The sequence below is a fragment of the Croceitalea sp. MTPC6 genome (genome assembly GCF_036985525.1).
Taxonomy (GTDB): Bacteria; Bacteroidota; Bacteroidia; order Flavobacteriales; family Flavobacteriaceae; genus Croceitalea.
This window is the reverse complement of record NZ_BTGR01000003.1, coordinates 57,672-172,652: the sequence shown is the minus strand read 5'-3', so window position 1 is coordinate 172,652 and position 114,981 is coordinate 57,672. Positions and strand designations below refer to the sequence as shown.

Genomic DNA, 114,981 nt, shown 5'->3' with positions numbered 1-114,981 from the left:
CTTCTCTACTAAATGCAGTATTCAACGTAGTCAAAGATTCATCTTTTGAGGCTACTTTGTTAAAGTATACATCGATGATTTGTTTGTACATAGGCTTTGTCAACGCAGAACTCATTAGACAAATATCTACGCCATCATGCGTTGTTTCAGATAAAAAAGAACTGTAAATACCATCTATAAAAACAATCTTGTAGGTGTCTATCTCATGTAAAAAATAGCGCTTAACATCTTTATATTCCAGAGCATTTTCTTGCTTTGGAAAAATGCTAAAGTCAATCTTTTGAAGATTGTTTAAAGAAGTATATTTCCAAGCCTCTTCTTTTTTACTAGGAAAGCCTTTTGTTTCAAAATTCTTTATTGCTTCTGTACGAATATCATGAACGGGGTGTTCCACGTCCACGTTATCCTCAAAGGCCATAAAAGAAGAAATCAATTTATCTTTTAAATCCATTTTAAACTACAGCTTCGTTCTTAATCCAATCATATCCTTTTTCTTCAAGCTCCATCGCCAATTCCTTTCCTCCCGACTTTACTATTTTACCATTATGTAAAACATGTACAAAATCTGGAACTATATAATCTAAAAGTCTCTGGTAGTGTGTGATTACAATTACCGCATTGTCATTACTTTTTAATTTGTTAACCCCATTGGCAACAATGCGTAAAGCATCAATATCCAAACCAGAATCGGTTTCGTCCAAAATAGCGACTTTTGGCTCTAACATTGCCATTTGAAAAATCTCATTACGCTTTTTCTCCCCTCCTGAAAAACCTTCGTTTAGAGAACGGGATAAAAACTTTCTATCTATTTCCAATAGCTCAGATTTTTCACGAATCATCTTCAACATATCCTTTGCTGGCATATCTTCTAAGCCTCTTGCTTTTCTAGATTCGTTAATTGCCGTTTTCATGAAGTTGGTTACCGAAACACCTGGAATCTCCACAGGATATTGAAACGAAAGAAAGACCCCTTTGTGCGCTCTTTCTTCTGGAGCTACTTCTTCTAAATCTTCTCCATTTAATTCAACAGAACCCTTAGTAACTTCAAATTCTTCTTTACCAGCTATTACAGATGCCAATGTACTTTTACCAGAACCATTTGGTCCCATTATAGCATGCACTTCACCTGCTTTTACTTCTAAGTTTATCCCTCTTAGTATTTCCTTATCCTCTACTTGGGCGTGTAGATTATTAATTTTCAACATCGTCTCTTAATTTAAATATTTTGGTGCCTTTGGCATTTTATCGAAATCCTCTTTTTGGTGCTGTAAATACACTTTAGCATTTTTTTCTTCTGCAAAAGCTTCAAAAGCATCCATACTTTTTAGTGTTTGTTCCACATCAAAATTGAAAATAGGAACTCGTTTGTGTTCTCTATTTTCGTATAAATGATATAAGTCTCCTGTTAACAGGGTTGGACCATTTTCTGCTAAATCTAAATACAAAACTTGATGCCCTGGTGTATGGCCTGGCATTGCTTTTATTAAAACACTACCATCACCAAAAACATCATAATCTCCATCTAATCTTTTAACATTGGTAAGCTCTTTTATTGCTTCATATAATCCGGCATTTTCACCATTCTTTATTTCATCACTGGTAATCATATCATATTCTGCTCCTTGAACTAACCATATAGCATTCTTAAGCATATTGGCATGACCACTGTGATCAAAATGACTATGCGATAATGCGATATAGTCAATGTCTTCAACAGTCATTCCAATACTTTCTAGTTGATTTACAACGGAATCTTTTCTTGAAATAGTAAAAGCTCCACCTGGAGGTGTAATTGGTTCCGGAGATGCAATAAGACCTTCTGGAAGTCCCGCATCCCACATTAAATTTCCTTTTGGATGACTTACCACATAAAAGGGATCTGCAAATTCTTTACTTTGCCCTTGATAAGTAGTATCTTGAGAGAACAGCTCTAAATTATTTACCATTACCGTACCACCACTAAAAGTATATAGCTTTACAGCTGGCTTTTCTGATTTTACAATAGCTTCCTCAGCCTCCTTTTTTATCTCCTTACAGGAAACAAAAGTGATTGCGAGTGCTAAAGTGAATAGTAGTTTCTTCATTTTCTAAATTTTTGTTCTCAATTACACTTCGACAAGCTCAGTGTGACATTTACAATTATCCTACGGAACCTTCTAAGCTTATTTCCAATAGCTTTTGAGCTTCTACAGCAAACTCCATGGGCAACTTGTTTAATACCTCTTTGCTAAAACCATTTACAATTAATGCTATTGCTTTCTCGGTATCAATACCCCTTTGGTTACAATAAAAAATTTGGTCTTCCCCAATTTTACTGGTGGTTGCCTCATGCTCTATTTGAGCCGATTTATTTTTGGCCTCTATGTATGGAAAAGTGTGCGCTCCACATTCGTTCCCCATTAACAAAGAATCACATTGCGAGAAGTTACGGGCATTCTCTGCTCTAGAACCAATTTGAACCAAACCTCTATAGCTATTCTGTGATTTTCCTGCGGAAATACCTTTTGAGATAATGGTACTCTTAGTGTTTTTCCCTAAATGAATCATTTTAGTTCCAGTATCCGCTTGTTGGAAGTTGTTGGTTACCGCAATGGAATAAAACTCTCCAACAGAATTATTTCCTTTCAAAATACAAGAAGGATATTTCCAAGTAACTGCAGAGCCTGTTTCAACCTGTGTCCAAGAAATTTTAGAATTCTTTTCACAAATACCTCTTTTGGTTACGAAATTATAAACTCCTCCTTTACCTTCAGCATTTCCTGGAAACCAATTTTGTACAGTGGAATATTTTATCTCTGCGTCATCCAAAGCAATCAATTCTACCACTGCTGCATGTAATTGATTTTCATCTCGCGATGGTGCCGTGCAACCCTCTAGATAACTTACATAACTACTTTCATCTGCAATTACCAAGGTACGCTCAAACTGCCCCGTGCCTCCTTCGTTAATTCTAAAATAAGTGGACAATTCCATGGGGCATTTTATCCCTTTTGGAATATAGCAGAAAGAACCGTCCGTAAACACAGCTGAATTTAATGCAGCATAAAAATTATCCGTCTTAGGCACAACAGTTCCCATATATTTCTTAACCAATTCTGGATGTTCTTGAATTGCTTCGGAAATAGGCATAAAAATTATTCCCTTTTCAGCTAATGTCTTTTGAAAAGTAGTTGCTACAGAAACGGAATCCACCACAATATCCACGGCAACGTTTTGCAAGCGTTTTTGCTCATCAACCGAAATACCTAGTTTTTTATACATTTCTAACAACTCTGGATCTACATCATCCAAAGTCTTATTTGGGTCTGCTTTTTTTGGAGCTGAATAATAACTTATGGCCTGAAAATCTGGTTTTTCATAACGCACATTTGCCCATTCTGGCTCTTCCATCTTTTCCCAAATACGAAAGGCCTCTAAACGCCACTCCGTCATCCATTCCGGTTCGTTCTTCTTTTTAGAGATAGCCCGAACGATGTCCGCGTTCAATCCTTTGGGGAAAGTATCAGACTCAATATTGGTATAGAAACCATATTCGTACTCTTTGGTCTCTAATTCTTTTTTTAATTCTTCTTCAGTATATGCCATCTTTTAATGTCTCTTTATAATGAAAAACTCTCGCCACAACCACAAGTTCTTTGGGCATTGGGATTATTGAATACAAAGCCTTTTCCGTTTAATCCGCCTGAATATTCCAAAGTAGTACCTACTAGGTATAAGAAGCTTTTTTTATCTACAATAATGCGTACATCGTTGTCTTCAAAAACCTTATCGGTTTCTTCCATTTTATTATCAAAATCCAATTCGTAAGAAAGACCACTACATCCGCCACTTTTTACCCCTACTCGAACATAATCTGTAGTAGCATCAAAACCCTCTTCTGTCATTAGATTAATGACTTTTTGTTTTGCTGTTTCTGATACTTGAATCATAATTAACTAGATTTAATCTAAATAGCATACAAATATAGGCTATAAGTAGGGTTTTTACCTATTTCCTAACATTATAATAACGAATAATTTGATAAGGGTTTTCTATAAGAAAGTGGTCCTGGCTAATTGATTTTAAGAACGACCAAGTCCATGCCTCCATTATGGCCTATTTTGGGAAAGTTACTGCTGGCTGTTTCCCCAACTAATACTATACCACCGTCATTTGCCTCTACAGCATCATAAGCAAAGTCCAAGTCTGTTCCACCAATAGAAAATTCATTTAAAATTTTTCCGTTTTGATCTGTAGTCAGCATCCAAAAATCATTCTCACCTTGGTTTACTGTGGCATCTTTGTCCGAACTTCTGGAATTACCGGAAATTATAAATCCTCCATTGGAAGTTAGACTTACAGAATGTGCTGCATCAAAACTACTACCGCCATAACTATGTTGCCAAATAAGTTCTCCGTCATCATTGATTTTTATAAGCCAAATGTCCGACTCCCCATTATTCTTGGTAACCTGGGTGTCTGAGCTAAACGTATTACCCACCAATACATAATTCCCATCAGCAGTTCTTGTGATGTCATAAGACTGGTCTATTCCAGAACCACCAAAAGAATTTTCCCATTCAAAATTGCCATTCTTATCCACTTTTACTACCCAAAAATCGTAACTCCCTTTGGGGTTGGAAATATCAAAATCATCACTTTCCGAAGCCCCTGAAAGAATGAAACCTCCATCATTTGCATTTATAACTCCAAATGAACGGTCGTTGTTAGACCCGCCAAAAAATTTCCGCCAAAGAATATTACCATCAGCATCTAGTCTAGTTCCCCAAAATTCCCCAACGCCATGTCTTGTCAATCCTGAAGATTTATCGGTACTTCCCTCTCCATTCGAAGAAGTAACATCCAAAAACCCCGAAAAGAACAAACCTCCATCCGGGGTTTCCACAATATCATAGGAGTGGTCATGACCAGAAAAACCAAAGCTTTTCTCCCATAAAATCTCACCAAAAGTATCTAGTCTTAATACCCAATTATCATGAAATCCTTGGTTATTACTGCCATCACCATCATCACTCATGGCATAACCAGTTATAGCGTAACCTCCATCCGCGGTCTGTATTACCTGCTGACCACGATCATCATTACTTCCACCGTAGGTTTTTTGCCATTGGATATTTCCATCCATATCTAGTTTTAGCAACCAATAATCATTTACGCCAAGTGTTTTATTTGATAAATCGCCATCTGTACTGTTGGTAAAACCAAAAACAGCAAACCCTCCATCTGAAGTTTGGATTATCGCCCTTGGGGAATCATCCCCTGAACCACCAAAATTTTTGACCCAGGCAATTTGTTTTACACTTTCTAAGTCTTCTAAGCGATATTTACCTTTTTCACATGCAAAAAATGTGAATAAAATCAGTATGTAAAGAATCTTCTTCATAGCCAAGAGACACTTTTAGTTTGATTTTTTAATAATGAACAAGCCAGTATTAATATCATTCACTAAAATCTTACCGCTTTCTAAGTATGGATAAACACTCCATACTCCATCAAAACTTGTAGCATCATTGGAAGGGAATGTGTCAAAAAAAGCTTTTTCAGTGATTACTTCGTTTCCTATTTGGGATATGTCCAGAACTCTTAGTCCAGCAGTATAGTTAGCAAGGAAAAATTCATCTCCAAGTACATATCCATTATGATCTATTGCAGGTGTTGGTCCAGTGTATGTTGTATGCAAAACTGGATTGTCCAAATCTTGCAAGTCAAACACAAGCGTTCTTGAGCGGAAACCAAAATCGCGTTCATCCAATTCGTCCCCTAAAAGAAAATAGCGCTGGTCCTCCGTAAACCATCCTTGATGGGTATATCCTAACTGACTATAATTTAAAGTAGAAATTTCGGTTGGATTAGCTTTATCTGTAATATCAACAATAGCAATTTGATCTTCATTAGATCCAATAAAAATTTCACTTCCTATATAATCTGAATCTGGGCCGGCATAAGAGACAACTTGGGCATCGTGGCTATATCCATTAGTTCCATAACCCCCGGCCCCAACAGGATTCAACGGGTCTTGGATATCTATAAAATGAACTCCACCGTTAAATGCATCGTTTCTAGCTGTTCCCACGGGATAAGCAAAACCCATAGATTCATTAATAACTACGTTGTGAGCATTTCCAATACCTGTGAATCGTTGGTCAGCAGCAAAGGTCTGCGGTGGATTGGTCACATTGCGAAGTTTGGTTAAATCAAATATTTGCATTCCATGTCCTGAAGCTTCAGCTACAATAAATGCATAATCTTGGTAAACCTTGACATCACGCCATGGACTGGGCCCACTTGCCGAAGGGAGCTTTCCCAAATAAATTGGGTTTTCATCGTCCGTAATATCAACAAAGGCGGTTCCGTTGTTTAAGCCAACCAAAGCATATTCTTTATCAGTACTACTATCTGTCCATCCCCAAATATCGTTTGCTGAAGCAGCTGAAAGTTGTGTCAAGGTAACCCTAGCCAACAAATCATAACCATTACAAGCAAAGTCTCCGGCCATCCCGTTTTCACAGGGAATGATGCCAGATTGAGGTTCAACCGGGTTTTCAGTGTCAGGGTTTGGATTTAAAATATCTATGGCTGTTGAATCATCACCATTAGATGAACAAGCAAATAAAATGGAAAATAGTGCAAGTAGGCATATCTGTTTCATAGCAGTGAAACTTTAAGTATTCTATCAAAGATAGTAAATGCAAAATTCGTTCCTTAAAATTTAGGAAATCCATTTTTTGAAAGTCAAATAATTGAATTAACTTGAAACCTTGATTTAAACTCATAAAAATAGTATTGACCCATGCCCAATAAAAAGAAAAAATTCCACAAAAGCTCTCGAAGAAAATTTCTAAAAAATACAGGAATAGCAGCCACTGGTTTTATGATTGTCCCCAGACATGTTTTAGGAGGTCAAGGATATATTGCGCCCAGCGACAAACTTAATGTTGCAGGCATTGGAGCAGGGGGTAAAGGGCATAGCGATCTTACTTCTTTTGCTGAAAGCCCAAACGTAAATATAGTTTCGCTATGTGATGTTGATGATAGACAAGCGGTTCGGTCTAGAGAAGCTTTTCCTAAAGCAAGCTATTTTCATGATTTTAGGGAAATGTTGGAAAAAGAGGGAAGTAATATTGATGCCGTCTCTGTTTCTACCCCAGACCATAACCATGCTGTCGCCGCTTACCAAGCTATGGCAATGGGGAAACACGTATATGTTCAAAAACCACTTACACACGATATCTGGGAAGCTAGAATGTTGACAGAGGCAGCCAAAAAATTTAAGGTCGTAACCCAAATGGGTAATCAAGGTGGCTCTGGTGACGGCGTACGTAAAATGAAGGAGATTTATGATACGGGCATTATTGGCGATGTTCATACGGTCAAGTGTTGGACAAACCGTGCCATCTGGCCACAAGCTTTACAAACCCCTACAAAAAAAGACAGAATACCAAAAGAGTTAAATTGGGATCTTTGGTTGGGTACCGCTGAAATGCGAGATTATAACGATGCTTATCTTCCTTTTGATTGGAGAGGATGGTCAGATTTTGGAACAGGTGCTTTAGGTGATATGGCTTGCCATATTATGGACCCTGTATATCGAATTTTGCCTATTTTATATCCCAACCAAGTAGAATGCAGTGTTTCAGATTCTTTTAGTGGTAATTTCCAATATGCAGAATACCCTAAAAGTTTTCCAAACTCCAGTAAGATACATTTAAAATATCCAAGAACAGATGGGAAAGGTTCTATAAAAGTTACTTGGATGGATGGGGGTCTTCTTCCAGAAAGACCAGATGAATTGGGTGATAATGAGGCTTTAGGAAACTGGGATGGTGGAGTGCTGTTCATTGGAACCAAGGGAAAATTAATGGCGGATTGTTATGGTGCGAACCCTAGGTTACTGCCTTTGACATTAAATGAACAATTTGAAGTTGAAGAAACCATAGCTCGTGTGCCCGAAGGCCACTATTTGCAATGGGTAAATGCATGTATGGCAGGTTATGGCAATGCAGAGACAAGCTCATCATTTGATTATGCGGGGCCTTTTACAGAAAGTATTCTCATTGGAAACCTTGCCCTAAAAGCTTATTTTGAAGTAGACCCAAGCGTTGAAAACCAAAGTTTCTGGGGAGGTGGAAAACAATATTATGGTAGAAAGCGTTTGTTGTGGGATGCAGCAAACATGAAAGTGACCAATTTTGAAGCTGCAAACAAATATGTAAAGCGTACCTACAGAGATGGGTATTCCATAGGATAATTTGTCAACTACATTAATTTGATTAAACTAAAAACTGGAGCTATTAACTCCAGTTTTTTTATGCATTTAAGTCCCGCTAACTCCTTACTTTTGCAAAATGTTAGAAGATAAAAACCAACAACGGACATCCATAGAAGAATTAGGTGAGTTTGGACTTATTAAGCACTTGACCAAAGATTTTCAGCTAACTCAAAAAACAACCTTAAAAGGTATTGGGGACGACGCTGCGGTGCTGGACTTTTCAAATAAAAAAACAATCATTTCTACTGATTTATTGGTTGAGGGAGTTCACTTTGATTTGAGTTATATGCCTTTAAAACACTTGGGCTATAAGTCTGTTATCGTAAACCTTTCAGACATCTATGCGATGAATGCCACAGCGACTCAAATTACAGTTTCAATTGCAGTATCAAACCGCTTCCCATTAGAAGCTTTGGAGGAATTCTATGCTGGAGTTGCAACTGCTTGTAAGGTTTACGGCGTTGATTTAGTGGGTGGCGACACTACCTCATCAACCAAAGGTATGTTGATTAGCATTACTGCTTTGGGAGTAGCTGACGAAGAAAAAATAGTTTACCGCTCTGGTGCAAAGGAGAATGATTTATTAGTGGTGACCGGAGATTTGGGAGGTGCCTATTTAGGCTTGCAAATATTGGAGCGTGAAAAAGAGGTCTTTAAAGTTAATCCGAAAAACCAACCTGATCTTGAGCCCTATTCCTATTTAATTGAACGACAGTTAAAACCTGAAGCTCGGAAAGATATTGTTGAAATACTAGAAAAGTTAGAAGTACTACCTACAGCTATGATTGATATTAGTGACGGATTGTCCTCAGAAATTTTGCATTTATGTGAGCAAAGTAATATTGGTTGTAATTTGTATGAAGAAAAAATTCCGTTAGACCCAACAGTAATTTCAGCTTCGGAAGAATTTAAAATGGACAGTACAATGATTACTTTAAGTGGAGGCGAAGATTACGAACTGCTTTTCACGATTGCACAAAAGGATTTTGACAAAATTAAGGGAAATCCAAACCTAACAGTCATTGGTCACATGGCCCAGCTAAGTGAGGGCGCACATTTAGTTGCACGTAACAATACCAAGATACCTATTACAGCACAGGGTTGGAGCAGTTTTAATGCTTCTTAAGCTACTTGTCTACGTACAGACCTGCGATTACGCTTTTGGTACATTTCTTCCAAGGTCTTGTTAATCTCTTGCATTATTGGAGTTAATGCAGAAAGTTTTCCGCGTTCATCCGTAGTAACTTGTTTTTGACAGTGAAGGCACTTGTACTCTTTGATATGTTGTGTGACTCTTTTTGAGACCGTATAATGGTGCCCAAAAATGTTGCAAAAAATACCGGTTAATTTATTGCCTTCGGGGGTAGTAGTTTTTTTCATAAGCCGGGGTCAGCGTAATTTGGCATATCGATTTGGGGACCGAAAATGCATGGTTATTATTTGATTTTTTGTTGCTTTTGGACAAGATAGATTAACCACCTTGTATATATCGAACGAAACGATATCACTTTTTAGTATATGTATTAGGTTGACAATTAGACTTTTCGATGAAATGCATCGATTAAGTGTTAAAAATCATCGATAATCAACACGAAAAACAATATACAATTTTGACTTATCTTGACCAATAAATTAGACACATGAATCAGAAAAAAGTCACTATTGTAGTAGCTTTCGCACTTTTCTCTTTGTTTTTTGGCGCAGGCAATCTTATTCTACCACCTCAACTTGGTTTTAAAGCTGGGGAAGCATGGTGGTTAGTGGCTCTTGGTTTTTGTGTTTCTGCAGTTTTAATTCCAATTTTAGGAATCTTGGCCCATGCAAAATTGCAAGGAACTATGTTCGATTTTGCCAAAAAAGTATCTCCATCTTTTAGCTTGATTTATTGCTACATTGTTTATGCTATATCCATAAGTTTACCCTCTCCCAGAACAGCATCGGTAACACACGAAATGGGCATACAGCCTTTCTTTGATTCTCCTTCACTTTTGACCAGTATTATATATTTTGTTTTGGTCTTTTTGTTCGTTATAAATCGTTCTAAGATTTTAAATATTATTGGTAAGCTGTTGACTCCGGCTATTATTATAATTCTACTGGCCATTGTGGGAACTGCGCTTTTTGGTTTTGATTTCAATTTTGGGGAAAACCAATTCCCCAGTCCTTTTTCCAATGGAATTCTTGAAGGTTATCAAACTTTTGATGCCATTGGTGCCGTAGTGGTGGGTGGTGTTATCATAATCTCCATTAATTTAAAGCAAACTAAAGCTAATTATGAAGCTAAAAAAGCATTGATTGCCAAAGCTGGATGGATGGCTGGGTTAGGGTTGTTTTTAATCTACACAGGTCTCATTATCACGGGAGCATTAATGCACCAACAATTTGATATAAATACTGGCCGTACAGCATTGTTAAGCGGGATAAGTTTAAAAACATTGGGCAGTACTGCCAACCTATTCTTAAGTATTCTTGTAAGTCTTGCCTGTTTTACAACAGCTGTGGGCATTGTTACTGGGACAGCGGATTTTGTTAAAGGGCAGTTTACAACTTCTAAAAATGCCTACCTGATCACGGCTATCATTGGCTGTCTGCTTGGTGTTCTAATGGGCCAGTTTGATGTGCACTACATTATTGCAGTTGCGGTACCTGCATTAATGTTTATTTATCCAATTACCATTATATTGATTCTCCTTAACGTGGTCCCAAAAAAGTATGCTTCTGAAGCTGTTTTCCGTTGGGTAGTTCTAACAACCATACTTTTTAGCGTTCCCGATTTTTTAGGCAGTATAGGATTGGGGGAGTATATTTCGGGAATCTCCAAATGGATTCCTTTAAGTAAATTTCAAATGGGCTGGGTGTTGCCTGCTTTGGTGGCTTTTCTAGTTGTTAATCTCACAAAGAAAGCTGCGGAAAAAGAAAGCTAGGGTTTTAGATTTCTCATCTACATTCGACCGCTTATTTCTACAAACTGATTACTATCAATTCATCAACTCCTCTATCTCACCTGCTTCAATAGGAATATTTGCCATTAAATTAAAAGGTTCTCCTTTTTCTTGGATAACAACATCATCCTCAATACGAATACCAAAACCTTCATCGGGAATGTAAATTCCTGGTTCTACGGTAAAGACCATATTGGCTTTCATGGGGGTTTTTAGCTCACCATAATCATGGGTGTTCAATCCAATGTGGTGGCTAGTACCATGCATAAAGTAGTTTTTATAGGCAGGCCATTCTGGGTTTTCATTTTTCACATCAGCTTTGTCCAATAACCCTAAGCCTAGCAATTCTGAAGTCATAAGTTTACCGCACTCCTTATGATATTCCGCCCAAAGTGTTCCAGGCACCAATAGTTTTGTGGCTTCACTTTTTACGCGAAGAACTGCATTATAAACTTCTTTTTGGCGCTTAGTAAATCTTCCGCTTACAGGAACCGTTCTAGACAAATCACTCGAGTAATTCGCGTACTCTGCAGCTACATCCATTAGAATTAGGTCACCATCTTTACATTGCTGGTTGTTCTCAATATAATGAAGCACATTCGCATTGTTCCCAGAAGCAATAATAGGTGTGTAGGCAAATCCTTTGGACCGGTTTCGAATAAATTCGTGCAAAAGCTCTGCCTCAATCTCATACTCCCAAACACCTGGCTTAATAAAGCCTAATAACCTACGAAAGCCCTTTTCCGTAATATTACAAGCTGTTTGCATCAACTCTATTTCTTCTGGCTCTTTTACTCCCCTAATTTGCTGTAAGATTGTGAAGCTTTTTGCCCATTGATGCGCAGGGAAATCTTGCTTACATTTTTTAATAAAACGGTCTTCCCTTGTTTGTGTTTCTACCGCTTGGCGGTAATGCTCATTGGTATTAAAATAGATGGTATCTACTTCGGTCATTAAGTCAAAAAAGACTTTGTCAAAATCTGAAAGCCAGTAAATAGTCTGTATTCCTGATACCTCCGTTGCTCTCTCCTTAGTTAGTTTTTCACCTTCCCAAATTGCGATATGTTCATTTGTTTCACGAACAAAAAGTACTTCGCGGTGTTTTTTATCCATCGCATCTGGGAACAAAACCAAAATTGTTTCCTCTTGATCAGCACCACTTAAGTAAAAAATATCGCGATGCTGCTCAAAAGGCATAGTGGAATCTGCACTAATGGGATAAACATCATTAGAATTAAAAACAGCTATACTCTTTGGCTTCATTTGTGCCATGAACTTTTTGCGATTTTTTACAAATAAAGAATTTGGAATTTGCTCGTACTTCATTTAAATATCTATTTCCCCAAATGTAGCAATTACAATATAGGGCACAAAAAAAGGGCCCTAAGGCCCCCAAGTTTAAGTTGGTAGTTATCTAGTTATTTTGACATGGCTCCTTTAATGGCTCCAACGATAGCCATGATGACTCCGCCACCAACGCCTCCACCAGCGACACTTCCTAAAATTCCTGCAACATCCATTCCTCCATCACCAGCCAAGCCGAGCATCCCCAAAAGGTAGCCACCTAATCCCCCACCTAAAATTCCAGAAATAGAATTTCCAAGGGTACCCAAATTCAATTTTGGTAATAATTTACCTGCTAAGTTTCCGCCAACTGCTCCGGAAACGAGCTGAATAATTAACGGTAAATACTCTTCCATATTTATAGTTTTAATGGTTACTTGACATTAAATAAACAGTATTTTAACGATAATCGCAAAAAATTATATCAATAATTATCAAATTATAAATTTAAATGGCGTTTTATTATAGGAATTACTGTTTGATGTAACGAACAGTTATTCATACCTTCCACATGAAATTAAACCCAACCCAAAATGAGACAATTTGTATTTCTTTTTTCTTTTCTTATAGTTCAATTCGGTTTTTCACAAAAAACCGCTACATCGGAAGCTGAGGTCGAAAAAGCACTGAACCAAAAAGCAGAGATGGCCAAAAATTCTTTGGTCAAAAATATTCCACTACAAAATATTGGTCCATCTGTAATGAGTGGCCGTGTGGTAGATTTGGAGGTAAATCCTAACAACCCAACTGAGTTTTATGTAGCTTATGCCTCTGGAGGGCTATGGCACACTACTTCTAACGGAATTTCTTTTGAACCTATATTGGACAACTCAGACACTCAGAACATTGGTGAAATTGCAATAGATTGGAAAAATAATATTATCTGGGTGGGTACTGGTGAAAACAATTCTTCTCGCTCATCGTATGCCGGGATTGGTATTTTAAAATCAACCAATAAGGGAAAATCCTGGGAGAACATGGGTCTCAAAGATTCACATCATATTGGTAGAATTATCTTAAATCCTAATAATCCTGATGAAGTTGTAGTTGGCGTAACCGGTCATCTCTACTCCAAAAATCAAGAACGTGGGGTTTACAAAACCACTGATGGTGGAAAGTCTTGGAACAAAACATTATTTGTCAATGATGAAACTGGAATAATCGATGTGGCTTGTTCCCCAACCAATTTCAATGTTCAATATGCAGCTGCTTGGCAAAAAGACAGAAAAGCATGGAATTTTACAGGCAACGGTCCCAGTTCTGGTATTTATAAAAGTATAGATGGCGGCAATACTTGGAAATTGGCAACCACTGCAGAAAGTGGATTTCCCACGGGTGAAGGAGTTGGCCGAATTGGGCTTGCAGTATTTGATGACAATACAGTTTATGCTGTTCATGACAGTCAGTTCAGACGAGTAGCTGATGAAAAAAAGAAAAAGTCTTCTGATGAATTGGAAAAAGATGATTTTAAAACTATGACCAAAGAAGCGCTGTTGGCTTTGGACAACAAAAAGTTAAATACCTATTTAAAGACAAATGGCTTTCAAGAGAAATACCGTGCAGAAAATGTAAAAAACATGGTTCGCGATGGGGCCGTACAACCTGCCGATTTGGCTAAGTATTTGGAAAATGCAAATTCCGCTTTATTTGATACGCCCGTGATTGGCGCAGAAGTATATAGAAGTGATGATGCTGGAAAGACTTGGAAAAAAATGAACGATGATTATATAGATGACCTCTTTTATAGTTACGGCTATTACTTTGCACAAGTGCGCGTAGACCCATCCAACAAAGACAAGATCTATTTGGCTGGCGTGCCCCTAATTATGTCTGAAGATGGAGGAAACACCTTTACTTCCATAGGTAAGGAAAACGTTCATGCTGACCACCATGCACTTTGGGTAAATCCTGAAAGACCAGGGCATTTAATCAATGGAAATGATGGCGGTGTAAATATTACTTACGACGATGGAGGTACTTGGATGAAGAACAACTCTCCCACTGTTGGTCAATTTTATGCCATTAATGTTGACCATGAAAAACCCTATAATGTTTATGGTGGTTTACAGGATAATGGTGTTTGGAAAGGTGCTCATAACAACGAAGAAAATAACCGATGGCAGCAATCCGGTAAAAATCCATGGCAGATGATATTGGGTGGCGACGGTATGCAGGTACAGATTGATAATCGAAATTCAAACATCGTTTATACGGGATTTCAGTTTGGGAACTACTACCGATTAGATTTAGAAAACGATAAACAAAAACGAATTCAACCAAAGCATGAATTAGGGGAAGCCCCTTATCGTTTCAATTGGCAGACGCCAATTTTATTGTCATCCCACAACCAAGATATTTTATATTTAGGTGGAAACAAATTGCACCGTTCTTTAAACCAAGGTGATGATTGGGAAACCATTTCTGAGGACTTGACCCAAGGCAGTAAAAAGGGCAATGTGGCCTATGGAACATTAACTACAATTTCAGAATCTCCATTTAAGTTTGGATTGTTGTATACAGGGAGTGATGACGGATTGGTACATGTATCCCAAAATGCAGGAGGTAGTTGGGAGAATGTTTCCTCGCCTTTTCCAAAAAATTTATGGATAAGTGAAGTTGCTGCTTCCAAGCATAAAAAAGAACGTGTTTATGCCACGTTAAACGGCTATCGCTTTGATGATTTTACTCCTTATGTATACATGAGTAATGACTATGGAAATACTTGGAAAAATATCTCAGGCAATATTCCAACTTCACCAGTTAATGCATTAGTAGAGGATACGGAAAATGAAAACCTAATTTTTGCAGGTACGGATAATGGGCTCTATGTTTCCTTTAATCAAGGAGATTCTTGGGAATTGTTTCAAAACGGAATGCCCAATGTTGCGGTTCACGATTTGGTAATACAATCAGAGGCAAAACATTTGTTGGTGGGCACCCATGGACGTAGTATTTATAAGGCAGATATTTCTAAGCTTCAAAAAATGAATGCTGAAATCATGGCTGATGATTTACATGTTTTTGGGATTGATAACATTAAACATTCCAAAAGATGGGGAAGCAGTTGGAGCAGTTGGGCCAAACCACAAACCCCAGGATTGGATGTTACTTTCTATTGCTCAAAACCTGGAACATCTACAGCGACGGTTAAGACTGCAAACGGAACTGAAGTAAGTACTACCCAAATGGAAGCTGTAAAAGGACTCAATATTTTATCATATGATGTGGCCTTTACCAAAGAAGGAAAACGAAACTTCCTTAAAAAAAATAAAATGAAATTAACCGAAGCTAAAGATGGTAAGACCTATTTGCCAAAAGGAAAATATATTGTCGAAATTTCTGGGAATGGAGCAGAAGAAAACGTTGAATTTGAGATTGAATAAATGCAACTAACTCTAAGTATTCCCGCGCTACTTTTCCCAGCGATTTCTTTAACGATGCTGGCCTATAATGCCCGTTATTTGGCGATTGCAGCACTTATCCGTCAATTGCATGGTCAATATTCAAATGATGCAACGGCTCCACTCAAAAAGCAAATAGAACAATTAAGAAAGCGATTGGATATTATTAAAAATATGCAAGCCACAGCAATCGTAAGTTTTCTTTTAGCAGCTGTTACCATGTTTTTGGTTTATGTAGAACTTACTATTTGGGCAAACGTCATTTTTGGAATTAGTTTGGTCTTTTTAATGGTTTCATTAATTCTTTCCTTGATAGAAGTGCAATTGTCAACTAAAGCCTTGGGGATTCAGTTAAAGAATATGGAGAATTAAGTTATTTTCCTATATGAAATAGAGCATCTCCTTGGTTTACCACTGCTTGATGATTTACGCAGAATAAGTGTCCATCTATAGGTGACTTAATCTTGTTACTTTTTTTGGCGACAGTGTCTGTGACCAATCCTAATATTTGCCCTTTGGTAATTGCCTCTCCGTTATTGACCTTTGGGATAAACATTCCAGCCCTGGTAGCCCTCACCCATCTTGTCTTTTCTAAATAAATTGTTGGGTTTTTGTTAGTCTGGGTATCTTCTTGGAGCATCCCATAGCCAGCAAGCACATTTTTAATTCCAGCAATTGCGGTATCCATGGCAAACTCATCAAAACGCATGCTCTCCCCTGCCTCGTAAACAATAATAGGTTTCTGTAATTTAAAGGCAGTTTTTCTAAATGACCCAGAGATTAATCGTGAAGGAAAATAAATTGGAGCATTAAAAATTTTAGCTAAATCTTTACTGATTTCATCATCACCAGTATACCGTACTTGTGGATAATTATGACGCTGCCCTCCCCCAGTATGTAAGTCGATACCAAAATCAATTTGAGGTAATATTTCATTTGTATAATGATAGGCTATTCTGCTAGCAAGTGACCCTGTTTTCCTTCCAGGGAAACTTCTGTTTACATCTTTTCCATCTGGTACATCTCTTGAAAAATGAATAAAACCAAAAATATTTAAGATAGGGACAACAATTACAGCTCCTCTTTCAATCTTAAAATCGTTGTTTTCGAGCATCCTTCGCAGTGTCTCTACTCCATTTATTTCGTCACCATGCAAACCTGCCTGTAGCAAAATCGTAGGGCCTGGCTTTTTAGCATTAAAAACATGGATTGGAATATCTATCAAAGTACCGGTTGGCAATCTGGAAATATTGATTTTTACCAGTTTATGTTGCCCTGGTCTTATTTCATCCCCATTGATTTTTATAACCTTATTTTCGTCTTCTGAAAGCATTCTTTTCTACAAATTGAATAATGTGCTTGGCAACATTTATGCCTGTCGCTCCTTCTATACCTTTTAATCCTGGTGAAGCATTAACTTCTAATAACACAGGCCCATTTTTGGATCGCATTAAATCTACTCCGGAGACTCCTAAGCCTAAATATTTTGTCGCGTTTAAGGCAATGTATTTTTCCCGTTGGGTAATGTCAACGGCTTCTGTATTTCCACCCCTATGTACGTTAGATCTAAATTCATCTATTTCGCTGGTACGTTTCATGCTGGCCACCACCTTATTACCAACAACAATAATTCGAATATCTTCGCCATTTGCCTCTTCAACATAACGCTGCAACAGGATACTGGTATCCATTTTATAAAAGGTGTCTATAATGGACTTAGCAGACTTTTTGCTTTCAGCTAATATCACACCCATTCCCTGAGTGCCTTCTTGAATTTTAATGATTACCGGAGCTCCTCCCAAAATGCGAATTTGTTCACCAATATTATTGGGGTTTATGGAAAACAAGGTTTCGGGGATCGGAATTCCTTTTCGAGCCATTATTTGCATTGTACGCACCTTGTTTCTTGCCCTTGTAATCCCTAAAGAACGTGCTGTACTAAAGACACCGTTCATTTCAAATTGCTTAACTATGGCAGCACCATGTCTAGTAACTTTTGTACCAATTCTAGGAATTATAGCATCAAACTCATTGGTTACATCTTCTTCGCCTAAAAAGATTTTAGGCTTTCCATCACCAAGCTTTACCGAGCATTTGGTATGGTCAATAAGTTCTACATAATGCCCCAGCTTCTCAGCTTCTTCTGCAATCCTTCTGGTTGAATGAACATTTAAACTTACCGACAGCAGAGCAATATCCATAGTTAGTTATAGAAAATTAAATATAACGATTTCAATATCGGGCAAAAAAATAGAATTTTTACTATTGCTGAGTAATTTTAAAATTAAGCCAAAGCTATTTTGTTAAACTTTTTTGGACATAAACCCAAATTTTAAAGCTCTAAATCAAACGTTTTCGCTTTTAGCTTATAACGCTTCTAAATAAGAAGGGTTAAGCTTTTGAAAACTTGTTAAAAACTTGGCTGTGCCGTAAATTTGTAGTTAAAACCAACACTGATGAGTGGATTGATAAAATCTTCGTTGGCCAGAAAAGTGGTGATGGCACTTTCCGGTCTCTTTCTTGTGTTTTTCTTAGCACAACATTTTACCATCAATATCACCTCTGTTATTGACCCCGAAACTTTTAATACTTGGTCCCATTTTATGGGGTATAACCCGCTAGTACAATTCATATTACAGCCCATTTTAATTGCTGGGGTCATCATTCATTTTATAATGGGGTTTGTTTTGGAGTTACAAAACCGTAAAGCCAGAGGTATAGGTTATGTAAAGTATAAAGGAAGTGCCAATGCGCCATGGGTTTCTAGAAATATGATTTATTCTGGTCTTGTGGTCTTAGCTTTTCTTGGTTTACACATGTATGATTTTTGGGTTCATGAAATGAGTTATAAGTATGTTGATGTATTGCCTGAGAACCCAACTCGTTATTATGAAGAAACTGTTGAGAAATTTGCCCCATTCTGGAGAACAGTGCTATATGTAATTTCTTTTGTACTCTTAAGTCTTCACTTATGGCATGGTTTTGCATCCTCATTTCAAAGCATGGGGTTAAACAACAAATACACTCCTGCCATAAAAAAATTCGCTAAAATATTTGCGGTGGCCATTCCTTTGGGCTTTGCTTTTATTGCCCTTTACCACCACCTTAACCCAATAACACATTAATTATGGGAGTATTGGATTCTAAAGTTCCTCAAGGCCCATTGGCCGAAAAATGGACCAAACATAAAAATGAAATAAACCTTGTTAACCCTGCTAACAAAAGAAACATTGATGTTATCGTTGTAGGGACTGGTTTAGCAGGAGGCTCTGCTGCTGCAACACTTGCCGAACTTGGCTACAACGTAAAAACATTTTGTTACCAAGATTCTCCAAGGCGCGCTCACTCTATCGCCGCTCAAGGAGGTATTAATGCAGCAAAAAACTATCAAGGTGATGGCGATAGTCCATACCGATTATTTTACGATACAATTAAAGGTGGCGATTACCGCTCTAGAGAAGCCAACGTATATCGTTTGGCGCAAGAATCCGTTAATATTATCGATCAATGTGTAGCGCAAGGTGTTCCTTTTGCCCGAGAATATGGAGGGCTATTGGACAACCGTTCTTTTGGTGGAGTTTTGGTTTCAAGAACATTTTACGCAAAAGGACAGACGGGACAACAACTTTTATTGGGTGCTTACTCAGCCATGAACCGTCAAATCAATAGAGGAAAAATAAAGCCGTACAATCGTCATGAAATGATGGATCTGGTTTTGGTTGATGGCAAAGCCCGTGGTATCATAGCTCGTGATTTAGTTACAGGTGAAATTCAGAGGCATTCGGCACATGCAGTGGTATTGGCAACCGGTGGTTACGGGAACGTTTTCTTTTTATCTACCAATGCAATGGGCAGTAATGTGATGGCCGCATGGCGGGCACACCGCAGAGGGGCCTTTATGGCGAATCCTTGCTTTACGCAAATTCACCCTACCTGTATCCCTGTTTCAGGGGACCATCAATCCAAATTAACATTGATGTCAGAGTCGTTACGTAACGATGGTCGTATCTGGGTGCCAAAACGAAAAGAGGATGCTGTTGCAATTAGAGAGGGTAAATTAAAACCTACACAGCTTTCTGAAGAAGAACGCGACTACTATTTGGAACGGAGATATCCTGCTTTTGGAAATCTTGTGCCTCGTGATGTTGCTTCGCGTGCCGCAAAAGAACGTTGCGATGCCGGTTTTGGTGTTAATAAAACTGGTGAAGCAGTGTATTTGGATTTCTCAGCGGCAATCAAACGTTACGGAAAAGAGAAAGCACTTACCTCTGGTATGAAAAATGCCAATGAAGCTACCATAATTAAATTGGGAGAGGAAATTATTGAAGCTAAATACGGAAACCTTTTTCAGATGTACGAGAAAATCGTAGATGAAAATCCGTATAAAACGCCAATGATGATTTATCCTGCAGTACACTATACTATGGGAGGACTTTGGGTTGATTATAACTTACAGACAACCATTCCAGGATGTTATGCAGCAGGTGAAGCTAATTTTAGTGATCACGGTGCGAACAGATTAGGAGCTTCTGCTTTAATGCAAGGTTTAGCCGATGGATATTTTGTACTTCCTTATACTATTGGAGATTACCTATCTGATGATATTAGAACCGGCCCCATTTCTACCGACTCTCCTGAGTTTGAAGCTGCTGAAAAAGATGTTCGGGATAGAATGGAAAAATTAATGTCCGGTAAAGGCGAGCATTCTGTTGATTATTACCATAAGAAATTAGGTAAAATCATGTGGAACAAATGTGGAATGTCCCGTAATGAAAAAGAATTAAAGGAAGCAATCGCAGAGATTTCTGAACTTCGTAAAGATTTCTGGGAAAACGTAAAAATCCCCGGAGAGACCAACGCCAAGAATCAAGAGCTAGAAAAAGCTGGCCGCGTAGCAGATTTTCTAGAATTAGGTGAGTTGTTTGCAAAAGATGCCTTAACCAGAAACGAATCTTGTGGAGGTCACTTTAGGGAAGAATACCAAACTCCTGAAGGGGAAGCTTTACGCGACGATAAAAATTTCAAATTTGTTTCTGCTTGGGAATACAAGGGAGAACCAAAAGATGCCAAGCTTCATAAAGAGAACCTGAAGTACGAAAATATTGAATTAAAAACACGCTCCTATAAATAATAGCTATGAAGTTAAACTTAAAAATTTGGAGACAAAAAGATGCCAACTCAAAAGGTAAAATGGCCGAGTACACTCTTGATGGTGTGGAAGGCGATATGTCTTTTTTAGAAATGTTGGACATCTTAAACGAAGACTTAATCGCTAAAGGTGAGGAACCTGTAGAGTTTGATCACGATTGTCGTGAAGGTATCTGCGGTTCTTGTTCGTTACAGATAAATGGAGAGCCTCATGGTCCAGACCGTTTGGTTACCACTTGCCAGTTACACATGCGTAAGTTCAATGATGGTGATACCATTGTAATTGAACCGTTTAGAGCTAAAGCTTTTCCTGTCATCAAAGATTTGATTGTGGATCGCAGTGCTTTTGACCGTATTCAACAAGCTGGTGGTTACGTTTCTGTAAATACTTCAGGTAACACAATAGATGCAAATGCAATACCTATAGAAAAGGCAAACGCGGACGATGCGTTTTATGCTGCAGCCTGTATTGGTTGTGGAGCTTGTGTAGCGGCATGCAAAAATGCGAGTGCCATGCTGTTTACTTCGGCAAAAGTATCTCAGTTCGCTTTACTTCCTCAAGGACAGGTTGAAGCCACTGACCGTGTTCAAAACATGGTTCGCCAAATGGATTTAGAAGGTTTTGGTAACTGTACCAATACTGGCGCTTGTGAGGTAGAATGTCCAAAAGGAATCTCTTTAGAGAATATTGCACGTATGAATCGTGAATATTTAGCTGCAAGTGTGAAGGGATAAATTCCTTTTAAACTGAAATAAGAACTTTCAAATCCCAAATTCCAACTAGGAGTTTGGGATTTTTGTTATATTGAGATATGCCCAAAAAGTATTCGGAAGAACGTATTAAAGTACCTCGATTCAATGAAGAGTCTGGGTTTTATACCACACCACAGCGTTCTAAGATAATGAGTAAGATTCGGGGTAAAAACACAAAGCCCGAACTTGCTTTTAGAAGAGCACTTTGGGCAGCTGGCTTTCGCTATAGAATCGATTATAAAAAACTCATCGGTAAACCGGACATTCTTTTAAAAAAATATAAAACGGCCATTTTCATTGATGGTGAATTTTGGCATGGGTATAACTGGGAAGAGCGAAAAACAAAAATAAAGACCAACCGGGAATTCTGGATACCGAAAATTGAACGTAACATACAACGTGACCAAGAAGTTAATACTGAATTAGAAAGACTTGGATATAAAGTATTCCGTTTTTGGGAGAGAGAAGTCAATAAGAACCTTGAGGAATGTTTAAATTCGGTCTTAAAGCATTTGATAAAATATGATTCTGCATAATTCCAAATTGACAAATATTGGCAATACAATTTTTACTGTCATAGGCAAATTGGCCAATGAACATAAGGCAGTAAACCTATCGCAAGGCTTCCCAAATTTTGGCACAGACCCAATGCTCTTACAATTAGTTGGTGAGGCCATGAATAATGGTCTTAATCAATATGCCCCAATGCAAGGTATTTATTCACTTAGGGAAATTATCGCTGAAAAGATTGAATCCCTTTATGGAAAAGCTTACCATCCAGAATATGAAATTACTATAACCGCTGGTGCTACGCAAGCAATTTTTACTGCGATAGCAGCTTTTGTTAAACCAGATGACGAAGTGGTTGTGCTAAAACCAGCTTATGATTGTTATGAGCCAGCTATTGAACTTGCAGGGGGTAAAGTAGTACCGCTACAATTATCAGGAAAGAATTTTAAAGTGAATTGGGATGATTTTAAATCTAAACTCACTGATAAAACCAAAATGGTTATTATCAATACGCCTCACAATCCTAGCGGAACCATTTTTTCTAAGTCAGATATGCTTCAACTTTCAGATACTTTAAAGGACACCAATAGTATTCTTTTGAGTGATGAAGTTTATGAGCATATTGTATTTGACAATCATTCTCATGAAAGTGTGGCAAAATATCCAGATTTGACCAATCGTAGTTTATTATGTGCTTCTTTTGGGAAAACCTTTCACGTTACAGGATGGAAACTGGGTTATATTGCTGGTCCCAAAGACTTGATGGAAGAGTTCCAAAAAGTACACCAGTATAATGTGTTTTGTGTAAACCACCCCATGCAAAAAGGGATTGCTAACTATTTAAAAAATGAAGATACCTATTTGGGGCTTAGTGATTTTTATCAAAAAAAACGGGACTATTTTCTAAAAGCAATAGCAACTTCCCGATTTCAGTTTACTCCAGCTGCTGGTACTTATTTTCAGGTAGTTGACTATTCCAAAATCACGGAAGAAAGCGATGTGGAATTTTCAAAACTACTAATTACAGAACATAAAATTGCCAGTATTCCTCTATCAGTTTTTAACTTAAACAATGCAGACCATAACCAATTACGGTTCTGCTTTGCAAAAACCGAAGAAACTTTAGATAAAGCTGCAGAAATAATTAATAGAATCTAATTTAAGGAAGCATTTACCATGGTCACAAATTCACCTATTTTTCTTGGCTCTAGCCAACGGGTGACCACCACCAAATTGTTCTCTTTATCAATTACTATAAAATTACCTCCAAAGCCCGCTGCATAGAAGATGTTCTCTGAAAGTCCTTCCCAATGCCGATTTCCTTTCTTGTTCAACCACCACATGTAGCCATAATTTACATTTGTTTTTGAGGGTTCAATTGCTTTCTTAATCCATTCTTTACTGATTAATTGCTCTGTTTTCCATTTACCATTATTTAAAAACAACAGCCCAAAACGAGCCATATCTTCAGTAGAAATAAATAGTCCAGCACCAGAATGTCCCCCACCAGTTACAGATTTCATTTTTATACCATCAATTTCTGTCCAAGCATGGTCATACCCATGCCAACGCCAAGTTGTGGAAGCATCTATTTTATCCATTAAATTTTCTTTTAAAACCTTTGGTGCTGGCTGGCGCCAAATATGGGTTAAAGAATACGCCAAAACATTTACGCGAACGTCATTATATTCCATAACTATTCCAGGTTCTTTTGGTTTTTCAAGCTTCCAATCATCAATACCGCCTTCTCTTGGTGGTCTATCTGCCCAATCTTTTCCTCCCCATAGCTCTCCAGACCAAGCGGAATTTTGCTGTAACAAATGCTCCCAAGTAATTTTGGAATTATGCTCCCCACCAAAAGTACCATCCCAGATATAGCTTCCAACTTTATCGTTAGTGTCCGCAATCAAATTTTGGTCGACCGCCAAACCTGCCACTGTGGAAAGGAAGCTTTTGGTCACACTAAAAGTCATATCCACTCTTTTGGTATCTCCCCATGAGGCAACAACATAACCATTCTTTAAAATCATCCCAGCTGGGCCTCCACGCTTTTTGGTAGGACCTAAAATCTCATGAAAAGGCTCTCTTTCAAAGCCTTTTAAAATGGCAATACGCAAATCTCTAGAACCAGAGTATTCATTGTCCATGGCAAACTCAACGGCATCATCCAGTTTTGTCTGGTTGATTTTAAGCTTATTGGCAGGCTCTTGCTTCCAAACTTCATTGCGTTCAGGAAAGTAGTATTCTTGCGCCCTAATTACATTTAAGGCTAAAAAAGCCATTAAAAAACTTATAGTAATTGCTCTCATATTACAGTTCTTTTCGCATTAACCAATCGGTTTGTTTATCCTTTCCTATGTAGTATGGGTGTTTATCAAACTTTATAAAACCATGTTTTTGGTAAAAACGGATGGCGTTCAAGTTATGTTCCCATACCCCAAGCCAAATATATTGTTTCTCTTTTTGTCTCGCGATTTTTAAAATCTCTAATAAGGTTTGTGTACCTATGCTTTTTCCTTGATGTTTCTTGATGATATAAATTCGTTCCAATTCAATTCCTTGGGCTTCTTTTAGTTCGCTTTGCGCATCAAACTCATTCAGCTTAAAATAACCAATCAATTTTTGATTGCTATAAACAAAGAAAAATTGCGAATTTAAATTGTTAAGTTCTTTATTTAAGGTGGAAATTGAAAATGCTTTATTTATGTAATCTTGAAAATCATCTGGATTATTTTGGTCTTCAAAAGCATCGATGAAAGTTTCTTTAGAAATCTTTGTAAGTACGTTTAAGTCTTTCTCGTTACATTTTTGAAAGCGTAGCTTCATGAAACTAATGTAACGAAAAAGGGCAACATTAATAATGCTGCCCTTTTACTGTTTTTGTAGGTAAATCTTTATAGCATAAAAAGCTTTTTGGTAAGAACAACTAATGCTTTATAAAAGTGACCATTGTTCTTATTGCCTTTTTTACTTGTAGATTCTTCATTGATTTGGGGTATCATAATTTTTAGATTTAATTGGGATTAAAATTAAGGTGTAGGTTGGTTCGGGGCTTATTGATAGTAATTCGAAAATGTAGGTTACTATTGCCATAATTGAAAAATTTGGGATTTTTTAATGTTCTATTTTCTTAGTCGTTAAATATATCTTCTGGATATTTTTCTCTTTCAGCAACTACATTTCCTTCTACTGTTCTTAAGATTGTGTCTTCCATTCTAAAAGTAATTGCGTCTAGTTCACCTGCATTATAGGTTAAAGTATAAACTCCATTATCATTACTCCAATTGTAGTCCATCTCATAAACTACTTCTCCATTTCTATAACCATGAAAGCGACCTTTGTATAGGTCATTAAAAATCCACTCTTGCTCGGTTACGGTCTCTCCTTCAATTAGTAGTTCGCTCTGAAGTTCATTCATCCAAATTCCCAAGATGGGGTCTTCTGCTGTTTCAACTTCAGAGCAACTAAATATTAAAAATGACAATACTATCATAAATGTAGGTTTCATAATGTAGGTTTTAATTGCGATTTGGGACTCGCAAGATTTGTTGATACAAACCTACATCTGAATAAGCCTAAATAATAATATATGTTGTGAATCAGTCAAATTTGTAGTCTTATTCCTACATTTTTGATATTTAATATCGACAAAATGTCTAATTTTATCGATTTAATGCAATATGAGCTAGACAACTATTTCGTTTTACTCCATAAAAAAAGCCCGACAATGTCGGGCTTTTTTTAAACGTTTAAATGAGTCTTATAACATAAAAAGCTTTCGTACTAAAAGAACAAAGCCAGCATAAAAGTCATTACGATATACCTTGATTTCTTCTTCTACAGGCATATGGTTAAATTCTGATGTCATGGGGTTAAATTTTAAGTTGTTGAATTTGGGTAAAATATTTATGAAAACAAAACTAATGAAGTACTAAAAAAAGTTAAAATTTATGTTGTGAATTTTGTTTAACCTGTTGTAAATAGAACAACTGGTTTCATTTCGTCGATAAAATTGGATTTTAAATTATCATTTCCGGGATATCTCCTTCAACGATTAATTTACCTTCAGTCGCGTTTTGGATATCTTCTACAGAAACCCCTGGGGCTCTCTCTACTAATTTAAACCCAGCTTTAGTAACTTCAAGAACAGCTAGATTTGTAACAATCTTATTAACACAACCAACACCGGTTAAAGGTAAAGAGCATTTTTTAAGCAATTTTGAGGCTCCTGCCCTATTGGTATGCATCATGGCAACAATAATATTTTCAGCAGATGCAACCAAATCCATCGCGCCACCCATACCCTTGACCATCTTGCCAGGAATTTTCCAATTGGCAATATCCCCATTCTCTGCAACTTCCATAGCTCCCAAAATAGTAAGATCTACATGCTGTCCTCTAATCATGGAAAAACTTGTGGCCGAATCAAAAAAAGAAGCTCCTGGAAGTGTTGTGATGGTTTGTTTACCTGCGTTAATGATATCTGCATCTTCTTCCCCTTCAAACGGAAAAGGGCCCATTCCAAGTACTCCATTCTCACTTTGAAATTCTACGCTAATATCATCTCGTACAAAATTGGCAACCAAAGTTGGAATACCAATCCCAAGATTCACATAATAGCCATCTTGTACTTCTTTGGCGATTCGCTTTGCTATTCCGTTTTTATCAAGCATCTGCCTTTTGTCTTACAGTTCGTTGTTCTATTCTCTTTTCATAGTGTTCCCCTTGGAAAATTCGTTGTACAAATATTCCAGGAATATGAATCTCATTGGGGTCTAACTTACCTGCAGGAACCAGTTCTTCGACCTCAGCAACAGTAATGGTTGCTGCACCACACATACATGGATTAAAATTTCTAGCAGTTCCCTTAAAAATTAGATTGCCTGCCTCGTCTCCTTTCCAAGCTTTTACAAAAGAAAAGTCGGCTTTAAATGCAGGCTCAAGTACATACATTTTACCATCAAACTCTCTTGTCTCTTTTCCTTCAGCTACTTCTGTTCCAAAACCCGCTGGGGTATAGAAAGCTGGAAAACCAGCCTGAGCAGCACGGCATTTTTCCGCAAGTGTGCCTTGCGGTGTTAGTTCCACTTCTAATTCTCCGCTTAACATTTGGCGTTCAAATTCGTCATTCTCGCCAACATAGGAAGAAATCATTTTTTTGATTTGATGATTTTGAAGCAGCAATCCCAATCCAAAATCATCCACCCCTGCATTGTTTGAGATACAGGTGATATCTTTTACACTTATTTGTACCAATTCTGCAATGGCATTTTCAGGAATTCCACAAAGACCAAATCCTCCTAACATAAAAGTCATCCCATCTTGGACTCCGTGCAATGCTTCAGAAACATTGGAAACTACTTTCTTTATCATCCTTTTGTATTAAAAATCCAAATCATCCTCCGTATCCAAATCATCTTTCATTTCTGCGATAATTTTGGTACAATCTACATTGATGGATAAGTTATCTGGCTTTTCAAAAGCTTCTTTTGAAACACCTATCTCTTCATTGGCATAATTTGCTTTCATGTAAAGTCCCCATATAGGCAGTGCCATGGATGCTCCTTGTCCATACGCCAATCTATTAAAATGAGTAGCTCTTTCCTCACCTCCAACCCAAACACCTGTAACCAAATTTGGAACCATACCCATAAACCATCCATCACTTTGGTTTTGCGTAGTTCCCGTTTTACCAGCAATAGGATTAGTTAATTCATAGGGATAACCTGTAACTACCTCTTTATAAACTGTATTTTCTTTGTTAAAAGTATGTCGCAATCTGCCCCCAGATCCATATTGCGTGACCCCTTCCATGAGATTTATCATTGCATAAGCAACATCTTTACTCAAAACGTCTTTAGTTTCTGGAACATACTCATAAAGCACAGTCCCATATTTATCTTCTATTCTTGTAACCACTACTGGTTTTACATACACTCCTTGATTGGCAAACGTCCCGTAGGCCCCAACCATTTCAAACACATTCATTTCTGGCACCCCTAAGGCAATAGCAGGCACTTCTAATATTTCACGAGTAATACCCATGCTCTTTGCAATTCTAGCAACGGAACCAGGGCCTACTTTGTCTATTAATTGAGCTGTTACCGTATTTACCGAATTTGCCAAGGCTTTTTTTAGTGTTTTCTTTTCCAAAGAATATTGTCCATCTGAGTTTTTGGGGCACCATTTTTCCATATTCCCATGTTTTCCAGCCTCAATACAATATTGTGTGTCTGGCAGAGAATCACATGGCGAATAGCGCAACTGATCTATAGCTGCTGCATATACAAAAGGCTTAAACGTAGACCCTGCTTGTCTCGCTCCCTGGATTACATTGTCATATTGAAAATGCTTGTAATCTGTTCCACCTACCCATGCTTTTACATGACCGGTTTGGGGTTCCATTGACATCATTGCCGTTCGTAAAAAAGTTTTGTAATAGCGAATGGAATCCATAGGAGTCATCACCGTATCTTTTTCATAGGAATCGCTATTCCAGTCAAAAACAGTCATATCAACCTTTTCTTTGAAAGAAGCTCTTATCTCATTTTCTGATTTACCTTGGGCTTTTAATGCCTTCCAACGGGAAGACGTTTTTATAGCCCTTTCCATAATGTTATCTATTTCAAACTTTTCTAAATCTAGAAATGGAGTTGTAGGATTTCGTTCTTTGGTATTCTGTACAAAAAATTCAGCTTGCAACTTTTTCATATGTGCTACAACCGCATCCTCTGCGTTCTTTTGCATTCTAGAGTCGATGGTAGTATAAATTTTTAAGCCATCTAGATACATATTGTAATCTTCCCCGTTAGGCTTTTTGTTTTCTTTGATCCATTTTTTAAGCCAACTCCGTTGAAGATACATTCTCAAATATGTAGCCAATCCTTCCTTATGGGATTCTGGGCTAAAGTTTAAGTCCATCTTTAACTCTTGCAAAGAATCCTTTTCTTTTTCTGTTATATACCCATATTTAGCCATTTGTCCCAAAACAGTATTTCTACGATTGAAGACCATTTCCTCTCTCCTTAATGGGTTGAATAAAGATGAGTTTTTGAGCATTCCCACCAGCATGGCAGATTCTTCAATCTTCAATTCATTTGGTTCTTTACCAAAATAAATTCTAGCTGCAGATCTAATCCCATCTGCGGCGTACCCAAAATCATAAATATTAAGATACATCGCTATGATTTCTTCCTTGGTATAATTACGTTCTAAGCGTGTAGCAATTACCCATTCTTTTATTTTTTGGGTATACTTGGTCCAGTCTTTAGCTCTAATCCCAACAAAAAGTTGCCGTGCCAATTGTTGAGAAATAGTACTTGCTCCACCTTTTTTGCCCAGATAGGCAAAAGCCCTTAGTGTACCTCTGGCATCTATTCCTGCATGATCGTAATAACGAGCATCTTCTGTGGCCACCAAAGCATCCACTAAATTCTTTGGGAGCTGATCAAAAGAGACCGGTGTTCTATTATCATCTAAATAGAGTTTTCCAAGGGTTTCCCCATCTGAAGAAATAAATTCTGTAGCCAGATTGGTCTGTGGGTTTTCTAATTTTTCAAAAGTTGGCATTTCACCAAAAGCTTCCCAAGAAGCCAAAAGAAATACTAAAACTACAGCTAGTAATCCCGCACCAAATAAAATCCAGAACCATTTTATGTATTTGAAGAAACCCGTACTTTTCTTTTTAGCAGCTTTTGCCATGGCTATTTTATTCTTTTAGTAATTTCTACACCTATATCCGTAATGCCTTGAAGGTTTGAGATTCCCTCTACATTACCATTTTTTCGCATAGCATGCGAAATCTTTAAATTATATACGCCAGAATCTGGAAAAACGATGTTTTCGCGATACCAAAGTTTACTTTCTTTAATACTTCCGAATCCTTTCCCCAACCAACTACCATCGGGCAATGCCATTTCATATTCTAAGGTGTCAGAAACGGTTTCTCCACCTGGATAGTTTAACTCCGTAATCAAAAACAAATTGCTAAAGGCAAAGTCATTATCATTACGGACATTCAAAAACATATCATATTTTTCCAAAGAATCAAGCTCCGAAAAGCTAAATTGAATGGTATCCTCCACTTTCCATACCCCATTGTCCAATTGTTGGTAATCTGAATACACAGTCTGCGTTTCACAAGAAACCAACAGAACAAACATGGTGAAAAAGAGGAGTGCTTTAAGTGCTCTTAGGTGCATTTTGTTTATTTCTTCTATGCTTTTTATTATTTCTTTTTTTCTTTTTCTTTTTAGGCCTATCAAACCGGTTAAGGCTATCTTGCCCGACCACATTTTCGAAAACCATTTTTTCTTCTGAAATAGCTTCGACCACATACTGCTCTAGACTTGCCACAGATTCTTTTTTCTTATTTTTTTCTATTATCTGTTGAACTCTTTCCTTACTTAGGGCATGCCAATTGGATGGGTCATTTTTATAAGAGAACCAAAGTGTTTCCTTAAAAATATCTGATTTTTGACAAAAGGCCACTCCTTTCTCTGTATGCAATTTGGTATCCTGACCAGGAAAATCCTTTAAGGCGTCCAAATACATATCTAACTCATAATTCAAACAACACTTGAGCTTTCCACATTGTCCCGCCAACTTTTGTGGATTTAATGCTAACTGTTGATATCTAGCGGAGGAGGTGCTTACCGATCTAAAATCATGAAGCCAAGTGGAGCAACAGAGTTCACGACCACAAGAGCCAATTCCTCCCAAACGTTGTGCTTCTTGCCGATATCCTATTTGGCGCATTTCTATACGAATGGAAAAAGCCCTTGCCATATCTTTTATCAATTGACGAAAATCAACCCGCTCTTCTGCAGTGTAGTAAAAAGTTGCCTTGGAACCATCTCCTTGAAACTCTACATCACTGAGCTTCATCTGTAAATTGAGAGAAATAGCAATTTCTCTGGAACGTTTTTGAATTTCTGCTTCTTTGTTTCTGCATTTTTGCCAGATATCTATATCTCTTTGAGAAGCTTTTCGATATATTTTTGGAAGGTTTGGGTCTTCAATAGCTACTTTTTTTCGCTTCATTTGAACCTTTACAAGTTCTCCTGTCAAAGTAACAATTCCAACATCATGACCTGATTTTGCCTGCGTAGCAACAACATCTCCTATGACAAGTGGTAAGCCATCTACGTTTCTATAAAAATCTTTTCTGCTGTTTTTAAAACGGACCTCTACACAGTCAAAAGGTTTTTGCCCATTGGGCAAAGACATATTGGAAAGCCAATCAAATACCGTGAGTTTATTACAACCATCAGTGCCACAAGTGCCATTATTCTTGCATCCCCGCGGCTGCCCATCCTTGCCGGTTGAACAACTGCTACATCCCATATCGTATATATTGAATTAAGGAAATAGTAAATCAATTTCCTTAATAAGGGTTCATAAATTAACTAGAAGTAAATATACTATAAATAGTTGCAGGAGGGAAATGTTACTTTTTAAACTTTAGTACCTCTGAACGTCCTTTTTTAAAGATTTTATTACTGGCGTGTTTTCCTTTTCGGAGCTTTTTCTGCTCTTCATAGGGTAATGAATGGATTTCTTTACAACTATTTGAACAACAATTGTCCATGGCTGTAGCACATGTTTCACATTGAATAAACAAAAGGTGACAAGCTTCATTGGCGCAATTCACGTGGGTGTCGCAAGGCTTACCACATTGATGGCAGTTAGCAATCACATCCTCAGAAATACGTTCTCCTCGTCTATGGTCAAATACAAAATTTTTGCCCATAAACTTATTCTCGAGATTTTTCTTTTCTACTTGTCGCGTATATTCAATAATTCCTCCTTCTAATTGAAAAACATTTTTAAAACCCTTGTGTTTATAATAGGCACTTGCTTTTTCACAACGAATTCCACCGGTACAGTACATGACCAATTTTTTATCCTCTTTGTGATCAGCTAAATCTTTTTCAATACTATCCAATGAGTCCCTGAATGTATCCACATCTGGGGTAATAGCATTCTTAAAATGACCTATTTCACTTTCATAGTGGTTTCTCATATCCACAAGAACGGTATCTGGGTCTTCAATTAGTTCGTTAAACTTTTCGGCATTAACATGAACACCTTTATCAGTTACATCAAAAGTGCTATCATTAAGTCCGTCGGCAACTATTTTTGAACGTACTTTGACCTTCAATTTTAAAAAGGATTTATTGTCTTGTTCAATAGCGATATTCAAACGGACATTTTTCAAGAACACAATACTGTCCAAGTGTGCTTTAAAAGCTTCAAAGTTTTCTGCCGGTAAAGAAAGTTGGGCATTGATACCTTCATGAGCTACATAAATACGCCCCAATACTTCTAAGGCATCCCAATTAATAAAAAGATGGTTTCTAAAGATTTCGGTATTACCGATATGTGCATATTTATAGAAAGAGATGGTAAGCCGATCTTTGCCCGCTTCCTCAATCAATTTTTCCCTTTCTCTTGCACTTAATGTATTGTACAGTTGCATGCTATACCAATAATTTTAAGTTATAAGAATGGTGCAAAAATAAGGATTAAATAAAAAAGGCGCACCTCACTTTCGGATGCGCCTTTGACCACTAAATTTCTTTTTCATAGATAAAAAATACGATACAGCGGTCTCATAAAGTGCCTGCGAACTGCAGTTATATAATTGAATTAGCCACCCAAAAGATGTAAACAGTTTAAAAAGGTTGCGTTGCTATTTTTAAATGCAAAAGAAATGGTATTTTAGTCGTCTAATTTTTTTAACATGGCTAACGAGAACGAGGCAAAATTAAAAGCATTAAAATTAACGCTCGATAAATTGGACAAAACATACGGCAAAGGTGCCGTTATGAAAATGGGAGACACCGTAATTGAAGATGTTGAAGTAATTTCTTCCGGTTCTTTAGGTCTGGATTTAGCCTTGGGAGTTGGTGGTTATCCTAGAGGCAGGGTAATTGAAATTTATGGGCCAGAATCTTCTGGTAAAACTACTTTAACGCTCCATGCCATTGCAGAAGCACAAAAAGCAGGCGGTATTGCTGCTTTTATTGATGCTGAGCATGCTTTTGACCGTTTTTATGCCAAAAACTTGGGGGTAGATATCGATAACCTCATCATATCGCAACCAGACCATGGTGAGCAAGCTTTGGAGATTACGGAAAACCTTATTCGCTCAGGTGCCATTGATATTGTTATCATTGATTCTGTTGCAGCCTTAACTCCTAAAAGTGAGATTGAAGGTGAAATGGGGGACTCAAAAATGGGGCTTCATGCAAGATTAATGTCCCAAGCCTTGCGTAAATTAACTTCAACTATCAGTAAAACCCATTGTACCGTAATATTTATCAACCAATTACGTGAAAAGATTGGTGTTATGTTTGGAAACCCAGAAACCACAACAGGTGGTAATGCACTTAAATTCTATGCTTCGGTTAGATTGGATATAAGACGTTCTACACAAATAAAAAGTACGGACGGGGAAGTCCTAGGAAATAAGACCCGTGTTAAGGTGGTTAAAAATAAAGTAGCGCCTCCTTTTAAAACTACCGAGTTTGACATCATGTATGGCGAAGGTATTTCCAAAGTTGGTGAAATATTGGATTTAGGTGTTGCCTATGAAATAGTAAAGAAAAGTGGTTCTTGGTTTAGTTACGGCGACACTAAATTGGGGCAAGGGCGGGATGCCGTTAAGTCACTGTTAGAGGACAATCCTGAACTGGCAGAAGAGTTAGAGACCAAGATTAAAGAGGCTATTACCGCACTAAAAGAATAGTTTTTTACCCACAAGTCTATTTTTACGCAACCTTTCTGGGCAAAACTCATCTTTATTATCGAAATTGAAGCCTATGAAGAAAGTAATGATGATGCTTTGTTGTATCTCTCTTTTAAGCCTATTCAGCTGTTCGTTAGATACAAGTGATGCGAATTTTCAGTTTACTACTTTGCAAATAGTGAGTGCTGATTTTCCAGAATCATTTGAGCATAACCAAACCTATGACATAGATGTGGTCCTTATAAGACCAAATAGTTGTTCATTTTTTGAGGGTTTTGAGGTAGACGCTCCAGAGATTACTACTCGTGTCGTATCTGCCGTTGGCTCTGTTTTAACAAATCAAGCCTGTACTCAGGCAATTGAAGAAGTTACTGCAACATTTACTTTTCGTGTTGATTATACAGATACGTATATATTCCGCTTTTATTCGGGAGTTGATGAATCCGATAATGCAGCTTATGTGGAATATGAAGTGCCTGTAAATCAATAACAGAAGCGAATTTTTTAAATTTTAAACCTAACCAACAAATTGAGTCTTGAAAAACTCATAAATAACTGTAAAAAGGGCAATAGAAAGGCTCAAGAAGAACTTTACCGAAAATACTCGGGAGTGCTTTTTGGAATGTGCCTTAAGTATTCTCGTAATAAAACGGAAGCTGAAGATAATCTTCATGACAGTTTTATGACGATTTTCGATAAAATTGGCCAGTTTACATACAAAGGTTCTTTTGAGGGGTGGATGAAAAGAATAACTGTAAATACGGTGCTACAAAAATATCGTAAGGACCAGTATTTGGATGTCGTATCAGAAAATATGGGCGATGAAGTGGATATTGAAACGGACCATACTGATGACATTAAACTATCTACACTATTGGGGTATATTCAAGAACTGCCCAATAAATACCGTCTAACATTTAATTTGTACGTGTTGGATGGTTATACCCACAAAGAAATTAGTGAGTTGTTAGGAACATCAACAGGAACCTCTAAATCGAATTTAGCAAGGGCCAAAATGATTTTGAAAGAAAAAATTGAAAAAGAAAATATAAACATTGCTTAATAAAATTAAGTATGAAAAAGAATAATTTAGAAAATCTCTACCAAGAGAAGTTTAAGGACTTCCGTGAGATTCCAGACGAGCAAGTTTGGGAATCAATAACGGCATCTTTGGATAAAAAGGATAAGAAAAGGGTAATTCCTATATGGTGGAAACTAGGAGGTGTGGCTGCATTGCTAGCTTTGCTATTTTATGTTATAAATCCATTTGAAGACCGCAATATTCCTGTAAACCAAACTACAGAAGTAGAGGAAAATATTACTGATGACAAATCGAATAAAAATCAGAAGCTTTCGAACGATGCCATTATCAATCCTGACAAAAACAACGATACCGATAATCTAGTGGAGATTGATAAAAGCGAATCAGAACGGGAAAAAATTGATTCTCATTTAACTGATTCAGAATTAAAAGAGAAAGGCAAGGAAATTACTCCTGTAAGCAATTCTAAAGGTGTAGTGACAACTAATATTCAAAATGACGGTCAGAACAAAAATGACAAAAATAAAGGTCGAATTGCTGTGGCTGAAAACCATGAATCAAACAATAATCAAGACACTGAAAAACTGAAAAACCAAATCAATTTCAAAGAACTTGTTGATGAACCAGAAAAAACCAAAGTAGCCGCTTCACAAACTGACGTTAATGAAGAAAAAGCAAGACTGAACGGTGATAAAAAACAAAATTTAGAAAAAGAACTGTCCAAAAAAGAAGAAGCCGTTGTAAACACTGAAATAAAAGAAGAGAAAAAGTCCATTTTTGACGCTATTGTAGAACAAAAAGAGGAAGAAGTTGCCATTGCTGAAAGTAAAGAAAATAAATGGTCGGTTGGACCATCTATCGCTCCAGTCTATTTTGATGCTGTTGGACAGGGTTCCCCAATCCATTCCAATTTTGTAGAAAATTCAAAATCTGGAAATATCAATTTAAGCTATGGATTAACCGTTGCTTACAAACTAGGCAAACGTTTAAAGTTACGTTCTGGGGTACACAAGGTAGATTATGGATATGATACCAATGAAGTTGTATTTTCCTCGTCTGTTGCATCTAGCAGTGACGGATCTATAGAAAATATCAATTTTTCTCGCGCTTCAAGGACTATAGTCGTGGAAAGTAGAAAAACCAATTCCAATAGCCTTTCTGACCCAAGCGCTAACGATTTTTCTGCCCAAAGTCCTGAAAGAGATGGCCGCATGTCTCAACAACTAGGCTATTTGGAAGTACCATTGGAATTAAATTACACATTAGTGGATAAAAAGGTTGGTGTAAATCTTATTGGGGGTGTTAGTTCCCTATTCTTGGTGGACAACTCTGTTGCCTTGGAATCAGAAGGTTTGGTTACCCAAATTGGAGAAGCAAACAATGTAAATTCTATAAATTTTAGCACCAATGTTGGTGTTGGATTTAGTTATGATTTTTCACCTAAAGTTCAAATAAACTTGGAACCTGTTTTTAAATACCAATTAAATACATTTTCAGACACAGCTGGTAGTTTTAACCCTTATTCTGTTGGTGTGTACAGTGGTGTTCGATTCAATTTTTAATTAAGAAATCAACAAAGTTGGTTAGGTTGTGCCGCACTCGCGGCATCCGAAAAGCACCTTGCGGGCGTTGCAAGGTGCTTTTTTAATATGCTTTTGGAGTTTATTAGATGACTACTCCATCATTAAATCTAGAGTACGAAGGTGCTATTAAAATTAGATTTAGGTTTAAGAGTGCTCTTTCAGTTCTTGTAGCAAAGTATCTCGCACTTCTTCCCTTAACGTTGAAGTATCTTCTGAACCTAACAATTGCGTGTTTACGAATTGGTGCACCTTAACCCTAAGCTTTCCTGGACCACCACTAAAAAAAGTCCATGAAAAGCGCTTCTTACAATCTAAAAACGTAATTGGAACAATTGGTATATTATGCCTAATTGCCATACGAAATGCCCCATCTTTAAAACTATCTAAAAGAACATTTTCATCTGGAACTCCTCCTTCGGGGAAAATACAGATACTCAATCCTTGGTTTAGCCTTCGTTGTACTCTACGGTATACCGCTGTTCTACTTTTAGGATTATCCCTATCTACCAAAATACATACTCTCTTGTAAAAAAAACCAAAAACAGGCAGTTTTACGAGTTCCTGTTTTCCAACAAAAACAAAAGGGTTTTTGCTCACATATAGCATAAGCATAATATCCAACATACTAGTGTGGTTTGCAATTAACATGTAGTTCTCTCCTTTCTTTATCCCTTCTTCGCTTTTAATTTTAGGAATACAAAACATACCGAAAAGTATAGTTTTTGCCCAAAGGTTTCGGGCCAACCAAAAAAATTGTGGATAAGTCCTTTCAGATAGTGTGGTCAATAATAAAAATGGAAAGAAAATCAGTATTGGTAGAGCTACCAATACATAAAACCAAAATCGATATAGGGTATAACCTATATTTCTAACAAATTTAGACACTGTCAAAAATATAATTTTTGGCTATCTTTAAGCTACTAACCTTAAAAAACAAAAAAATGGGTCTCTTGTATGCTTTATTAACTGGTGCGCTAGCAGGATGGATGGCAGGAAAAATTATGAAAGGTGGCGGTTTTGGGGTGCTTGTCAATATAATTTTAGGAATTGTTGGTGGTGTAGTGGGAAATTGGTTGTTTGGAACTCTTGGAATCCATGTTGGTTCCGGGGTTATTGGCGATTTAATTACTGGGGTAATAGGTGCAGTTGTAGTTTTATTTGTTGCTGGTCTCTTTAAAAAATAGCTTTCTTGTACAAAATTGTTTAGCGGCTTATAGCCGCTTTTTTTATACCCTTTGGATTGTTACTTTTACGACTTCAAAATATGATATGGCAAGAATTTTAACGGGAATCCAAAGTACTGGTGTTCCGCATTTAGGAAACATTTTAGGTGCAATTATTCCTGCAATACAAATGGCACAAAACCCAGAGAATGAGTCCTATTTGTTTATTGCGGACATGCATTCATTGACCCAAATAAAAGATGGAGTAGAACTTAGAAATAATACCTATGCCACTGCTGCAACATGGCTTGCATTTGGGTTAGATATTGATAAAACTGTTTTTTATTGCCAAAGTGATGTGCCCCAAGTAACAGAATTAGCGTGGTACTTGAGCTGTTTTTTTCCTTATCAACGATTGACACTTGCACATTCTTTTAAAGATAAGGCAGACCGATTAGAAGATGTAAATGCTGGATTATTCAGCTATCCAATGCTGATGGCCGCTGATATACTACTTTATGATGCTAATATAGTTCCTGTAGGTAAAGATCAGTCCCAACATTTGGAAATGACAAGGGACGTGGCTTCCCGGTTTCATAATCTATTTGGTGAGACCTTTGTATTGCCAGAAACTAAACTCCAAGAAAGCACTATGTATGTTCCAGGTACAGATGGGCAGAAAATGAGCAAAAGCAAGGGGAACATCATTAATCTATTTCAGCCTGATAAAAAGTTGCGTAAACAACTAATGGGAATCCAGACAGATAGCACTTCCATGGAAGACCCTAAGGACCCAACTAATGATAATGTCTTTGCTTTATATAAATTACTGGCTTCACAAGTGCAAATTGAGGAAATGAGTGCCAATTATTTAGCTGGAAATTATGGTTATGGTCATGCTAAACAAGCACTATACGAAGTAATCTTACAGAAATTTGAAGAACCCCGTGAAAAGTTTGAGTATTACATGAACAACTTAAAAGAGGTTGATGAAGCACTTGCCATTGGTGCAGAAAAGGCAAAAAAAGTGGCAAACGAAGTTTTGGGACGGGTCAGAAATAAGATTGGATACTAAAAATTTATAATTCGGCGTTAAAGTCGCTTCAAATCTATCTCAAATATTTTATCTTAAAGCTTGTCATTAAATTAGTTTATATGGTAAAATATATATCTCCTATTATAACTATTTGTTCACTATTTTTTAGCAACCAAAATCTTGGGCAAAAAAACGTGGTTTTTGAGAATATCCTTGGAAAACTTGCCATTTACAACAACACCAGTGATTTTGAAAAAACCTACATAACTACTGACAAAGACTTTTACATTAATGGAGAAACCATTTGGTATAAAGTATTTCTTCTAAATGGCTTTTCACTTACGGCAACTGATGAGAGCAATGTAATTTATACCGAACTTGTTAATTCTAAAGACAGTGTTTTAGTCAGACAAAAACTTTTTAACCAAGGTCTTGGAGCTCAAGGAAGTATAGAATTACCAGAAAAAATAGAGAAAGGTGATTACAGGCTGATTGCTTACACAAAATACATGTTAAATGAAAGTAGTCCCTTACCCTACATCAAAAAAATTACTATCCAAATTCCTAAATCTAAAGAAATTAATCATGATATAGCCCACAAAGAAATTTTCAAAAAGAAGCAAAATAAAAAAAGCCAAATAATACCCATTATATCCTTTTTCCCAGAAGGTGGAAGCATCGTTTCTGGTATACCTTGTGTTTTAGGAATAAAAGCAGCTGATCGCAATGGAAACGGAATTGCTTTAAGAGGAAAGATATTTGATGAAGAGGATAATCTTATTACAGTTTTTGAAAGTCACGAATTTGGTCTTGGAAAAACAACATTTATACCTGAGTTCAATAAAAAATATTACGCCAAAGTTATTGTGAATGGAAAAATAGAAACATATCCATTACCTAATAGCAAACAAAAAGGATATGTTTTGGGAGTACAAAATTTTGGAGAATTTTTGAGGCTTAAAGTTTTAACCAATACTATAAGTGGCCTTAAAGGTACCATACTAGTAGGACATATTAATGGGCGTACCATTTTTAAACATCAGGAAAAAACAGCGGATTCAAGCTATTCAATAAAACTACTTACAAAAAAAATAGAGGACGGTGTTGCTCATTTTACTCTATTTACAGCCGAAGGAGAGCCTGTCTGCGAAAGACTGGTATTTGTAGATAATATGGATAATGATGTTGTGCTAACGGCTAATTTGGATTCCGAAAATTATGGCCCTAGAGAAAAAGTGTCTTTTGAACTAGGTATAAGGAACTCTCAAGGAAGGACACTCAAAGGAAATTTATCCGCCAGCGTAATTACAAGTACAAATACATCAGGTTATAATGGAGATGGAATAAAAAGCTGGTTGTTACTTAATTCTGATTTGGGCGGAACAGTTCCCAACGCTGACTTCTTTTTTGAGAAAAATGACATGAAAAGAAAGTATCTTTTAGATGCACTGATGCTTACTCACGGATGGCGTAGATTTGTTTGGAAAGATTTACTCAACGATGAAGTAAGTAAAGCCCAAAAATTTGTTCCTGAAAAGGGAATCATGGTTGAGGGTAAAATTACAAGTTTTAGTAACGAGTATAAGCCCGAGGAGGCTCTTGTGAGTCTGAGTATTATAGACAAAGATCTTTTTCAGACAGAGAAATCAACTGATGTTCAAGGCAAGTTCAGTTTCGGTCCTTTTACTTTTCAAGACAGTTTAAAAGTATTGCTACAAGCCAAACCCATAGATAAATCTAAAAAAGGGAAAAACAGTGACCTCGCAATTTATGTTGAAAATTCTTTTCCGAAACATTCTTTGGAACTTAAAACAGAATCTAAAAATGTTACTAAAAAGTTGATTTTCCCTGAGAAATATATAGAACAGGCCTACAAAAGGAAAATAGAAGAATTTAAATATGACCCTAAAGTAACTCTCCTAGAAGGGGTGACAGTAAAAAGCAAGAAAAAGAAAACTCGTGAACAATTAGTAAATGATGAGATTCAAAAGTTTACACTTCATGGAGAACCTGATACAAGGCTTTTTACCGACTCCATTTCCGGAGCTAAGGCATTTAGTGCTTTTGATCTATTGCTGCACGCTGTTGGTGTTCAAGTTGTTGGAACATTCCCCTTTCAAAATGTCATTATAAGAGGTGGTAATACCAGTCTTTTAGGCTCCTCTGCTCCTCTTCTACTTATAGATGGTATGCCTACTGACCCTCAATTTATAGGAGGAATGATGGCAAATGAAATTATGTTCGTAGATGTTCTTAAAGGATCATCAGCTGCAATATATGGTTTAAGAGGTGGTAATGGAGTAATAGCGTTCTATACCCATAAACCGTTGGATATAGAAGGCCAAGTTCAAAAAAGGTATCCAGGTATAGTTAATTATAAAGCCAACGGATTTACCAAAGTGCGGGAGTTTTATAGTCCAAACTATTCTGTTCCCAAACCTGAGCATAACAAGATGGATTACAGAACAACATTGCACTGGGAGCCAAACATAACTATTACTGATGCTGAAAGTGCAAATTTTAGTTTTTTTACTGGTGACCTGCCAGGTAAATATTTAATCAAAGTAGAAGGAATTACTATGGATGGAAGGCCTGTTAGTACTATTAAAAGTTTTAGCGTTCAGGAAAGGTAGATTACTTTCTATGATCTAACCTGTTGATGAAACTTTAAGTGTCTAATCCAAAACCAGAAAGAGAGATTTGTGAGGTTTATCAAAGGTTCAAAATAAGATTGTGTATTAAATTTACCTTTTATCACTCACTTTTTGCATGTCATCTTTTAGATTGATACCCCTATAATTTATTACAAAAGGTGTTTTATCGGGATATTTAACTGACCTTGTTTTTAGTCGAAAATGACCTTCAATTTTATATCCTAATATTTTTTTGATTTATAGAATAAAGCATCAAAACCATGTAAAATTAGGATTATCAATAGTATTTATTAGTTTAAAAGAGACTTAAACTAGAATGCCCTTTCTGTCTTTAAAAAGTCGATAAACAGTGATTGGACAGCACATGAAACTTATATCGCTTCGAACAATTTACCAGGTAACGGACGTATTGCGCCTTTCATCTCCATGTTCAATAAAGTGGCCGAAACTTTAAAAATTGGAAGGTTGCACTCCAAAGCAACGGTATCCAGTAGTTGTTTGCCGTTTAATTGTAGGTATGAGTAGATTGACTGTTCTGTTTCATCAAGTGCTACAAACAGCTGTTTTTGGACAGGCGCTTTTTGCCTTTCCTCGACCTCCCAACCCATTAAATACACTAATTCTGCAGCAGAAGTCAGTAATTGTGCCTTTTGTTGTCGAATCAAATTATTGCAACCTACACTATATTTATCAGTAGCTCTTCCAGGAACCGCAAAAATATCCCTATTGTAGCTATGTGCAATATCTGCAGTAACCAAACTTCCTCCTTTTTCAGCAGATTCCACCACAATAGTGGCTTCGCTCATGCCAGCAATAATGCGATTCCGCTTAAGAAAGTTTTCCCTATCTGGATTACTGCTACTCCAGAATTCAGTTAAAAATCCGCCATTTTTCTCCACTTCAGCTACATACTTTTTATGCGTTTTAGGGTAAACTTGGTTTAATCCATGTGCCAAACAGCCTATGGTCTGCAGTCCATGTTGCATGGCGGCCCGCTGTATGCTAATATCCACTCCATAGGCAAAACCACTAACGATTACGGGGTCTAAGGGAGCAATAGCCCCTATGAATTCTTCACAAAAGGCTTGCCCATAGCTTGTTATGTTTCTAGTTCCAACTACACTAATGATTTTACGGTTTTCTAAATCAATTTTTCCAGATTTAAACAATAAAATAGGACTGTCTATGCAATGTTTTAAGTGTTTTGGATAATCTGAATCTGAGAAATAGGTGTACTCTATGTCATTTTTCCTAATAAACTCGTGTTCTTTCTCCGCAGCCTCAAGGTGTTCGGTATCATAAATATTCTGAATTGTATAAGTTCCAATACCATCAATTTTAAGAAGACTTTGTTTCTTTTCTTGAAAAATTGCTTCAGCATTACCACATCTATCCAATAATTTTTTGGCATTTATATCTCCTATATTAGGAATCCGCTGTAATCTAAGTAAGGCTATTAGCTCATTATTGGACATTGTTTCAGGTAATCGAGTTTTCAACAAAGTTCAACAAATAGAATGTTAATAAAAAGTTATGGGGGCTATTTTGCAACTGTACAAATTTTGTAATATTTGCTCCAATGCGAACCGAACACTATATAAAGGAATTACTTTACAGGTATAACTGCGTCGTAGTACCAGAGTTTGGGGCTTTTTTGGCGCATACAGCTTCTGCAAGAATAGATTCGGTCTCAAACACTTTACATCCACCGACCAAAGTTATTTCGTTTAACGAGCAACTTTCCAAGAATGATGGTCTATTGGTTTCATACATTTCTAAAGCCAAAAAGCTCTCTTATGAGGATTTATTGGAAGAAGTGACCAGCACTTCTAAAGGTTGGAAAGAACGCCTACAAAATGGCGAAACTATTGATTTGCATGGTGTTGGGGAATTAACAATGAATTCTGAGCACAAAGTTCAGTTTAAACCCGAAGAAAAAGTCAATTATTTAGCCTCTTCTTTTGGTCTATCTGCATTTACTGCCGCCCCAATAGTTAGGGAAGAATTAAAAAAAGAAGTGGAAGTATTGGAAGAAAGTGTTCCTTTTATCATTACACCTGAAAAACGAAACGAATCTTCTTTTAGGCCTTGGCTTAAATATGCAGCAGTATTTCTCTTGTTTTGTGCTGCTGGAGTGTCTGGATACCAATTATATAACCAGAATCTAGAAAAACAACAACTGGTAAGGCAAGATGCCCAACAGCAAGTGTCCAAATACATCCAAGAAGCCACTTTTTTTGATACTACACCCTTGGAATTGCCTCCTATTAATCTCAAGATTGATAAAAAAGAAGTTCTTACTGGTCCACAACACCACATTATTGCTGGTGCATTCAGAATAAAGCAAAATGCGGACAAAAAAGTAAAGCAACTGGAAAGGTTAGGCTATGAAGCCAAGTACATTGGGGCCAATAAATTTGGATTGCACCAAGTAGCGTATTCCAGTTTTAGTGATTCCCGAGAAGCACTTCGCTTTTTAAGAAAAATCAAGAATACCGTTTCCCGAGATGCTTGGATGCTCTCAGAGAAATAGTTCTGCTTTTCTTTATTACCACCCCATACTTCAATATCTTTGCGCAAAATTCGAGCTATGCGTGCTAAAAACCCTAGTGAATCACGTACCATAATGACGGATATGGTCTTACCCAGTGAAACCAACCCCTTAAACAATCTTTTTGGAGGTGAACTCCTTGCCCGTATGGATAGGGCTGCCAGTATTGCTGCGAGAAGACATAGCCGTAGAATAACGGTTACCGCTTCTGTGAATCACGTTGCTTTTAACCGCTCAGTCCCATTAGGTAGTGTAGTAACGGTAGAAGCTGCTGTTTCAAGGGCTTTTAGAACCTCTATGGAGATTTATATTGATGTTTGGATGGAAGACCGCTTTACGGGTGAGAAAGCCAAAGCCAATGAGGCTATTTACACTTTTGTTGCTGTCGATGAAACCGGAACTCCAACCGAAGTTCCACCACTAGAACCGGAATCTGATTTAGAAAAGGAACGTTTTGCAGCAGCACTTAGAAGAAAACAATTAAGTTTGGTGCTTGCTGGGAAGTTAGAACCAAATGAAGCTACTGAATTAAGAGCACTTTTTATGGGTTAAAGAATGTAAAATTTAACGCCTAGAGATGGCATAAAAAAAGAGGTCTTGCCAAAAATATCATCAAGTTCTGATGGTCGCTCAATTGACCAAAAATCCCAATTGTTCTGTACGCTCAAATAAAATCCAAGCCAATAATTTAAGCGATAGGAAAAATTTACATTTGCCATGATCGCAAAACCATTGTCATTAAAACGGCGAAAACCATTTTCATTCCTTAACGTGACACCACCAAAACCAACATTCCCCTCTATCTGAAAATTATTTCTTTTTTCTAGCAGAGCATAGCCAAATGTTGCAAAAAAATGAGTGATTCCGCTGGCATCAATTGGTCCTACCAATTCTTGATCTGTAACCCGCCCTTTAAAGGCCTGGTACTGTAATCCCAGCAATAAACGTTCTCTTAGTTTTATTTGTGCATCTATATGCACCCCATTCCAAGTATCATATCCTTCAGAAATAAAATTATTCCCATAAGCACTGGGGACTAAAAAACCTATCTTAACCTGTCCCAAAACATCATAATAATAATCAGGTTTTTGGTTTTCCTGATCATTTTTTTGTGTGTAAAGCGCTAGGGGCAATAAAAACAAAAATACCGCGCCAAATTTCTTAAAATTCAAATTCAAAAGAGCCAGATTGTTCATTTACAATAATTTCTAATTGTCCTGTTTCTACAATACCATTGTTTATAATGTTGTATTCAAATAGGACAGTATCACTTTCTATAGTATTAAAAGTGTGCGTGTTTATTTGTTCAGATGGTAAAAGTTCGTCAAAGCCATTTTCTCTTACATCACCTCCATAAAAATAAGGGTCTGTATCTCCCAAAATCTTAACTCCAGCATTATAAGACCAACTGTATTGTAATGTATCTGTTTGATTGGTATTTCTAATAGTATTTAATTGGAATGGTTCAATTCTATCCAAAACAATACTTTCAATGTCATATGTATTATCCTTTAAATCAATTTCATTAATAAAATTAAAAGCTAATGGTGCTGTCCCAGGTTTAAATCCGTTAAAGCCGCTATCGTAAAAATTGATTAATGCATATACATTTGAGGCATTTAAAGGCTTTAAAGCTGTAATCGCAATATTTCCTTGAGCGTCGCTAACTCCGCTTCCAATGAGCTCTCCAAAATCGCTTCTTATGGCTGCTTCTAGATCAAACCCATACTGTTTAGTCGCATAAACTTTTACGGGAACATTACCAAATGGATTACTTTCAGAATCAATGAGTTTTGCCTTTAAAAGAAGTCTTTGATTGTCTTCAAATTCTATGTCATTTTCACATTTAAAAGCCAGCAATGTCAAAAGACAGAAACCAAAAAGTGCTTTTTTCATATTTATAAGTTGCTTTTTTTACAAAAGGTTGCTCATTTAGCCTATAAAATGCTACGAATATTAGAATATGGGTAAGTTACAGCTGATAGATCCAATGCTCTGGATTTAACTTTTTAGTATCTTGATACAGGTAGAATTTAAGGTTGGTAACTCCACTAAACCGATTGGTATAAATCTCTCCCAGTGCTTCTTTAGCAGCTACTTTATCGCCTTTCTGTACATATGTCTTGGAAAGGTTGTAATACATACTGATGTAGTTTCCGTGCCTTAAATAAATTCCTTTTACACCCATTTTATTAGTAAAAATAGTAATTACCTCTCCCTCAAAAATGGCTCTTGCCTGTCCTCCTTTATCAGTGGTAATTGTTACACCATTGTTCTGATGTTTTATCCCTGGATATACTTTATCTGCGTAAACTCCAAATCCTTGACTTTTAATACCTTTTTCAACCGGCCAAATCAATTTTCCTTTGTTGGAAGAAAAGTTATTTGCTATCAATTTTGCTTCAGGGGTTAAAGCAAATGAGGTTGTATTGCTACTTCCAGATTTTTTATTGGAACTAGCAATCGCCGAGCGAATCAGTTTTTCTATTTCACGGTCTATTCTTCTAGATTCCTTCTTCTTTTTGTCTATCGCTTGAGTATACTTGGATTCATTTTGTTTAATTGATTGTAACAATGTCCTTTGTGAACCAATTTCTTTAGATAAATCGTTCTTGGCCCTTCTATTTTCAACCAATAATTGATCTTTTATTTTTCGCTGCTCCACCAAGTCCTTATTTAGGGTTGATAATTCTTCGGTTTTGGCTTCAATACTTTCTCCTTGTTGCTTTCGATGTTTGGTATATTGTTTTATATACTGCAATCGCTTAAAAGCTTGAAAAAAGTTATCTGAGGAAAGTAAAAACATCAAGCGGTTGTTCTGCGTTTTGTTTTGATACGATTTTTGAATCAATTGAGCGTAATCGTCTTTCAAAAGCTCCAAATCTTCACGAAGCTTTCCTATGCTTCTAACATTGGCATTAATCTGTCTATTTAAAAGATTGGATTGTTGGTTTGTAACCCTTATTAATTCTTGTCTTACATTTATTTTTCGGTCAAGAGCTTCCATTTGCTCTAAAACATTGCCTTTTTCTTGTTTTTGGGCAGAAAGCAAGCGATTCATTTCTCGAATCTCTTTTTGAAGTTTGGCACGTTTAGCCTCCAATGCTTTTTGTTGACTTGTTTGAGCGCTCAAGCCTCCTGAAAAAAGGATTGCTAACCCTAAAAGTATAATATGGCGATAGAAGGATTTTTGCATATCACTCTAAAACAATTTCTTCAAAACCATTCGGTATTTTATAGGGGAAGTTTAACTGTCTCCCAAACTCCATATTTCTATATTCAAGACCTATAGCTGTTTTATCCTCTTTATTCAAAGCCTCTATAGCAATGGTTGCAGGTAAAACTTTTGAATCTAAGTCTTGGTATTGATAGTCCATTTTAAGGAAGCGATTTTCCCATGGTTGGGAAAGTTCCTGCTTGGCAATTTTAAAGTTTTTAGGTTCTATGGAAAAAATAATTTTAAACAAATCATTTGCCCTTTTTGGTTCTAAACCATAATTACCATCAACTATGGTAGAGGCATACTTTTGGTCTCTTAAATCTAAAACTGCATTGCCCAGTAATAAATTCTGTACTTTTTTAAAATCCAAATCAGTTCCTAAAAGGTTGCTTAAATATGAAAAATCCCCGTCAAAATATTCGTTTTGTAATTTGTTATAGAATGAAACCCTTTTAGGTGTAATTATAGCTTTTACTACGCCAAAAGGAGCGCTGATCCAAATGGTTTCATCTTTTTTCATTCTAAAACTAACACCTATTCCCTGTGCGTTTTTACCATCATCATAGTCAATCTTAATTTTACCGCTTAAAGTTTCAAAATCAATTTCATTCTGGTAGTGATTGGAAATAATTCGCTTAGTAGTCAAGGAAACATCTACCTCGCCAGACGCAATTGTTTTGGTAGACTTGCAGGATGTCAAAAAAATAATCAGCATCAAAACACTTAACTTTTGCGCCAACATGAGGTGCTTATTCATCTAAAATCCAGGTTTTATCTTACTAAGGTACAAGTTTGCTTTTGAAAAGTTACTTGTCTTTGTGTACGCATCGGCAAGGGTTTTATAAACCTTGTTTGCTAAAGCAATATCATCAAATAAATAATCTAGAGAAGTTTCCAATACTTCTATGGCCTGGCTGTTTTTGTTGTTTTTATGTAGTGCTAAACCATAAGCATAATAGAAATAGGGCTGTAAAGGATAAGCTTCAACAGCATCTTTAGCTGTTTTTTCTACTATCCGATATTGTTCAAGTTTAATTTGATTTTTTATGGCCATCTCCAGCCCTTTTGTAGTGGGCTCATTATCCTCAACTGTAAGGGTTACTGATTTAACAGTAGGCTGTTCCAAAGGTTTGTTTAAAGAATCGTTGATTTTAGAAGTAAGTTCTTCTTTAAAACTGGAATTGGATACACGGTTGAGTGTTTTTAATGCTTCATGGTATTGCTTCCTCTTGTAATAAATCAGTGCCAAATTCTCTTGTAATTTTCTATCGTCAAATGGTATGGTGGACTCAACAGCTTTAATCGTACTAGACTGTTTGGATAAGATGGCGACCAAAGTATTCAAATACCAGTAATTTTTTGGCTCGGCAATAAGGGCTTCTATCGCATATTGCTGGCCAGAAATATATTTTTTATCCAAAAGATAGGTTTTTGCCAACTCATGGTCAATCACATGATTGTCTGGCTCTAACCGCTTACATTCTAGGAATAAATTGATAGCACGGTCATAGTTTTGTATGCCCTTTTGTTTTAAGGCTTCAAAGAAACTTTCCTGAAACTCATCGGTATATTCTTCTAAAAATACTTCAGAACTTTCTTCAACTTGAAGCTTTTCTTCTTGGGCATAGCTTAGACTAGCTGGGATTAAAAAACCCAAGCTCAAACTCAAATACAAAAGTGCCTTACTTCTTTTCAACCCAATTCTCGTTAAAAAATTCACTAATCAATTTAAGTTCCAAAACGTTTTTATTAAGGCGACTAATTTCATAAGTACATGAATATAGTAGTTCATCTTCCTCATCATAAAATATCCGTTCTAGCCTGTTTAAAGGTTTGACAATTGTCCACTTTTCTGAACCGTGTGAAAAATTAGATGAAGGATAACAATAAATGACATCTGAATACTTTATTTCCGATAGAACTCCTTTATTACTTTCTTTAAATGAAAAAATATGTTCCGAAAACCTTTTATCAAAATGATTAGATTCTTTTGAATGAAAAATCAAAAGACTATCGGTAGACTTTTTAGTTGACAATTCCCAATCCCCATAAATAAGTTCCACTTTTTTTGATTCTTGGGCAATCATCTTGATAGACGGCATTAGCAATACCAAAATAAAAATCTTTGTTAATTTTTTGCTTTCAATTTTCATGATAAGTTTTAGCCAATTTATCAAAGTTGCAATTTTTTCTACTTAGCAATAGATTTAGTAGGGACTAGGGTCATCCTTTCATAATCCAAATTCAACATGTAGAAGGTGTTTTTATTTGTCAAACTATAATTCTTTCCTTTTTCAGCTTCATAATACGACAATATCAATATAGGTTTGTTCATTTTAGAATCTAATGACCAAATTCCTTTATTCCAGCTAGCTATCCTATTTTTACGTGTATCGTTTCCACATCTTCGATAAACCTTACCATTATCATAACTCAACATAAAAACATTAGAATCTTTTTTAAAAGACAATGCTGGTTTCACGCTAGAGTTATATGCTTGTTTAAAATGATGATTATACTTCTTATATACTAATTTATCATTACTCGATTCAGATTTGGAAAAATACCAAGAGCCATATAAAAATTCAAGGGTTTGGTTTGATTGTGCTATAGAATTAGCAAAGCCAAATAAAATTAAAAATAATATCCCAAGGTGATGTTTCATAAAACTTCTTTATAATAGGGATACTGTAATCAACTATCATTCCAAAACCGAATAGTCACCGATGCTGATGGTTTCAAAATTACCATCATATTTTACATAGTTCCCTATCATAGCGTTATCCAAAATAGCATTTTTAATAGTACTCTCACTTTGGATTATGCTATTTTTAACGGTTGAGTTCTCAATAGTTGTTCCAGAACTAATTGACACGAATGGTCCTACGGTAGTGTTTTTTAAGACCACATTTTCACCAATGTAACAAGGTTCTATAATATTGGCGTTCTCTTTTTTTACGGAATCTGAAATCATATGCTCCCCATCCTTCTCCAAAAAGCCCAGCATACGCTGATTGGTTTCTACGGTAACATTTTTATTTCCACAATCCATCCACTCATCCACTTGACCAGGAACAAACTTCATGCCTTTTTCCATCATACGTTTTATACCATCATTTATCTGGTATTCCCCACCATTTATGATGTTATTGTCCAAAACATACTGTAATTCATCTTTAAGCACACCAACATCCTTAAAATAATAGATTCCGATCACCGCTAAATCTGAAACAAACTCCTCTGGTTTTTCCACTAGCTCTACAATCTCATTATCACCGTTTAATTTTACAACTCCAAATGCTTCTGGCTGGTCAACTTGCTTCACCCAAATAACACTATCGGCATTCTTGTCCAAATCGAACTCAGCGCGAATTAATGTGTCTGCATAAGCAATTACCGCAGGTCCACTTAAAGAAGGTTTGGCACTCATAATAGCATGACCAGTTCCCAAAGGCTCATCTTGACGATAGATTGAAGCTTTTGCCCCTAAACCTTCTGCTAAGCTTTTTAAACTCTCAACCACATCATCTCCAAAAAAAGCTGGGTCACCTAGAATAAAGGCAATTTCGTCCACTGGCTCTCCTAAAACTTTTGCAATATCGGTCACCAAACGATGAACTATGGGTTTGCCGGCTACTGGAATTAAAGGTTTTGGCACTGTTAGCGTATGTGGGCGTAATCTTGAGCCTCTACCGGCCATTGGTACTATTATTTTCATACTATGTAAGTTCTAAGCTTTCAGCTATAAGTTTTAAGTTGCTTTTATTTAATAAGATTCCTGCCTTCGAAGGAATTTGTTACTTCACCCCAGTGCTTCCAAATCCGCCAGTTCCTCTGGAAGTATCTGATAATTCGCTTACCTGCATCCAATCAGCACGTTCATGTTTGGCAATAACCAATTGTGCTACACGCTCTCCATCTTCTATGGTAAAGTCTTCATTAGAAAGATTGACTAATATCACCCCTATCTCTCCCCTATAATCGGCATCTATGGTACCTGGTGCATTTAAAACAGTGATTCCCTTTTTTGCAGCCAAACCACTTCGCGGACGCACTTGTGCTTCAAAACCAACAGGCAACTCTATAAAAAGACCTGTTTTAACAATGGTTCTTTCTAATGGTTGTAACGTTATGGAATCTGAAATATTGGCTCTTAAATCCATCCCTGCAGAAGCATTGGTTTCATAATGCGGTAAAGGATGTTTTGATTTGTTTATGATATTAATTTGCACGCTTAAAGAATATGGTTTTTAATTTGTCTCCTTCTAGTTTATAAATCAAGCCCAAAAATACTAAAAGTAGGATGCTCCCAATGATTAAGTTTCGGTTAAAAGCATAGAACGAAAGGGTAGAAAAAACTATGGACAACCCACCATAAAAGAAGATTTTACGCATGTTGTACGGAATAGGATAATGCTTTCTCCCAAAATAATAGGAAAGACCCATCATTGTTCCATAAGCTACTAAAGTTGCTATTGCCGAAGCCATATAGCCTATCTTAGGAATAAAGATAAAGTTGATTAGTAAAGTTAAAACAGCTCCTGTAGAAGAAATATATGCGCCATATTTGGTTCTGTCAGTTATTTTGTACCAAACCGAGAGGTTGTGGTAAATTCCTAGACATAAGCTTGCCAATAATATAATAGGAACAATTTCAATGGCTTCTCTTAAAGCTTCGTTTCTGATCAGAATTGGAGAAATCACATCTATAAAAACAACAACTGCCAACAAAATACAGCTTCCTAAAATCACAAAATAATTGGTGATTTGCGCATAAGTCTTTTGTGGGTTTTCTGTATTAGAATGACTAAAGAAAAATGGTTCTACACCCATTCTAAAAGCCGTTCCAAATAATGTCATAAACAATGCTAGTTTATAACAAGCACCATACTTACCAGCCTCACTATCTGAAACCAATTCCGTCAATAGTATTTTATCTACCACCTCATTAATTGTGAAAGCAATACCGGCAATCATAACCGGGCCTGCATATTTTAGCATTTGCTTTAATAAGCCAAAATCAAAGGAATAGTTCCGCCTTAAATACGTTGGGAGTAGTATTAAAAGGGTTACAGCACTTGCAATAACATTAGATATAAATATGTAATTAATTTCATTGCTCTCCTTATAAACAGAACTAAATATACTTTCAGAATTCTCACTGACGAGCTTGGGCAATACCAATAAAAAGAAAATGTTTAGTCCTAAATTGATAGCTACATTTACTGTCTTTAGTACTGCATACTTCATTGGTTTTTCATTTGCCCGTAAAAGGGCAAATGGAATAATCACCAAGGCATCCAATACTAAAATATAGGAAGTGAATTTGATGTATTCTACATTGATGTTGGTTACCTCCGATAATACATTCTTAAAAACTAATGCAACTAGTAAGAATAGAACAGAAGTACATACTAATGAAATCAACGAAGTAGAAACCACCCTGTTTTTATCATCTATCTTATGATAAAATCTAAAAAAGGCTGTTTCCATGCCATAGGCCAGAAAAACATTGAAAATAGCTATCCAAGCATATATATTTATATATTCTCCATAACCAGAGGCTTGCTCAAAAACAGAGGTGTACAATGGAAGCAAGAATACAGAAAGCATTCTTGGCAATACTGTGGCCAAACCATAGACTGCTGTCTGTTTAAAAAGCTTTTTAAGCGGATTCAATAGAAAAGTGCTTTTAAAAGAAACCCCGAAGTTAAACTTCAGGGCTTATGTTGTTATAAAAGTAGTCATAAACAGCCTTTGTTCAAAGGCTTGTGTTTTTGCTATTTGTAAATCAGAGGTTTTTTCTCTTTTACACCTTCTATCTTAAAGTACTTTATTTTGTCCCCATCTAAATAGCTCACCACACATTGGTCAGGAGAAAGTTCAAAAGGAAACTCTTCCTTTAATTTTGGTGGTTGATTCCCAACTTCTTCCCTAGAATCTGAATGCATTACCATATCTGGTTTTTCAGAACTTTTGTTCATGAAATTGGCTGTGGCAACTTTACCATCTTCTCTGTCTTCTAGTTTTATATCAGCCACTTTACCTCTAAAATAGGCCTGTTGCATCATATTTGCCTCTGATGGCAAATTTGAGATGGGTAGTTCCAATTTTATTCCTGAACCACTCTCTGGTCTCCCTCCCGTCCAAGATTGGCAAGTTGCTTGCCCCATTTCAAAAGGTGGGTTTTCAACTAATTTCTTCTGTGAAGAACATCCTGATAAAGAAAAAGTCATAACTAAAATGGTGCCTATTAAGATTTTCATACGTTCCAATTTTTCAATATTGTAAAGATATAAAACCAAAAGTAGTGCCAAATATGTTCTTAACTATTAATCTGAATCTTTTAAAAATCGTAAATCAGCTAATTCATTCTTAAGTTGTCTTCCTATAAAAAACCCAAAAACAACCAACAGAACAATAGAAGAAATTAAAATATAAGTATAAAATCCAGCGCTTAGATTAGCTTTAAAAAGTGGTAATAATATTATAAAGCCAATAGCATAAAGCAATACAATTAATGGGGTTATTACTATATGTACTATTCTCCTTTGGTTATAATACTTTGTAAGTTCTTGCTTGAACAAGGTGTTTTCTTTACTTCTATTTATACGTTGTAACTTTTTAATGCTTAAGAGCTCGATAATAATTCGAACAATTAGGCTTCCTATCATAAGCGACAATCCCAGAATGACTTGGCGATTGTTATATCCAGAGATGTAAAAGAAAAAGCCCACTAAAACCAGTACTGTGGCAAATAACACAACATTAGTGATTTTTTGCTTATTCTTGATTTTTTCTATTTCCTTCATTAAGGATTCAAAACCGTCCTTAGGGGGTCTTATTTTTGCCTGCTCATTCCATTTTGATTGTATTTCTTCAAAACTATTCATTGTTTACACATTTAGTAAGTTCATTTTTTATGCGATGTATTCTTGTTCTTATTGCCTCATGTTTTATCCCTATAACTACAGCAATTTCTTTTTGTGGCAATCCCTCTAGTTCCAATAAAATAATTGCCCTATTAGTTTCTGAAAGTTTGTTTATACAGCCATATAAACCTTCATACATTTTCTCTTTATCTACTTTTAAATCTTCTTGAGGCACATTAGCTACAGATTCTACATCGTAATTTTTTACTTTCTTTTTTAATTTTCTCAGTCTCGTTAAACATGTATTTACGGTAATTCTATAAATCCAGGTAGAAATCTTACTGTCATTTCTAAACTCATCTAGGTTATCCCAAACTTTTATAAAGACTTCTTGCGTTAAGTCGCTTGCTTCGTCATTATTCCCCTCAACATAACCTAAGCAAATACGCATTACTTTATCGTAATTTGAATGATAGGTGTCTTTAAATATTTCTTCTTTTTCCTTCATTAGTTTTTTAACTCAGCAGCTATCTTTTCTAAAAACCATTCTGGTTTGTCATACATAATAAAATGGGCAGAACCTTCTGCAAATTCTATGTCGTATGTTTCTAGATTTTTATATTGATTTTCATAGGTTGTTTTAGCCATTTCAAGACCATATGGGTGTGTTGCTCCAAGAACTTTTACCGGTATGTCTATTTTGGCAATATCCTCTCTTAAATCTAACTTTAATAAATCTGTATAGCCGTAAACATAGGTTTCGCGGTCCGCCTTTAGTATCCAATCCGTTAGCTGTTTATGTTTTTCGGATTTCAAGCTCATTCCAGAGGCCATTTGGCTGGCCATTTTCTCAAAAGAAACCTCGTCCATCTCCAATATTTGTGTATTCCAAGGGCTCTCGTATGCAATATTTTCACTATTGAAATTTGGCATCATTAAAGCTCCTGTTGAAGGTAGCGCATCTACAACAATTAATTTTGAATAAGAATGATTTTCATCTGTTGCCAACCACAAGCCTAAAGCACCTCCTAAACTATGCCCAATGATTATAGTGTTTTTAAGTGCTTGCTTTTCAACGTATTTGTTTATTGCATCTTTAATCTTTGGAAGCCAAGGTTTCTCAATAGGTGTTACTCCACCAAAACCTGCGAAGGTAAAAACATGACATTCATTTGTTTTGGAAATTTCATTGACCAAATCCTCCCATACCTCTCCCGTACATGTAAATCCAGGAAATAACAAAACTGGGCTTCCTTTACCAACTACATCTACTTTAAATTCAGCATATTGTGCTTTTACAGAAATCCCTAAAAAAAGAATTGATAACATAATGGTTTTTTGAATTGTGTTCATTTTTCTAAATTTTAAATTAAATTTTCCCTTTAGATTCAATTCTTAGAAAATGTTACATCCAAAAACAAAAAAACCTCACATTTCTGTGAGGTTTTATATTATTATGTTTGACAATTATGGTTACTACAAAGCTTAGAGATTCCTGCGTAGGCAGGAATGACAAAATCTAATTGTTCAACGCTTCTTTATTTTGAAGAATTTGGCTTAGCTAAGACTACGCCTAATTGTTCAATGCTTCCGCTCCGCCAACAATTTCCAATATTTCATTGGTAATAGCTGCTTGTCTCGCTTTGTTGTACGTTAACTTTAATTGGTCACGTAGTTCCGTAGCATTATCTGTTGCTTTATGCATTGCTGTCATACGAGCCCCGTGCTCGCTAGCAAAAGAATCACGAATAGCTTTATACAATTGTGTCTTCAATGACTTTGGAATCAATTGCTCTACAATCTCAGGCTTTGACGGCTCAAATATATAATCCGCAGCTCCAGAAGTATCCCCTTCCATGGGAACGATTGGCAAAAACTGCTCAGACATTACAATTTGGGTAGCTGCATTTTTGAATTTGTTATACACTAATTCAATCTTATCGTACTCGCCTTCAGTAAAACGTTGCATTAAGTTTTCAGCTATCTCTGCAACATTATCAAAGGTTAAGTCATCATAAACAGCACTATGGTTAGAAAGAACCGTATTGTTTTTTCCTAGAACGTCATTTGCTTTTTTACCAACAGTAATAAAATCTACTTGTTTTCCAGCATAAGTATCTAGTAAAGCAGAACACTGTTTAATGATATTTGTATTGAACGCTCCACAAAGACCACGATTAGATGTAATCGCAACAACAAGAACTTTACTTACTTCTCTGTTATCTGCATACTTGCTACCTGCATCTCCATCTAAACTAGCACTTAAACTTTGTAAAAGTTCTGTCAGTTTATCAGAATAAGGGCGCATTGCAGTAATAGCGTCTTGTGCTTTCTTCAATTTTGCAGCAGATACCATTTTCATGGCACTGGTAATCTGCATCGTTGAAGAAACGGATGCTATTCTATTTCGTATTTCTTTAAGATTTGCCATAAATCAATTTAAAGAATGATTATGCTCTATATTTTCCTGATAAATCCTTACAAACCGCTGTTAAGGTATCTGTAACCTCATCTGTCAATTTACCTGATTTTAAAGTATCCAAAACATCTCTATGCTTTGCATTTAGGAACTCGATAAAATCTCTTTCAAATTCTTTTACTTTATCAACCGGTACGTCACGCAACAAGTTTTTAGAACCTGCAAAAATGATAGCAACTTGGTCTTCTACTGTAAAAGGATCATTCTGAGCTTGTTTTAATATCTCTACGTTTCTACGTCCTTTTTCAATTACGTTCAATGTAGCAGCATCCAAATCTGAACCGAACTTAGCAAATGCTTCCAATTCACGGAACTGTGCTTGATCCAGTTTAAGTGTACCTGCTACTTTCTTCATTGATTTAATTTGCGCCGAACCACCCACACGAGATACCGAAATACCTACGTTAATCGCTGGACGAACACCTTGGTTAAATAAATCTTGTTCCAAGAAAATTTGACCATCCGTAATCGAAATTACGTTGGTTGGAATATATGCAGAAACATCACCCGCTTGTGTCTCAATAATTGGTAGCGCCGTTAAAGAACCTCCACCTTTTACTAGTGGCTTTAATGAATCTGGAAGATCGTTCATGTTCTTCGCAATTTCATCATCAGCAATAACCTTAGCAGAACGCTCCAATAATCTTGAGTGAAGGTAGAAAACGTCACCTGGGTATGCCTCACGTCCCGGTGGTCTTCTTAATAATAGAGAAACCTCACGATAAGCAACCGCTTGTTTGGATAAATCATCATAAATAATTAATGCTGGTCTACCGGTATCTCTAAAATACTCTCCAACAGCTGCACCAGCAAACGGAGCATATACCTGCATTGGAGCAGGATCAGATGCATTTGCTGCAACTATTGTTGTATAAGCTAATGCGCCTTTATCTTCTAATGTTTTTGCAATGGCAGCAACAGTAGATGCTTTTTGACCAATTGCGACATATATACAATATACTGGCTCACCAGCATCGTAAAATTCCTTTTGATTAAGAATGGTATCAATACAAACTGTAGTCTTACCAGTCTGACGGTCACCAATTACCAACTCACGCTGACCTCTACCAACAGGAATCATAGCATCAATTGCTTTGATTCCAGTTTGTAATGGCTCGTTTACTGGCTGACGGTAAATAACACCAGGAGCTTTACGTTCCAACGGCATTTCATAAGTCTTACCAGAGATAGGACCTTTACCATCGATTGGAGTTCCTAGAGTGTCCACAACACGCCCAACAATACCTTCACCTACATTAATAGATGCAATACGTTGTGTACGTTTTACCGTAGCACCTTCTACAACCTCTTTAGATGGACCTAATAGTACCACACCAACATTGTCTTCTTCCAAGTTCAAAACGATACCTTGCATTCCGCCAGCAAACTCTACTAGCTCACCATATTGAACATTAGCTAAACCGTACACACGTGCAATACCATCACCTACCTGAAGTACTGTTCCTACTTCGTCTAGAGAAGCCGTAGCTTCAAAACCTGATAATTGCTGCTTTAATATTGCTGAAACCTCAGCTGCTTTTACTCCTGCCATTTTTATAGACTATTTGTAAATTCTCGTTTTAATCCGTTTAGTTTGTTTGCCACACTGGCATCGTATTGTAAATCGCCCACTCTTAGAATGAATCCACCAACAATACTTTCATCAACCTTATTTTCTATAGTAACCTTATTACCCGTTAATTTGGTTACTTGTGCTAAAATCTTCTTTTCTAAGTCAGCTGTTAAAGGAACTGCAGAAGTAACATGAGCAACATCCTCGCCTTTCATTTTCTCGAAAAGGATAATGTATTTGTAGGCTACTTCTTGAAGCATTTCTATACGCTTGTTAGCCGTTAGCGTATCTATAAGCCCCAAAGTAATTTGATTGCTTCCCTTGAAAATTGCATTCAAAGACTTCTTCTTAACATCATTTTTCACAACTGGACTAGACAATACATTTTGCAATTCTGTATTTTCTGAAATTACAGAGGCAATGGTACGCATATCCTTTTCTACCTTGTCCGCTGCTTTCTGTTCAACGGCAAAGTCCAAGGTTGCTTTTGCATATCGTATGGCTGCTCTAGCTTCGTTCATTTTTTAAAGTTTATACGATTAGATGTTTACTGGTTTAGAACATTTTATAAACGCTGTAAACCAAAAGCTTTAAACTTCTAAACTCTTTCCCCTAATTTAATTTGATGTCACCCAACATATCATCAACTAATTTTAGTTGCTTCTTTTTATCGGACAATTCTTCTTTGATTACTTTCTCTGCAATATCCACAGAAAGATTTGCTACTTGTTTCTTTATATCCGCAACAGCAGCTTTCTTTTCACTCTCAATAGCAGCTTGAGCTTGCTTAAGCATTTTATCTCCTTCTGTTTTTGCTTGCTCTTTTGCTTCAGAAATTATTCCCTCCTTCAATTCTCTTGCTTCCTTAAGCATGGCATCACGTTCCGCTCTTGCTTCTTTTAAGATTCTCTGATTATCTGCTTGAAGGTTTTGCATTTCCTTCTTTGCCTCTTCTGCAGAATCCAAAGCACTTTTTATTGATTGCTCGCGCTCACTTACCGCACCTAAGATAGGCTTCCAAGCAAATTTCCTTAAAATCCATAAAAGGATTAAAAAAGTAATTGCTGTCCAAAAAACTAATCCAAACCCTGGGTTTACTAAATCCATTTCTTAGTGTTTAACTAATTTAAATTTTGACTTAACTATTGTAATTAATTAAATGCAGAAGCAACCAACCGTTACTCCTGCATTAAAATTACTTAAGCTGCAGGAGCTGCTTGTAACAAAGCAACAACCACACCGAATAATGCTACCGCTTCAACGAAAGCTGCAAGAATAAGCGCAGAAGATTGAATCTTTCCGTGCATTTCTGGCTGACGAGCCATAGCTTCCATAGCTCTTCCACCGATGTTTCCAATACCAACACCAGCTCCAATAGCTGCTAAACCTGCGCCAATAGCTGCGATTCCATAAATAGTCATAATATAAAATTTAAATTAATGATGTTCTTCTTCCGTTGCCATTCCAAAATAAAGGGCTGACAAAATTGTAAAAATATATGCTTGTATTGCAGTTACAACAATTTCAATAACCGTAATAAATAGTGAGAATGCCACAGAGATTGGAGAAACCCAAACCGTTTCAAAAATAAAAATCAATGACATTAAAGCCAAAATTATAATGTGTCCTGCAGTTATGTTTGCGAACAAACGAATCATTAAAGAAATTGGCTTTGTAAAAATACCGATAAGCTCTATCGGCATTAAAAATATCTTCATTGGAACAGGAACACCTGGCATCCAAAAAATATGTTTCCAATAGTTTTTATTCCCGCTAAAAGTGGTAATTATAAAAGTGAATAATGCTAATGTAAATGTAAATGCAATATTTCCACTAAGGTTTGCTCCGTTTAATATTGGTATAAGTCCAAAAATATTATTTATCCAAATAAAGAAGAAAATAGTCAGCAAATAAGGCATATACCTTTTGTACTTGTTTTCTCCAATCATAGGTCTAGCAATCTCATCACGAACAAAAACAATAAGAGGCTCTACAAAACCAGCAATCCCGGTTGGCACTTTATTCTCTGATTTTCTATATACCCTAGCTGCGGAAATAAAAATTAAAAGCAACACTATAACAGAAACCCACATCATAAATACATTTCTCGTTATTGATATGTCTAAAGGTTTGCCAGCATTAGTTGGATGATGCTTATCATCAAAAAAAACAGCATTAGCACCATCATTTAATTGATATATTTTTTCGTGAAGTTTTACAAACTTACCCCCATTTTTCTCAACAACAACTTTACCTTCATCATCATGATGAAATTCACTGGACATAAATGTTGTAAGGCCGTTATCTGTCCATAAAATTATTGGTAAGGGAAGCGAGATTGGCTTATCATCAATGTCTATAATGTGAAATTCATGCGCATCCTTAACGTGATGCATTATCATCTCGTTTGGGTCAAATTTTTTATCCCCTTCTGATTCTTCTTTATCGTAGGCAAAACCAGCAATGGGCAGCGCAAGTAAAAGTCCTAAAAAAGCTGCTTTAAAAGTACTTATTCGCATTCGTTTATCAGATTAAAATACCGCTCTAAAAATTCCGTGCAAATGTACGCACATAAAATGAATTGACAAACAATAAAACAGAAGGATTATTTAGCTGCTAAAAACTGGTTAATGCTATAAACTTCAAAAGCTAAAAAAATAAAATAAGGAATAAAAAAATTGATTGCGTCACTAACTTTATTCGGTGCTTCAGAAAGGAACAATGGAAGTAAGAATATTACAACCAAGAACATCTTTAAAATCATTAAAAGAATAAATGGATTAAACACCTGAACTTTACCATTGGCAAATCGGAAATTAATGATGGAATAGACTATTAAAACTGAAATAAAATGAAACAAGTAGGTGTTCCAAAGAGGTATTACAAATTTATAGTCGGTTTGTAATGCATTCAACAAATAGGTATGAAGTAAATAAAGCAATGCTGCTCCAATAAGCAATTGAACCATAAAAAGCAATTGACGCTTCTTAAAAGACTCGGACATGACAATTAGTGCTTAGATATTTTAATAATTTGCCTTACAACAAAATATATTGAAATTATCACTGCAAATAAAGAACAAATAACCGTATAAATGGAATGCTTATTTGGATATTTTTCGTCTAAAAATACACCTAAATATGTGCCAGCTCCAATAATTGCAATCATTTGAAATGCAATCCCAGAAAACTTAGCATAACTATTTAATAGGCGTTTCTTCTTAGGAGACTTTTGCTGGCTCATTTGATTTTGTTGAACCTATCTTGTGGGTAGTCCCACTAGATGTGGATGTAGTAGGCGCGGATACTCCCTTACCCATGCTACAGGAAGCATTGAATGTAGCCCCAGGCTCCACTGATAATTTGGACACATTCACTGTTCCCTCAATTTTTGCTGAAGATTTAAGTGAAAGTAATTCAGAAACAAAAAGTTCCCCATCAAAATTACCCTCTATATCTGCATTTACACACTCTACTTTACCTTTTATAAGGCCGTCTTTACCAATAACTACTTTGCCAGAGGTTTTTACATTACCATCCAATTTTCCATCTATTCTAAAATCGGCTTGAGAAGTAATGTTACCTTTTATTACGGTATTCTTTTCAATTCTGTTTGGCTGTCCGCCAAAGCTTTCCATAGGTTTTTTGTTGTCTGAAAACATTTTGCTCACGGTTTTGGGGTTAAAATTTGTGATTTATACTCGTCTATATTCTTATGTACTTGTATGATTTTATAGTTAGATGATAAAATTACAAAATTCTCATCCTTAATGCGGTAATCCTTATTGTTTTTTAACAGCTCGGCATAGCCCAGCGCAAAGTCTTTTGATTTAAATCCATGTACGACCACAAATTGGTCCTCTAAAGTGTAAATATCCTTAGATACGATATTCTTGTAATTTAGGTCTTTAATGGATTTTTCTAGACGTTTTTTAAGCTTTAGAGCTGCCTCATTGTTACTTATCTTAAAAGGGAAAACTACCTTCCAATTTCCTGTTCCTCTTGAACCCGTTTCGGGAGAGAACTTTTTTGTTTCCAATTTTGGCAACTGTTCCGCTACCATGGTCTCAGCTTTTTTGCCTTCAGGGTTATTGGGGTAAGTTAGCGCCACATAATTTAAGGCTTCTTTAAAAGGCCCAAATCCCTGTAAGCGACCAATTGCGTTTGCCTTGAGCATTTCAAACTTTGGAACTATTGGGTCTCCAGTAAACTTATTAATATACGCTTCTGATTTGGTAATCACATTTAAAAAGTCTTGAGCTTGAAACAACTTATAAAGTTCTGTGTATTTTTTATCGGGACTATCTGAATTATCTGCAAGTACTGCCTGAGGGTTTAAAAGTATCTCTGCATAACGGGAATCGGCATGGTTTTTTATAATATCTTGCTTTACCGTTGTTGCCAATGGGCTACCAGATTCTTCATAAATCTTATACAAGTTATATTTTGAAGGAAGTATCAAACGTTCTTCTGGTCTGGATGCCAACACAGATTCCAATTTATCCGCAGCCAACATGTTTTCTTTAAACTTCTCTTTGTAAATAAGCCCAAGCTGATAATTTGCAAAATTTCGTTCAGTACGTAAACTGTCTATAACTTCAATTTCAGTAGGAATGGCATCCAAGTAGAAATCCAATGAATATTTTTCTTCTTCCGTGGGTTCCCCAATTGTATTTGTATCTACCACTAGTTCTCCCGTTGCTTCAGAAGGTAACGCTTTGGCTTTATTACTCCATCTCCAATCATCTTCTAACTGACGGTCTCCCCACCTAGTTTTAAAATCATTCTTGCCATAACCCAAGCTTGTTACATTATAGAAATAGAATTTTCCCTGGTTTTTTTTACCTGCTTTAGTTTCACCAAAAGCTGCAAAACCTTTTGTAGTTCGCTCTTCTTCTTTTTGTGCTGCCTCTTCCGCTTTGCGTCTTAATTCTTCAATATGTTTTTCAAAATAGGTAACACGCTCATCAGGTGACATTTCATAAAGTACGATGATGCTATCTGCTTTATACGAAATATCCTCGTACTTAATAACATCTTCCAAGTTGTCAAACTTTTTCTTTATTGTGCGATACTTTTTGGTGTTGACCGTTAAATTGGTCAAAACACTATCGTAATATGCTCCAGAAGCCTTGTAATTGTTTTCATCAAAATTGTATTCCGCTAAATTCTCATAGTTTCTAGCGTTCAGTTTTTTATCCGTTTCCGTGGCTCTTAAGGATTTGTTATAATACGCCAATGCCAAACTATCTGAACCCAGTGCCAAATGATATTGCGCTATTTCATGATATATTTTATCTAAAAAAGGACGGTTTTCACGATTCTCTTCTAAGTCCGTTAGGTATTCTATTAATTCTTCCTTGTTAGAATCTTTAATAGCAGTATTTCGGATTTTCTGTAAATGGGAATTGATCATATATACCCTTGGAGATTTCCTATTTAATGCAATTACTTTATCAAAAGCATAGTTGGCACTGTCCTTAAAGCCAAGTTGATTGTATAACTGTCCAATAATAAAAAGATATCTCCCCTTTTCAGGATTCTTTTTGGTATAGCCTTGGGCAATCTTTAGTTTTTGAATTGCGGTATCAGCAGCACCAGTATTTAAATAGGCCTGAGCCATGACAGAATTGGCATCTGCATATTCTTGGTCTTTGAGCACATCGTACTTAAAAAGGTTTTTGAGGTTTTTAATTGCCAATTCCGAATTATCCAATCGCATATTGGTCTTTTCCCTCCAGATTCTAGCTTCGTTCAGCTTATCACTTTGTGTATATTTTCTTAAGATATAATTGAAGGATTCTAGCGCAGGAATATAGCGTTGGTCAAAATAGCGCGCCTTACCCAAGAGCAAAAAAGCTTCGTCCGTTTGTGGATTGCGTTCTTCATCTTTAATGTCCATACTGTGTTTTTGTATGGCCTTGGTAGCTTTTTCCTCAGCTATGATAAAGTTGGGATTATTGTCCTCTGAATCCAGTTTTATTTCTTCGGTGACCTCTAAGCGCTCTACTGGGAGTACTTCCCAAAAATCATCACGGTAATTGTTGTTCAATTCTTCCCTGCCTTTTTCAAACGCTAGATTACCATTGTACAAAGTGTTGTACTTGGTATTCAGCGCATGCCAATTACGGTTTATAAAGGCATCCTTTTTTGTTGAACATGCACTAGTAAGCACAATCAACACCACGCCCGAAATGATACGATTAAAATAAAACTTCAATGTAAAAATCTTTCCTAACTATGATAACTAAAAAAAGCCCCATTTAGTATGGGGCTTATCGATAAATAAGGAAATTATCTTACTGCTGCATAAATTGTATTGCCTAATTCTAAATCTGGTTGTAATCCACAAATCAATCTTGCTAAGAACTCTTTGAAAGGAAGAATATTTTTTACAGAATCTAATTTGTATCGCCTAGTGAATTTTTCTGTAGTATCATTATAAAGAAACCGCAGCTCTTTGGTAATATCATGCCTCTTTAAAAAGGATTTTTCATCCGGTTCCTCCATCCAAAATTCTACTTTTAACTCATTAAAGTGAATTTTACATATGTTTAAAAAAAACCTATTGTCATAACATTGGATTTTCAACATCACCCCTTTGACCTGATTTTTCAATAGTTTATATATTTCCTCATCCAGAATTTGAGTTTCAAAATTTGATTCTGATTTTTCCTTTGATAATTTATCAATTTCTTTTTTTAAATTATTTATTTCAGAATCCATAAAAGAGAAATTTTGCAACTTATTTAGTGAAATTTTTTTCTCCATTTTTTTGATTGAAGAAATTAAATTTTTTTTGTTCTGAATTTTGGAATGATTAGGATACTTTAGATTAAGAAGTCTATCTAATTCCCTGCTGGCTTTACTTAAAGCCTTGCTATCCAAAATAACTTCCTCATAAAAGTGTTGTTCTTTATGCTCTTTTATAAGAGTCTCAAGTCGTTGGACTTCCCATTGATAGTGGTCAACAAGCAAATCTAAATCAGAAGGCATTCTGCTATTTATTCTAAGAACACTAAAAATAATAAAAGTAACTTAAGTTACCCTCCAAAGAAGGTTTCCAGTTCCTTTAATGTTTCTTTTGAAGTCTTAATATCTTTTACGATTTCACCCTTATTTAAAACTACAATTCGCTCGCAAACTTCGGTCACATGAATTAAATCATGACTGGAAACCAAAACCGTCACACCTTCTTTTTCCGCCAATTCTTTTATGATTCCCTTTAAGCGAATTTGTGTGGTTGGGTCCAAGTTTGCAAAAGGCTCATCTAGAATAACCACTTCTGGATTACCAATAAAACTGGCCACGATTCCCGCTTTCTTTTGGTTTCCCTTAGATAAATCGCGTAAATATTTCTTTTGACCTAAAATTTCCCCATGGAAAAAATCCTCAAACTGTGCTAAAAGTGCATCCACATCTGCTTTGTTCCTTCCTCGCAACTCTCCAATAAAGTAGAAGTACTCTTCTGGGGTTAAATATCCAATTAAAAAAGTTTCATCAATAAAAGCAGAAGTAAAGGGCTTCCATGCTTCGCTTTGGTCCACTTGAACTTCATTGCTAATAATATGACCTGTACTAGGTTGAATTAAATCTAATAACAGGCTAAATAAAGTTGTTTTGCCTGCTCCATTGTTCCCGACAAGACCAAAACTTTGTCCCTTAGGGATTTCTAAAGATTCAATATTTAAAACGGTTTGCGCACCGTATGTTTTTGATAAATTATTAACTGTAATCATAGTTGGTTATGCTTTTTGTTTGTAGGCAGCTAGCGTTTTATATTTCTCTTTTTTATAAATTCTTTCGATTATGGCAAACATCCTATTCTTAAAGACAAAGCCGAGAAGACCAAATACAGCCACAAAAATATATCCAGCTGTTGGACTAATGGCAAAGTGCCCAATAGTGTAAATGATAATCGGCAACAATAGTTTAGGTAATGTAATTAACAATGTCTTTGCATTGAACGCCTGTTTATCTCCAAATGCCTTTTTGTTTGATGTTAAATCTATTGGAGATTTTACATAGGCCCCGCCCCATAAAACTAAATACGAGTTAATTCCAACATTGTAAATTGCTCCAGCTAAAACTGCAGCGTAAGCTTCCCAACCAAAATACAGGTAAAAAGTTGCCAAAAAGGTGGAAATTATGGTGGCAATAATTACCAAGTACCATTTAGAAGACAGGTATTCTTTATATTGAATATTCTGGCTCATCATCAACGGGTAATAACTGCTATCCCAGCTAGGTACATACTGTCCAAAGCTGAACAAGAATCCCCCAGTAACAAAAATTCCAGCAAAAATCTTTATGAAATTATTGTCATAGGCCTCGATAGATTGAGTAAAAAACAATAGGCCATAGAAAATAAAAAAGAAGCCCATGATTACCGCTGTACGCGCTCGCTTATTTCTTTTTATAAGTTTAATATCGTTCTTTAAAAAGGTTCCTAAATTCCCAAAACGGTTTAACCAATCTAAGTTTTCCGTTTTTGCTTCTGTATGTTTTGTGGCAAGACCACCATCCAGATACATATTCTTTTTAAAATAGTTGAAAGACGCTCCAAAAAGACCAAGTAAGATTGTCCAGGGCACTAGAGCTGTTACCGGAATATCATAAAGAAAATCAAACAGTGGTGCTGTGTAGGTGGTAATATCAAACCAGCCGTAATATTGTGACACTCCTAGTAAGATAAAAATACTGGCGATTACATAAAAAATGTTGTCTTTATTGTTTACTAGAACATTAATAAAATTGTTACAATATATTAATGCCATAAATCCTAAGTGCCAACCTATCACCCCTGCAGCATCATAGCCTTTTATAAGTAGTATTACACTAAAGGGAATAAAGAAAAAAGCATGCATCCAGTTAAAAAAAGATACCATGGTCTTGCCTAATGAGTAATGCACGACTTGACTTTTCTTAAAGGGCAGATACAAAAGCGGCTTAATATTGGTAACGGGCATTTTCTGTAGCATATACCTAAACACCATATCAAAAGCCAAATAATAAATAGCAAATTGATTTACCACTCGCAATGGGTCTCCCCAGCCGGCTTCTTCTATTATAAAATAGGAACCAAAGCCAAGGCTTAGGAACACAGCAATAAAATATAATGCCCCTAGGGCCATTAATATTTTAAACCATATTTCCGTTTTGAATGAAGCGGACCTAAAAAAGGATTTCCACTGAAGGTTGATAAAGTGTTTGAACATAGTCGTTGGTGATTTAGTTCTTAGCGTTAGTAACTAAAATAGATTATTTGTTACAAAAGCTATGCAATTTTAAAAATATAGCGTTCAAAATAGTATGAATCCGTAGTTTTGCAACCAAAATTTATTCAATGAGTGATTTTCATAAATTAACTGTGGCAGCAATTGACTCACTTACGCCCAATTCTGTTGCATTAACTTTTGATATTCCGTCAAATATAGAAGATACTTTTTCATACCTAGCTGGCCAATATATTACCATAAAACATACTATTAATGGAGAAGAATTGCGCAGGGCTTACTCTATTTCTTCTGCACCATCTTCTGATAAACTTACCGTAGGTATTAAAAAAGTGGAAGGTGGTAGTTTTTCAGTTTATGCTAATGAAAAACTAAAAGTGGGAGACATTTTGGAGGTGATGCCCCCAGAAGGGCGTTTTGTTTTTGAGCCGAGTTCTGAAGCACAAAATATAGCTGCTTTTGCTGCAGGTAGTGGGATTACCCCTATTATGAGCATTGCGCAAACTGTTTTGGAAGCAAATGATGCCAATAAGTTTGTTTTGGTTTACGGAAATCAAAACCCTGAAGAGACTATGTATCATGATGAAATTAAAAAGCTTCAAGAAACATATGGAGAACGGTTTTTTGTACAGTGGATATATAGTCGTTCCTCGGAACCAGATTGTCTTTTTGGTAGAATAGAAACCTCAACAGTAAATCTTATTGTTAAAAACAAGTTTAAAGAGATTTCATTTAATGATTTCTATTTATGCGGGCCAGAAACTATGATAAATACGGTTTCTGAAACCTTAAAAAACAATGGAGTAGAGGAAGGCAATATCCATTTTGAACTATTTACTACTTCAGAAACTGAAGATACTTTAGCAGAAGATTTAGATGGAAAGACCAAAATAGAAGTGCTCGTTGATGATGAAACCTTCGCTTTTGAAATGGATCAAAAAACTCTGGTTCTAGATGCAGTGCTGAAAGAGGATATAGATGCTCCATATTCGTGCCAAGGCGGGGTTTGCAGCAGTTGTATTGCACGCATAACAGAAGGGAAAGCTGAAATGGTCAAAAACCAAATTTTAACGGACAACGAAGTTGCCGAAGGTTTAATTTTAACTTGCCAAGCACACCCAACTACACCAACACTTAAGGTGGACTATGATGATGTTTGATTTATGGTTTTATCCAGTGCCCAACTCGCACTGTCATAACCAATAGTAAAGGCTTTTTCAATACCCTTTTTATCCAAAACACCTATTTGTTCCAGTTCTTGGGGTTCTATTAAAACATCGCATTCCCCAATCTTTTCTCGGCAAGAGGCGTAGATCATTAATCCGGTAATTCTACCTGTAAGTTGTAAAGAATTGCTTAAATCTTTCTTTTTGAGTGTTCCATTTATAGAAACATTACTCCCAATTATAAAATCACAGTTATCTTCCACATATTCCTTGGGAAAGTTGTTCATAATACCTCCATCGGCATAAAGCACTTTGTCTATTTCTACTGGACTAAAGACAGGTGTTAATGCTGCCGAAGCCAATAATGGTAGAACTAATTCTCCTTGGTTAAAAACCTTTTCTTTGCCATGCATTAAATCTGTTGCCACTACATGTAATGGTCTGGATAATGATTCAAAAGTATTCTCAGAAAAATAGTTGCTGAAAATTTTAAAATACTTGCTCGTATCTATAAGTCCTGGTTTTCCAATAGCAAAAAAACTATACTGAAAAAGTGGGGTTTCTTTAAAAAAAGAAAGCATTTCATCAGTGCTGTTTCCATTGGCGTAAAGTGCGCCTACAACTGCTCCAACACTAGCTCCAGCAACTTCTTGAGCCTCAATATTTCGCTCTCGCATTGCCTTTAACAAACCTATATGCGCCATGCCGCGAACTCCGCCACCAGATAACACAAGTCCAATTTTTTTGTTTTTAATTGATAATTTACTCACTCTTCTGCATTTTTGTTAAAGTTAACTGCTGTAGCTTAAGTTTAACAAATCTCCTCGTAAACTTTTTATCATCTTTACGACCAAACCGTATCAAAGTATTTATCGTAAGTTTACTAATCAAAACTTCTTTAGTTGCTAAAGACTGCTAAACATAAAACAGCGATTCTCATTTTTGCAAATTCTGCATCTACGGAATTTGAGCAAAAACCATTTGCTAAAAGTGCTGCATTATTTGAAGCACTAAACAAAGAGACCTTAGCTAAGGTTAAAAAAACAAAACTTCCCTATTTTCATTTTACAGAAAAAGAACAGTTAGGAACCTCTTTTGGGGAACGTTTTGTAAACGCTATTCAAGAAGTTTACCAAAAAGGTTTTGATACAATTATCACCATTGGAAATGATAGCCCACAGCTAAAAACAGCACATTTACTTGATGCATACAAACAGCTTCAACTTGGAAAAACAGTGCTAGGTCCAACTTTTGATGGTGGATTTTATCTAATGGGGCTTCATAAGGCAAACTTTGATGCTTCCTTGTTTGAAAGATTACCCTGGCAGCGTTTTGGCTTATTCAATAGAATATCTCAATTATTTGAAAACTACAATTCTCAGCTATTTAGATTACCAGTTTTTGAAGATATTGATACCAGAAGAGATGTTGCTATTCTACTTAACTTTACAAAGGCGCTTTCTTCGTTTATTTTATTTCTGTTGAATAAAATTAGTAGCTATTTAGATCCCATTTTCCCTAAACAAGAAAATACTTCTCATACCAATTTTTCACTGTCCTTTTACAATAAAGGATCTCCAATTCTTTAGATTTTCTAGTTACTATCATTTTAAATAGTTAGCTATTCTTTTTAATGAATTTTATCGCTACTAAATTCCTTAGCGATATCATTCAACAATATCAATATCTCATTTAGAACATAATAAATACAGACAATGGCAAATTCATATTATGACCCAGCAGATTTAAGAAAATTTGGCAAAATCACAGAGTGGAGCGAAGAACTTGGAACAAAATTCTTTGATTATTACGGTAAGGTTTTCGAAGAAGGTGCACTAAGTGCAAGAGAAAAATCTCTAATAGCTTTAGCTGTAGCACATGTAGTAAAATGTCCCTATTGCATTGATGCCTATACGAAAGATGGATTGCAAAAAGGAATTACTAAAGAGGAAATGATGGAGGCAGTGCATGCAGGAGCAGCTATTGAAAGTGGAGCTACGTTGGTGCATGGTGTGCAAATGATGAATAAGTATAACAAACTATCTATGTAGTTAGTCAAATCCATGTTTTAAAAAAGATTAAATGGAAAAAAGTATTCTACCAAAGAAAAAACCAATGCAAAAGTCCCTTAAAGCAAGGGATAACGAATTGGCAGTCACAAATAAGCAACTACAGATATTGGATGGCGGCCTTTTTGCGGATGGAGAGCTTCCTTATTTTAAGGATAAAATAGGAGAGATTGGACACTTTCCACTTCGCCCAAAGAAACTAGAAATTCTTCAAATAAATGTAGGATACATGTGCAATCAGGTTTGTGAACACTGCCATGTAGATGCTGGTCCAGATCGAAAAGAGATAATGACCAGGGAAACCATGCAACTTTGTTTGGAAGTAATAAAAAATACTGGAGCACATACATTAGATTTAACTGGTGGAGCTCCAGAAATGAACCCTGATTTTAGATGGTTTGTAGAAGAAGCTGCCAAAGCTGGTATCAAAGATTTTATCGTTCGTTCTAACCTTACTATTATCCGAGCAAACAAAAAGTATTATGATTTGCCGGACTTCTTTAAAAAACACAATGTTCATGTCATATCCTCCATGCCGCATTACACGCGTGGTAAAACGGATAAACAACGTGGTGATGGTGTTTTTGATAAGTCTATAAAAGCATTACAAGAACTTAATGAAAGAGGCTATGGAATGCCTGGAAGTTCGTTGCGATTAGATTTAGTCTATAATCCCTCGGGGGCCTATTTGCCAGGAGATCAAATGGCTATGGAAAAGGATTTTAAAAAGGCTTTGGATGAAGATTTTGGGATTCAGTTCCATAATCTATTTGCAATTACCAATTTGCCCATTGCACGCTTCTTAGATTATTTAATTGCCTCGGAAAACTACGAAGACTATATGTATGCTTTGGTTGAAGCCTACAATCCTGCTGCCGTAGCCAATGTAATGTGTACCAATACGATTTCTATTAGTTGGGATGGTTGGTTATATGATTGCGATTTTAATCAGATGCTAGATTTAAAAGTAGCAAGTAAAGTGAAGCATATTAAAGATTATAACGAAGATTTATTAAACGATAGAAATATTATCATTTCCCAACACTGCTATGGTTGCACGGCTGGTGCAGGTAGTAGTTGTCAAGGAACCGTAGCCTGAAAATAATATTAAAAATCAATGTCTCCTCGAGCGCAGTCGAGAGGTCATAAAAGAGCACTAATTTTAATTAGGTCTCCACTGCGTTCGACCTGAAAAAAGTTTTACACAATGAGTTATTTAGAAGCAACAAACGATTTATATAAAGAAGCAGCTTTAACCCCGGATGTTGGTTTATGTTGCACAACAAATCCAATTTGGGAACTACCTGGATTAAAGATTCCGAAAATAATGCAAGAGATGAACTATGGTTGTGGTAGTACCGTGCACGCTAGAGATCTTTCTAACAATCCAAAAATGCTTTATGTTGGTGTTGGTGGCGGAATGGAATTATTGCAATTCTCTTATTTTAATCGCCAAAAAGGTGGTGTTGTTGGTGTAGACGTTGTTGATGAGATGTTGGAAGCCAGTAGAAAAAACTTCGCAATAGCTGAAGAAGAAAATGATTGGTTCAAATCAGAATTTGTTGATCTTAAGAAAGGAGATGCGTTAAATCTTCCAGTAGAAGATAATAGTATTGATGTTGCTGCCCAAAACTGCTTGTTCAATATTTTTAAAGAAGAAGATTTAAAACGTGCAATTGAAGAAATGTATCGTGTTTTAAAACCTCACGGGAAACTAGTGATGAGTGATCCAACATGTGAGCAAGAAATGAATACTACGCTTAGAAACGATGACCGTTTACGTGCGCTTTGTCTTAGCGGAAGTTTGCCTATTAAGCAATATGTAAAGGCCTTAACCGATGTTGGTTTTGGAACTATCGAAATCCGTGCTAGAAAACCATACCGTATTTTAGCCCCTGGTGCTTACCCAACTGACGAACTAATCTATATTGAATCTATTGAGGTAGCTGCTATTAAAGATCCCATGCCAGAAGATGGTCCATGTGTTTTTACCGGTAAAGCTGCAATCTACTATGGAGATGAAGATTATTTTGATGATAAAAAAGGGCATGTTCTTCTAAAAAATCAGCCTTTAGCTGTTTGCGATAAAACTGCTGGTGCTTTAGCAAGTATTGGCAGACAGGATATTTTTATAAGTGAATCTACTTTTCATTATGATGGTGGGGGTTGTTGCTAAAACGCGACCATAATCATTTATTCATTTTCAAAATTTTATCCCTAGATGAAAAGAATTTTCATGCTGGTTGTTCTTCTTTGGACAACCATGAACTTTGCTCAAGAAACAACATGTAAGCTAGAAGGAAAGATTACTTATATAGAAGGAAACCCTATAGAACTTGCAACAATAGTGGTAGTAGATACGCAGACTAACTTTAAGTTTGGTGCCATATCACAAGAATCTGGCTATTACTCGGTAACAAACCTACCTCCTGGAAATGCCTATGCTATTACCATTAGTTTCATTGGATACCAATCGGTATCAATGAAAAACATCAGTATAAATCTAAGCGAAACTTCATACCAAGATTTTGTTTTAGAAGAGATGAGTGAGGCCTTAAAGGAGATTGTTGTGGTAGCAGACAAGAAGAATAATTCTAACATTGAACAGACGATTAATTCAAAGTCAATTCAAAATACACCAATAGCCATTTAGGCTGTTCAAGTTAGTAAGAAATAAGCTAAATAGGTTATTCAATCAATTTTAGGACCTTTTGAACCACATCATCTGGCAAAATAGTCTCCATAACTTTTTCATACCCTTGTGGTACTTTGTTCCCATAAATTGATGTAGGAATCATAGGATAGTTTCTAATGTTTGATGTCAACGAGTTTTCTTCTGGCTGATCAAAAAGGGCAAAACCAGCATAAGGATGTGTTACACCCCAAAGTGTGATTACAGGGATGCCATAATTCGCGGCCGTTGAAAATGTGATGTGCACTAACACTATTTCCATTAGTTGAGATGGTTGGCTCTACGATTGTGATTTTAACCAAATGCTCGATTTAAAAGTAGCCAGTAAGGTAAAGCACATCAGTGAGTATAATGAGGATATTCTAAACGATAGAAATATCATTATCTCACAGCATTGTTACGGATGTACTGCTGGAGCTGGTAGTAGTTGTCAGGGGACGGTGGCGTAAGAGTTTAAGACTCATATACATAAATAGAAAAACCACCTAATTAGGTGGTTTTTAAGTTTTAAAGCATCTTAACTCCTATTTTCAATCTCTTTAAAATATTCGATGACCTTTTCTTCTGTTTTACTATGCAATTTGATGTTCTCATCATAAAGTAAAGCTCTCAAATCCTTATAGAGTGTAATTGAATGTCTAAGGCTTCTCAGTAAAGATTGTTTATCATATTCAGGAATTGTTTTTTTCAAATCAAAAAAATCTTGAGGGTTCAGCTCCATTTCTACTTTTCTAACTGCCCGTGGAAAATTTCCGTTTTTAATATGCAATAAAGGACCAAATACAACCATTCTTAAAAAACCGAAGAAATCAAATGCTTCAAAATACTCACCTCTACCAATTTTTAATAGTGAGTAATGAACCCAAATCCAAAAACGATCTTCAATCCATTGATGATCTGGATAGGGAAACTGCTCTTTTGATTTGCCAAATACGCTTTCTAATTGTTTCTCCTTATCAAACAAAATTGCTGGTGTTTCAACCCTGTTTTCTAGCTCATCAAGCGTTAGAAACTTAATGTCTACATGTAATAGGGGATTGTCGTACAAACAAATTAGAACTCTTGGTTCACCCACATGTTCTCCTGTAAAGCCCGATAAAAATTCCCCAAGACGAGTTGCGAATCCTATCATTTTGGTTTTGTCGTCAGATATCTTGTTTTTGGTTACAAGTATTAAATCGACATCCGAAAATTCATCTATTTCATTTGTTAGCCAAGAGCCTCCAACTGCTAAGCCGATTACATCTTGGTCTTTTTCTAATGTTTCCTTTGCATTAACTACAAAATCATACTGTTTCACTTTAAAATTATTTTACAATTATTTCTTATTGTATGGATGACATTGACCCAATAGATTAAAGTACGCCAAGTAACATTAAAAACCAAAATTAGCAGTAATCAATCTAGGAGGTTTTTAGTATGAACAGTAATAAAAACTTACTTTAATACCTTCTTAATTTGATTTATAATATATTCTGGTAAAATACTCGTGATAACATCTTCGTAACCTTCATGGAATTTATTCCCATAAATAGAGGTAGGTATTAAGGGGTGTTTTTTTCTATCTGCTAATAAAGCATTCTCTTTTGGTTGACCAAATGGTGCAAAACCCGCATAGGGATGTGTAACGCCCCAAAGCGTGATTACCGGAATACCATAATTGGCGGCTAGATGACCATTCCCGCTATCCATGGAAAGCATTACATCTAGATTAGAAATTATAGAAAGTTCTTCTACAAAACTTAGATTACCAGCCATAGAAATAACATCATTTTTATATTGATTTTCAATGTTATCTAGTATTTTTACTTCCTTTGAGCCACCACCAAACAATAAGATTTTATATTCTTCCACACCAGAAAGTTTAGCTATTACTTCTTCCATTAAATGCAATGGATACATTTTTCCCTTATGTGCAGCAAAAGGCGCAATTCCAATCCATTTTTGGTTTTTTAACCCCGTAACAGCTATAGTCTTGTCATTGAGTTTTTGCTTATCTATAAATTTGGCTTCGTTTAAATTAATTGGGAAACCTAGTTTCCCAAAAACATCTGCATAACGTTGGTGTGTAGTCTTAAGCTGTTTAAAATCCTTATTTTTAGCTCTAGTAAGCGCTTTCTTTTCTCTTCGTGCTTTGTCAATTTGGGCAACAGGAATACCAGCAGTTTTAAAAAAGAATTTTAAAATATTACTACGTAAAACGTTATGGACATCAGCTACGGAAGTAATTTTTAATTGTCTTAATTCTTTATATAACATTAAAAGACCGAAAAAACCTTTGTGTTTTCCTTTTACATCGGCCTCAACTATTTTAACGTTCGAAAATGAGCTGAAAATAGGTGCAAAATGTGCTCTTGTAAGTAGTGTTACTTTTAGCGAAGGATTTGATTTGACAAGGTTTGATAAAACCGGAACCAGCATAGCAACATCACCCATTGCAGATAGGCGAATCACCAAAACATGTTGCTTTTTACCCTTTTTGGCCACGTAGGACAGGGTTTAACTCATCATCATTATACATCTTCATTTGTTTGTAGACTTTCATGTACTTTTTACCAGCTTCAATATCTGCCAACAATTGGTCTATCGCAGTGGAAAGATCCTTTTTCTGCTCCAATAGCACATTCAGTTTCGCTTTACACTTTTCAAGATGTTCAGTAGATGCATCCTTTCGGTTCGCCTCCTCTTGCATATGATATATTTTCAATGCCAAAATGGACAGCCTATCTACTGCCCAGGCAGGGCTCTCCGTATTAATAGTAGCGCTATTTTGAATTTGAACCGATTGGTATTTTTTCAGAAAGTAACTATCTATAAACTCCACCAAATCCGTTCTGTCTTGGTTACTTGCATCAATCTTTCTCTTGAGCTTTAACGCAGCTTGTGGCTCAATATCAGGATCTCTAATGATATCCTCATAGTGCCACTGTACAGTATCAATCCAGTTTTTTCGATATAACAAATGTTCAATTTTATCCTTATCGTAAGGATTGGAAAAAGGCTGGTTTACATCATCAAACTCATGATATTTATTAATGCTTTCTTCAAAAATTTTGAATGCTGAACTACTGAACATAATAGAAATTTTAGCAAATATACCCTATACATCGTCATTTTACTAAATCCATTGTCAGCAATACAAATGGCAAAACAATACAAATCACCAAAAATAATTCTATGAGTCGCTTTCTTTTAATTGTTTCTAAAAAATTAGTTGCAAATACTGCTGCAGGAAAAAAGGAATAAGCCAGTACCATATAATTACTGCTAGTAATATTATTGATGCTAAAAATTAATACAGACACTAAAAAGTAAACCAATAAAATTCGTAAGTGCACAATGCGACCAACACCTTGATATCCCTGCTTAATAAAGACTACTAAAATCACAGCCAGGATACTTATGATGAACAAAAAGGGTTTAATACTGAAATTTTTAATGAAATCTTCATAAAAACCTGCTTGAATATTATATGAGTAATGGTTTTGAAGAAAATCGATGTTTTTAGTCAACAATAAAAAAGTGACTAAAAGCAAAATAAAAAAACTAATACCTACCAAAGGCACAAGCCAGTTTTTGTACTCCTTAGTACCATAAACATAAACTGCTAAAAAAATCACTGCCAAAAAGAGGAGAGTCCAAGGGTCAAAAATACTTGCTACGCAAATCCATAAAGTAGCATCAAAAATCTTTTGTTTTACCAGTTTTAAAGTTTTTAATGCTAATAATCGATTTAATGATATCATAAGAAATAGATTGCTAAAAACGATATCTTTATAAAACTGTACTTTCGGAATCGCCATTAGTAACAGGACAAAAAATAACATGGCAAATGATGAAGAATTCGTGGTTTTTCTTGCCCTTACAGTTTCTTGTACCACTACCACTTGCAGTAAAATTGCTGCATAAACTATCGCCAATAAGAGATTACTATCAGTGAGGGTGTCTGAAAGAAAAAGATTCAACACATAAAAAAATAGTAAGAACAATAATAAAACTGCATAGTTGATTGGTTTAGTTTTACTAAAAAAACTTGATATCATAGTTGGTTTTACTATTTTTGCCTAGTAAATATAGCTAAGATGAGTGCATTTTTTTACTGGATTGAAGACTTATTTGTAAACGTACTTTTTGCTCCGTATGACTTTTTCCGATTCATGGAAAACTGGTGGGGCTCAAACGCCGTAAATTGGTTGTTCGCAATTATTGGTTTTGTCGCCATGATTTATTGGATGGGCCAATTAAAGATTTTCAACGATAATGGTGAAGAAGATAAAAGCATCACATCACATTCTTATCTATAGGCCTCTCCCCTAAATCCCCTCTCCAAAAGGAAAAGGGACTTTTTATAGGTCAAATCCGATGTCTTCACGGTAGTACATTCCATCAAACTCTATCTTTTTGATGCTTTTGTAAGATGTTTTCAATGCTTCTTTATAATCCTTTCCGTAGGATGTAACTGCTAATACTCGTCCACCATTGGTTACAACTTTTTTATTGGATAGTTTTGTTCCAGCATGAAATACAATTGAGTTTTCAATAGTTTCTATTCCCCTGATAACTTTTTCTTTTTCGTAAGCTTCCGGATAACCCCCTGAAACGGTCATTACAGTAACAGCAGCTCTTTCATCAATTTGGAGGTTTATATTGTTCAGTTTTTGATTCGCAGTAGCTTCTAGCACCTCAACAAAATCATTTTGAATCCTAGGGATGACAACCTCTGTTTCTGGATCTCCCATTCGTACATTATACTCAATAACTTTTGGGTCATCACCCACTTTTATCAATCCAATAAAAATGAATCCCATATAAGGATAATTGTCTTTTTTTAAACCTTCAACCGTAGGTTTTACAATACGTTCTTCTATCTTTTGAACAAATACCTCATCTGCGAACGGAACTGGTGAGACTGCTCCCATTCCCCCAGTATTAAGGCCAGTGTCTCCTTCTCCAACACGCTTGTAATCTTTTGCCATTGGTAAGATTTTATAGTTTGTACCATCGGTCAACACAAAACAACTTAGTTCAATTCCATCTAAAAATTCTTCAATAACTACTGTTGCGCTAGCATTGCCAAATTTTGCATCCAAAAGCATGGATTTAAGCTCGTTCTTTGCCTCTTGAAGGTCATTAAGTATTAAAACCCCTTTACCTGAAGCTAGACCATCTGCTTTGAGCACATAAGGTGGTGTTAGGCTTTCTAAGAAAGTATATCCTTCTTCTAGGTTTTCTGATGTAAAACTTTGATAGGCTGCGGTTGGAATATTGTGTCGCATCATAAATTCCTTAGCAAATTCTTTAGAGCCTTCTAAAGTTGCAGCCAATTTTTCTGGACCAATAACTGAAGTGTTTTTTAACGCTTCATCTTGAAGAAAGAAATCATGGATTCCATTTACCAAAGGGTCTTCTGGACCAACTAGAACCAAACTAATTTGCTCTTTTAGAACCAAGTCTTTTATAGCTTCAAAATCATTGACTTCAACATTAATATTCTCAGCAATTTCTTTTGTGCCAGCATTTCCAGGAGCTACGAATAGGTTATTGAGTTTATTACTTTGGCCAATTTTCCAGGCTAACGTATGTTCTCTGCCGCCAGAACCAAGAATAAGAATATTCATCTTTATATTTTTTGGCTAAAATACTACTTGAAAAAAGTCTAACTAAGAATTGTTAGAAAAATCTCGATGTTCCTTTTTTTGAAGTTCATCTGGGGAAAGCGATTTAAAATATTCAAATACTTTTTTTAACCCTTCAGAGCGATGTACTTTTGGTTCCCATCCTAAAATCTCCTTAGCTCTTGAAATATCTGGTTGCCGTTGTAAAGGGTCATCTTGCGGGAGGGGTTTGTAGATTACTTTTTGATTTGTTCCAGTAAGTTTGATGATTTCCTCGGCGAATTCTTTTATAGTAGTTTCGTCTGAATTTCCAATATTCACCGGTTCTACATAATCACTCATTAATAAGCGATAGATGCCTTCTACTTGGTCATCTATATAGGTAAATGATCTTGTTTGGGAACCATCTCCAAAAACGGTTAAATCTTCTCCTCGTAAGGCTTGGCCCATAAATGCTGGCACAACTCGTCCATCGTTTAATCGCATTCTAGAACCATAGGTATTAAAAATTCGAACAATACGTGTGTCCAGTCCATGATGTCTATGGTACGCCATCGTAATAGATTCCATAAATCGTTTGGCCTCATCATAAACCCCTCTTGGCCCTATTGGACTTACGTTGCCAAAATAATCTTCGTTTTGTGGATGTACTAACGGATCCCCATATACCTCTGACGTAGAAGCCACTAAAATCCTTGCGTTTTTTTGCTTTGCTAATCCCAATAAGTTTAAAGTACCTAACGAACCTACTTTCAAGGTTTCAATGGGGATTTTTAAATAATCTATAGGGCTTGCAGGAGAAGCAAAATGTAATATGTAATCCAGCTCCCCTTCTAAATGCACAAAGGTGGAAACATCATGATGATGAAACTCAAACCGCTCTAATGGAAATAAATGTGCAATATTTTTAAGATCTCCTGTAATGAGATTATCCATACCAATTACATAATGTCCCTCTGCAATAAATCTATCGCATAAATGTGAGCCTAGGAAACCTGCAGCGCCTGTGATTAGGGTTTTTTTCAATTTTTCTTTTTGGATTTTTCTTTTTCTAATGATTTCTCAGGATTACCTTTTAAAGATTCTAGCTTTCTTTTGAGCATAATCTTTTGTTTCAACGTGGTAAAGTTGTAATTGTATTTAAAAAAAATATACCCTAATAGAATCACTACTCCCACCAGCATTATAACCATCCCTGAATTTTTTGCTTTACTACCTAGAATGACAAAAAGGATAACAAATATTAAATTAAAACAGCCAATAATAAAGCTTGCTTGTTTATGAGATAATCCCCAATAATCAATTAATACATGGTGTGTATGATTCCTGTCTGGAGAAAATGGGCCTCTTTTATTGGCAATACGTATAGTAAAAACCCTTGCAGTGTCAAATAGAGGAACAATAAGGATTGCAATAGCTATTATAGGTGCATTCTCCAACAAAAAAGGCATTTCTTCGTAAGATTCTGGTTTCAATGCCAAAAACTTCAAGGTAAGGATTGCAATAATATAACCTACTATAAGTGACCCTGTATCACCCATAAATATTTTTTTTGTTGTAGACAAATTGAATCCTAAAAATGATATCAAACAACCATTAAGAGTGACGCTAACAAATGAATAAAAATATTCTTTTGTAATGTAAAATATTGTGGTGTAAAGAACAAGAATAATTATTCCTACCACAGCCGCCAATCCATCAATACCATCAATAAGATTGTATGCGTTGATAATTGTAATCATTATGAACCCTGCTATTATAAAATACAAGAAAAATGGTATTTCATAAATGTTTAAAAAACCATTCAATGAGTATATGATGAAACTATCATTAAATAAAATGAAACTGATTGAAATAATTTGAGCAATCAACTTCGTCATAGGTGATAAGAATACCAAATCATCCTTTAGCCCAGTAATAAACAAGATGGTTAACCCAGGTATAATGTAAATTGCTTCATCAAAAAATGCAACCCCCTTTATGAAAAAAAGCGCGAAAACCAGACAATAAAAAAAGCTTACCCCACCAAGAGTAGGGGTTGGGCTACCATGAGAGCTTCTATTATTGGGATTATCCATCAACCTCTTATATTCCACAACCCGAATTATTTTTGGAATTGTAAAATATGTCAACAAAAAAGCTCCAATAAATAATAGTATAGCAGTTTCAATGTAACCCATAATTTATAGCATTACTCTACAAAAATAAAACAATAGTTATGCATTCAGGGCTTTATATGTGATTTAATCTTATTTTAGCTAAAAAGATATTACCATGTTACTTTTAAAATTTTTAGGCTATCTCCCTTCTTAAGTTTAACATATCACGACCTTTAAAATTTTTAAGCACCATATTTTTCTTGGTATGCTTTTGTTGTTCATGTTCTGAATGGTCGGGTGATAAAAGTAGTGCGAGCATATTTGTTAATTCTTTCATTCAGGAGAATGCAACCTTAATATACAATAATCCAATTGAGAGAATTAAAATTTATCATTTCGATGCCTCTAACATGTTGGTATACCGCTTTGAACGACTAGACAAAATTGAAAGACTTGGAAGATTTTTTCTCCAGGTCTTTCCCGATTCAGATAATTTTGTGCCTGATAATAGAAAAAACTACGAAAATATCAATCTCTCTATTGATTCTTCCGAAATAATTCATTTTAACCATTTAAACTATTTTTTGATTAAAAACCTACAGTTTCCGTTTCCAGTAAAAAAAATTAGGACTGGACAAATCTTGAACGGAAAGACTAGTTGGGCGGTAAACTATTCCGGTACTACACTAAACCAACAATCACTTAATTTTGAGAAAATCAATGAAGATCAAAGTATCGTTGAAGCTAATTTCTCAGAAAACAGCGGTGAAATAAAAAGTAAAATTGCCAATCTTGGCGTAAGAATCCCTACCGGGAATAAAAGAAATCTGATTCTTTATTACAACCCTAACATTCGACGATTGGCGTTTAACTTTTTAAATCCCAAAAATACTTCAACCAATGGCAAAATTCAAATTAAGGGGCGTTATGCTGGTGGAGAAAGTGTTATGATAGATTCAATTACTACAAATTCCTTAAAAATTTACAATGGCCAGTCAATGGCTATGAAATTCCTGAAATTCGATAATGCTTTGAAAGAACTGGTTATACAGCATAAAAATAGTCCTGATATTTTATTTGAGCCTTCCCGCTTGATTCACTTTACTCATTTAAAGGAGTTCTTACCTTCTGAAATCAATAAAAAAGAAGAAGAGTTCCGCCAATTTAAGGTGATTTCGTATTTATTGAAAAACAACCTAAAAGAGGTTTACGTCAATACAAAAAGAGGTGTACACCTTTATAAAAATGGTGTTACTAAGAATTTTTTTTTGGTAAACGCTGATGCTACTGATACCCGATATTTCTATTCTTTTTTTGGTGCTGAACAAAAGCGAGAGATTTCACCAAAAATTTTTAGGTCCAAAAACCGACATAGTATTTTGTTTAATTTAGGAAAAAAGAAATTTACATTTACTAAAATGATAGTGCCATCCCAGAGTAGTTCATTCAAGTTTTATTCCTATAAAAACAAAAAAAACGTATTGCTCTTTGATCACTCAATAAACTAATATTCTCACGGTTCTTTTAAAATACATAACGCCTAAAAATTCTAGCATCTCTCTTCATGTAGTCCTAAATTATGTTCTAGGTCTTTCTATAGCATTTTTACCTTGGAGCAACTTCATTAATTCCATTTTAATAGTTGTAGCATTAGTGCTTAACATACTTTTCTTAAATAAAACAGGCCATAAAATCCGATTTTCACGGAAAGATATCATTCCCGTTTTACCTTTCTTCCTTGCTTTTTTAGGTGTTTTTTATTCAAGCAATATAAAACTTGGTTTTAATCATGTTTTTACATCCATACCGATACTAATCTTTGCTTTGATTTTTTGCTTGCAAAAAAATTATCTGTTAAAGTTAACTATTATTTTTAAACTATTTATTTTCTCATGCCTTTTGAGATACGTCGTTTTCCTAATTCAGGTTCTGGATTTTAGACTTATTATCCATAGCGATTATTTGGTTGCAATTTTTTTGAGACTAAATCAATACTGTAAAACCTTTGCGATACATCCTACATATTTTTCAATATATCTGGGGTTTGCTTCTTTTTTATGCCTTCGGTTTTACTTTTCTGTCTCTTCTAGTCGTTCTTCCTTTTTATGGTTATCGCTGTTTGCATCTAGTGTGCTTTTTAATTTTTCTTTGTTGGCCAAAATGCCTCTTTTAGCGTTTTTAATTGCCTTTTTTATTAGTGCCCCTATGTTGGCAATAGCTTCGAAACGTCCCAAAAAAGTATATTTGCTAATCGCAGTAATTGTGGGGGCAGGCAGTATCTCAATATATACTTTGACAAAAGTACCCAACCTGTTATATCAAGAAGTTACCAATTATTATAATCTAATTATTGGAAAAGAATTAAAGGATTATTATGATTATACCAAATTTGGCGATGAATCTAAGGTTGCAACTTGGGAAAAAACCAATAGGGTCTATATTTGGAAATCTTCTTTAGAAATAATAGAAGCACATCCTTGGTTTGGTGTTGGAACGGGAGATGAGAAGAAGGAACTATACAAAGAATACAAAGCAAAGGGATTCAACCAACTTATTAAATCAAGAATGAACACCCACAACCAGTTTCTCTCCTATCTGGTAAGGTATGGTTTGGTGGGGACAAGTATCATCTTGTTGACCTTCATACTTTTGTTTAAAGACGCTTTGGGAAATAAGCATAGTACTTATACTTTTTTCTTATGCTTTATGGTATTATGTATGCTAACGGAAAATATAATGGTGCGACAATGGGGGGTTGTTTTCTTTGCTTTTTTTAATTCTTGCTTTTACTATGGGTCAAAAAAAGAACTCTAGAAAAGAATCTTAACCCCGCTAAAAAAGCTCAACATACTCCCCTAAATTGAAGAGTATTGATGGATGATTGAAAACATATATTGAATATAAAAAGCTAATGGTTATAGCAGAAACCAAAGCAATAAGTCTAAGTCTATTATCCCCTATCTTAGTAATCATTCCAATGGTTAGAATTGGAACAAATGCATCTGTGTAAAGAACCAATCTAGAAAAAACACCATCCAATCTAAAAAATAAAATAGCACTAATGGAAAAAATAAAAAATAGCTGATACGCTCTTAAGTAACTTATTTTTTCATTGTTGGAATAACGTAAAAAGATTAGATTAAATATCAATAATATTACCAATTTAACGATTGAATTATTTGATGCTCTCTCAAAGCTTGAATAAAATTCAAGTTTGTTCTTAAAGAACTCCGGCAAGGGAAGTAAAGAAAGAAGAAAAAACTGCAAAGAAAAATATCCGATTATTAATGATAGACCTGTCAGGAATAGTCTCGTTCTCCAATTTTTTGGTGTAAGAAATGAAAGAAACGAGAAAAGACTCCCCTTATGGATGAAAAGATTCGCTACTTTATATAAAAAGAATTTTTTATTTGATACAGCAGATATTGATAAGATAAACAAAGACGAAGCCATTCCCTGTCTTAAAACATTGCCTTGGGTGAGATAAAAGGAAGAGCTGTTTATTACAAAAAAAAGGCCTAATATTGCCAAACTTCGACTCCCTTTAAAAAACCGTAAATAACCTAGAAAAAGCAAGAATATGCTAATAATCGTTTGAAATGATATGTATTGCTCAGGACCCATTCTAAATAAATGGGCAAAGGGCATAACTAAAAAGAAAAGAAAGTCACCTTTCCAAGCAGTACTGGAATAAAAGACATCGTAAACACTTAATGTCTGTTCGTAGAAGTTTATATATCTTTCTAGATCAATAGTTACTTCGTAGTAATTCCTGTCTAGGAAAATACATGAGACAAGTAATAAAAATAGGGTTATGGATATTAGTTTTTGAAGTCCAAAGACCTTTTTTGTTCCAGAAAGAAGAAGATAAAACCCTAGGAAAAAAAAAGAAATAAGTTGTAATAAAATAGGTTTATATACCATCTTTTAATGAAAATAACTTTTCTCCTATCATTTTAAAAGGATGCTCTTGTTTGTTTTCAAAATAATAATTTATATCTCCATTTGTTCCGTTGGTACAATTGTCAAAATCAAATGAGATTAGTTCCTCAACAGTATCAAAAATTTTAGTGGCAGAAGAAACATAGTAGTCTGGTATATCTTCATTGTTTATTTTTAAAATATAGACTGGAACATTTTGACCTATTGCAAGGGCCAAAAGGGAAGAATAATGCCCTAAGTAGATTTTAGGTACAGGAAAACCATAGGTAAGCTTACCCCCATTTTCAACAACCCTTTCATATAACCCTTTATCTGATCTTGGGTGAAGCTTTATTATCATTTTTTCCTTAAACAAATCTGCAATGCGATCAATAATCCCCTTAAAGTCCTCTTTTGCCATTCTCCCATCTTCAACTAGGGTCTGAGCAATATAGCATGTGCCTTCATCCACAACCTCCAACTCTTTGTCCTTGATAAATACATGATAGTCAGGATTTCCGACAACAGTAAAATTATCAATTAAATTATAAAAGTGATTGTCTATAAACCACTGCTTCCAATATTCTCCCCAAACAAACACATGATGTGATAATGCTGGTGAAATACTTTTTTTAAAATTCCTTTTAATTAAATTGTTGATATAAAAAGATTTAATGAAATCTTTATTGACTAGGTATAGCGCAAGACCTATTTCAAGTTTGAAAACAATACTTGACAAGAACCTTAAATAGCTAAGTTTTTTGCCAATCGATGAAAAATATCCAAAAAAGTCCCTTTTCAAAAACTCGGCATACATTCCATGTTGTACCTGATAACATTTTGCGCCGGCTTTTCTAAATTTTCTGGTCCAGTAAATATCTGCTATTCTATATCCATTTGTAAAAAAAACAATCGATTCTACTTGGGCATTTTTTTTGGTATAATCATAAATATCATTTATTTTTTCAATTGAAACCGATGGGCTTAGTTTGCTTCTATCAACTTGATGAATAGGAACATGTTTGTCATGAACCATAATTGCTTTTTTACTTATTCCGTTTTCTACAAAATAATTTGCCAATGGCATAATCAATCTATTGAAATTTGAGGCATTTACCTCGAACAATAATATTTTTTCAATCATCAAATTTTTTAATTAAAACATTGTTAACACAAGTTATAATAAAGAAAATTAGTATCCCATAGAATACTTTTTTAAACAAAAGTATAAAAGAACCAAAATAAGTTCACGCTTAGTTTCCTTATTTTTATAGTGATTACCTTTTTCTTCATTTTCTCCAGCGAATATTTTACAAGTTGACCGATTCTCTATAAACATTTTGGATATTAATCTTTAAAAAATTATAATCTCGTCTATTATAGTAATCGCTGTTTCCTTAGCAAAACCAAAAGTAATATAATATCAAAAACACCCTTTACGAAAAAGGCAACGTAATGGTACTCAATTCTTTCGAATACACCAAACAAAACAACCAGCACCAAGAATAAAATAGTTGAACCAAGTAAAATTCTATTAACTTCTTTCATTTTACCTATTGCTTGTAAAGGTCTAATTATTAATATAGAAAAATTCATTATAAGTACTCCCACCATTATCTTAAACGAAGTATTTGCAATAAAATCCGAAAAACTATCCTTTAACCACCAAAACATTAAATCATTTAGAAAGAAAAAGGTAGTTAAGGTAATTGATAAAAAGAAAAACCCTACTAAAAGAAATTGTCTTTTAAGAATTTTTTTGATTTTGTCAAAACTTTGATTGTTAAACCAAACAGAAATAGCAGAAAAGTAAACCAACGAAATAGTTCCTGTAATTATTGCCACTCGATTAAACAAATCTAGCATTGTAAAATGATCAGATAGTATTTCCGTATTAAAGAAAATAGGATAATAAAACCTATCAAAAAAAAGAACTGTGGCAGAACAAATAAAAAACAGGCTGAATCCCAATGCTTCCTTGAAAAAAGAACTGAACGACTTAAATGGAGCCAAAATTTCTTTGATTTTGAGTCTAAATGAGCTTTTGAATTCAAAAATTGATTTATGCTTTTTAAATCTTAAATAGTAGATAATCCAATGAACCATATAAAGAAACAATAAGGCCCAAGCACAATTGACCAAAGAACATTTATTTACCGACCAAAGAAATAGGGGCACCAAAAATAGGGATGAAGAAATTGTTGCTCTAACTATAGAAAGAAAATAAAAGTCGCTGAAGGCTTCCAACGCTGATTTATAGGGGATAATAACAAGAGTTAAGAAAAAACAGGTTGTGATTAGGATATAAAAGTAAAAATCAGATGAGGATTGCAGGATACTTAAAAATTTACCCCAATATCCTATGGACAAAATTGTCATAAGAACAAAGAAAAATCCAATGCCCAGCAAATAAGAAAGAGCAATACATTCATTCATCTCCTTTCCTATTTTATGGTTCTCTTTTATGCCAACTAACTCAGATACCCTTCTATTCAAGGTGGGACCAATGCCAAATGAAAAATAATTGGACAAAAAAACAAGGCTAATACCCGCTGTATATTTTGCCCAAAAATCCTTGCCCAGGTTATTTATTAAGAGTGGCATAATAAGCAAGGCTAAAGCAATTGGGGCAACCTGGAAGCCTAAATTAAATATCGTTTTTTTAAAAACTGATTTTGAGGCATACTTGTCAAATTCTTTTGACATTTTCAGATGATTTTTATCATTGTCTTTCCAAAGACTGCTTGTGAAATCTAAATTCCCACTATTTGTGAATAATATTATGCCAAAACTAAGAACTATTAAGAGAACAAAAAGCAAATATTGTTATAACTGCTCAGAAAATAAAAAATTAATCTTTTTGCAAAAAACCAAAATCAAGATTGGCAATATTCTCTGAATACTTTTTGAGCAAAATATAACGAGTCCAAGGGTTTCCTTTTCAAGCATTCAAAAAACTATGGCTACAATTTGCAAGATGGTAATTGCAAAAAACTTCCTCAATAAAACCTCCTTCAAAATGAGAAATCCTTAAATGCAATATCGTAAACGGAAAAAAGCTAAAAGTACACAATAGCAAATCATATCTTTCCATGATGCTCCTTAATCTATTTGTTATGAATATTCAAATATTCAAGTACTCGAAAATTAACTTTGTCGCCTTTTCACTTACCCGTATAACGGCTTCTTTGGTATTAGATCCGTTATGCGAACCGAATATATTCTGCGAAAATTGTAATAAAGGATTGTTTAAAGTAACTGGTTCCTCTTCAAAAACATCCAACGCAACTGCTGAGACATGGCCATTTTTGATGAATTGAAGTAGGTCTTTTTCTTTTATTAGACCTCCTCTAGCAACATTTACGATTTTAACTCCTGGTTTCATTAAAGATAACGTATCCTTGTTAATCATATGTTTGGATGAGGGGGTAAGGGCACATGTTAGAATTATAAAGTCTGCTTTTTCTAAATCCTGAGGGAACGTTCTAATCTTGACCCCTCCTATCTCATCAGTTATAAATGGGTCGAATCCCATAATATCAACATCAAAGCCTTTTAATCTCTTTATTACATTCTTGCCGATATCCCCAAGTCCAATTACGGCTGTTGTTTTTCCTGCAATTGTCTGCCCTGAAGGTTTTATCCAATTACCTGTTTTTATGTTTTCATGAATCTCATAGGAGTTTCTGGCCAAACCAATAAAATAGGCCATAGCTAAATCAGCTACCTCTCCGCCAAAAGAATTTGGGGTGTTGGTAATAGGTATACCTAAATCTTTACAGGCGTCAAAATCAACATTGTCTATGCCCACGCCCCATTTAACAGCTGCTTTGAGTTTTCCTGATTTTCCACTTTCAAATACTTTTCTATTTGCGGAATCATCTCCAATTACCCAGCCATCGACTGTTGGCAACAATTTTTTTAACTCTTCTTCCGAAAGTGTTTGAACGACATCGGGTAATATTAGCTCAATATTCTTTTCTTCATATAAATGTCTTACCTCATCTATCATTTTAAGCATAGGTGGACAAGTCACCAAAATTTTTAATCTATCCATACGATTTTACCTAGTTATTTAGTGTTCAGCATTTCAATGCAAAGGCAGTATTTTCATAAAATTATTGGGCCTTGAATAATAACTCTGCAACCTGAAAATCCAATTCTACATCAATATCTATAGCCTCTAATTCCTCTATTTCAAATAAAAATGGCCTATCCCCAATTCTATTATGTTTTTGAACAAGAGTGTCTTTTGTAAAAATATAAATACAAGAGTTTTCTTCGTATACCGGAGGTAAATCTTGTGTTCTTAATAATATGTTTTTATTATGGTTCATGGGCCTTGAAAGGCCATCCCAAAGTCTAGTATGCAATTTGGTTACCGAAAACAAAGAATCGTAGAGGGGATAGTTTTCCAAAAAAGTGTTTACCGCTTGCTTAACAGTTTCGCTATTCAAGAGGGGATTGGTACCATGGGTCTGGAAAAAGAAATCCGAATTCAATTGGTTGATACTATTTAACAATACATCGTTCATAGGAATCTCTCCAGCCCTAAGGTTTTCTGGCCTTTCTAACAAAACAACCTCATTACCAAAAAAATTTTGGCTTAGTTCCATTATTTTGTCACTATCAGTATCAATAACTATTTGATCAAATACCTTACTATCAATTAAACTTTTTACTACCCAATAAAATAGGGGCTTACCATCAAAATCCCTATAGTTTTTACCCGGTACTCTTTCACTAGAATGCCTCATAGGCACCAATGCTGTAATCTTTTTTTTCATAAATTTATTTCCAATAAGTAATTCTCCATTCAGAAAAGTCTTCTGCTATCTGTTTAATATCAAAATTAGGCCATTTCCACCTTAATATGCCTCACACAAGTCTTAAAGAATTCAAAATCTAGTCAATGTAAGTAATTCTATTCCTTTCGTTATTGTTATCTGAAAAATTTCTTTTATTTATTGTATTTGGATAATAAAATCTATTTTTCAATTCTTTCGAGATAGACTCCTCAAGATTATACCCTTGGTAAGTCCCTTTTATTTGGTTTTTCCTAAACATCATGATATCACTTATTTCCTTAAAGAATATTCCCTCTTTAATTGCCTGAATAGAATCTGAAATAATATGCCCTGACAATAGCAAATAATAATTCCATCTGCTAAAGGTTATTTCTGGATTAATTTTTTTCATTGCTATAGCCTCTCTCATATATCTATGTCTTATTTTATCAGGAGTTTCATCATGAACATGGACAATTTCGGCTTCTGCTTCATACGCAATAATTTGTCCACCTGCCATGATACTTTTTGCCCAATCCATATCCTCCAAACCTGAAAGCGTTTCATCATATGGGTATTGCTCCCATAATTTTCTTCTTATTGCACAATTCGCATTATTACAAAAAGGTGTTTTTTGATTATAATCACTATTAGATGGAAACCATTTTCTAAATATTTGTTTTTCAGAAAAATACGTTTTGTCGTTTCCAACCTGTTTACCGTAAACCAGCCCTATTCTATCATTTTGTAAAAAGGGATAAATCATTTTTTGAATCCAATTAGAATAAACAGGATATACATGAGCAGATGCGAACAGTAAAAAATCCCCAGTTGAGTGTTCACATCCCAAATTCAGAGCCTTCCCAAAAGAAAAATCAGTTTTTTTTATATGTACTATTTTTGCCCCCATGCTTTTGGCTATTTCAACAGTTTTATCTGTTGAACCAGAATCAACCAAGATTACTTCACAAGTAATATCAGGTTCAACTTCTTGCATATCAATTCCAGAAATTAATTTTCCGATATGACTTTCTTCGTTATAAGCTCTAATAATTATTGAAACTTTCATCGATATTCTAATTAAATCAAATGGTTTTAGGAGTATTCTGCTTATACTACTTTTTATAAAGACCCTTTAGTTTAACATTACATTTTCTAAGACATCGCTAAATTGATAAAAATATTATTATAAATCTTTTCGAGTGATAATTCTTCTTCGAAGCTATTTTGTATTTCCTAGGTACCATGTTATCCAATTTGGAAAAGGGATGCCCAAACTATAGATATACCCTTTTTGGCCAATCTTCTTGTTTATAACAAGTTGCTGAATCAATAGGCGTCAAGAATATATTTCTATTAGAAACTGTTTAAACTTAAAATAAAATTCATTTTCAAGTTTTTTGATGAGCTGACGTACTTTGGATTTATATCGAGACATTGTATAATTTTGACAAGGTATCGATGTAAACTTACCTTTTTCCGTTTTAACAGGTCTCCACAATTGGATAAAACGCAAAAGCTTTACACTTTTACCCATAACAGTTCATTGAGTCCTCATCATTATATGAAAGGATTAAGTTTTTATAAAATGTCGAAACAAAAGAATAAAATTTTATACTAATTTCAATTATCATTAAAAATTTACTTTAGAATAAGTTTTAAGAAATCTGTTTAAATTCATAATCGCTAAAATTAGAATAGCAGCTATGAGTAACATCAAAGGCAAAACAAACTTATAACTCTTCCAAAACCCTTTAACCTTAACACCTCTTGCTGGAAAATCACTTATCACATTTAAAATGGCCGTTTTGTTTGCGCGTTCTTGATTTAATTTCACCAGTTGATTCTTCAAGGTTTCCCGTTCTTTAACCAAAGCCAGTTCTTTATTTTGGGATGTGCCATTTTCAGCCAAATTAATGTTAGTGCCTTGCATGGGTTTGTCCGCTTCCTTTACTAATACCGTTTTGTACAAATGTTGTAGCGAATCTACTTCTATAAGTTGATATTTGATGATTGAATCTTGTAACATGAGATTTTCATCATTAATGCTTTTCTGTAGTTTGAAATAGTCATTTGCAGAAATAGAACTTACAATAGTTGATTGCAGTTTTTTTGCAACTGAATTATCCGTACTTATGACAGAAATTTGATGGAAGCGAGCATCCATTGAATTGAAGTTCTTTAAATAGCTTTCATAGTCCAATGCCTTAATTGTTGTAGTATCTAACTCCTTAATAAAATCATCAAATAGTTTTACTTTCTGATTTTCATCTGAATAAGAATCCACAAAAATTTCTTTAACGCTTACAGCTTCAGCTTCAGTAATATTTAATGCTTTAGACAGCGCAATAGAATCTTCTGCCTTTGCCAAATCATTATAAAAATTAATATTATTGTAGAGTTGCTGAACACTATTAAAATTAGGTTCTACAACCATTTTAGAAATATATTTTGGAGTTTTATACTCATCTATAAAGTATCCCCCAACAACACCTACTAGTACTGCAATTGCCAGAATCAAAAAGTTCTTTTGTAAAAAGAGTAAGAAAAGGATAAGGACATGAAATAATCCTTTAAAAATACTCCCTATAAAATTAAATAGTTTTTGAAAAGCCCTTCCTATAAGTAGGAACAATTGTCCCAAATCTATCTCATCAGAATTATTGTTGTTTGTTTGATTATCTGCCATGGTTAGCTATTAAATACTTGTTCTAAAATCTTATCCGTTATCAAATAAGTTGGTTTTACTCCTGTAGTGCCCAATCCACCAGAAGCTAACGTACTTCCTGTCTCTAAAGGGTTGTCAGACGCATAATACGCATATCTCACCTTTACATCCTTCTTTATACTCTTTCGTATTCTGGAGGCGGATTGAATTGCCTTTTGATAATGCACTCCTTCCATTTCCAAACCAATTACATTCCAAGTAGAATCATAAAAGAATTGTAGGATATCTTTATTCTGAAGGGATGTGCCTAAAACAGTTACCATAGTTCCTTCCACTACTTTTAAACCATGACCTTCAAAGTCTTTTGCACAAAGTTCGTTTGTAAATGGGTAGTTATCAGCAGTTCCTTCAAAAATATGAGCGGAAGGAATCATTAAATCTCCTTTGCCGCCTTCTAAAATGCCTGCTTTGCCCATTATTGAAACAGAATCAACGTTTAAAAATATTTTTTTGCTATTAACTTCATAAGGCTTAAGTAACTCGTCGATAGTTTCATAAGCTTGCTCTCCAAATGCATAATCCATTACAAATATAATAGGTTTTTCTGCCTCTGGTTTATCATCAGAGAAGCCATAGCAACAAGCAGCTTTGCTTGCTTTTGCCGTATCAAAAATTTGGACATCTATATTAGCTCCTGATTTATCATCTATATAAATCATTCCGTTTTTTTGCGCCAACTCCACTACTTTCTTTCTTAAATCTTTATTGGTCGAGGAACTAAGGGTTTCAAAAATATCTAGAGAGTTCGTATCGGGAAACTCCTTTTTTAATGCTTTTTTGGCAAATAATGAATTCATAACACTGTGCATATTTGCGCTAATGATATGTATGGGTCTTTCTAACAAATCATGTTTTGCCAATGTTTCTTTAACGGTCTGGGCCCACCTATCGCCATGTATGTGGTGACCTAGCCTTTCACGGAGCAAAGGACTGAAAGTAATGGTGCGCTTATTTCCAGTAGTTTCTTCCTCTATGGCCAACTTACCCAACCAAAAGATAATATTCAAAAAACGATCTTTCTCTTTTTTGGTCGAAAGTTTCTGATGTACTTCCACCACTTCTTCAAAGGAACGTCCCAGAATATTTGCTGTATGAATTAAAGCCACCTCACGCTGTGCATCAGTTGGTTCTTGATTTTTTACGTAAGCCTCAAGTTTGTCCCAATCTCGAAGAGTAGTCTGTGTTTCTTCAAAAAAGACCTTTTCACATATTTTGGTAGACTCTATAAACAAAAAAGTCAGGTGGGTCAAAATATCATAGATGTCTGAACGCCCTCTAGTAATCTCAATGTTCATTTGTTCATCGTCTATGCGATAACAATTTCTTCTTCTTTTTGGAGGAACAATTGGTTTTAGGTGTGATTTTGAAAACCCTTCGTCTGAAGTTAGATTAATAAAACGACATTCTTCAATCCCAATAGGAAGCCTTTCTAAAACATATATTAAACCGTTTAATTCTGCTTTTTCTTCGGCAATGGAACCGTAAATTTCGGGACGTAATAAAAGTAGTGCGCTTCGCAGCGCATTACCAGATACCCCAGATGGCTTATAGAACCCCCTGTTTAATAGGTGGCGCATGGTAATGTATAATCGCTCAATTGCATTTGTGGATTCTTGAGCTCTAGTAGTCTCTTTTACTTTTGTATCCATATAGTCTTCTCCACAAAAGTACATTGAAATTCCTACACTAGTAAATAAGCTATCTTCATTATTAACTAATACTTGATTAATTTAGAAATAGCTATCGTTAAACTATCCTCCCAGTTAGGTATTTCTAGCTTTAATGTCTTCTTTATTCTAGATTTATCTAAGACACTATACTTTGGCCTTTGCGCAGAAGTACTATAATTTTCTGCTTTTATGGGGAAAAGCTTTGTTTTTAACCCTTTTTTGTTGACAATGACTTTGGCAAAATCATACCAACTTGCCATCCCTTCATTACTATAATGGTAGGTGCCATATAATTTAAAGTCCGAAACGATAAACTTGAGTATTACTTTGCCCAAATCACCAGCATAAGTTGGTGTTCCTATTTGGTCTTTAACTATATTTAAAGATTTTTTTTCTTCACTAAGCCTTAGTATGGTCTTAAGAAAATTATTGCCGAATTCCGAATACAACCAGGAGGTTCTAATTATAATATGTTCTTTTAGTGTTTTAGCAATTTCTTTTTCTCCGTTAAGTTTTGTCAACCCATATACATTAACAGGGTTTTCTTTATCTTCTTCATTGTAGGGATGCAACTGTTTGCCATCAAAAACAAAATCAGTAGAAATATGAATTAAAGTACACTTATTCTTTTTACATGTATGTGCTAAATTTTTAGGCCCAATAGTGTTAATCTGTTCGGCAAGCTCTTTTTCTGATTCTGCTTTATCTACAAAAGTGTAAGCAGCACAATTAATACAAAAATCAAAATTCTCATTTTCAAAAACAACGTTAATTGCGGTTACATCAGTAATATTTAGCTCTTTAGAATCTTTAAAAGTAAAATCTAATTGTTTGTATTCTTTAGAGATATCACGAATACTGGTGCCAAGTTGGCCAGCTGCTCCCGTAACCAAAACTTTTTTCATTTATAGTTTTCTAAATTCTGGAAGTTTTAAATCTTTTTTAGAGAGAATCAAATCGTTATTAGGAAAATTCCAATCAATATTTAAATCCTTGTCATTATATAAAATACCGCTCTCTGCTTCAGGTTGATAATAATTATCACATTTATAATTAAAGATTACCTTTTTAGATAATGCCAAAAACCCATGAGCCATACCTTTTGGTATATAAATTATTTTTTTGTTTTTAGAAGATAATTTCATTTTAATATGTTCCCCATATGTAGAGCTGTCCGGTCTTATATCTACAATTACATCTAGTACTTCTCCTTTTAAAACACTAATTAATTTAGCTTGTGCAGCATCTCCTTTTTGAAAATGTAGCCCCCGTAGTACTCCTTTCTTAGATATAGATTGATTTTCTTGAACAAAGTCTATACTGTGACCAACAATTTTTTCCAATGCGCTTTTTTTAAATACTTCAAAAAAGATTCCCCTATCATCTTTGAAAACCTCTGGCTCAATACTAAAACATCCTGATAATTTTGTCTCAGTAAAAATCATTGGCGTTTGTTTAATATCCCCAACAAATTTCTACCATAACCGCTTTTCATTAAAGGTTCTGCTAACGCTTTAAATTGATTTTTGTCTATAAAACCCATTTCATACGCGGCAGCTTCTATGGCTCCAATTTTTAACCCTTGGCGCTCTTCTATAACCTCTACAAATTGGGAAGCCTGTAATAAGGACTGGAATGTTCCCGTATCTAACCATGCAGTGCCCCTATCTAAAATACTCACATTAAGCTTACCCCTATCTAAATACGCTTTGTTCACATCTGTAATCTCTAATTCACCTCTTTTACTAGGCTTTATGTTTTTTGCAATTTTTACAACGTCATTGTCATAAAAATAAATTCCTGGAACGGCATAACTAGATTTGGGATGTTTCGGTTTTTCTTCAATACTTATTGTCTTTCCATTATCATCAAACTCAACTACGCCATAGCGCTCTGGCTCATGGACCCTGTATGCATAAATTATTCCACCCTCTGGATTATTGTTAGATTGTAATAATCTAGATAGTCCTGTTCCATAAAATATATTATCCCCAAGTATCAAAGCTACTTTATCCTTACCAATAAAATCCTCACCAATGATAAAAGCCTCGGCTAAACCATTGGGGCTTTCCTGAACCGCATAAGAAAAAATGCATCCATACTTTTTGCCATCTCCTAGCAAATCTTTGAACAGTGGTAAATCTTTTGGTGTAGAAATAATTAAAATCTCCTTTATCCCCGAATACATTAATGTTGACAAAGGATAATATATCATGGGCTTATCATAAATAGGCATCAATTGCTTACTTACCGATAAGGTAAGCGGATGCAATCTTGTTCCCGAGCCTCCAGCCAGTATAATTCCTTTCATTTTTTATCCAGTTTTAGGAATACATCTTAGTATAATATTCTTGGTATGCACCTGACGTAACGTTTGTTAACCATTCTTTATTTTCAAGAAACCAATCTACTGTTTTATCCAGTCCTTCTTCAAAAGTAACAGATGGTCTCCAGCCTAATTCTTTGTTTATCTTAGAAGCATCTATAGCATATCTTAAGTCATGGCCTGGACGATCTTTCACGTAAGCAATTAATTTCTTGGACGAACCTTTGGGTTTGTTCAACTTTCTATCCATAATTTGGCAAAGTAATTTTACCAAATCAATATTTTGCCATTCATTAAATCCTCCAATATTATAAGTCTCATGATTTTGTCCTTTGTGAAAAATCAAATCGATTGCCGCAGCATGGTCTTCAACATATAACCAATCACGAGTAAATTTTCCATCACCATAAACGGGAAGGGGTTTCTCTTCAATAATATTATTAATAAAAAGAGGAATTAGCTTTTCTGGAAAGTGATTTGGCCCATAATTATTAGAGCAATTCGTAATTACGTATGGCAAATCATATGTCTCTCCATAAGCTCTTACAAAATGATCCGAACTTGCTTTGGAAGCAGCATAAGGAGAATTAGGGCTATAAGAAGATTTTTCCGTGAAAAGACCATCTTCCCCAAGAGAGCCATATACTTCATCAGTACTAATATGATAAAATCTTTTTTTTTCAAAATTATCTTGCCAAATCTTTTTTGAAGCATTTAGAAGGTTGATTGTACCAATAACATTTGTTTTAACAAAGGCTAAAGGGTCTTTGATAGATCTGTCTACGTGAGATTCGGCAGCTAAGTGAATTACGCCATCGAACTTGTGCTTTTCGAATAGTGAATCTATAAATTTCTCTTCCCTGATATCCCCTTTTACAAATTTATAGTTAGAAGCATCTTCAATATCTTTTAAATTTTCAAGATTACCGGCATAGGTTAATAAATCCAAATTAAAAATAGCATAGTTAGGATAATCTTTTACAAATTTCCTTACGACATGTGACCCTATAAAACCTGCCCCTCCCGTGATAAGAATTCTCATTTAAGCTAATTTCTACTTGTTAATTCCTTTTCTACTGAAAGCCCTGAATTTAGGCATCATTTAGGTAACAAATCTAATTTACAGCTATTTTGTTAATTAGTGATAAGCTCCCTTTAGAAGTTAGTTTAAAATTGTTATGAAAACTAAATTCATAATATACTAGATTGATATAAAAGCAGATAAAGCATCAGCTACTTTTCTATCATTGGACAAACGTTGTACTTTATTTTGACCCCCTAGTCTGCCCAATGATTTCATATAATTTTGAAAACCATCTTTACCAACTTGGCTCACTTTTAATTGTTGAAGTATCTTCCCAGCAATAAGATCAAAATAATAGCTGTTCTGTTTTTGCATTGCCAAATCTAGAATTGAACAAAACTTATTGATGTCAGATGGTAGTTTCTCAAACTCTATAAACCACTCATGATAGGGTAATCCTTCTTTCGGAGCAGTCTCAGGAGCAACAGTAAACTCATTTACTTGTGCATCAGTTGCTTCAATAGCTTCCCGCATGGCTTCTTCCACTTCTTTGGCAATAACATGCTCTCCAAAAGCAGAAATAAAATGCTTAATACGTCCTGAAACAATGATTTTAAAAGGATTCAAAGAAATAAACTGAACGGTATCTCCTAAATTATAAGCCCATAAACCTGCATCTGTGCTTATTATCATGGCATAATTAACTCCAAGTTCCACATCTTTAAGGGTAATACGGGCTGGGTTTTCATTAAAGAAATCATCCGTTTTTACAAACTCATAAAAAATACCAGAGTTTAAAAGCAGTAACATCCCCTTTTCCTTTTGGGAATTTTGATACGCAAAAAAGCCTTCACTAGCAGGAAAAAGTTCAATGCTGTCTACCTTTCGCCCAATAAGGTTTTCAAATTTTGAGCGATAGGGCTCATAATTTACCCCGCCATAGATAAAGAGTTGAAAATTTTGAAACAATTCCCCTACTTTCTTCCCAGTTTTCACATTAAGCTTTTCAAAGTACATCTGTACCCATGATGGTATTCCAGCAATCACGGACATATCTTCGCTTTCAGTCTCCTTGATAATTTCATCTACCTTGGTTTCCCAATCTTCTATACAGTTGGTTTCCCAGCTTGGCAAACGGTTTTTTTGAAGATAAGCCGGTACGTAATGCGCAGATATTCCCGACAACCTCCCTAATTTAATACCGTTCTTTTCTTCTAGAACTGGACTTCCTTGGAGAAAAATCATCTTTCCATCTACAAAATTTGCATTACCGGTTTCGTATATATAATTTAAAATGGCATTTCTTGAAGCTTCTACTTGATTTTTAATAGAGGATTTGGTGATAGGAATATATTTTGCTCCAGAGGTTGTTCCCGAAGTTTTGGCAAAATAAATAGGTTTTCCAGGCCACAAGACATTTTCTTCACCATTAATAATTAATTCCACATAGCTTTTTAGCTCCTCATAATCCCTTACAGGAACATGCTTTACATAATCCTCGTGCGTAACAATGGTATGGAACTTGTGGTCAATACCAAATTTGGTTGTTGAAGCCTTGATAATCAGCTCTTTGAAAACTCTTTCCTGAGCTTCAATCGGATTTAAAATCCATTCGGTATTTTTTTTTGCAATCCTTTTGGCAAATAATTTGGCGGCAAATGTTTTAAGAGACATCTAAATCAATTAAAATTGATATAATCTTGGGGGTCTAATGGTTTGCCCTTTTTCCATAACTCAAAATGAAGATGTGGTCCCGTGGTAAGTTCACCTGTATTTCCAACAGCCGCAATTACTTCTCCGGCTTTTACCAAATCTCCCTGCGATTTACTTAAGGAACCATTATGCTTATAGACCGAAATTAAATTACCCTTATGCTCTACTATAATTACATAACCCGTATCTGAAGTCCATTCTGCAAAAATTACTGTTCCATCAGCTGCTGATTTAACTGGTGTATCTTTCGGAGCCACAATATCTGTAGCGTAATGCTTTTTTTGTAAGTCATACTTTTGGGTTACGGACCCGCTCAAAGGTGAAAAAAGAAATTCTCCTGTATCTTCAATATTTCGTTCGAACAAATTGTATTTATCTTCCAATTCTACTTGTTCTCGCAATGCCAAATCTTCTCTAATGGGTTTTAAATCAATTGTGGAAGGGTCTAATTTAAATTGTTCAAACAAAGAATCCCTATTTATTTCATTGTTTTCAATATCTCCGCGTAAAACAAGACGTACATTCTCTAAATACTTATTGGTATATTCTAAAACAGTGACCAAAGAATCTGTTTTGTAGGTAAGCTCTGTGGCCTGCCGCTTTAAACGTGTTGAGGAATATCCCGGAATATACTCCCTCAGGGGTGTAAATGCTACTAAAAGTGTGGTAAGACCAATTAAAATAATGATAAAAAGTGTGCCCGTAACAAAGACATTGAGCCGGCTTAGCTTAAATGATATCTTTTCTTCAAAAGTGCTTTCATTAAGTATTACCAGACGATACTTATGAAGAAGTTTCCTTTTTATTTCTTTGCCTTTTTTCTTTTTTTTGGCCATAATAGACAAATATAATCTTAGATTTTAATATGAGCGTTATCCCTTTAAAATTGTGAAATTTTTAGCACATCTCTAAAAATCAGCAAATACCACAATTCTTAAGGCGATTTTTCGTTATCAAAAATAAGTGCATCTTCTTTTTTTGTACTTTTACAATCCATTTATAAATAGTGTTTAATATGATTGCTCAAAATATATTTCTCGGTTTAGTTGGTCCTTGGCAAATCGCCATCATTGTTCTGTGCATACTCTTATTGTTCGGAGGCAAGAAAATCCCTGAATTAATGCGTGGTTTGGGCAGCGGTATCAAAGAATTTAAGGATGCTTCTAAAGAAGATGAAAAATTAGAAGATAAAACAAACGAAAATTCTTAAATTTCATTTCTTCCAAAGCTTTTGAAATAGCTCTATTTCAAGGGGTATATCGATAAAAAACACCCAAAAAATACAATTCACCCCGCAAACATCCCTTTTCACAACAAAAACTAATTCTTTTATATGTGATAATGTAATTTCGGCGTTGTTAATAGGATAGCTATGTGCCTATATCACAAGGCGGCTTTATTGTCGTTGAACGAAAGTGAATCATGATTAAAGCAAACTTTTTATTTATACTGTTCATATCATTTGGACTCAATGCCCAAAAACTATCCGAAGATAGTATTGCAGAGCTCCCGATAGATTCTACCTTACAGTTTGAGGACAATGAAAGTGCGGACTACGTAAATGACTCAAAAACTGTAAAGAAAGAAAAGAGCAAGCTGGTTAGAAAAGCTGATGGTTTTTTTGATAAGATGTGGTACGCAGAAGCTGCTAAGTTCTACGATTTAGCCATTGAGGAAAATAAAGAGAAACCTTCAAGGTATTTATTGTCAAGGTCTGGGGATTCCCACTACTTTAACTCCAATATTAAGCAGGCATATGAACGCTATCATATGTTATACAAAGAATATGAAGATGAAATTTCAGAAAACTCCCTTTTTAATTACGTTCATACTTTAAAAGGAACCGGAAGAAAAAGGAGGGCAAACCGTATTATGGCGGTAATGAACAAAAAGAACGCAAAAAAGTTAAAAGAAGACGCTGCCGCTATTAGAGAAAGTTTAGAAGAGGAATCAAGATTTAATCTAAAGAATTTAAAAATCAATTCTAAGTATTCCGATTTTTCCCCTATGTACTATGGTAAGGATAAATTGCTTTATACCTCTGCAAAGGATACTTTGTTTTTAAATACCAGAAAGTATAAATGGGACAATCAACCTTATTTGGATTTATATACCGCAAAAGTTGATTCTACAAATAATGATGCATCTGGCACCTATCGTTTTTCTAAAAACGTGAATACAAAGTACCATGAAGCTTCGGCTAGTTTCTCTCCAGATAATAAGACTATTTACTTTACCAGAAATAATTACGGTAAGAAAAAAATAAAAAGGGATAAAAAGGGTATCAATCACCTTAAGCTATACATGTCAAAAGAAATTAATGGGGAATGGACAGAGGCTATTGAGCTTCCTTTCAATAGTGATAACTACTCTACAGGTCATCCAGCGTTGACCGCAGATGGCAAAAAGCTGTTCTTCGTGTCCGATATGCCCGGTGGTTATGGCGGAACAGATATCTATGTGGTTGATGTTTTAGAAAATGGCACCTTTTCCAAACCAAGAAACTTAGGTTTGGCAGTAAACTCTTCTAGGAAAGAAATGTTCCCTTTTATTACCAAAAACAAACTTTATTTTTCCTCGAATAGGGCTTCAGGGCTTGGAGGGCTGGATATTTATGAGTCCAATTTTAGTGCTGAAGGTTTTTCCAAAGCAGAAAACCTAGGTGCTCCTTTTAACAGTAACAGGGATGATTTTTCCCTTATTATTGATGAGGATACGGAAAAAGGATATTTTGCCTCAAACAGACCGGGTGGAAAAGGGAAAGATGATATTTATTCCTTTGTCCCAACCCGAAAATCAATGCCTAACCTGAATGAGATTTCAGGTTATATAGTGGATAGAATCACTGGTGATTCCTTACCTAACGCTATGGTTTCTTTATACAATGATGAGAATGTACGTGTTGGGGAAATTAGAACCAATGAAAAAGGCAGTTTCCGCTTTAATAACTTAAAATCCACCGACGACTATACTCTTCAGACAATTTTAGAGGGTTATTTTGAAGAGACAACCTCAGTAGCAACTAAAAACAATGAGGTAGTAGATGTTATCCAACCAATGAAACGCCTACAAGAAATGATTGTAGTCGAAGAAGGAGTTAAAAAGTTAAAAACTGAAATGATTTTCTTTGACTTTGACCGATTCAATATTAGACAAGATGCATCAGAAGAGCTCGATAAATTGGTTGAGGTAATGAAAGAATACCCGACCATGGTCATTAAAGTAGAATCCCATACGGATGCTATTGGTAATGCTGCCTACAATAAATACCTCTCTGGTAAGCGTGCCACTTCTACCAAAGAGTATTTAATAGCACAAGGTATAGATTCTTCCAGAATTGAAAGCGCAATTGGTTATGGTGAAGAAAGACTGCTAAATGATTGTGGTGACGGTGTAAGATGCAGTAAAGAAAGGCATAGACAAAACAGACGTTCAGAATTTATCATTGTAAACATGTAGCAACTATATTGCAAAAGACATAAAAAAGAGCCGACATTTTAAAATGTTGGCTCTTTTTGCATCTCATCTTTAAAAAACCTCTTTTTAGCGCAAAGGCACTAACTTCTTTTATCGATTATAATTGTCCTTTCATCATTTTTATAGCTTTTTAGCCTCCTTTAATCTCTTTTTAATGTGATTACATCTAATTACTTGATTTATGATGTAAAATGGCTCAACCTTTGAACTTAGGAACAACATTAAAGATTGACGATATGAAGAGATTTTTACTTATTAAAGAGATTTATTTAGAAGGATTTAAGAATTTAGGGCATTTTCTCGTAGAAAAATACTTTAAGATTTTTTCTTGGTTTTGCTTTATTTTATTCTTTGTTGTGCTATATGCTTTTGTATATAGAGTGGCAACGGGTTTTGCCTTTGATTAATAAAGCTCAAAAGGGAAAAAGCTAAACAGAACCTTTAGGGATAATTTTTAAGGTTTTCAGGATTGCTTCCAACTCTAATAAATCATCTCTTTTATTAGCGGAAGGAGCAAAAATAAAACCTTCAATAATCAATTTTCTGTTATTGACCTCATCATTAATGATGTAGGATAAAAACGGTCCTGCCATAGGATAACCACTAACTTCCCAAATACCTCGTACTTCAGCGGCTTTGTAGCCATTGACTTCTGCTGGGAAAACGTAGGGGGAAAACGCTTTTTCCGTAATCATATAGGTGCCTTCATAGGGTCCTGGAATGTGTTTTTTGCCTATGGAATCGCGCATTTTTACAATGTCCTGTACAAATGTGGAATCATTGGAAAAAGCATCATTTGGCATGGTGTAAGCAATAACGTTCATATTGCCCTTCAAGATCTGTCTATCGAGCCATACAAAGTTATCTTCATGTTTGCCCACATGGTACACGGAAGGGATATCCATGCTTATCCCAAACTCATCCTTAAGATCAGTTTCTTTATTGAGCGACTTTTTAAACCTTCTTTGGGCTTCCTTTATTTCGTTTTTTCTAAAAGCTGTTATTGCTTTTGGGGCAACTGAGTCCAGGTTAACAAGTAATTCTTCATTATTTCTGCCTTTTACAACCGCGACTTTTTGTGATAACGCATAAACATTTGTCTTTACATGGGCCAATGATAAACTATCCTCTTGCACATACAGTACGGACCTTGAATTGGAAACTGCGCCACTAAAAACTTGTGGGGGAATTTGTGTTAGCGAGAAAATGGCTTCACTCTGTGGTACGGCCAAAACCCTGTCTGCAAAAAGCTCCCTAGTCCTATCACCAACAGGTCCTTGCCATAAATCATTTTCCATGACCACTATCAGTGAATTTACAGCTCCAGTTGAAGGCGGGAGAAATTTTTGGTTTTTTGATGTTTCTTTACATGCTGTAAGCACCAAAAGAACTAGTAAAAGAAGTTTTCCGAGTTTTTGCATAACGTTCCGAAAATAATGAATTTATCGGAAGGTTTAATGCAATAATGGGTGTGTTGACCTTTTAGTTGAGCAAACAGATCAGAACTAGTGGTTAAACAGTCTTATCTTAAGATGAACAATTGCACAAACGCAATTTTGTGCCTGGTTTTAAATTGGACCCGCTTAAACCATTCCATTCCTTTAAATTTTGAATGGTAATACCGGGGTATTTTCTAGAAATTGTCCAAAGGGAATCCCCAGATTGCACCACGTGGACCTTAGAAGGGTCTTTGGGCAGTTGAGTTGCCGGTTTGGAAGAAGGTTTGCTTTTTGCAACAGCAGTAGTTTTGGTTATTACCGGTTTTCTTGGATATATGGTCAAACGCTGTCCAATTCTAAGATTGTTGCTTCTAAGACCGTTCCAACGCTTGATTTGACCGACACCCACGCCATATCTTTCTGCTATCTTACCAAGATAGTCACCACTTCTAACCTTGTATCTAATTCTGTCTGAACTTGTGACCAGTTGTGGCAAAGGTTTTTCCGCTTTATCCATTTGTTTTTTGGCATAAGCGTAAATCGCTTCCTCATTGTTCACAAACTTACCTATATGCTTAATGGGCAATCTTAAGGTATATGTTTTTCCTTCTACTTTAGGAATAATGTTTAGTTTATATGATGGATTTAAAACCTTAAGCTCCTCTACTGAAATCCCCACCATTTCCGAGACTTGACCAAAAGTGATCAAGTTTTTCACGTGGATTGTATCCGTTTCAAAATATGGACGTTCCACTTTTTTACCTCGAAGACCGTGTTCTTCAGCGTATTCAAAAAGGTACATTGTTGCCAAAAATGCAGGCAAATATCCAGCCGTCTCCCTTGGAAGATTGCGTCTTATATTCCAATAGTTTTTATACCCACCTGAACGCCTAATGGCCTTATTTACATTTCCAGGGCCAGAATTATACGCAGCTAAAGCTAAATCCCAATCATTGAAAATGCCATGCAGTTTTTTCAAATATTTGGCCGCAGCCGTTGTAGCAGAAATTGGATCGCTACGCTCATCAACATAACTGCTCACATCCAATTTGTACATTTTTCCAGTACCGTACATAAATTGCCATAAACCCGTAGCTCCAACTCGTGATTTTGCTCTTGGATCTAAAGCAGATTCAACAATCGCTAGATATTTTACTTCCAATGGCACATTGTGGTTATCCAATTCTTGCTCAAATAATGGAAAGTAGAATTGGCTCTTGGTGAGCATTTTCTCCATTAAGTCTCTTTTTCGGGTCAAAAAAGATTTGATTACACTTTCTAAAGAGGGATTATAAGCAATATTAAAAGGTGTTTTTTCGTCAAGTCTTTTTAGACGTGCCTTTAAGGTATCTGTAGGTAAATCTATACTATAAGTTTCTTCGGTTTTTAAACTGCTTACTTCATCATACATTTCTTGAAAATGTGAAGCGTTTTTGTGCAGTTCTGCAATCCAGAGGCTATCGTAAGTATAAGCTTGCGCTAAATCTTGAAGGGTGTCTTTCTCTTTTTCCACGGTAACAGCAGGAATATTAAGTGCAGTGAGTGCTGTTTCCTTGGCTGATATATCTGCCTTATCCTTAATATTTACTACAAGTGAGTCCGTAGCTTTTACAGCAGTGCTGTCTGCTTGTTGGGCGTTAACTGTAAATGTAGCTAGAAACAGTATAGCCCAAAAATGAATTTGTCTTCGTTTCATTTTGGTCATAGTTTGTTTGGGACTAGCGAAAATGCAGTTTTTTATTGAAAAAATAAAGGATTATGGATAAAACCATCAAAAATTAAGATAAAGTCCGTTAATCGATAACGTCTTTACTAGCCTAATATTGCCGCGATGCCTGGTAAGGTTTTTCCCTCTAAACTCTCCAGCATTGCTCCACCACCCGTAGAAACGTAACTTACCTTATCCTCAAAGCCAAATTGCTTTACCGCAGCTACGGAATCACCTCCACCAACTAGCGAAAATGCGCTACTTTGTGTAGCCTCATCAATAGCATTTCCAATGGCTATAGTACCCTTTGCAAAGCTTTCCATTTCAAAAACGCCAACAGGACCGTTCCAAAGAATGGTTTTTGATTTTAAAATGACTTCCTTAAAATTTTCCAATGTTGCGGGTCCAGCATCCAAACCTTGCCATCCATTGGGAATACTGTCTACCGCTACAATCTGGGTCTTTGCATTGTTGTCAAAATCGTCTGCTGCTAAAACATCCACAGGTAAATGAACTTCAACGCCTTTTTCTTTTGCTTGCTTTAAAATGTCTAAAGCCAACTCCATTTTATCATCTTCACAAATGGAATCTCCAACGCTTCCTCCTTGTGCTTTTACAAAAGTATAGGTCATGCCACCCCCGATAATCAAGTGGTCTACTTTATCCAGTATATTTTCAATAATGGTGATTTTAGAGGACACTTTTGCACCACCCAAAATTGCAGTAACCGGTTTTTCACCAGTTCGCATCACTTTTTCAATCGCTTTTATCTCTTTGGTCAATAAGTATCCAAAGCATTTGTTCTCTGGAAAATAATTGGCAACTATGGTAGTTGAAGCATGTGCTCTATGTGCCGTTCCAAAAGCATCGTTCACATAGATATCTCCGTACTTTGATAATTTTTCTGCAAACCCACTATCTCCTGAAGTCTCTTCATCATAAAACCTAAGGTTTTCCAGCAATAAAATTTCTCCGCTTTCCAAATTCGCATAGGCTTCATCGACTTTTTCACCAACACAGTCTTCTACAAATTTTACTTGAACCCCAATAATGTCTGAGACCGTGTTGCAAATGTGCTTTAAAGACATGTCTTCATTACGCTGACCCTTAGGTCGACCCAGATGGCTCATTAAAACCGTGCTCCCACCATCTTCCAAAATTTTTAAGATTGTAGGTTTTGCTGCTTCTATACGGCTTGTATCCGTAACATTAAATTCTCCATCCAATGGAACATTAAAATCTACACGTATTAATGCTTTTTTATCTTCAAAATTGAAATCTTCAAGTGTTTTCATGAGTTACTTGGTTTGAATGCCAAAAGTAAAGATTTCTTTAGGCTTTAGAATGTTAGCAAATCACTAAATTTTAATGATTTTGTAGTTTTTGAAATATGAATTTTGGAAATGATTCTTTAGCTATTTTAAATTCAAAGCTCTGAAATTGAATGATTTTTGTTAAAATGAAGCACGTGTTCTTGTATATTTGATATAAGTGCTCCCCCATTAACCAACCAAAAACCAATGTTAAAATTCTTCGGAAAAATCCGCCAAAAACTGCTCTCCGAAAATAAATTTTCGAAGTATCTCTTCTATGCCATTGGCGAAATTGTACTTGTTATGATTGGCATTCTGTTAGCCTTACAAGTAAACAACTGGAATGAAAGTCGTAAAGACCATAAAAAAGAGCAGGAACTGCTACTTCAGCTACAATCGGAGTTTAAAAGCAATCTTATGCAATTAGATGAAAAAATTGCTCTAAGAGATAACATGATTAACGCCTCTTTTAGATTACTTGATTTTGTGGATCATCCGCCAAAAAGAAATAATGATAGCATCCTAAAATATTTAGGCTTTACCGTACTCTCACCAACCTTTGATCCCATTGTTAACGATATCAATAGTTCTGGCAGAATACAATTAATTAAAAGCACTAAATTGAAAGAAAAGCTCTCTCGATGGACAAGCGAAATTGTACAAGTTACAGAAGAAGAGCAGGTATGGCTACATTATAGAAATAACAATTATATGCCCATTTTATTGGAAAAGGGCATGTATAGAAACCTTGTTAATCAATATTGGGAAGACAATATTATTGAGGCGTTTCATTTGGATAAAAACACAAAAACTGATTTCCATTTGGGCGATACCAAAAAAGAAATTGATCTCTTTGATCTGTTGGATGAAGTTCAATTTGAAAACCATATTGCACAATGCGCAACGTTTTCTAATCTTGCCAATACACAGTCGCACAGCTTACGGAATAGAATAGTTGAGATATTGGATTTAATTAAAAAAGGCATAGAACAATGATTAATGAAAAATTAGAGAAATAAAAACGGGTAAGCCGAAAACCGAATAGAGTAGGCAAAAAACAAGTACTATTATGAAAAAAGCAATCGAACAATTGGTAAAAATCACCTTGTTTGCCGCCTTCATCCTTACCATTAAAAGCTGTGAACAAAAGGAAAAAGAAGTGCCAAAAGTAGCGGAAAAAGAAATGATTGTTGAAGCCGAAAAACCTGAATATTTTCTGCTTAGACCTAAAGTAGAAAAAGCCTTCGGCTATTCCCACGCCGTAAAAATCGGCAACGCTATAAAAATTTCTGGAGCCGTAAGTATGGACGATGACGGAAATCCAACTGCGGTTGGCGATATAGAACAGCAGATGAAAAACTGTTATGCTGATTTGGAGAAAATATTAAAGCACTATGGTTGCACTTTTGACGATGTGGTTAAAGAGGATATTTTTACCACCAATATGCCCAAGATGCTGGAAGCAGCAAGTTATAGAGCTAAAATCTATACTAACCATTTTCCAACGGGTTCTTGGCTTGGTGTAAAAGAGCTGGCGCTTCCAGAATTTATGATTGAAATAGAGCTAGAGGTACATAAACAGAACTAGGTTGACATACGATGATTAAATTCTTCCGAAAAATCCGCCAAAAACTGCTCTCCGAAAATAAATTTTCGAAGTATCTCTTCTATGCCATAGGCGAAATCATTCTTGTGGTTATTGGAATATTAATTGCGTTACAAATAAACAACTGGAATGAGCAACGTAAGGCCAAAGAAATAGAAAAGGAAATATTGACTCAATTCAAGGAAGATTTAAAGGGTGATATTACTAGTATTGAGGATGTGGAATATTGGATGCAGAAAGTGATTGCATCAAGTAAAATAGTTGTATCCCATTTAAAAGAAAAAAAGTCCTGGCATGATTCATTGGCCATTCATTTTGATCTTTGGAACGATTTTGAACAATTAAGTCTGAATTCGGCGGGGATTACTAATCTTAAATCGCGCGGGGTAGAGCTATTAACAAATCAATCACTCAGAAATCAAATCATAAATCTTTACGACCAAACCTATTACTACATTCAAAAATCGAACGACTTCTTTAGGGAAGATCACGTGCACATGACTTACAAAAAATATTTAGAACATATCGAACCCATTAAATGGCGTGAATCCGCAATTCCCAGTGACTACCAAAAATTATTGGAGGATAAGGAGTTCATCAACCATGTTCAATGGATTAGAAATGCGGCTGAATACGATTCTGAATACCATATTTCAGCAATCAATGAAATAAAGAAAGTCATTAAGGAAATTGACAAGGAATTAAATTCTGATTAATTTCAAAACTTATAATTAAGATGCTAAAATTCTTTCGAAAAATTCACCAAAAGCCACTATCCGAAAATAAGTTTTCGCACAAGCTAACCATCAGATTTATTCTCATTGCAGCTTTGTGCCTCTTTTGGAGCTGTAATACAGCTAATAAAAAAAGTAAACTAAGTAAGACTCATTTAAATACCAAAGAAGTATCAGAAGAGATTTTATCTGCCAACGAACAATGGATGAATGCTATTAATACTAAAGATTTAGAAACCCTAAAAGAGCTTTATGTCGAGGATATTTACGGACTATCTCCAAATGGCATTGACTTCTCTGATCGAGACACACTAATTAGCATTCTCTCCAACAACAACTTTACAGTTAAAGACGTGAATACGATAAAACGTATTAAGGCCAACGGTAAATATGATTATGAAATTGGCAGCTTTAAAAATAAAAGCGGTGGTCTTGTAAAATATTTAATTATTTGGGACACCTCTGAAGAAGAAGAAAAACATGTGTTGGAATTTTTAGCTGAGGCAGATGACTTTTCTGTTGATTTAAAGTGGATAGATTCACAAAGAGATGAATGGATGAGGCTTTGTAATGACCATAACGCAGAAAATCTCATTAATACACTCTATAGTAAAAACACCTTGTATTACAATCATAAACCTATGGTTGTAGGTAGGGAAAATTTAATTCCCAATTATGCGTATATGAATAATTCAAACTACGAATTATCACTGAGTCCACTTATTGTTGAAACTGTTTCCAAAACAATTGTTTATGAAATTGGACAATGCGAAGGATCGTATAATGGGAAGTATATTTTAATCTGGCAAAAAACTGATGATGAATGGCAAATCTTGTTTGATTCAAATATTTAGCGCTTATACTAGCAAAAAGCTATAAACTTTATAAATCATTAAGCAATCGATGATCAAATTCTTCAGACATATACGCCGCTCACTAATCAACCAAAATAATATGGGGAAATATCTTAAATACGCCATAGGTGAGATAGTGCTTGTGGTTATTGGAATTTTGATTGCACTTCAGATTAACAATTGGAATGAAACGCGCATTAAGTCCAACAAAGAGTTACAGATTTTAGCAAGTGTTCATAAAGAATTTAAAAACAATAAAAAGCAATTGGATTCTGTAGTTAAAAGTCATAGAGAAACTTATGACAACTGTACTAATATTATTGATCTATTCCCTATAACCAAAAGACCGGAGCAAAAGACACTCGACTCTTTGTCCCATTATTTATTTTGGTCGTATGGAGGTGTCACTTTTAACCCATCTCAATCTAGCATTAACGCTTTAACCAATACTTCGTCTTTTGACATTATAAAAGATAAAAAATTACGTGACTTGCTGATCTCATGGAACGATCTCATTAAAGATTATCAAGAAGAAGAATTAATGTCGGTAAGCCATATAAGGAATCAGTATGATCCATATATGTCTAGACATTTTGATTGGAATTTTAATTTTAAAGATGAGCGCAATGATTTTGATGCTTTACAAACTCTAGAGTTCGAGTATTTGGTAAAGAACAACCGCGAATTGGTAGATCAAATATTATTTACCAGTGGCGAACTACAAAAAGTACAACAATCACTTGAAAACATTATAATGCTCAGCAAACCAAAAGTAAATGATTAAATTCTTTCGTAAGATCCGCCAAAAACTACTACAAGAAAGTCGTTTCTCAAAGTACCTCGTTTATGCCTTGGGGGAAATTATCCTTGTAATGATTGGTATTCTCTTAGCCTTACAAATTAACAATTGGAACGAGGCACGCAAAAACAACTTAAATGAGCAAAAACTGGTCGAAAAAATGATTGGTCAAACAAGGGTTGACTCTGCGTTATTCGCACAGCGAATACAAGGTTCAGTTATGACGTCCACTATTTTTGACAATTACCTAACAATCATTAACCAAGGTGCATCAGACTCTATAAAGGAAATTAAATATATAGGGGAACTTTCCCCAGTTTTCAAATTTAATAACGGGTCTAACCTAATACGCAACCATTCGCAGGATTTTAAGCAAATTAATAATTTAGAATTAAGAGAAGAGTTAATGGAATATGCTTATTTAGTGACCATGATGGATGGTGCCATTGAATTGACTAACACTAATATTCAAGAGTTTCTTGTTCCACTAGAGTTAGAATATTATGAAGACTTAAAACCATACGATTCAACCTCAACACTCTATGAAATGAAAGCGGTTTTTCAAAACCCAAAGATGGAATCTCGTTTTGGATTACTTAAGGGTTTGTCCCTCAATATTAAAGAGCAAGTTGAAACATTACAGACAAAAAACCAGAGTGTTTTAAAAGACCTAAAACGGTATAAATTAGAATTAGACAACTAATGATTAAATTCTTTAGACATATACGCCAACAGCTAATCCAAGAAAATAAAATGGGCAAATACTTTAAATACGCCATTGGCGAAATATTACTTGTAGTTATTGGGATTCTTTTGGCACTTCAAATAAACACCTGGAATCAACAGCGGATTGAAGATAGAACAGAGGTAGAACTACTTACTGCGCTAAAAGATGAGTTTCAAAATAATCTGAAAGACTTGGAAGAATCTATTAGTATCAATGCAAAAGCTACCCAAGCCTGTTTAGATCTTACCTACATCATACGCACCGATTCTTTGTCTCAAAAATCGGAACGGGTTGATGCGCTGCTAATTGCCATTGGCAATTTTTACTCTTTTGATGCAATAACCGGTGTTTCCAGTGAAATTGTCAATTCAGGAAAGGTGAGTATTCTAAAGAACAAAGAGCTTCAAGTGCAATTGGGCAATTGGTTGACCTTGATTGTTGATTGTGAAGAGGACATACTTTTTAGATCAGATAATTATAGCATGAACTTAATGCCCTTTTTGATGAAGCGCTTCCCCTTGGCGAATGGAGAAATCACCAAAAAATTACCTATTGATAAGAGTAATTATTTAGAAACCTATAAAGATAAGTCACCCTTCAAGTTTAATTTATCTCAAAATGATATCATGGAATTCGAGAATCAAATTTGGCATCATAAGCATAACCAAGATTATGTAGTCATCAACGAACTAAACCTGAAAGATTTTATTTTGACCACTATAGCTATGCTTGAAAAAGAGCTAAAAAAACAATAGCCGCAACTAAATTCTTCGCTAAAATCCTTTAACACTAAAACGTATATTTGCTTTATGTTGTTTAAGGACGTTTTAGGGCTATCCCATTTAAAAAAACATTTGACTACCACTGCAGAAGCTGGTCGCATTCCCCATGCACAACTGTTTGTGGGTGGTGAGGGTTCTGGAACGCTTGCTTTAGCGGTGGCGTATGCGCAATATGTCCTTTGCAAAAATACAAATGGTGAGAATCAAGGCGAAAATACGGTCTGTAACAGCAAATGTGCTTCTTTAACACATCCTGATCTTCATTTTGCCTTTCCCGTGGCAAACTCGGACAAAGTAAAGAGCCATGCTGTAAGTGACCATTATCTGGAGGAGTGGCGCAAGTTTGTAAAAGAACAGCCCTACGGCAACCTTTTTGATTGGTACAGGGCCATAGGAATAGAAAAAAAGCAGGGTCAAATAGGGGTGGATGAAGCTCATGACATCGTGAAAAAGCTTTCTCTAAAGTCTTACGAGGGAGGGTATAAAATATTGATTATTTGGATGGCAGAAAAAATGAACATTGCTGCCTCCAACAAATTACTAAAGCTTATTGAAGAGCCACCGAGTAAGACCGTAATCTTGTTCATAGCTGAAGATGAGGAACAGCTCATCAATACCATTAAATCCCGTTGCCAAGTATTACATTTCCCTCCCATACCAGACAACATAATCGCTCAAGGGCTAGTTGAAAAGGGCTTAGCAGAACCAGAAGCCAATCGTTTGGCACATGAGGCCAACGGAAACTTTAATAAGGCTCTGGATTTAATGAACAATGATTCCGAAGATTTGGTTTTTGAAAAGTGGTTTGTACAATGGATTCGTAGTGCTTTTAAGGCAAAAGGGAACAAAGCTGCAATTCATGAGTTGATATTGTGGAGCGAAGAATTGGCAAAAAACGGACGGGAAGTTCAAAAGAAGTTTTTGCACTATTGCATCACCATGATCAGGCAAGCTTTGTTGTTAAATTATAACGCCAACGAATTGGTCTATGCTAAAATTCACATGGACGGATTCGACCTAAATAAGTTTGCCCCTTTTGTGCACGAAAACAATATCTTGGATATTACCCATGAATTGGAAGAGGCTATTTTTCACGTTGAACGAAACGGCAATGCAAAAATTATTTTTACCGATCTATCAATTAAACTAACTAGGCTTTTGCATACGAAAGCTGCTTAAACCAAATAATATGGACCTTCATTTTTACCAAAACGCTGTCGAAACTGTATTACTGCTTTTTTTGATTATCACTTTTCTACAAAGCGGAATAGATAAGGTCAAAGATTGGAAAGGAAATCTGTCTTGGTTAAAAGGACATTTTGCAGAATCACCATTTAAAAATAGTGTCCCATTGTTATTGGGCATTTTAACGGTAACAGAAATAGTGGCTGGTGTTTTATGCTTGGCAGGACTTGTTCATCTACTCCTTCATGACAATAAAACCCTTGCGCTTTATGGGGCATTGATCTCTTGTTTGGCCTTGCTGATGTTGTTCTTTGGGCAGCGCATTAACAAAGACTATGAAGGCGCAAAAACCATTGTTATTTACTTGGTGCCTACTGTGTTTTTGCTGTTTTTGTTGCAATAAAAAAGCCCCAGCAGTTGCTGAGGCTCACAATACTACTTTAAAACAGCTTATTTCTTATAGCCGTCATTTAAAATTTTAAGAATTTCATCTGTAAGGTCTTGTGCATCAGTTCCATAAAGTACACTTCCGCCATCTCCTCCACCTAAGATATAGGTATATCCGTTTGCTTTTCCGTAAGCTTTGATCTCTTTTTTTACCTTACTAACGACAGAATCCATTTCTACCTGTCCTGCAGCTTGCATTTGCTGCTCTTCTTGTTGCAACTGTTGCCCCATGAATTGTCCACGTTGCTGAATAATACCATACTCTTCTTGTGCTTTCTTTTGCGACATTTTTTGTGCTTTGGTCTGAAAAGCTTGAACTTCAATTTGAAAAGCTTGTGAGATGCTATCACGCTTTTTTGTTAACGCCTCAGCTTTGGTTTTAAATTTAGCTTCGATGTCTATTTTTTCTTGGTAGCCATCCATCAACTTTAGGTTGTCTACGTAACCAATTTTATTTTGTTGGCAAGCTGCCATTAAAACAACAACTGCAACTAATACTAATTTTTTCATCTGTTTAGATTTTAGATTCGGCAAAAATATAAAAAGGGTTTACAACTACTTAAAAGTTTATGA

119 protein-coding genes and 1 pseudogene (1 of these 120 cut by a window edge) are annotated in these 114,981 nt (G+C 35.4%); 41 read left to right on the top strand and 79 right to left on the bottom strand.

Going from position 1 to position 114,981, the window contains the following annotated elements; translation table 11 throughout:
• From sufD to AACP56_RS07360, 7 genes are all read right to left on the bottom strand, one after another.
• Positions 1-451, bottom strand: partial view of a Fe-S cluster assembly protein SufD gene (gene sufD / locus AACP56_RS07390; RefSeq protein WP_339335880.1) — the beginning only. Its footprint begins 866 nt before the window's first position; 451 of the gene's 1,317 nt are visible here — the first part of the coding sequence; the start codon lies at positions 449-451; its stop codon lies beyond the left edge, outside the window.
• Position 452: 1 nt separating this feature from the next.
• Positions 453-1,205 (bottom strand): Fe-S cluster assembly ATPase SufC, encoded by a 753-nt coding sequence (gene sufC, locus AACP56_RS07385; protein WP_339335882.1) that lies wholly within the window; start codon positions 1,203-1,205, stop codon positions 453-455.
• A 6-nt stretch (positions 1,206-1,211) separates the two neighbouring features.
• Complete coding sequence (locus tag AACP56_RS07380; protein WP_339335884.1) at positions 1,212-2,084, bottom strand: N-acyl homoserine lactonase family protein; 873 nt, start codon at positions 2,082-2,084, stop codon at positions 1,212-1,214.
• Between the two features lie 55 nt (positions 2,085-2,139).
• Entirely contained in the window at positions 2,140-3,585 is a 1,446-nt protein-coding gene (gene sufB / locus AACP56_RS07375; protein WP_339335886.1) for a Fe-S cluster assembly protein SufB, read from the bottom strand.
• Between the two features lie 14 nt (positions 3,586-3,599).
• Positions 3,600-3,929 carry a HesB/IscA family protein gene (locus AACP56_RS07370; RefSeq protein ID WP_339335888.1) on the bottom strand — a complete coding sequence of 110 codons (330 nt, stop codon included), beginning with the start codon at positions 3,927-3,929 and terminating at the stop codon, positions 3,600-3,602.
• A 122-nt stretch (positions 3,930-4,051) separates the two neighbouring features.
• Positions 4,052-5,383, bottom strand: coding sequence for a hypothetical protein (locus AACP56_RS07365; RefSeq protein WP_339335890.1), 1,332 nt, complete (start codon positions 5,381-5,383; stop codon positions 4,052-4,054).
• Between the two features lie 15 nt (positions 5,384-5,398).
• Entirely contained in the window at positions 5,399-6,649 is a 1,251-nt protein-coding gene (locus AACP56_RS07360; protein WP_339335892.1) for a choice-of-anchor B family protein, read from the bottom strand.
• 141 nt (positions 6,650-6,790) lie between these two features.
• Here AACP56_RS07360 and AACP56_RS07355 point away from each other — a divergent pair, with 141 nt between their 5' ends.
• Together AACP56_RS07355 and thiL are read left to right on the top strand one after the other, a co-directional pair.
• A complete protein-coding gene (locus tag AACP56_RS07355; protein WP_339335894.1) occupies positions 6,791-8,248 on the top strand; it encodes a Gfo/Idh/MocA family protein in 1,458 nt (485 codons plus the stop codon).
• A gap of 97 nt (positions 8,249-8,345) precedes the next feature.
• Entirely contained in the window at positions 8,346-9,395 is a 1,050-nt protein-coding gene (gene thiL / locus AACP56_RS07350) for a thiamine-phosphate kinase (protein WP_339335896.1), read from the top strand.
• Here the strand turns inward: thiL and AACP56_RS07345 are convergent.
• Entirely contained in the window at positions 9,392-9,649 is a 258-nt protein-coding gene (locus AACP56_RS07345; RefSeq protein ID WP_339335898.1) for a hypothetical protein, read from the bottom strand. The genes thiL and AACP56_RS07345 overlap by 4 nt on opposite strands.
• Positions 9,650-9,909: 260 nt before the next feature.
• Here AACP56_RS07345 and brnQ point away from each other — a divergent pair, with 260 nt between their 5' ends.
• The gene (gene brnQ, locus AACP56_RS07340) at positions 9,910-11,193 is read left to right on the top strand and encodes a branched-chain amino acid transport system II carrier protein (protein WP_339335900.1); all 1,284 of its coding nucleotides are present in this window, start codon (positions 9,910-9,912) and stop codon (positions 11,191-11,193) included.
• Positions 11,194-11,247: 54 nt separating this feature from the next.
• Here brnQ and AACP56_RS07335 read toward each other — a convergent pair whose 3' ends face one another.
• Positions 11,248-12,537: an aminopeptidase P family protein gene (locus AACP56_RS07335; protein ID WP_339335902.1), complete on the bottom strand. Its 1,290-nt coding sequence runs from the start codon at positions 12,535-12,537 to the stop codon at positions 11,248-11,250.
• Positions 12,538-12,629: 92 nt separating this feature from the next.
• A complete protein-coding gene (locus tag AACP56_RS07330) occupies positions 12,630-12,911 on the bottom strand; it encodes a hypothetical protein (RefSeq protein WP_339335904.1) in 282 nt (93 codons plus the stop codon).
• A gap of 177 nt (positions 12,912-13,088) precedes the next feature.
• On the opposite strand from AACP56_RS07330, the gene AACP56_RS07325 reads away from it, so the two are divergent.
• Entirely contained in the window at positions 13,089-15,938 is a 2,850-nt protein-coding gene (locus tag AACP56_RS07325) for a glycosyl hydrolase (protein WP_339335907.1), read from the top strand.
• Positions 15,939-16,328: a DUF2721 domain-containing protein gene (locus tag AACP56_RS07320; protein ID WP_339335909.1), complete on the top strand. Its 390-nt coding sequence runs from the start codon at positions 15,939-15,941 to the stop codon at positions 16,326-16,328.
• Position 16,329: 1 nt separating this feature from the next.
• On the opposite strand, the gene AACP56_RS07315 is transcribed toward AACP56_RS07320, so the two are convergent.
• Together AACP56_RS07315 and AACP56_RS07310 are read right to left on the bottom strand one after the other, a co-directional pair.
• On the bottom strand, positions 16,330-17,289 hold the full coding sequence (locus tag AACP56_RS07315) for a succinylglutamate desuccinylase/aspartoacylase family protein (RefSeq protein ID WP_339335911.1): 960 nt from the start codon (positions 17,287-17,289) through the stop codon (positions 16,330-16,332).
• Positions 17,267-18,157 (bottom strand): RimK family alpha-L-glutamate ligase, encoded by an 891-nt coding sequence (locus tag AACP56_RS07310; RefSeq protein ID WP_339335913.1) that lies wholly within the window; start codon positions 18,155-18,157, stop codon positions 17,267-17,269. The genes AACP56_RS07315 and AACP56_RS07310 overlap by 23 nt, the downstream gene beginning before the upstream one ends.
• A 255-nt stretch (positions 18,158-18,412) precedes the next feature.
• On the opposite strand from AACP56_RS07310, the gene AACP56_RS07305 reads away from it, so the two are divergent.
• The 5 genes from AACP56_RS07305 (at position 18,413) to AACP56_RS07285 (ending at position 23,525) form a co-directional block, all read left to right on the top strand.
• Positions 18,413-19,081, top strand: coding sequence for a succinate dehydrogenase cytochrome b subunit (locus AACP56_RS07305; RefSeq protein ID WP_339335915.1), 669 nt, complete (start codon positions 18,413-18,415; stop codon positions 19,079-19,081).
• Positions 19,082-19,083: 2 nt separating this feature from the next.
• Entirely contained in the window at positions 19,084-21,087 is a 2,004-nt protein-coding gene (locus AACP56_RS07300) for a fumarate reductase/succinate dehydrogenase flavoprotein subunit (RefSeq protein ID WP_339335917.1), read from the top strand.
• 5 nt (positions 21,088-21,092) lie between these two features.
• The gene (locus tag AACP56_RS07295; protein ID WP_339335919.1) at positions 21,093-21,839 is read left to right on the top strand and encodes a succinate dehydrogenase/fumarate reductase iron-sulfur subunit; all 747 of its coding nucleotides are present in this window, start codon (positions 21,093-21,095) and stop codon (positions 21,837-21,839) included.
• Positions 21,840-21,916: 77 nt separating this feature from the next.
• Positions 21,917-22,393 (top strand): very short patch repair endonuclease, encoded by a 477-nt coding sequence (locus AACP56_RS07290; protein ID WP_339335921.1) that lies wholly within the window; start codon positions 21,917-21,919, stop codon positions 22,391-22,393.
• The gene (locus AACP56_RS07285; protein WP_445227699.1) at positions 22,380-23,525 is read left to right on the top strand and encodes a methionine aminotransferase; all 1,146 of its coding nucleotides are present in this window, start codon (positions 22,380-22,382) and stop codon (positions 23,523-23,525) included. The genes AACP56_RS07290 and AACP56_RS07285 overlap by 14 nt, the downstream gene beginning before the upstream one ends.
• Here AACP56_RS07285 and AACP56_RS07280 read toward each other — a convergent pair.
• The 9 genes from AACP56_RS07280 to trhO form a co-directional block, all read right to left on the bottom strand.
• Entirely contained in the window at positions 23,522-24,676 is a 1,155-nt protein-coding gene (locus tag AACP56_RS07280; protein ID WP_339335923.1) for a serine hydrolase domain-containing protein, read from the bottom strand. The two genes, AACP56_RS07285 and AACP56_RS07280, sit on opposite strands and share 4 nt — an antisense overlap.
• Before the next feature lies 1 nt (position 24,677).
• Entirely contained in the window at positions 24,678-25,193 is a 516-nt protein-coding gene (locus AACP56_RS07275) for a GNAT family N-acetyltransferase (protein WP_339335925.1), read from the bottom strand.
• 304 nt (positions 25,194-25,497) lie between these two features.
• Positions 25,498-25,875: a hypothetical protein gene (locus tag AACP56_RS07270; protein WP_339335927.1), complete on the bottom strand. Its 378-nt coding sequence runs from the start codon at positions 25,873-25,875 to the stop codon at positions 25,498-25,500.
• Positions 25,876-26,386: 511 nt separating this feature from the next.
• Positions 26,387-27,040 (bottom strand): CoA transferase subunit B, encoded by a 654-nt coding sequence (locus AACP56_RS07265; RefSeq protein WP_339335929.1) that lies wholly within the window; start codon positions 27,038-27,040, stop codon positions 26,387-26,389.
• A complete protein-coding gene (locus tag AACP56_RS07260; protein WP_339335931.1) occupies positions 27,033-27,740 on the bottom strand; it encodes a CoA transferase subunit A in 708 nt (235 codons plus the stop codon). Before AACP56_RS07260 ends, AACP56_RS07265 begins: the two co-directional genes overlap by 8 nt.
• Before the next feature lie 9 nt (positions 27,741-27,749).
• On the bottom strand, positions 27,750-30,068 hold the full coding sequence (locus tag AACP56_RS07255) for a transglycosylase domain-containing protein (protein WP_339335933.1): 2,319 nt from the start codon (positions 30,066-30,068) through the stop codon (positions 27,750-27,752).
• Positions 30,069-30,070: 2 nt separating this feature from the next.
• On the bottom strand, positions 30,071-30,568 hold the full coding sequence (locus AACP56_RS07250) for a gliding motility lipoprotein GldH (RefSeq protein ID WP_339335935.1): 498 nt from the start codon (positions 30,566-30,568) through the stop codon (positions 30,071-30,073).
• The gene (locus AACP56_RS07245) at positions 30,549-31,712 is read right to left on the bottom strand and encodes a PSP1 domain-containing protein (protein ID WP_339335937.1); all 1,164 of its coding nucleotides are present in this window, start codon (positions 31,710-31,712) and stop codon (positions 30,549-30,551) included. Before AACP56_RS07245 ends, AACP56_RS07250 begins: the two co-directional genes overlap by 20 nt.
• 103 nt (positions 31,713-31,815) lie before the next feature.
• Entirely contained in the window at positions 31,816-32,847 is a 1,032-nt protein-coding gene (gene trhO / locus AACP56_RS07240; protein ID WP_339335939.1) for an oxygen-dependent tRNA uridine(34) hydroxylase TrhO, read from the bottom strand.
• A 264-nt stretch (positions 32,848-33,111) separates the two neighbouring features.
• Between trhO and recA the strand changes: the two genes are divergently transcribed.
• The 4 genes from recA to AACP56_RS07220 all read left to right on the top strand — a co-directional run bounded on the left by recA (position 33,112) and on the right by AACP56_RS07220 (position 36,723).
• Positions 33,112-34,119: a recombinase RecA gene (gene recA, locus AACP56_RS07235; RefSeq protein WP_339335941.1), complete on the top strand. Its 1,008-nt coding sequence runs from the start codon at positions 33,112-33,114 to the stop codon at positions 34,117-34,119.
• Between the two features lie 73 nt (positions 34,120-34,192).
• Positions 34,193-34,609 (top strand): hypothetical protein, encoded by a 417-nt coding sequence (locus AACP56_RS07230; protein WP_339335943.1) that lies wholly within the window; start codon positions 34,193-34,195, stop codon positions 34,607-34,609.
• 39 nt (positions 34,610-34,648) lie between these two features.
• Positions 34,649-35,182, top strand: coding sequence for an RNA polymerase sigma factor (locus AACP56_RS07225; RefSeq protein ID WP_339335945.1), 534 nt, complete (start codon positions 34,649-34,651; stop codon positions 35,180-35,182).
• 11 nt (positions 35,183-35,193) lie between these two features.
• Positions 35,194-36,723, top strand: coding sequence for a hypothetical protein (locus AACP56_RS07220; RefSeq protein ID WP_339335947.1), 1,530 nt, complete (start codon positions 35,194-35,196; stop codon positions 36,721-36,723).
• Positions 36,724-36,888: 165 nt separating this feature from the next.
• On the opposite strand, the gene AACP56_RS07215 is transcribed toward AACP56_RS07220, so the two are convergent.
• Entirely contained in the window at positions 36,889-37,629 is a 741-nt protein-coding gene (locus AACP56_RS07215; RefSeq protein WP_339337021.1) for a lysophospholipid acyltransferase family protein, read from the bottom strand.
• A gap of 56 nt (positions 37,630-37,685) precedes the next feature.
• On the opposite strand from AACP56_RS07215, the gene AACP56_RS07210 reads away from it, so the two are divergent.
• The 3 genes from AACP56_RS07210 to AACP56_RS07200 all read left to right on the top strand — a co-directional run bounded on the left by AACP56_RS07210 (position 37,686) and on the right by AACP56_RS07200 (position 41,576).
• Positions 37,686-37,928, top strand: a complete 243-nt coding sequence (locus AACP56_RS07210; protein ID WP_339335949.1) for a GlsB/YeaQ/YmgE family stress response membrane protein — start codon at positions 37,686-37,688, stop codon at positions 37,926-37,928.
• 85 nt (positions 37,929-38,013) lie between these two features.
• A complete protein-coding gene (gene trpS, locus AACP56_RS07205) occupies positions 38,014-38,982 on the top strand; it encodes a tryptophan--tRNA ligase (RefSeq protein WP_339335951.1) in 969 nt (322 codons plus the stop codon).
• An 80-nt stretch (positions 38,983-39,062) separates the two neighbouring features.
• Positions 39,063-41,576 carry a TonB-dependent receptor plug domain-containing protein gene (locus tag AACP56_RS07200; protein ID WP_339335953.1) on the top strand — a complete coding sequence of 838 codons (2,514 nt, stop codon included), beginning with the start codon at positions 39,063-39,065 and terminating at the stop codon, positions 41,574-41,576.
• A 392-nt stretch (positions 41,577-41,968) separates the two neighbouring features.
• On the opposite strand, the gene dprA is transcribed toward AACP56_RS07200, so the two are convergent.
• A complete protein-coding gene (gene dprA / locus AACP56_RS07195; protein WP_339335955.1) occupies positions 41,969-43,072 on the bottom strand; it encodes a DNA-processing protein DprA in 1,104 nt (367 codons plus the stop codon).
• Between the two features lie 104 nt (positions 43,073-43,176).
• On the opposite strand from dprA, the gene AACP56_RS07190 reads away from it, so the two are divergent.
• Together AACP56_RS07190 and AACP56_RS07185 are read left to right on the top strand one after the other, a co-directional pair.
• On the top strand, positions 43,177-44,130 hold the full coding sequence (locus AACP56_RS07190) for an HU domain-containing protein (RefSeq protein WP_339335957.1): 954 nt from the start codon (positions 43,177-43,179) through the stop codon (positions 44,128-44,130).
• A gap of 57 nt (positions 44,131-44,187) precedes the next feature.
• Complete coding sequence (locus AACP56_RS07185; RefSeq protein ID WP_339335959.1) at positions 44,188-44,700, top strand: acyl-CoA thioesterase; 513 nt, start codon at positions 44,188-44,190, stop codon at positions 44,698-44,700.
• Here AACP56_RS07185 and AACP56_RS07180 read toward each other — a convergent pair.
• From AACP56_RS07180 to AACP56_RS07050, 27 genes are all read right to left on the bottom strand, one after another.
• Positions 44,697-45,344 carry a hypothetical protein gene (locus AACP56_RS07180; RefSeq protein WP_339335961.1) on the bottom strand — a complete coding sequence of 216 codons (648 nt, stop codon included), beginning with the start codon at positions 45,342-45,344 and terminating at the stop codon, positions 44,697-44,699. The genes AACP56_RS07185 and AACP56_RS07180 overlap by 4 nt on opposite strands.
• A complete protein-coding gene (locus AACP56_RS07175) occupies positions 45,310-46,044 on the bottom strand; it encodes a hypothetical protein (protein ID WP_339335963.1) in 735 nt (244 codons plus the stop codon). The genes AACP56_RS07180 and AACP56_RS07175 overlap by 35 nt, the downstream gene beginning before the upstream one ends.
• Positions 46,045-46,120: 76 nt before the next feature.
• Positions 46,121-47,344 (bottom strand): murein hydrolase activator EnvC family protein, encoded by a 1,224-nt coding sequence (locus AACP56_RS07170; RefSeq protein WP_339335965.1) that lies wholly within the window; start codon positions 47,342-47,344, stop codon positions 46,121-46,123.
• A gap of 1 nt (position 47,345) precedes the next feature.
• Positions 47,346-48,125 (bottom strand): DUF4292 domain-containing protein, encoded by a 780-nt coding sequence (locus tag AACP56_RS07165; protein WP_339335967.1) that lies wholly within the window; start codon positions 48,123-48,125, stop codon positions 47,346-47,348.
• Positions 48,126-49,064: a tetratricopeptide repeat protein gene (locus tag AACP56_RS07160; RefSeq protein ID WP_339335969.1), complete on the bottom strand. Its 939-nt coding sequence runs from the start codon at positions 49,062-49,064 to the stop codon at positions 48,126-48,128. It lies immediately after the preceding gene.
• Positions 49,051-49,521, bottom strand: coding sequence for a hypothetical protein (locus AACP56_RS07155; RefSeq protein ID WP_339335971.1), 471 nt, complete (start codon positions 49,519-49,521; stop codon positions 49,051-49,053). Before AACP56_RS07155 ends, AACP56_RS07160 begins: the two co-directional genes overlap by 14 nt.
• 38 nt (positions 49,522-49,559) lie before the next feature.
• Positions 49,560-50,033, bottom strand: a complete 474-nt coding sequence (locus AACP56_RS07150; RefSeq protein ID WP_339335973.1) for a hypothetical protein — start codon at positions 50,031-50,033, stop codon at positions 49,560-49,562.
• A 36-nt stretch (positions 50,034-50,069) separates the two neighbouring features.
• The gene (locus AACP56_RS07145; protein WP_339335975.1) at positions 50,070-51,086 is read right to left on the bottom strand and encodes a sugar phosphate nucleotidyltransferase; all 1,017 of its coding nucleotides are present in this window, start codon (positions 51,084-51,086) and stop codon (positions 50,070-50,072) included.
• A gap of 79 nt (positions 51,087-51,165) precedes the next feature.
• Complete coding sequence (gene dut / locus AACP56_RS07140) at positions 51,166-51,600, bottom strand: dUTP diphosphatase (RefSeq protein WP_339335977.1); 435 nt, start codon at positions 51,598-51,600, stop codon at positions 51,166-51,168.
• Positions 51,590-53,047: an oligosaccharide flippase family protein gene (locus AACP56_RS07135; protein ID WP_339335979.1), complete on the bottom strand. Its 1,458-nt coding sequence runs from the start codon at positions 53,045-53,047 to the stop codon at positions 51,590-51,592. Before AACP56_RS07135 ends, dut begins: the two co-directional genes overlap by 11 nt.
• A 101-nt stretch (positions 53,048-53,148) precedes the next feature.
• Complete coding sequence (locus AACP56_RS07130; RefSeq protein WP_339335981.1) at positions 53,149-53,634, bottom strand: hypothetical protein; 486 nt, start codon at positions 53,632-53,634, stop codon at positions 53,149-53,151.
• Positions 53,635-53,700: 66 nt separating this feature from the next.
• A complete protein-coding gene (locus tag AACP56_RS07125) occupies positions 53,701-54,261 on the bottom strand; it encodes a hypothetical protein (protein ID WP_339335983.1) in 561 nt (186 codons plus the stop codon).
• Positions 54,254-54,748 carry an RNA polymerase sigma factor gene (locus tag AACP56_RS07120; RefSeq protein WP_339335985.1) on the bottom strand — a complete coding sequence of 165 codons (495 nt, stop codon included), beginning with the start codon at positions 54,746-54,748 and terminating at the stop codon, positions 54,254-54,256. The genes AACP56_RS07125 and AACP56_RS07120 overlap by 8 nt, the downstream gene beginning before the upstream one ends.
• Positions 54,748-55,593 carry an alpha/beta fold hydrolase gene (locus tag AACP56_RS07115; protein ID WP_339335987.1) on the bottom strand — a complete coding sequence of 282 codons (846 nt, stop codon included), beginning with the start codon at positions 55,591-55,593 and terminating at the stop codon, positions 54,748-54,750. The genes AACP56_RS07120 and AACP56_RS07115 overlap by 1 nt, the downstream gene beginning before the upstream one ends.
• Positions 55,594-55,813: 220 nt before the next feature.
• Entirely contained in the window at positions 55,814-56,671 is an 858-nt protein-coding gene (gene atpG, locus AACP56_RS07110) for an ATP synthase F1 subunit gamma (protein ID WP_339335989.1), read from the bottom strand.
• 19 nt (positions 56,672-56,690) lie between these two features.
• Complete coding sequence (atpA, locus tag AACP56_RS07105) at positions 56,691-58,271, bottom strand: F0F1 ATP synthase subunit alpha (RefSeq protein ID WP_339335991.1); 1,581 nt, start codon at positions 58,269-58,271, stop codon at positions 56,691-56,693.
• A 2-nt stretch (positions 58,272-58,273) separates the two neighbouring features.
• Positions 58,274-58,813, bottom strand: coding sequence for an ATP synthase F1 subunit delta (gene atpH / locus AACP56_RS07100; RefSeq protein WP_339335993.1), 540 nt, complete (start codon positions 58,811-58,813; stop codon positions 58,274-58,276).
• 91 nt (positions 58,814-58,904) lie between these two features.
• Positions 58,905-59,399, bottom strand: a complete 495-nt coding sequence (locus tag AACP56_RS07095; RefSeq protein ID WP_339335995.1) for a F0F1 ATP synthase subunit B — start codon at positions 59,397-59,399, stop codon at positions 58,905-58,907.
• A 92-nt stretch (positions 59,400-59,491) separates the two neighbouring features.
• Positions 59,492-59,713 carry an ATP synthase F0 subunit C gene (gene atpE / locus AACP56_RS07090; RefSeq protein ID WP_054559962.1) on the bottom strand — a complete coding sequence of 74 codons (222 nt, stop codon included), beginning with the start codon at positions 59,711-59,713 and terminating at the stop codon, positions 59,492-59,494.
• A 15-nt stretch (positions 59,714-59,728) separates the two neighbouring features.
• Positions 59,729-60,811 carry a F0F1 ATP synthase subunit A gene (gene atpB / locus AACP56_RS07085; protein ID WP_339335997.1) on the bottom strand — a complete coding sequence of 361 codons (1,083 nt, stop codon included), beginning with the start codon at positions 60,809-60,811 and terminating at the stop codon, positions 59,729-59,731.
• 86 nt (positions 60,812-60,897) lie between these two features.
• Positions 60,898-61,296, bottom strand: coding sequence for a hypothetical protein (locus tag AACP56_RS07080; protein WP_339335999.1), 399 nt, complete (start codon positions 61,294-61,296; stop codon positions 60,898-60,900).
• A gap of 5 nt (positions 61,297-61,301) precedes the next feature.
• A complete protein-coding gene (locus AACP56_RS07075) occupies positions 61,302-61,535 on the bottom strand; it encodes an AtpZ/AtpI family protein (RefSeq protein ID WP_339336002.1) in 234 nt (77 codons plus the stop codon).
• Positions 61,513-61,953 (bottom strand): bactofilin family protein, encoded by a 441-nt coding sequence (locus AACP56_RS07070; RefSeq protein WP_339336004.1) that lies wholly within the window; start codon positions 61,951-61,953, stop codon positions 61,513-61,515. Before AACP56_RS07070 ends, AACP56_RS07075 begins: the two co-directional genes overlap by 23 nt.
• Before the next feature lie 5 nt (positions 61,954-61,958).
• Positions 61,959-64,511, bottom strand: coding sequence for a type IX secretion system periplasmic lipoprotein PorW/SprE (gene porW / locus AACP56_RS07065; RefSeq protein WP_339336006.1), 2,553 nt, complete (start codon positions 64,509-64,511; stop codon positions 61,959-61,961).
• 74 nt (positions 64,512-64,585) lie between these two features.
• Positions 64,586-65,287, bottom strand: a complete 702-nt coding sequence (locus AACP56_RS07060; RefSeq protein ID WP_339336008.1) for a hypothetical protein — start codon at positions 65,285-65,287, stop codon at positions 64,586-64,588.
• Positions 65,288-65,334: 47 nt separating this feature from the next.
• Positions 65,335-66,030 (bottom strand): ABC transporter ATP-binding protein, encoded by a 696-nt coding sequence (locus AACP56_RS07055; protein ID WP_339336010.1) that lies wholly within the window; start codon positions 66,028-66,030, stop codon positions 65,335-65,337.
• A gap of 6 nt (positions 66,031-66,036) precedes the next feature.
• On the bottom strand, positions 66,037-67,509 hold the full coding sequence (locus tag AACP56_RS07050; RefSeq protein WP_339336012.1) for a DUF5687 family protein: 1,473 nt from the start codon (positions 67,507-67,509) through the stop codon (positions 66,037-66,039).
• A gap of 128 nt (positions 67,510-67,637) precedes the next feature.
• Here AACP56_RS07050 and AACP56_RS07045 point away from each other — a divergent pair, with 128 nt between their 5' ends.
• Positions 67,638-68,687, top strand: a complete 1,050-nt coding sequence (locus AACP56_RS07045) for a ferredoxin--NADP reductase (protein WP_339336014.1) — start codon at positions 67,638-67,640, stop codon at positions 68,685-68,687.
• On the opposite strand, the gene AACP56_RS07040 is transcribed toward AACP56_RS07045, so the two are convergent.
• Positions 68,672-69,463: a patatin-like phospholipase family protein gene (locus AACP56_RS07040; protein WP_339336016.1), complete on the bottom strand. Its 792-nt coding sequence runs from the start codon at positions 69,461-69,463 to the stop codon at positions 68,672-68,674. The genes AACP56_RS07045 and AACP56_RS07040 overlap by 16 nt on opposite strands.
• A 132-nt stretch (positions 69,464-69,595) precedes the next feature.
• On the opposite strand from AACP56_RS07040, the gene AACP56_RS07035 reads away from it, so the two are divergent.
• From AACP56_RS07035 to AACP56_RS07015, 5 genes are all read left to right on the top strand, one after another.
• Positions 69,596-70,282, top strand: a complete 687-nt coding sequence (locus AACP56_RS07035; RefSeq protein WP_339336018.1) for a TIGR04282 family arsenosugar biosynthesis glycosyltransferase — start codon at positions 69,596-69,598, stop codon at positions 70,280-70,282.
• A 126-nt stretch (positions 70,283-70,408) separates the two neighbouring features.
• The gene (locus tag AACP56_RS07030; protein WP_311349785.1) at positions 70,409-70,744 is read left to right on the top strand and encodes an arsenosugar biosynthesis-associated peroxidase-like protein; all 336 of its coding nucleotides are present in this window, start codon (positions 70,409-70,411) and stop codon (positions 70,742-70,744) included.
• Between the two features lie 31 nt (positions 70,745-70,775).
• Positions 70,776-71,861: an arsenosugar biosynthesis radical SAM (seleno)protein ArsS gene (gene arsS, locus AACP56_RS07025; RefSeq protein WP_339336020.1), complete on the top strand. Its 1,086-nt coding sequence runs from the start codon at positions 70,776-70,778 to the stop codon at positions 71,859-71,861.
• Positions 71,862-71,969: 108 nt separating this feature from the next.
• On the top strand, positions 71,970-72,938 hold the full coding sequence (arsM, locus tag AACP56_RS07020) for an arsenosugar biosynthesis arsenite methyltransferase ArsM (RefSeq protein WP_339336023.1): 969 nt from the start codon (positions 71,970-71,972) through the stop codon (positions 72,936-72,938).
• Between the two features lie 45 nt (positions 72,939-72,983).
• Positions 72,984-73,415 carry a carboxypeptidase-like regulatory domain-containing protein gene (locus AACP56_RS07015; protein WP_339336025.1) on the top strand — a complete coding sequence of 144 codons (432 nt, stop codon included), beginning with the start codon at positions 72,984-72,986 and terminating at the stop codon, positions 73,413-73,415.
• Between the two features lie 34 nt (positions 73,416-73,449).
• Here AACP56_RS07015 and AACP56_RS07010 read toward each other — a convergent pair whose 3' ends face one another.
• On the bottom strand, positions 73,450-73,716 hold the full coding sequence (locus AACP56_RS07010; protein WP_339336027.1) for a hypothetical protein: 267 nt from the start codon (positions 73,714-73,716) through the stop codon (positions 73,450-73,452).
• Here AACP56_RS07010 and AACP56_RS07005 point away from each other — a divergent pair.
• Positions 73,679-73,903, top strand: a pseudogene (locus AACP56_RS07005) (DUF3641 domain-containing protein); the annotation flags it as partial. The gene AACP56_RS07010 and the pseudogene AACP56_RS07005 sit on opposite strands and share 38 nt — an antisense overlap.
• Positions 73,904-73,971: 68 nt before the next feature.
• On the opposite strand, the gene AACP56_RS07000 reads toward AACP56_RS07005, so the two are convergent.
• From AACP56_RS07000 to AACP56_RS06985, 4 genes are all read right to left on the bottom strand, one after another.
• The gene (locus AACP56_RS07000; protein ID WP_339336029.1) at positions 73,972-74,754 is read right to left on the bottom strand and encodes a hypothetical protein; all 783 of its coding nucleotides are present in this window, start codon (positions 74,752-74,754) and stop codon (positions 73,972-73,974) included.
• A 137-nt stretch (positions 74,755-74,891) separates the two neighbouring features.
• Positions 74,892-75,941, bottom strand: coding sequence for a glycosyltransferase family 9 protein (locus AACP56_RS06995; RefSeq protein WP_339336031.1), 1,050 nt, complete (start codon positions 75,939-75,941; stop codon positions 74,892-74,894).
• Entirely contained in the window at positions 75,925-76,530 is a 606-nt protein-coding gene (locus AACP56_RS06990; RefSeq protein ID WP_339336033.1) for a DUF4254 domain-containing protein, read from the bottom strand. The genes AACP56_RS06995 and AACP56_RS06990 overlap by 17 nt, the downstream gene beginning before the upstream one ends.
• Before the next feature lie 34 nt (positions 76,531-76,564).
• On the bottom strand, positions 76,565-77,497 hold the full coding sequence (locus AACP56_RS06985; protein WP_339336035.1) for a hypothetical protein: 933 nt from the start codon (positions 77,495-77,497) through the stop codon (positions 76,565-76,567).
• Between the two features lie 39 nt (positions 77,498-77,536).
• On the opposite strand from AACP56_RS06985, the gene AACP56_RS06980 reads away from it, so the two are divergent.
• Complete coding sequence (locus AACP56_RS06980) at positions 77,537-77,758, top strand: DUF6341 family protein (RefSeq protein WP_339336037.1); 222 nt, start codon at positions 77,537-77,539, stop codon at positions 77,756-77,758.
• A gap of 42 nt (positions 77,759-77,800) precedes the next feature.
• Here AACP56_RS06980 and purD read toward each other — a convergent pair whose 3' ends face one another.
• The 4 genes from purD to AACP56_RS06960 form a co-directional block, all read right to left on the bottom strand.
• A complete protein-coding gene (gene purD, locus AACP56_RS06975) occupies positions 77,801-79,072 on the bottom strand; it encodes a phosphoribosylamine--glycine ligase (protein WP_339336039.1) in 1,272 nt (423 codons plus the stop codon).
• Between the two features lie 42 nt (positions 79,073-79,114).
• Positions 79,115-80,095, bottom strand: coding sequence for a UDP-glucuronic acid decarboxylase family protein (locus tag AACP56_RS06970; protein WP_339336041.1), 981 nt, complete (start codon positions 80,093-80,095; stop codon positions 79,115-79,117).
• Entirely contained in the window at positions 80,092-81,147 is a 1,056-nt protein-coding gene (locus AACP56_RS06965; protein ID WP_339336044.1) for an MraY family glycosyltransferase, read from the bottom strand. Before AACP56_RS06965 ends, AACP56_RS06970 begins: the two co-directional genes overlap by 4 nt.
• A gap of 214 nt (positions 81,148-81,361) precedes the next feature.
• Positions 81,362-81,505, bottom strand: a complete 144-nt coding sequence (locus AACP56_RS06960; RefSeq protein ID WP_339336046.1) for a hypothetical protein — start codon at positions 81,503-81,505, stop codon at positions 81,362-81,364.
• Between the two features lie 304 nt (positions 81,506-81,809).
• On the opposite strand from AACP56_RS06960, the gene AACP56_RS06955 reads away from it, so the two are divergent.
• A complete protein-coding gene (locus AACP56_RS06955; protein WP_339336048.1) occupies positions 81,810-82,676 on the top strand; it encodes a hypothetical protein in 867 nt (288 codons plus the stop codon).
• 561 nt (positions 82,677-83,237) lie between these two features.
• Here the strand turns inward: AACP56_RS06955 and AACP56_RS06950 are convergent.
• Positions 83,238-83,402: a hypothetical protein gene (locus AACP56_RS06950; protein ID WP_339337028.1), complete on the bottom strand. Its 165-nt coding sequence runs from the start codon at positions 83,400-83,402 to the stop codon at positions 83,238-83,240.
• Here AACP56_RS06950 and AACP56_RS06945 point away from each other — a divergent pair.
• The gene (locus AACP56_RS06945) at positions 83,329-83,982 is read left to right on the top strand and encodes an O-antigen ligase family protein (protein WP_339337022.1); all 654 of its coding nucleotides are present in this window, start codon (positions 83,329-83,331) and stop codon (positions 83,980-83,982) included. The genes AACP56_RS06950 and AACP56_RS06945 overlap by 74 nt on opposite strands.
• Before the next feature lie 18 nt (positions 83,983-84,000).
• On the opposite strand, the gene AACP56_RS18020 is transcribed toward AACP56_RS06945, so the two are convergent.
• The 14 genes from AACP56_RS18020 to AACP56_RS06875 form a co-directional block, all read right to left on the bottom strand.
• On the bottom strand, positions 84,001-85,092 hold the full coding sequence (locus tag AACP56_RS18020; protein ID WP_445227700.1) for an EpsG family protein: 1,092 nt from the start codon (positions 85,090-85,092) through the stop codon (positions 84,001-84,003).
• The gene (locus tag AACP56_RS06935; RefSeq protein WP_339336052.1) at positions 85,082-86,233 is read right to left on the bottom strand and encodes a hypothetical protein; all 1,152 of its coding nucleotides are present in this window, start codon (positions 86,231-86,233) and stop codon (positions 85,082-85,084) included. The genes AACP56_RS18020 and AACP56_RS06935 overlap by 11 nt, the downstream gene beginning before the upstream one ends.
• A gap of 233 nt (positions 86,234-86,466) precedes the next feature.
• Entirely contained in the window at positions 86,467-87,795 is a 1,329-nt protein-coding gene (locus AACP56_RS06930; protein ID WP_339336054.1) for a hypothetical protein, read from the bottom strand.
• 418 nt (positions 87,796-88,213) lie between these two features.
• Complete coding sequence (locus AACP56_RS06925; protein WP_339336056.1) at positions 88,214-89,146, bottom strand: phosphoglycerate dehydrogenase; 933 nt, start codon at positions 89,144-89,146, stop codon at positions 88,214-88,216.
• Positions 89,147-89,207: 61 nt separating this feature from the next.
• Positions 89,208-89,876 carry an acylneuraminate cytidylyltransferase family protein gene (locus tag AACP56_RS06920; protein WP_339336058.1) on the bottom strand — a complete coding sequence of 223 codons (669 nt, stop codon included), beginning with the start codon at positions 89,874-89,876 and terminating at the stop codon, positions 89,208-89,210.
• Between the two features lie 118 nt (positions 89,877-89,994).
• Positions 89,995-90,945: a glycosyltransferase family 2 protein gene (locus AACP56_RS06915; RefSeq protein ID WP_339336060.1), complete on the bottom strand. Its 951-nt coding sequence runs from the start codon at positions 90,943-90,945 to the stop codon at positions 89,995-89,997.
• A gap of 564 nt (positions 90,946-91,509) precedes the next feature.
• Positions 91,510-92,565 carry a hypothetical protein gene (locus AACP56_RS06910; RefSeq protein WP_339336061.1) on the bottom strand — a complete coding sequence of 352 codons (1,056 nt, stop codon included), beginning with the start codon at positions 92,563-92,565 and terminating at the stop codon, positions 91,510-91,512.
• A 2-nt stretch (positions 92,566-92,567) separates the two neighbouring features.
• Positions 92,568-94,253 carry a DUF6909 family protein gene (locus tag AACP56_RS06905; protein ID WP_339336063.1) on the bottom strand — a complete coding sequence of 562 codons (1,686 nt, stop codon included), beginning with the start codon at positions 94,251-94,253 and terminating at the stop codon, positions 92,568-92,570.
• Positions 94,254-94,318: 65 nt separating this feature from the next.
• On the bottom strand, positions 94,319-95,179 hold the full coding sequence (rfbD, locus tag AACP56_RS06900; protein WP_339336065.1) for a dTDP-4-dehydrorhamnose reductase: 861 nt from the start codon (positions 95,177-95,179) through the stop codon (positions 94,319-94,321).
• The gene (gene rfbC, locus AACP56_RS06895; RefSeq protein WP_339336068.1) at positions 95,180-95,719 is read right to left on the bottom strand and encodes a dTDP-4-dehydrorhamnose 3,5-epimerase; all 540 of its coding nucleotides are present in this window, start codon (positions 95,717-95,719) and stop codon (positions 95,180-95,182) included.
• The gene (rfbA, locus tag AACP56_RS06890) at positions 95,716-96,585 is read right to left on the bottom strand and encodes a glucose-1-phosphate thymidylyltransferase RfbA (protein WP_339336070.1); all 870 of its coding nucleotides are present in this window, start codon (positions 96,583-96,585) and stop codon (positions 95,716-95,718) included. Before rfbA ends, rfbC begins: the two co-directional genes overlap by 4 nt.
• 13 nt (positions 96,586-96,598) lie before the next feature.
• A complete protein-coding gene (gene rfbB / locus AACP56_RS06885) occupies positions 96,599-97,642 on the bottom strand; it encodes a dTDP-glucose 4,6-dehydratase (protein WP_339336072.1) in 1,044 nt (347 codons plus the stop codon).
• 159 nt (positions 97,643-97,801) lie between these two features.
• Positions 97,802-99,298, bottom strand: a complete 1,497-nt coding sequence (locus AACP56_RS06880; RefSeq protein ID WP_339336075.1) for a GH3 family domain-containing protein — start codon at positions 99,296-99,298, stop codon at positions 97,802-97,804.
• A gap of 5 nt (positions 99,299-99,303) precedes the next feature.
• Positions 99,304-100,173 (bottom strand): M23 family metallopeptidase, encoded by an 870-nt coding sequence (locus AACP56_RS06875; protein WP_339336077.1) that lies wholly within the window; start codon positions 100,171-100,173, stop codon positions 99,304-99,306.
• 179 nt (positions 100,174-100,352) lie between these two features.
• On the opposite strand from AACP56_RS06875, the gene AACP56_RS06870 reads away from it, so the two are divergent.
• The 3 genes from AACP56_RS06870 (at position 100,353) to AACP56_RS06860 (ending at position 103,221) form a co-directional block, all read left to right on the top strand.
• On the top strand, positions 100,353-100,547 hold the full coding sequence (locus AACP56_RS06870; protein ID WP_339336079.1) for a twin-arginine translocase TatA/TatE family subunit: 195 nt from the start codon (positions 100,353-100,355) through the stop codon (positions 100,545-100,547).
• A gap of 212 nt (positions 100,548-100,759) precedes the next feature.
• Entirely contained in the window at positions 100,760-102,796 is a 2,037-nt protein-coding gene (locus AACP56_RS06865) for an OmpA family protein (protein WP_339336081.1), read from the top strand.
• A 254-nt stretch (positions 102,797-103,050) separates the two neighbouring features.
• Positions 103,051-103,221, top strand: coding sequence for a DUF6747 family protein (locus tag AACP56_RS06860; protein ID WP_339337023.1), 171 nt, complete (start codon positions 103,051-103,053; stop codon positions 103,219-103,221).
• A gap of 21 nt (positions 103,222-103,242) precedes the next feature.
• On the opposite strand, the gene AACP56_RS06855 is transcribed toward AACP56_RS06860, so the two are convergent.
• The 3 genes from AACP56_RS06855 to AACP56_RS06845 form a co-directional block, all read right to left on the bottom strand.
• Positions 103,243-104,235, bottom strand: coding sequence for a DUF4837 family protein (locus AACP56_RS06855; RefSeq protein WP_339336083.1), 993 nt, complete (start codon positions 104,233-104,235; stop codon positions 103,243-103,245).
• Between the two features lie 106 nt (positions 104,236-104,341).
• Complete coding sequence (locus AACP56_RS06850; RefSeq protein ID WP_339336085.1) at positions 104,342-105,949, bottom strand: LysM peptidoglycan-binding domain-containing protein; 1,608 nt, start codon at positions 105,947-105,949, stop codon at positions 104,342-104,344.
• A 116-nt stretch (positions 105,950-106,065) separates the two neighbouring features.
• Positions 106,066-107,256: a phosphoglycerate kinase gene (locus AACP56_RS06845; RefSeq protein WP_339336088.1), complete on the bottom strand. Its 1,191-nt coding sequence runs from the start codon at positions 107,254-107,256 to the stop codon at positions 106,066-106,068.
• 225 nt (positions 107,257-107,481) lie between these two features.
• Between AACP56_RS06845 and AACP56_RS06840 the strand changes: the two genes are divergently transcribed.
• The 9 genes from AACP56_RS06840 (at position 107,482) to AACP56_RS06800 (ending at position 114,364) form a co-directional block, all read left to right on the top strand.
• The gene (locus AACP56_RS06840) at positions 107,482-108,270 is read left to right on the top strand and encodes a DUF6090 family protein (protein ID WP_339336090.1); all 789 of its coding nucleotides are present in this window, start codon (positions 107,482-107,484) and stop codon (positions 108,268-108,270) included.
• A 187-nt stretch (positions 108,271-108,457) separates the two neighbouring features.
• Positions 108,458-108,862 (top strand): RidA family protein, encoded by a 405-nt coding sequence (locus AACP56_RS06835; protein ID WP_445227701.1) that lies wholly within the window; start codon positions 108,458-108,460, stop codon positions 108,860-108,862.
• An 11-nt stretch (positions 108,863-108,873) separates the two neighbouring features.
• The gene (locus AACP56_RS06830; protein WP_339336094.1) at positions 108,874-109,596 is read left to right on the top strand and encodes a DUF6090 family protein; all 723 of its coding nucleotides are present in this window, start codon (positions 108,874-108,876) and stop codon (positions 109,594-109,596) included.
• Positions 109,597-109,616: 20 nt separating this feature from the next.
• A complete protein-coding gene (locus AACP56_RS06825) occupies positions 109,617-110,468 on the top strand; it encodes a nuclear transport factor 2 family protein (RefSeq protein ID WP_339336096.1) in 852 nt (283 codons plus the stop codon).
• A gap of 100 nt (positions 110,469-110,568) precedes the next feature.
• The gene (locus AACP56_RS06820) at positions 110,569-111,252 is read left to right on the top strand and encodes a DUF6090 family protein (RefSeq protein WP_339336098.1); all 684 of its coding nucleotides are present in this window, start codon (positions 110,569-110,571) and stop codon (positions 111,250-111,252) included.
• Positions 111,245-111,970, top strand: coding sequence for a hypothetical protein (locus AACP56_RS06815; protein WP_339336100.1), 726 nt, complete (start codon positions 111,245-111,247; stop codon positions 111,968-111,970). The genes AACP56_RS06820 and AACP56_RS06815 overlap by 8 nt, the downstream gene beginning before the upstream one ends.
• Complete coding sequence (locus AACP56_RS06810) at positions 111,970-112,749, top strand: DUF6090 family protein (protein WP_339336102.1); 780 nt, start codon at positions 111,970-111,972, stop codon at positions 112,747-112,749. Before AACP56_RS06815 ends, AACP56_RS06810 begins: the two co-directional genes overlap by 1 nt.
• Before the next feature lie 54 nt (positions 112,750-112,803).
• Positions 112,804-113,955, top strand: coding sequence for a DNA polymerase III subunit (locus tag AACP56_RS06805; protein WP_339336104.1), 1,152 nt, complete (start codon positions 112,804-112,806; stop codon positions 113,953-113,955).
• Between the two features lie 10 nt (positions 113,956-113,965).
• Entirely contained in the window at positions 113,966-114,364 is a 399-nt protein-coding gene (locus AACP56_RS06800; protein WP_339336106.1) for a DoxX family protein, read from the top strand.
• Positions 114,365-114,411: 47 nt separating this feature from the next.
• Here the strand turns inward: AACP56_RS06800 and AACP56_RS06795 are convergent, their stop codons facing one another.
• Complete coding sequence (locus AACP56_RS06795) at positions 114,412-114,918, bottom strand: OmpH family outer membrane protein (RefSeq protein ID WP_339336108.1); 507 nt, start codon at positions 114,916-114,918, stop codon at positions 114,412-114,414.
• Between the last annotated feature and the right edge of the window lie 63 nt (positions 114,919-114,981).

What these genes read in the sequence shown, in the direction of transcription:
- sufC (WP_339335882.1), bottom strand. Translation starts at nt 1,205, where the DNA reads ATGTTGAAAATTAATAATCTACACGCCCAAGTAGAGGATAAGGAAATA.
- AACP56_RS07380 (WP_339335884.1), bottom strand. Translation starts at nt 2,084, where the DNA reads ATGAAGAAACTACTATTCACTTTAGCACTCGCAATCACTTTTGTTTCC.
- sufB (WP_339335886.1), bottom strand. Translation starts at nt 3,585, where the DNA reads ATGGCATATACTGAAGAAGAATTAAAAAAAGAATTAGAGACCAAAGAG.
- AACP56_RS07370 (WP_339335888.1), bottom strand. Translation starts at nt 3,929, where the DNA reads ATGATTCAAGTATCAGAAACAGCAAAACAAAAAGTCATTAATCTAATG.
- AACP56_RS07365 (WP_339335890.1), bottom strand. Translation starts at nt 5,383, where the DNA reads ATGAAGAAGATTCTTTACATACTGATTTTATTCACATTTTTTGCATGT.
- AACP56_RS07360 (WP_339335892.1), bottom strand. Translation starts at nt 6,649, where the DNA reads ATGAAACAGATATGCCTACTTGCACTATTTTCCATTTTATTTGCTTGT.
- AACP56_RS07355 (WP_339335894.1), top strand. Translation starts at nt 6,791, where the DNA reads ATGCCCAATAAAAAGAAAAAATTCCACAAAAGCTCTCGAAGAAAATTT.
- thiL (WP_339335896.1), top strand. Translation starts at nt 8,346, where the DNA reads ATGTTAGAAGATAAAAACCAACAACGGACATCCATAGAAGAATTAGGT.
- AACP56_RS07345 (WP_339335898.1), bottom strand. Translation starts at nt 9,649, where the DNA reads ATGAAAAAAACTACTACCCCCGAAGGCAATAAATTAACCGGTATTTTT.
- brnQ (WP_339335900.1), top strand. Translation starts at nt 9,910, where the DNA reads ATGAATCAGAAAAAAGTCACTATTGTAGTAGCTTTCGCACTTTTCTCT.
- AACP56_RS07335 (WP_339335902.1), bottom strand. Translation starts at nt 12,537, where the DNA reads ATGAAGTACGAGCAAATTCCAAATTCTTTATTTGTAAAAAATCGCAAA.
- AACP56_RS07330 (WP_339335904.1), bottom strand. Translation starts at nt 12,911, where the DNA reads ATGGAAGAGTATTTACCGTTAATTATTCAGCTCGTTTCCGGAGCAGTT.
- AACP56_RS07325 (WP_339335907.1), top strand. Translation starts at nt 13,089, where the DNA reads ATGAGACAATTTGTATTTCTTTTTTCTTTTCTTATAGTTCAATTCGGT.
- AACP56_RS07320 (WP_339335909.1), top strand. Translation starts at nt 15,939, where the DNA reads ATGCAACTAACTCTAAGTATTCCCGCGCTACTTTTCCCAGCGATTTCT.
- AACP56_RS07315 (WP_339335911.1), bottom strand. Translation starts at nt 17,289, where the DNA reads ATGCTTTCAGAAGACGAAAATAAGGTTATAAAAATCAATGGGGATGAA.
- AACP56_RS07310 (WP_339335913.1), bottom strand. Translation starts at nt 18,157, where the DNA reads ATGGATATTGCTCTGCTGTCGGTAAGTTTAAATGTTCATTCAACCAGA.
- AACP56_RS07305 (WP_339335915.1), top strand. Translation starts at nt 18,413, where the DNA reads ATGAGTGGATTGATAAAATCTTCGTTGGCCAGAAAAGTGGTGATGGCA.
- AACP56_RS07300 (WP_339335917.1), top strand. Translation starts at nt 19,084, where the DNA reads ATGGGAGTATTGGATTCTAAAGTTCCTCAAGGCCCATTGGCCGAAAAA.
- AACP56_RS07295 (WP_339335919.1), top strand. Translation starts at nt 21,093, where the DNA reads ATGAAGTTAAACTTAAAAATTTGGAGACAAAAAGATGCCAACTCAAAA.
- AACP56_RS07290 (WP_339335921.1), top strand. Translation starts at nt 21,917, where the DNA reads ATGCCCAAAAAGTATTCGGAAGAACGTATTAAAGTACCTCGATTCAAT.
- AACP56_RS07285 (WP_445227699.1), top strand. Translation starts at nt 22,380, where the DNA reads ATGATTCTGCATAATTCCAAATTGACAAATATTGGCAATACAATTTTT.
- AACP56_RS07280 (WP_339335923.1), bottom strand. Translation starts at nt 24,676, where the DNA reads ATGAGAGCAATTACTATAAGTTTTTTAATGGCTTTTTTAGCCTTAAAT.
- AACP56_RS07275 (WP_339335925.1), bottom strand. Translation starts at nt 25,193, where the DNA reads ATGAAGCTACGCTTTCAAAAATGTAACGAGAAAGACTTAAACGTACTT.
- AACP56_RS07270 (WP_339335927.1), bottom strand. Translation starts at nt 25,875, where the DNA reads ATGAAACCTACATTTATGATAGTATTGTCATTTTTAATATTTAGTTGC.
- AACP56_RS07265 (WP_339335929.1), bottom strand. Translation starts at nt 27,040, where the DNA reads ATGCTTGATAAAAACGGAATAGCAAAGCGAATCGCCAAAGAAGTACAA.
- AACP56_RS07260 (WP_339335931.1), bottom strand. Translation starts at nt 27,740, where the DNA reads ATGATAAAGAAAGTAGTTTCCAATGTTTCTGAAGCATTGCACGGAGTC.
- AACP56_RS07255 (WP_339335933.1), bottom strand. Translation starts at nt 30,068, where the DNA reads ATGGCAAAAGCTGCTAAAAAGAAAAGTACGGGTTTCTTCAAATACATA.
- AACP56_RS07250 (WP_339335935.1), bottom strand. Translation starts at nt 30,568, where the DNA reads ATGCACCTAAGAGCACTTAAAGCACTCCTCTTTTTCACCATGTTTGTT.
- AACP56_RS07245 (WP_339335937.1), bottom strand. Translation starts at nt 31,712, where the DNA reads ATGGGATGTAGCAGTTGTTCAACCGGCAAGGATGGGCAGCCGCGGGGA.
- trhO (WP_339335939.1), bottom strand. Translation starts at nt 32,847, where the DNA reads ATGCAACTGTACAATACATTAAGTGCAAGAGAAAGGGAAAAATTGATT.
- recA (WP_339335941.1), top strand. Translation starts at nt 33,112, where the DNA reads ATGGCTAACGAGAACGAGGCAAAATTAAAAGCATTAAAATTAACGCTC.
- AACP56_RS07230 (WP_339335943.1), top strand. Translation starts at nt 34,193, where the DNA reads ATGAAGAAAGTAATGATGATGCTTTGTTGTATCTCTCTTTTAAGCCTA.
- AACP56_RS07220 (WP_339335947.1), top strand. Translation starts at nt 35,194, where the DNA reads ATGAAAAAGAATAATTTAGAAAATCTCTACCAAGAGAAGTTTAAGGAC.
- AACP56_RS07210 (WP_339335949.1), top strand. Translation starts at nt 37,686, where the DNA reads ATGGGTCTCTTGTATGCTTTATTAACTGGTGCGCTAGCAGGATGGATG.
- trpS (WP_339335951.1), top strand. Translation starts at nt 38,014, where the DNA reads ATGGCAAGAATTTTAACGGGAATCCAAAGTACTGGTGTTCCGCATTTA.
- AACP56_RS07200 (WP_339335953.1), top strand. Translation starts at nt 39,063, where the DNA reads ATGGTAAAATATATATCTCCTATTATAACTATTTGTTCACTATTTTTT.
- dprA (WP_339335955.1), bottom strand. Translation starts at nt 43,072, where the DNA reads ATGTCCAATAATGAGCTAATAGCCTTACTTAGATTACAGCGGATTCCT.
- AACP56_RS07190 (WP_339335957.1), top strand. Translation starts at nt 43,177, where the DNA reads ATGCGAACCGAACACTATATAAAGGAATTACTTTACAGGTATAACTGC.
- AACP56_RS07185 (WP_339335959.1), top strand. Translation starts at nt 44,188, where the DNA reads ATGCGTGCTAAAAACCCTAGTGAATCACGTACCATAATGACGGATATG.
- AACP56_RS07180 (WP_339335961.1), bottom strand. Translation starts at nt 45,344, where the DNA reads ATGAACAATCTGGCTCTTTTGAATTTGAATTTTAAGAAATTTGGCGCG.
- AACP56_RS07175 (WP_339335963.1), bottom strand. Translation starts at nt 46,044, where the DNA reads ATGAAAAAAGCACTTTTTGGTTTCTGTCTTTTGACATTGCTGGCTTTT.
- AACP56_RS07170 (WP_339335965.1), bottom strand. Translation starts at nt 47,344, where the DNA reads ATGCAAAAATCCTTCTATCGCCATATTATACTTTTAGGGTTAGCAATC.
- AACP56_RS07165 (WP_339335967.1), bottom strand. Translation starts at nt 48,125, where the DNA reads ATGAATAAGCACCTCATGTTGGCGCAAAAGTTAAGTGTTTTGATGCTG.
- AACP56_RS07155 (WP_339335971.1), bottom strand. Translation starts at nt 49,521, where the DNA reads ATGAAAATTGAAAGCAAAAAATTAACAAAGATTTTTATTTTGGTATTG.
- AACP56_RS07150 (WP_339335973.1), bottom strand. Translation starts at nt 50,033, where the DNA reads ATGAAACATCACCTTGGGATATTATTTTTAATTTTATTTGGCTTTGCT.
- AACP56_RS07145 (WP_339335975.1), bottom strand. Translation starts at nt 51,086, where the DNA reads ATGAAAATAATAGTACCAATGGCCGGTAGAGGCTCAAGATTACGCCCA.
- AACP56_RS07130 (WP_339335981.1), bottom strand. Translation starts at nt 53,634, where the DNA reads ATGAAAATCTTAATAGGCACCATTTTAGTTATGACTTTTTCTTTATCA.
- AACP56_RS07125 (WP_339335983.1), bottom strand. Translation starts at nt 54,261, where the DNA reads ATGAATAGTTTTGAAGAAATACAATCAAAATGGAATGAGCAGGCAAAA.
- AACP56_RS07120 (WP_339335985.1), bottom strand. Translation starts at nt 54,748, where the DNA reads ATGAAGGAAAAAGAAGAAATATTTAAAGACACCTATCATTCAAATTAC.
- AACP56_RS07115 (WP_339335987.1), bottom strand. Translation starts at nt 55,593, where the DNA reads ATGAACACAATTCAAAAAACCATTATGTTATCAATTCTTTTTTTAGGG.
- atpG (WP_339335989.1), bottom strand. Translation starts at nt 56,671, where the DNA reads ATGGCAAATCTTAAAGAAATACGAAATAGAATAGCATCCGTTTCTTCA.
- atpA (WP_339335991.1), bottom strand. Translation starts at nt 58,271, where the DNA reads ATGGCAGGAGTAAAAGCAGCTGAGGTTTCAGCAATATTAAAGCAGCAA.
- atpH (WP_339335993.1), bottom strand. Translation starts at nt 58,813, where the DNA reads ATGAACGAAGCTAGAGCAGCCATACGATATGCAAAAGCAACCTTGGAC.
- AACP56_RS07095 (WP_339335995.1), bottom strand. Translation starts at nt 59,399, where the DNA reads ATGGATTTAGTAAACCCAGGGTTTGGATTAGTTTTTTGGACAGCAATT.
- atpE (WP_054559962.1), bottom strand. Translation starts at nt 59,713, where the DNA reads ATGACTATTTATGGAATCGCAGCTATTGGCGCAGGTTTAGCAGCTATT.
- atpB (WP_339335997.1), bottom strand. Translation starts at nt 60,811, where the DNA reads ATGCGAATAAGTACTTTTAAAGCAGCTTTTTTAGGACTTTTACTTGCG.
- AACP56_RS07080 (WP_339335999.1), bottom strand. Translation starts at nt 61,296, where the DNA reads ATGTCCGAGTCTTTTAAGAAGCGTCAATTGCTTTTTATGGTTCAATTG.
- AACP56_RS07075 (WP_339336002.1), bottom strand. Translation starts at nt 61,535, where the DNA reads ATGAGCCAGCAAAAGTCTCCTAAGAAGAAACGCCTATTAAATAGTTAT.
- AACP56_RS07070 (WP_339336004.1), bottom strand. Translation starts at nt 61,953, where the DNA reads ATGTTTTCAGACAACAAAAAACCTATGGAAAGCTTTGGCGGACAGCCA.
- AACP56_RS07060 (WP_339336008.1), bottom strand. Translation starts at nt 65,287, where the DNA reads ATGCCTTCTGATTTAGATTTGCTTGTTGACCACTATCAATGGGAAGTC.
- AACP56_RS07055 (WP_339336010.1), bottom strand. Translation starts at nt 66,030, where the DNA reads ATGATTACAGTTAATAATTTATCAAAAACATACGGTGCGCAAACCGTT.
- AACP56_RS07050 (WP_339336012.1), bottom strand. Translation starts at nt 67,509, where the DNA reads ATGTTCAAACACTTTATCAACCTTCAGTGGAAATCCTTTTTTAGGTCC.
- AACP56_RS07045 (WP_339336014.1), top strand. Translation starts at nt 67,638, where the DNA reads ATGAGTGATTTTCATAAATTAACTGTGGCAGCAATTGACTCACTTACG.
- AACP56_RS07030 (WP_311349785.1), top strand. Translation starts at nt 70,409, where the DNA reads ATGGCAAATTCATATTATGACCCAGCAGATTTAAGAAAATTTGGCAAA.
- arsS (WP_339336020.1), top strand. Translation starts at nt 70,776, where the DNA reads ATGGAAAAAAGTATTCTACCAAAGAAAAAACCAATGCAAAAGTCCCTT.
- arsM (WP_339336023.1), top strand. Translation starts at nt 71,970, where the DNA reads ATGAGTTATTTAGAAGCAACAAACGATTTATATAAAGAAGCAGCTTTA.
- AACP56_RS07015 (WP_339336025.1), top strand. Translation starts at nt 72,984, where the DNA reads ATGAAAAGAATTTTCATGCTGGTTGTTCTTCTTTGGACAACCATGAAC.
- AACP56_RS07010 (WP_339336027.1), bottom strand. Translation starts at nt 73,716, where the DNA reads ATGGAAATAGTGTTAGTGCACATCACATTTTCAACGGCCGCGAATTAT.
- AACP56_RS06990 (WP_339336033.1), bottom strand. Translation starts at nt 76,530, where the DNA reads ATGTTCAGTAGTTCAGCATTCAAAATTTTTGAAGAAAGCATTAATAAA.
- AACP56_RS06985 (WP_339336035.1), bottom strand. Translation starts at nt 77,497, where the DNA reads ATGATATCAAGTTTTTTTAGTAAAACTAAACCAATCAACTATGCAGTT.
- AACP56_RS06980 (WP_339336037.1), top strand. Translation starts at nt 77,537, where the DNA reads ATGAGTGCATTTTTTTACTGGATTGAAGACTTATTTGTAAACGTACTT.
- purD (WP_339336039.1), bottom strand. Translation starts at nt 79,072, where the DNA reads ATGAATATTCTTATTCTTGGTTCTGGCGGCAGAGAACATACGTTAGCC.
- AACP56_RS06965 (WP_339336044.1), bottom strand. Translation starts at nt 81,147, where the DNA reads ATGGATAATCCCAATAATAGAAGCTCTCATGGTAGCCCAACCCCTACT.
- AACP56_RS06960 (WP_339336046.1), bottom strand. Translation starts at nt 81,505, where the DNA reads ATGAAAGAATTAACAAATATGCTCGCACTACTTTTATCACCCGACCAT.
- AACP56_RS06945 (WP_339337022.1), top strand. Translation starts at nt 83,329, where the DNA reads ATGCCTCTTTTAGCGTTTTTAATTGCCTTTTTTATTAGTGCCCCTATG.
- AACP56_RS18020 (WP_445227700.1), bottom strand. Translation starts at nt 85,092, where the DNA reads ATGGTATATAAACCTATTTTATTACAACTTATTTCTTTTTTTTTCCTA.
- AACP56_RS06935 (WP_339336052.1), bottom strand. Translation starts at nt 86,233, where the DNA reads ATGATTGAAAAAATATTATTGTTCGAGGTAAATGCCTCAAATTTCAAT.
- AACP56_RS06930 (WP_339336054.1), bottom strand. Translation starts at nt 87,795, where the DNA reads ATGTCAAAAGAATTTGACAAGTATGCCTCAAAATCAGTTTTTAAAAAA.
- AACP56_RS06925 (WP_339336056.1), bottom strand. Translation starts at nt 89,146, where the DNA reads ATGGATAGATTAAAAATTTTGGTGACTTGTCCACCTATGCTTAAAATG.
- AACP56_RS06920 (WP_339336058.1), bottom strand. Translation starts at nt 89,876, where the DNA reads ATGAAAAAAAAGATTACAGCATTGGTGCCTATGAGGCATTCTAGTGAA.
- AACP56_RS06915 (WP_339336060.1), bottom strand. Translation starts at nt 90,945, where the DNA reads ATGAAAGTTTCAATAATTATTAGAGCTTATAACGAAGAAAGTCATATC.
- AACP56_RS06910 (WP_339336061.1), bottom strand. Translation starts at nt 92,565, where the DNA reads ATGGCAGATAATCAAACAAACAACAATAATTCTGATGAGATAGATTTG.
- AACP56_RS06905 (WP_339336063.1), bottom strand. Translation starts at nt 94,253, where the DNA reads ATGGATACAAAAGTAAAAGAGACTACTAGAGCTCAAGAATCCACAAAT.
- rfbD (WP_339336065.1), bottom strand. Translation starts at nt 95,179, where the DNA reads ATGAAAAAAGTTTTGGTTACGGGAGCAGCTGGCCAACTTGGCACCAGT.
- rfbC (WP_339336068.1), bottom strand. Translation starts at nt 95,719, where the DNA reads ATGATTTTTACTGAGACAAAATTATCAGGATGTTTTAGTATTGAGCCA.
- rfbA (WP_339336070.1), bottom strand. Translation starts at nt 96,585, where the DNA reads ATGAAAGGAATTATACTGGCTGGAGGCTCGGGAACAAGATTGCATCCG.
- rfbB (WP_339336072.1), bottom strand. Translation starts at nt 97,642, where the DNA reads ATGAGAATTCTTATCACGGGAGGGGCAGGTTTTATAGGGTCACATGTC.
- AACP56_RS06880 (WP_339336075.1), bottom strand. Translation starts at nt 99,298, where the DNA reads ATGTCTCTTAAAACATTTGCCGCCAAATTATTTGCCAAAAGGATTGCA.
- AACP56_RS06875 (WP_339336077.1), bottom strand. Translation starts at nt 100,173, where the DNA reads ATGGCCAAAAAAAAGAAAAAAGGCAAAGAAATAAAAAGGAAACTTCTT.
- AACP56_RS06870 (WP_339336079.1), top strand. Translation starts at nt 100,353, where the DNA reads ATGATTGCTCAAAATATATTTCTCGGTTTAGTTGGTCCTTGGCAAATC.
- AACP56_RS06865 (WP_339336081.1), top strand. Translation starts at nt 100,760, where the DNA reads ATGATTAAAGCAAACTTTTTATTTATACTGTTCATATCATTTGGACTC.
- AACP56_RS06860 (WP_339337023.1), top strand. Translation starts at nt 103,051, where the DNA reads ATGAAGAGATTTTTACTTATTAAAGAGATTTATTTAGAAGGATTTAAG.
- AACP56_RS06855 (WP_339336083.1), bottom strand. Translation starts at nt 104,235, where the DNA reads ATGCAAAAACTCGGAAAACTTCTTTTACTAGTTCTTTTGGTGCTTACA.
- AACP56_RS06850 (WP_339336085.1), bottom strand. Translation starts at nt 105,949, where the DNA reads ATGAAACGAAGACAAATTCATTTTTGGGCTATACTGTTTCTAGCTACA.
- AACP56_RS06845 (WP_339336088.1), bottom strand. Translation starts at nt 107,256, where the DNA reads ATGAAAACACTTGAAGATTTCAATTTTGAAGATAAAAAAGCATTAATA.
- AACP56_RS06840 (WP_339336090.1), top strand. Translation starts at nt 107,482, where the DNA reads ATGTTAAAATTCTTCGGAAAAATCCGCCAAAAACTGCTCTCCGAAAAT.
- AACP56_RS06835 (WP_445227701.1), top strand. Translation starts at nt 108,458, where the DNA reads ATGATTGTTGAAGCCGAAAAACCTGAATATTTTCTGCTTAGACCTAAA.
- AACP56_RS06830 (WP_339336094.1), top strand. Translation starts at nt 108,874, where the DNA reads ATGATTAAATTCTTCCGAAAAATCCGCCAAAAACTGCTCTCCGAAAAT.
- AACP56_RS06825 (WP_339336096.1), top strand. Translation starts at nt 109,617, where the DNA reads ATGCTAAAATTCTTTCGAAAAATTCACCAAAAGCCACTATCCGAAAAT.
- AACP56_RS06820 (WP_339336098.1), top strand. Translation starts at nt 110,569, where the DNA reads ATGGGGAAATATCTTAAATACGCCATAGGTGAGATAGTGCTTGTGGTT.
- AACP56_RS06815 (WP_339336100.1), top strand. Translation starts at nt 111,245, where the DNA reads ATGATTAAATTCTTTCGTAAGATCCGCCAAAAACTACTACAAGAAAGT.
- AACP56_RS06810 (WP_339336102.1), top strand. Translation starts at nt 111,970, where the DNA reads ATGATTAAATTCTTTAGACATATACGCCAACAGCTAATCCAAGAAAAT.
- AACP56_RS06805 (WP_339336104.1), top strand. Translation starts at nt 112,804, where the DNA reads ATGTTGTTTAAGGACGTTTTAGGGCTATCCCATTTAAAAAAACATTTG.
- AACP56_RS06800 (WP_339336106.1), top strand. Translation starts at nt 113,966, where the DNA reads ATGGACCTTCATTTTTACCAAAACGCTGTCGAAACTGTATTACTGCTT.
- AACP56_RS06795 (WP_339336108.1), bottom strand. Translation starts at nt 114,918, where the DNA reads ATGAAAAAATTAGTATTAGTTGCAGTTGTTGTTTTAATGGCAGCTTGC.